At 57.6% G+C, this 110077-nt stretch carries 126 protein-coding genes (2 of these 126 only partly in view); 63 read left to right on the top strand and 63 right to left on the bottom strand.

From position 1 onward, the window contains the following. The 7 genes in view from BM320_RS15720 to BM320_RS15690 are tightly spaced (at most 43 nt apart) and all read right to left on the bottom strand, a layout consistent with a single transcriptional unit that may run on beyond the window. Window positions 1-821, bottom strand: the 5' portion of a protein-coding gene (locus tag BM320_RS15720; protein ID WP_090201750.1) for a dioxygenase family protein. The gene continues 46 nt to the left of window position 1, outside the view; only the first 821 of its 867 coding nucleotides appear in the window; it begins with the start codon at window positions 819-821; its stop codon lies beyond the left edge, outside the window. Between the two features lie 19 nt (window positions 822-840). Then, the gene (locus BM320_RS15715) at window positions 841-2145 is read right to left on the bottom strand and encodes a TRAP transporter large permease (protein WP_090201749.1); all 1305 of its coding nucleotides are present in this window, start codon (window positions 2143-2145) and stop codon (window positions 841-843) included. Further along, complete coding sequence (locus BM320_RS15710; protein ID WP_090201748.1) at window positions 2142-2693, bottom strand: TRAP transporter small permease subunit; 552 nt, start codon at window positions 2691-2693, stop codon at window positions 2142-2144. Before BM320_RS15710 ends, BM320_RS15715 begins: the two co-directional genes overlap by 4 nt. Before the next feature lie 30 nt (window positions 2694-2723). Next, complete coding sequence (locus BM320_RS15705; protein WP_090201747.1) at window positions 2724-3797, bottom strand: C4-dicarboxylate TRAP transporter substrate-binding protein; 1074 nt, start codon at window positions 3795-3797, stop codon at window positions 2724-2726. A 43-nt stretch (window positions 3798-3840) separates the two neighbouring features. After that, complete coding sequence (locus BM320_RS15700) at window positions 3841-4299, bottom strand: OsmC family protein (RefSeq protein ID WP_242651081.1); 459 nt, start codon at window positions 4297-4299, stop codon at window positions 3841-3843. 10 nt (window positions 4300-4309) lie between these two features. After that, a complete protein-coding gene (locus tag BM320_RS15695) occupies window positions 4310-4975 on the bottom strand; it encodes a malonic semialdehyde reductase (RefSeq protein ID WP_090201746.1) in 666 nt (221 codons plus the stop codon). Continuing rightward, the gene (locus BM320_RS15690) at window positions 4975-5853 is read right to left on the bottom strand and encodes a fumarylacetoacetate hydrolase family protein (RefSeq protein ID WP_090201745.1); all 879 of its coding nucleotides are present in this window, start codon (window positions 5851-5853) and stop codon (window positions 4975-4977) included. The genes BM320_RS15695 and BM320_RS15690 overlap by 1 nt, the downstream gene beginning before the upstream one ends. 86 nt (window positions 5854-5939) lie before the next feature. Here BM320_RS15690 and BM320_RS15685 point away from each other — a divergent pair, with 86 nt between their 5' ends. The 7 genes from BM320_RS15685 (at window position 5940) to BM320_RS15655 (ending at window position 12369) form a co-directional block, all read left to right on the top strand. Beyond that, window positions 5940-6326: a YciI family protein gene (locus BM320_RS15685; RefSeq protein WP_090201744.1), complete on the top strand. Its 387-nt coding sequence runs from the start codon at window positions 5940-5942 to the stop codon at window positions 6324-6326. A 20-nt stretch (window positions 6327-6346) separates the two neighbouring features. Further along, window positions 6347-7012 (top strand): GntR family transcriptional regulator, encoded by a 666-nt coding sequence (locus tag BM320_RS15680; RefSeq protein ID WP_242651080.1) that lies wholly within the window; start codon window positions 6347-6349, stop codon window positions 7010-7012. 79 nt (window positions 7013-7091) lie between these two features. Further along, window positions 7092-8390 (top strand): malonyl-CoA decarboxylase, encoded by a 1299-nt coding sequence (locus tag BM320_RS15675; protein WP_090201742.1) that lies wholly within the window; start codon window positions 7092-7094, stop codon window positions 8388-8390. Continuing rightward, complete coding sequence (locus BM320_RS15670; RefSeq protein ID WP_090201741.1) at window positions 8387-9880, top strand: AMP-binding protein; 1494 nt, start codon at window positions 8387-8389, stop codon at window positions 9878-9880. Before BM320_RS15675 ends, BM320_RS15670 begins: the two co-directional genes overlap by 4 nt. A 62-nt stretch (window positions 9881-9942) precedes the next feature. Further along, complete coding sequence (locus BM320_RS15665; protein WP_090201740.1) at window positions 9943-10665, top strand: competence/damage-inducible protein A; 723 nt, start codon at window positions 9943-9945, stop codon at window positions 10663-10665. Further along, on the top strand, window positions 10662-11384 hold the full coding sequence (locus tag BM320_RS15660) for a GNAT family N-acetyltransferase (protein WP_090201739.1): 723 nt from the start codon (window positions 10662-10664) through the stop codon (window positions 11382-11384). The genes BM320_RS15665 and BM320_RS15660 overlap by 4 nt, the downstream gene beginning before the upstream one ends. Then, complete coding sequence (locus BM320_RS15655; protein ID WP_090201738.1) at window positions 11347-12369, top strand: OmpA family protein; 1023 nt, start codon at window positions 11347-11349, stop codon at window positions 12367-12369. Before BM320_RS15660 ends, BM320_RS15655 begins: the two co-directional genes overlap by 38 nt. Window positions 12370-12371: 2 nt before the next feature. Here the strand turns inward: BM320_RS15655 and BM320_RS15650 are convergent, their stop codons facing one another. From BM320_RS15650 to BM320_RS15640, 3 genes are all read right to left on the bottom strand, one after another. Next, window positions 12372-13100 carry a GGDEF domain-containing protein gene (locus tag BM320_RS15650; RefSeq protein ID WP_165615075.1) on the bottom strand — a complete coding sequence of 243 codons (729 nt, stop codon included), beginning with the start codon at window positions 13098-13100 and terminating at the stop codon, window positions 12372-12374. Between the two features lie 92 nt (window positions 13101-13192). Next, window positions 13193-14098 carry a LysR family transcriptional regulator gene (locus BM320_RS15645; RefSeq protein ID WP_090201736.1) on the bottom strand — a complete coding sequence of 302 codons (906 nt, stop codon included), beginning with the start codon at window positions 14096-14098 and terminating at the stop codon, window positions 13193-13195. A 141-nt stretch (window positions 14099-14239) separates the two neighbouring features. Next, window positions 14240-16264 carry an NADPH-dependent 2,4-dienoyl-CoA reductase gene (locus tag BM320_RS15640; RefSeq protein ID WP_090201735.1) on the bottom strand — a complete coding sequence of 675 codons (2025 nt, stop codon included), beginning with the start codon at window positions 16262-16264 and terminating at the stop codon, window positions 14240-14242. Between the two features lie 231 nt (window positions 16265-16495). On the opposite strand from BM320_RS15640, the gene BM320_RS15635 reads away from it, so the two are divergent. Continuing rightward, entirely contained in the window at window positions 16496-17299 is an 804-nt protein-coding gene (locus tag BM320_RS15635) for a hypothetical protein (protein WP_131802439.1), read from the top strand. Here the strand turns inward: BM320_RS15635 and BM320_RS15630 are convergent. Genes BM320_RS15630 through ilvD form a run of 4 tightly spaced genes read right to left on the bottom strand, consistent with a single transcriptional unit; the run spans window position 17296 to window position 20848 of the window. Next, window positions 17296-17664, bottom strand: coding sequence for a hypothetical protein (locus BM320_RS15630; RefSeq protein ID WP_090201733.1), 369 nt, complete (start codon window positions 17662-17664; stop codon window positions 17296-17298). The two genes, BM320_RS15635 and BM320_RS15630, sit on opposite strands and share 4 nt — an antisense overlap. A gap of 19 nt (window positions 17665-17683) precedes the next feature. Further along, window positions 17684-18457: a DUF6478 family protein gene (locus tag BM320_RS15625; protein ID WP_090201732.1), complete on the bottom strand. Its 774-nt coding sequence runs from the start codon at window positions 18455-18457 to the stop codon at window positions 17684-17686. 41 nt (window positions 18458-18498) lie between these two features. Next, window positions 18499-19143 carry a dihydroxy-acid dehydratase gene (locus tag BM320_RS15620; RefSeq protein WP_131802437.1) on the bottom strand — a complete coding sequence of 215 codons (645 nt, stop codon included), beginning with the start codon at window positions 19141-19143 and terminating at the stop codon, window positions 18499-18501. Beyond that, a complete protein-coding gene (ilvD, locus tag BM320_RS15615) occupies window positions 19115-20848 on the bottom strand; it encodes a dihydroxy-acid dehydratase (protein ID WP_090201730.1) in 1734 nt (577 codons plus the stop codon). The genes BM320_RS15620 and ilvD overlap by 29 nt, the downstream gene beginning before the upstream one ends. A gap of 97 nt (window positions 20849-20945) precedes the next feature. Between ilvD and BM320_RS15610 the strand changes: the two genes are divergently transcribed. The 6 genes from BM320_RS15610 to BM320_RS15585 all read left to right on the top strand — a co-directional run bounded on the left by BM320_RS15610 (window position 20946) and on the right by BM320_RS15585 (window position 27466). Continuing rightward, window positions 20946-21860: a CPBP family intramembrane glutamic endopeptidase gene (locus BM320_RS15610; protein ID WP_242651079.1), complete on the top strand. Its 915-nt coding sequence runs from the start codon at window positions 20946-20948 to the stop codon at window positions 21858-21860. Between the two features lie 83 nt (window positions 21861-21943). Next, complete coding sequence (accD, locus tag BM320_RS15605; protein WP_090201729.1) at window positions 21944-22864, top strand: acetyl-CoA carboxylase, carboxyltransferase subunit beta; 921 nt, start codon at window positions 21944-21946, stop codon at window positions 22862-22864. Window positions 22865-22893: 29 nt separating this feature from the next. Beyond that, window positions 22894-24135 (top strand): bifunctional folylpolyglutamate synthase/dihydrofolate synthase, encoded by a 1242-nt coding sequence (locus BM320_RS15600; protein WP_090201827.1) that lies wholly within the window; start codon window positions 22894-22896, stop codon window positions 24133-24135. Continuing rightward, window positions 24132-24638, top strand: a complete 507-nt coding sequence (locus tag BM320_RS15595) for a hypothetical protein (RefSeq protein WP_090201728.1) — start codon at window positions 24132-24134, stop codon at window positions 24636-24638. The genes BM320_RS15600 and BM320_RS15595 overlap by 4 nt, the downstream gene beginning before the upstream one ends. 265 nt (window positions 24639-24903) lie before the next feature. Beyond that, entirely contained in the window at window positions 24904-26604 is a 1701-nt protein-coding gene (locus BM320_RS15590) for a tetratricopeptide repeat protein (protein ID WP_242651078.1), read from the top strand. Further along, window positions 26591-27466, top strand: a complete 876-nt coding sequence (locus BM320_RS15585; RefSeq protein WP_090201727.1) for a 4-(cytidine 5'-diphospho)-2-C-methyl-D-erythritol kinase — start codon at window positions 26591-26593, stop codon at window positions 27464-27466. Before BM320_RS15590 ends, BM320_RS15585 begins: the two co-directional genes overlap by 14 nt. Here BM320_RS15585 and BM320_RS15580 read toward each other — a convergent pair. Genes BM320_RS15580 through BM320_RS15570 form a run of 3 tightly spaced genes read right to left on the bottom strand, consistent with a single transcriptional unit; the run spans window position 27463 to window position 29872 of the window. Continuing rightward, entirely contained in the window at window positions 27463-28107 is a 645-nt protein-coding gene (locus BM320_RS15580; protein WP_090201726.1) for an HAD family hydrolase, read from the bottom strand. The genes BM320_RS15585 and BM320_RS15580 overlap by 4 nt on opposite strands. Continuing rightward, window positions 28104-28661, bottom strand: a complete 558-nt coding sequence (gene rsmD / locus BM320_RS15575) for a 16S rRNA (guanine(966)-N(2))-methyltransferase RsmD (RefSeq protein WP_090201725.1) — start codon at window positions 28659-28661, stop codon at window positions 28104-28106. The genes BM320_RS15580 and rsmD overlap by 4 nt, the downstream gene beginning before the upstream one ends. Continuing rightward, the gene (locus BM320_RS15570; protein ID WP_090201724.1) at window positions 28658-29872 is read right to left on the bottom strand and encodes an NAD(P)/FAD-dependent oxidoreductase; all 1215 of its coding nucleotides are present in this window, start codon (window positions 29870-29872) and stop codon (window positions 28658-28660) included. The genes rsmD and BM320_RS15570 overlap by 4 nt, the downstream gene beginning before the upstream one ends. A gap of 87 nt (window positions 29873-29959) precedes the next feature. Here BM320_RS15570 and BM320_RS15565 point away from each other — a divergent pair, with 87 nt between their 5' ends. Beyond that, a complete protein-coding gene (locus BM320_RS15565; RefSeq protein WP_090201723.1) occupies window positions 29960-30451 on the top strand; it encodes a peroxiredoxin in 492 nt (163 codons plus the stop codon). Between the two features lie 37 nt (window positions 30452-30488). Here BM320_RS15565 and BM320_RS15560 read toward each other — a convergent pair whose 3' ends face one another. The 7 genes from BM320_RS15560 to BM320_RS15530 are packed head-to-tail and all read right to left on the bottom strand — an operon-like array spanning window position 30489 to window position 37134. After that, window positions 30489-31334 (bottom strand): mechanosensitive ion channel family protein, encoded by an 846-nt coding sequence (locus BM320_RS15560; protein ID WP_090201722.1) that lies wholly within the window; start codon window positions 31332-31334, stop codon window positions 30489-30491. Then, window positions 31327-31623 (bottom strand): 4a-hydroxytetrahydrobiopterin dehydratase, encoded by a 297-nt coding sequence (locus BM320_RS15555; protein WP_090201721.1) that lies wholly within the window; start codon window positions 31621-31623, stop codon window positions 31327-31329. The genes BM320_RS15560 and BM320_RS15555 overlap by 8 nt, the downstream gene beginning before the upstream one ends. Further along, window positions 31620-32804, bottom strand: coding sequence for a GNAT family N-acetyltransferase (locus BM320_RS15550; RefSeq protein ID WP_090201720.1), 1185 nt, complete (start codon window positions 32802-32804; stop codon window positions 31620-31622). Before BM320_RS15550 ends, BM320_RS15555 begins: the two co-directional genes overlap by 4 nt. A 31-nt stretch (window positions 32805-32835) precedes the next feature. Continuing rightward, the gene (locus tag BM320_RS15545; RefSeq protein WP_090201719.1) at window positions 32836-33588 is read right to left on the bottom strand and encodes a glycerophosphodiester phosphodiesterase family protein; all 753 of its coding nucleotides are present in this window, start codon (window positions 33586-33588) and stop codon (window positions 32836-32838) included. Further along, entirely contained in the window at window positions 33585-34046 is a 462-nt protein-coding gene (locus tag BM320_RS15540; RefSeq protein WP_090201718.1) for a RidA family protein, read from the bottom strand. The genes BM320_RS15545 and BM320_RS15540 overlap by 4 nt, the downstream gene beginning before the upstream one ends. Before the next feature lie 53 nt (window positions 34047-34099). Beyond that, a complete protein-coding gene (locus tag BM320_RS15535; protein ID WP_090201717.1) occupies window positions 34100-35404 on the bottom strand; it encodes an HlyD family type I secretion periplasmic adaptor subunit in 1305 nt (434 codons plus the stop codon). Further along, a complete protein-coding gene (locus tag BM320_RS15530) occupies window positions 35401-37134 on the bottom strand; it encodes a type I secretion system permease/ATPase (RefSeq protein WP_090201825.1) in 1734 nt (577 codons plus the stop codon). Before BM320_RS15530 ends, BM320_RS15535 begins: the two co-directional genes overlap by 4 nt. Window positions 37135-37274: 140 nt before the next feature. Here BM320_RS15530 and BM320_RS15525 point away from each other — a divergent pair, with 140 nt between their 5' ends. Then, window positions 37275-37634 carry a hypothetical protein gene (locus tag BM320_RS15525; protein WP_090201716.1) on the top strand — a complete coding sequence of 120 codons (360 nt, stop codon included), beginning with the start codon at window positions 37275-37277 and terminating at the stop codon, window positions 37632-37634. Here the strand turns inward: BM320_RS15525 and BM320_RS15520 are convergent. Further along, entirely contained in the window at window positions 37631-39769 is a 2139-nt protein-coding gene (locus BM320_RS15520; RefSeq protein ID WP_090201715.1) for a transglycosylase domain-containing protein, read from the bottom strand. The two genes, BM320_RS15525 and BM320_RS15520, sit on opposite strands and share 4 nt — an antisense overlap. A 274-nt stretch (window positions 39770-40043) precedes the next feature. Here BM320_RS15520 and BM320_RS15515 point away from each other — a divergent pair, with 274 nt between their 5' ends. From BM320_RS15515 to BM320_RS15495, 5 genes are all read left to right on the top strand, one after another. Next, complete coding sequence (locus tag BM320_RS15515; RefSeq protein ID WP_090201824.1) at window positions 40044-40382, top strand: P-II family nitrogen regulator; 339 nt, start codon at window positions 40044-40046, stop codon at window positions 40380-40382. A 23-nt stretch (window positions 40383-40405) separates the two neighbouring features. Then, window positions 40406-41728 carry an ammonium transporter AmtB gene (gene amtB / locus BM320_RS15510; RefSeq protein ID WP_090201714.1) on the top strand — a complete coding sequence of 441 codons (1323 nt, stop codon included), beginning with the start codon at window positions 40406-40408 and terminating at the stop codon, window positions 41726-41728. Between the two features lie 234 nt (window positions 41729-41962). Then, a complete protein-coding gene (dgcN, locus tag BM320_RS15505; protein ID WP_090201713.1) occupies window positions 41963-42964 on the top strand; it encodes an N-acetyltransferase DgcN in 1002 nt (333 codons plus the stop codon). Window positions 42965-43029: 65 nt separating this feature from the next. Then, on the top strand, window positions 43030-43989 hold the full coding sequence (gene dgcA, locus BM320_RS15500; RefSeq protein WP_090201823.1) for an N-acetyl-D-Glu racemase DgcA: 960 nt from the start codon (window positions 43030-43032) through the stop codon (window positions 43987-43989). Further along, window positions 43986-44852, top strand: a complete 867-nt coding sequence (locus BM320_RS15495; RefSeq protein ID WP_090201822.1) for a D-amino-acid transaminase — start codon at window positions 43986-43988, stop codon at window positions 44850-44852. Before dgcA ends, BM320_RS15495 begins: the two co-directional genes overlap by 4 nt. Here BM320_RS15495 and BM320_RS15490 read toward each other — a convergent pair. Further along, window positions 44849-45739 (bottom strand): LysR family transcriptional regulator, encoded by an 891-nt coding sequence (locus tag BM320_RS15490; protein ID WP_090201712.1) that lies wholly within the window; start codon window positions 45737-45739, stop codon window positions 44849-44851. The genes BM320_RS15495 and BM320_RS15490 overlap by 4 nt on opposite strands. An 89-nt stretch (window positions 45740-45828) precedes the next feature. Here BM320_RS15490 and BM320_RS15485 point away from each other — a divergent pair, with 89 nt between their 5' ends. Together BM320_RS15485 and BM320_RS15480 are read left to right on the top strand one after the other, a co-directional pair. Beyond that, window positions 45829-46230, top strand: a complete 402-nt coding sequence (locus BM320_RS15485) for a DUF6326 family protein (protein ID WP_090201711.1) — start codon at window positions 45829-45831, stop codon at window positions 46228-46230. A 353-nt stretch (window positions 46231-46583) separates the two neighbouring features. Beyond that, the gene (locus tag BM320_RS15480) at window positions 46584-47237 is read left to right on the top strand and encodes a hypothetical protein (protein WP_090201710.1); all 654 of its coding nucleotides are present in this window, start codon (window positions 46584-46586) and stop codon (window positions 47235-47237) included. 35 nt (window positions 47238-47272) lie between these two features. Here the strand turns inward: BM320_RS15480 and BM320_RS15475 are convergent, their stop codons facing one another. Next, window positions 47273-47566: a DUF1244 domain-containing protein gene (locus tag BM320_RS15475; RefSeq protein ID WP_090201709.1), complete on the bottom strand. Its 294-nt coding sequence runs from the start codon at window positions 47564-47566 to the stop codon at window positions 47273-47275. Between the two features lie 184 nt (window positions 47567-47750). Here BM320_RS15475 and pyk point away from each other — a divergent pair, with 184 nt between their 5' ends. From pyk to BM320_RS15450, 5 genes are all read left to right on the top strand, one after another. Next, window positions 47751-49196, top strand: coding sequence for a pyruvate kinase (gene pyk / locus BM320_RS15470; RefSeq protein ID WP_090201708.1), 1446 nt, complete (start codon window positions 47751-47753; stop codon window positions 49194-49196). 32 nt (window positions 49197-49228) lie between these two features. Further along, on the top strand, window positions 49229-49453 hold the full coding sequence (locus BM320_RS15465; protein WP_090201707.1) for a hypothetical protein: 225 nt from the start codon (window positions 49229-49231) through the stop codon (window positions 49451-49453). Window positions 49454-49563: 110 nt separating this feature from the next. Beyond that, entirely contained in the window at window positions 49564-49764 is a 201-nt protein-coding gene (gene rpmI, locus BM320_RS15460; RefSeq protein WP_045997239.1) for a 50S ribosomal protein L35, read from the top strand. 17 nt (window positions 49765-49781) lie between these two features. Further along, complete coding sequence (gene rplT / locus BM320_RS15455) at window positions 49782-50144, top strand: 50S ribosomal protein L20 (protein WP_090201706.1); 363 nt, start codon at window positions 49782-49784, stop codon at window positions 50142-50144. Between the two features lie 118 nt (window positions 50145-50262). Beyond that, window positions 50263-50979, top strand: coding sequence for a lysozyme family protein (locus BM320_RS15450; protein ID WP_131802435.1), 717 nt, complete (start codon window positions 50263-50265; stop codon window positions 50977-50979). Between the two features lie 49 nt (window positions 50980-51028). On the opposite strand, the gene BM320_RS15445 is transcribed toward BM320_RS15450, so the two are convergent. Further along, window positions 51029-51679, bottom strand: a complete 651-nt coding sequence (locus tag BM320_RS15445) for a YrbL family protein (protein WP_090201704.1) — start codon at window positions 51677-51679, stop codon at window positions 51029-51031. Between the two features lie 133 nt (window positions 51680-51812). Between BM320_RS15445 and pheS the strand changes: the two genes are divergently transcribed. From pheS to mscL, 6 genes are all read left to right on the top strand, one after another. Beyond that, entirely contained in the window at window positions 51813-52877 is a 1065-nt protein-coding gene (gene pheS, locus BM320_RS15440; RefSeq protein ID WP_090201703.1) for a phenylalanine--tRNA ligase subunit alpha, read from the top strand. Window positions 52878-52882: 5 nt separating this feature from the next. Then, window positions 52883-53503: a hypothetical protein gene (locus BM320_RS15435; RefSeq protein ID WP_131802433.1), complete on the top strand. Its 621-nt coding sequence runs from the start codon at window positions 52883-52885 to the stop codon at window positions 53501-53503. Between the two features lie 130 nt (window positions 53504-53633). Beyond that, complete coding sequence (locus BM320_RS15430; RefSeq protein ID WP_090201701.1) at window positions 53634-54062, top strand: ASCH domain-containing protein; 429 nt, start codon at window positions 53634-53636, stop codon at window positions 54060-54062. A gap of 95 nt (window positions 54063-54157) precedes the next feature. Further along, window positions 54158-56554: a phenylalanine--tRNA ligase subunit beta gene (gene pheT, locus BM320_RS15425; protein WP_090201700.1), complete on the top strand. Its 2397-nt coding sequence runs from the start codon at window positions 54158-54160 to the stop codon at window positions 56552-56554. Window positions 56555-56630: 76 nt separating this feature from the next. Then, entirely contained in the window at window positions 56631-57074 is a 444-nt protein-coding gene (locus BM320_RS15420; protein WP_090201699.1) for a YtoQ family protein, read from the top strand. Between the two features lie 92 nt (window positions 57075-57166). Continuing rightward, on the top strand, window positions 57167-57601 hold the full coding sequence (mscL, locus tag BM320_RS15415; protein WP_090201698.1) for a large conductance mechanosensitive channel protein MscL: 435 nt from the start codon (window positions 57167-57169) through the stop codon (window positions 57599-57601). Window positions 57602-57646: 45 nt separating this feature from the next. Here the strand turns inward: mscL and ald are convergent, their stop codons facing one another. Further along, a complete protein-coding gene (ald, locus tag BM320_RS15410) occupies window positions 57647-58765 on the bottom strand; it encodes an alanine dehydrogenase (RefSeq protein WP_090201821.1) in 1119 nt (372 codons plus the stop codon). Window positions 58766-58899: 134 nt separating this feature from the next. Between ald and BM320_RS15405 the strand changes: the two genes are divergently transcribed. Together BM320_RS15405 and BM320_RS15400 are read left to right on the top strand one after the other, a co-directional pair. After that, on the top strand, window positions 58900-59358 hold the full coding sequence (locus BM320_RS15405) for an Lrp/AsnC family transcriptional regulator (RefSeq protein ID WP_090201820.1): 459 nt from the start codon (window positions 58900-58902) through the stop codon (window positions 59356-59358). Window positions 59359-59420: 62 nt separating this feature from the next. Then, window positions 59421-60443, top strand: coding sequence for an aspartate-semialdehyde dehydrogenase (locus BM320_RS15400; protein WP_090201697.1), 1023 nt, complete (start codon window positions 59421-59423; stop codon window positions 60441-60443). A gap of 32 nt (window positions 60444-60475) precedes the next feature. Here the strand turns inward: BM320_RS15400 and BM320_RS15395 are convergent, their stop codons facing one another. Continuing rightward, window positions 60476-61381 carry a DMT family transporter gene (locus tag BM320_RS15395; protein ID WP_242651077.1) on the bottom strand — a complete coding sequence of 302 codons (906 nt, stop codon included), beginning with the start codon at window positions 61379-61381 and terminating at the stop codon, window positions 60476-60478. Window positions 61382-61541: 160 nt separating this feature from the next. On the opposite strand from BM320_RS15395, the gene BM320_RS15390 reads away from it, so the two are divergent. After that, the gene (locus tag BM320_RS15390; RefSeq protein WP_090201696.1) at window positions 61542-63203 is read left to right on the top strand and encodes a DUF4139 domain-containing protein; all 1662 of its coding nucleotides are present in this window, start codon (window positions 61542-61544) and stop codon (window positions 63201-63203) included. 43 nt (window positions 63204-63246) lie between these two features. Here BM320_RS15390 and BM320_RS15385 read toward each other — a convergent pair whose 3' ends face one another. The 3 genes from BM320_RS15385 to BM320_RS15375 are packed head-to-tail and all read right to left on the bottom strand — an operon-like array spanning window position 63247 to window position 65513. After that, on the bottom strand, window positions 63247-63453 hold the full coding sequence (locus tag BM320_RS15385; RefSeq protein ID WP_090201695.1) for a hypothetical protein: 207 nt from the start codon (window positions 63451-63453) through the stop codon (window positions 63247-63249). Window positions 63454-63489: 36 nt separating this feature from the next. Then, window positions 63490-63819 (bottom strand): hypothetical protein, encoded by a 330-nt coding sequence (locus BM320_RS15380; protein ID WP_090201694.1) that lies wholly within the window; start codon window positions 63817-63819, stop codon window positions 63490-63492. A 44-nt stretch (window positions 63820-63863) separates the two neighbouring features. Further along, complete coding sequence (locus tag BM320_RS15375) at window positions 63864-65513, bottom strand: electron transfer flavoprotein-ubiquinone oxidoreductase (RefSeq protein WP_090201693.1); 1650 nt, start codon at window positions 65511-65513, stop codon at window positions 63864-63866. A gap of 203 nt (window positions 65514-65716) precedes the next feature. Here BM320_RS15375 and greA point away from each other — a divergent pair, with 203 nt between their 5' ends. From greA to BM320_RS15335, 8 genes are read left to right on the top strand one after another with little or no spacing between them, the layout of a single operon-like run. Further along, window positions 65717-66187: a transcription elongation factor GreA gene (greA, locus tag BM320_RS15370; RefSeq protein ID WP_090201692.1), complete on the top strand. Its 471-nt coding sequence runs from the start codon at window positions 65717-65719 to the stop codon at window positions 66185-66187. A gap of 14 nt (window positions 66188-66201) precedes the next feature. Beyond that, a complete protein-coding gene (locus BM320_RS15365) occupies window positions 66202-67071 on the top strand; it encodes a hypothetical protein (RefSeq protein WP_090201691.1) in 870 nt (289 codons plus the stop codon). 6 nt (window positions 67072-67077) lie between these two features. After that, window positions 67078-68007 carry an AEC family transporter gene (locus BM320_RS15360; protein WP_090201690.1) on the top strand — a complete coding sequence of 310 codons (930 nt, stop codon included), beginning with the start codon at window positions 67078-67080 and terminating at the stop codon, window positions 68005-68007. 38 nt (window positions 68008-68045) lie between these two features. Next, window positions 68046-68876, top strand: a complete 831-nt coding sequence (fghA, locus tag BM320_RS15355; RefSeq protein WP_090201689.1) for an S-formylglutathione hydrolase — start codon at window positions 68046-68048, stop codon at window positions 68874-68876. After that, window positions 68873-69316, top strand: a complete 444-nt coding sequence (locus BM320_RS15350; RefSeq protein ID WP_090201688.1) for a YaiI/YqxD family protein — start codon at window positions 68873-68875, stop codon at window positions 69314-69316. Before fghA ends, BM320_RS15350 begins: the two co-directional genes overlap by 4 nt. Window positions 69317-69375: 59 nt before the next feature. After that, window positions 69376-69999: an HAD family hydrolase gene (locus BM320_RS15345; RefSeq protein ID WP_090201818.1), complete on the top strand. Its 624-nt coding sequence runs from the start codon at window positions 69376-69378 to the stop codon at window positions 69997-69999. Then, window positions 69996-70925 (top strand): ornithine cyclodeaminase family protein, encoded by a 930-nt coding sequence (locus BM320_RS15340; protein WP_090201687.1) that lies wholly within the window; start codon window positions 69996-69998, stop codon window positions 70923-70925. Before BM320_RS15345 ends, BM320_RS15340 begins: the two co-directional genes overlap by 4 nt. A gap of 14 nt (window positions 70926-70939) precedes the next feature. After that, a complete protein-coding gene (locus BM320_RS15335) occupies window positions 70940-71860 on the top strand; it encodes an alpha/beta fold hydrolase (protein WP_090201686.1) in 921 nt (306 codons plus the stop codon). Here the strand turns inward: BM320_RS15335 and BM320_RS15330 are convergent. After that, on the bottom strand, window positions 71857-73095 hold the full coding sequence (locus tag BM320_RS15330; RefSeq protein ID WP_090201685.1) for an MFS transporter: 1239 nt from the start codon (window positions 73093-73095) through the stop codon (window positions 71857-71859). The genes BM320_RS15335 and BM320_RS15330 overlap by 4 nt on opposite strands. A gap of 92 nt (window positions 73096-73187) precedes the next feature. On the opposite strand from BM320_RS15330, the gene zapE reads away from it, so the two are divergent. After that, window positions 73188-74243 carry a cell division protein ZapE gene (gene zapE / locus BM320_RS15325; RefSeq protein ID WP_090201817.1) on the top strand — a complete coding sequence of 352 codons (1056 nt, stop codon included), beginning with the start codon at window positions 73188-73190 and terminating at the stop codon, window positions 74241-74243. Here zapE and BM320_RS15320 read toward each other — a convergent pair. The 3 genes from BM320_RS15320 to BM320_RS15310 are packed head-to-tail and all read right to left on the bottom strand — an operon-like array spanning window position 74240 to window position 76177. After that, window positions 74240-74548 carry a P-II family nitrogen regulator gene (locus BM320_RS15320; protein ID WP_090201684.1) on the bottom strand — a complete coding sequence of 103 codons (309 nt, stop codon included), beginning with the start codon at window positions 74546-74548 and terminating at the stop codon, window positions 74240-74242. The genes zapE and BM320_RS15320 overlap by 4 nt on opposite strands. 1 nt (window position 74549) lies before the next feature. After that, entirely contained in the window at window positions 74550-75527 is a 978-nt protein-coding gene (locus BM320_RS15315; RefSeq protein ID WP_090201683.1) for a sodium-dependent bicarbonate transport family permease, read from the bottom strand. Window positions 75528-75529: 2 nt separating this feature from the next. Continuing rightward, a complete protein-coding gene (locus tag BM320_RS15310) occupies window positions 75530-76177 on the bottom strand; it encodes a carbonic anhydrase (RefSeq protein ID WP_090201682.1) in 648 nt (215 codons plus the stop codon). Between the two features lie 112 nt (window positions 76178-76289). On the opposite strand from BM320_RS15310, the gene BM320_RS15305 reads away from it, so the two are divergent. The 3 genes from BM320_RS15305 to BM320_RS15295 all read left to right on the top strand — a co-directional run bounded on the left by BM320_RS15305 (window position 76290) and on the right by BM320_RS15295 (window position 78962). Continuing rightward, window positions 76290-76700: a hypothetical protein gene (locus BM320_RS15305; RefSeq protein WP_090201681.1), complete on the top strand. Its 411-nt coding sequence runs from the start codon at window positions 76290-76292 to the stop codon at window positions 76698-76700. A gap of 70 nt (window positions 76701-76770) precedes the next feature. Next, the gene (locus tag BM320_RS15300; RefSeq protein WP_090201680.1) at window positions 76771-78150 is read left to right on the top strand and encodes a leucyl aminopeptidase family protein; all 1380 of its coding nucleotides are present in this window, start codon (window positions 76771-76773) and stop codon (window positions 78148-78150) included. Continuing rightward, entirely contained in the window at window positions 78147-78962 is an 816-nt protein-coding gene (locus tag BM320_RS15295; protein ID WP_090201679.1) for a C40 family peptidase, read from the top strand. Before BM320_RS15300 ends, BM320_RS15295 begins: the two co-directional genes overlap by 4 nt. On the opposite strand, the gene BM320_RS15290 is transcribed toward BM320_RS15295, so the two are convergent. The 4 genes from BM320_RS15290 to BM320_RS15275 all read right to left on the bottom strand — a co-directional run bounded on the left by BM320_RS15290 (window position 78959) and on the right by BM320_RS15275 (window position 80577). After that, window positions 78959-79441, bottom strand: coding sequence for a hypothetical protein (locus BM320_RS15290; protein WP_090201678.1), 483 nt, complete (start codon window positions 79439-79441; stop codon window positions 78959-78961). The genes BM320_RS15295 and BM320_RS15290 overlap by 4 nt on opposite strands. After that, the gene (hemP, locus tag BM320_RS15285) at window positions 79438-79605 is read right to left on the bottom strand and encodes a hemin uptake protein HemP (protein ID WP_090201677.1); all 168 of its coding nucleotides are present in this window, start codon (window positions 79603-79605) and stop codon (window positions 79438-79440) included. Before hemP ends, BM320_RS15290 begins: the two co-directional genes overlap by 4 nt. A 159-nt stretch (window positions 79606-79764) precedes the next feature. Next, window positions 79765-80100 carry a DUF2794 domain-containing protein gene (locus BM320_RS15280; protein ID WP_090201676.1) on the bottom strand — a complete coding sequence of 112 codons (336 nt, stop codon included), beginning with the start codon at window positions 80098-80100 and terminating at the stop codon, window positions 79765-79767. A 213-nt stretch (window positions 80101-80313) separates the two neighbouring features. Next, on the bottom strand, window positions 80314-80577 hold the full coding sequence (locus tag BM320_RS15275) for an I78 family peptidase inhibitor (RefSeq protein WP_090201675.1): 264 nt from the start codon (window positions 80575-80577) through the stop codon (window positions 80314-80316). A gap of 108 nt (window positions 80578-80685) precedes the next feature. Between BM320_RS15275 and BM320_RS15270 the strand changes: the two genes are divergently transcribed. Next, window positions 80686-81798, top strand: a complete 1113-nt coding sequence (locus tag BM320_RS15270) for an S-(hydroxymethyl)glutathione dehydrogenase/class III alcohol dehydrogenase (protein ID WP_090201816.1) — start codon at window positions 80686-80688, stop codon at window positions 81796-81798. Window positions 81799-81832: 34 nt separating this feature from the next. Further along, window positions 81833-82585 (top strand): NYN domain-containing protein, encoded by a 753-nt coding sequence (locus BM320_RS15265; RefSeq protein ID WP_090201674.1) that lies wholly within the window; start codon window positions 81833-81835, stop codon window positions 82583-82585. Here BM320_RS15265 and BM320_RS15260 read toward each other — a convergent pair. Together BM320_RS15260 and BM320_RS15255 are read right to left on the bottom strand one after the other, a co-directional pair. Next, window positions 82582-83199 (bottom strand): TetR/AcrR family transcriptional regulator, encoded by a 618-nt coding sequence (locus BM320_RS15260; RefSeq protein ID WP_090201673.1) that lies wholly within the window; start codon window positions 83197-83199, stop codon window positions 82582-82584. The two genes, BM320_RS15265 and BM320_RS15260, sit on opposite strands and share 4 nt — an antisense overlap. 75 nt (window positions 83200-83274) lie before the next feature. Further along, on the bottom strand, window positions 83275-83460 hold the full coding sequence (locus BM320_RS15255; protein ID WP_090201672.1) for a hypothetical protein: 186 nt from the start codon (window positions 83458-83460) through the stop codon (window positions 83275-83277). 145 nt (window positions 83461-83605) lie between these two features. Here BM320_RS15255 and mbfA point away from each other — a divergent pair, with 145 nt between their 5' ends. Next, entirely contained in the window at window positions 83606-84583 is a 978-nt protein-coding gene (gene mbfA, locus BM320_RS15250) for an iron exporter MbfA (protein WP_090201671.1), read from the top strand. Here the strand turns inward: mbfA and BM320_RS15245 are convergent. The 5 genes from BM320_RS15245 to BM320_RS15225 form a co-directional block, all read right to left on the bottom strand. Further along, window positions 84580-85158 carry a GNAT family N-acetyltransferase gene (locus BM320_RS15245; protein ID WP_090201670.1) on the bottom strand — a complete coding sequence of 193 codons (579 nt, stop codon included), beginning with the start codon at window positions 85156-85158 and terminating at the stop codon, window positions 84580-84582. The two genes, mbfA and BM320_RS15245, sit on opposite strands and share 4 nt — an antisense overlap. Then, the gene (locus BM320_RS15240; protein ID WP_090201669.1) at window positions 85155-87239 is read right to left on the bottom strand and encodes a molybdopterin-binding protein; all 2085 of its coding nucleotides are present in this window, start codon (window positions 87237-87239) and stop codon (window positions 85155-85157) included. The genes BM320_RS15245 and BM320_RS15240 overlap by 4 nt, the downstream gene beginning before the upstream one ends. Further along, window positions 87236-87727 (bottom strand): molybdopterin-guanine dinucleotide biosynthesis protein B, encoded by a 492-nt coding sequence (gene mobB, locus BM320_RS15235; RefSeq protein ID WP_090201668.1) that lies wholly within the window; start codon window positions 87725-87727, stop codon window positions 87236-87238. Before mobB ends, BM320_RS15240 begins: the two co-directional genes overlap by 4 nt. Continuing rightward, on the bottom strand, window positions 87724-88311 hold the full coding sequence (gene mobA / locus BM320_RS15230) for a molybdenum cofactor guanylyltransferase MobA (protein WP_090201667.1): 588 nt from the start codon (window positions 88309-88311) through the stop codon (window positions 87724-87726). Before mobA ends, mobB begins: the two co-directional genes overlap by 4 nt. 70 nt (window positions 88312-88381) lie before the next feature. Then, window positions 88382-89251 (bottom strand): formate dehydrogenase accessory sulfurtransferase FdhD, encoded by an 870-nt coding sequence (locus BM320_RS15225; protein WP_090201666.1) that lies wholly within the window; start codon window positions 89249-89251, stop codon window positions 88382-88384. Between the two features lie 60 nt (window positions 89252-89311). Here BM320_RS15225 and BM320_RS15220 point away from each other — a divergent pair, with 60 nt between their 5' ends. Both BM320_RS15220 and BM320_RS15215 read left to right on the top strand, forming a co-directional pair. Beyond that, entirely contained in the window at window positions 89312-90034 is a 723-nt protein-coding gene (locus BM320_RS15220) for an AzlC family ABC transporter permease (protein WP_090201665.1), read from the top strand. Further along, window positions 90031-90366: a branched-chain amino acid transport AzlD family protein gene (locus BM320_RS15215; protein ID WP_090201664.1), complete on the top strand. Its 336-nt coding sequence runs from the start codon at window positions 90031-90033 to the stop codon at window positions 90364-90366. The genes BM320_RS15220 and BM320_RS15215 overlap by 4 nt, the downstream gene beginning before the upstream one ends. Here BM320_RS15215 and BM320_RS15210 read toward each other — a convergent pair. Genes BM320_RS15210 through BM320_RS15195 form a run of 4 tightly spaced genes read right to left on the bottom strand, consistent with a single transcriptional unit; the run spans window position 90350 to window position 92108 of the window. Further along, a complete protein-coding gene (locus BM320_RS15210; RefSeq protein ID WP_090201663.1) occupies window positions 90350-90964 on the bottom strand; it encodes a hypothetical protein in 615 nt (204 codons plus the stop codon). The genes BM320_RS15215 and BM320_RS15210 overlap by 17 nt on opposite strands. Before the next feature lie 7 nt (window positions 90965-90971). Next, entirely contained in the window at window positions 90972-91106 is a 135-nt protein-coding gene (locus BM320_RS15205; protein ID WP_090201662.1) for an aa3-type cytochrome c oxidase subunit IV, read from the bottom strand. A gap of 55 nt (window positions 91107-91161) precedes the next feature. Next, window positions 91162-91626: a DUF6173 family protein gene (locus tag BM320_RS15200; protein ID WP_090201661.1), complete on the bottom strand. Its 465-nt coding sequence runs from the start codon at window positions 91624-91626 to the stop codon at window positions 91162-91164. Between the two features lie 20 nt (window positions 91627-91646). Further along, window positions 91647-92108, bottom strand: coding sequence for an Lrp/AsnC family transcriptional regulator (locus BM320_RS15195; protein ID WP_090201660.1), 462 nt, complete (start codon window positions 92106-92108; stop codon window positions 91647-91649). Window positions 92109-92213: 105 nt separating this feature from the next. Between BM320_RS15195 and BM320_RS15190 the strand changes: the two genes are divergently transcribed. Beyond that, the gene (locus BM320_RS15190) at window positions 92214-92459 is read left to right on the top strand and encodes a DUF6356 family protein (RefSeq protein WP_090201659.1); all 246 of its coding nucleotides are present in this window, start codon (window positions 92214-92216) and stop codon (window positions 92457-92459) included. An 18-nt stretch (window positions 92460-92477) separates the two neighbouring features. On the opposite strand, the gene BM320_RS15185 is transcribed toward BM320_RS15190, so the two are convergent. Next, window positions 92478-93497 (bottom strand): MBL fold metallo-hydrolase, encoded by a 1020-nt coding sequence (locus BM320_RS15185; protein ID WP_090201658.1) that lies wholly within the window; start codon window positions 93495-93497, stop codon window positions 92478-92480. A 79-nt stretch (window positions 93498-93576) separates the two neighbouring features. Then, complete coding sequence (locus BM320_RS15180) at window positions 93577-95280, bottom strand: acyl-CoA dehydrogenase (RefSeq protein ID WP_090201657.1); 1704 nt, start codon at window positions 95278-95280, stop codon at window positions 93577-93579. A gap of 114 nt (window positions 95281-95394) precedes the next feature. Between BM320_RS15180 and BM320_RS15175 the strand changes: the two genes are divergently transcribed. After that, the gene (locus BM320_RS15175; protein ID WP_090201656.1) at window positions 95395-96345 is read left to right on the top strand and encodes an L-threonylcarbamoyladenylate synthase; all 951 of its coding nucleotides are present in this window, start codon (window positions 95395-95397) and stop codon (window positions 96343-96345) included. Here BM320_RS15175 and BM320_RS15170 read toward each other — a convergent pair. From BM320_RS15170 to ubiA, 3 genes are read right to left on the bottom strand one after another with little or no spacing between them, the layout of a single operon-like run. Then, window positions 96342-96674 (bottom strand): hypothetical protein, encoded by a 333-nt coding sequence (locus BM320_RS15170; protein WP_090201655.1) that lies wholly within the window; start codon window positions 96672-96674, stop codon window positions 96342-96344. The genes BM320_RS15175 and BM320_RS15170 overlap by 4 nt on opposite strands. Further along, window positions 96667-98619: an OmpA family protein gene (locus BM320_RS15165; RefSeq protein ID WP_090201654.1), complete on the bottom strand. Its 1953-nt coding sequence runs from the start codon at window positions 98617-98619 to the stop codon at window positions 96667-96669. Before BM320_RS15165 ends, BM320_RS15170 begins: the two co-directional genes overlap by 8 nt. Before the next feature lie 56 nt (window positions 98620-98675). After that, window positions 98676-99641 (bottom strand): 4-hydroxybenzoate octaprenyltransferase, encoded by a 966-nt coding sequence (gene ubiA / locus BM320_RS15160; RefSeq protein WP_090201653.1) that lies wholly within the window; start codon window positions 99639-99641, stop codon window positions 98676-98678. 11 nt (window positions 99642-99652) lie between these two features. On the opposite strand from ubiA, the gene BM320_RS15155 reads away from it, so the two are divergent. From BM320_RS15155 to BM320_RS15140, 4 genes are all read left to right on the top strand, one after another. Beyond that, window positions 99653-100375: a 16S rRNA (uracil(1498)-N(3))-methyltransferase gene (locus tag BM320_RS15155; protein ID WP_090201652.1), complete on the top strand. Its 723-nt coding sequence runs from the start codon at window positions 99653-99655 to the stop codon at window positions 100373-100375. Continuing rightward, the gene (locus BM320_RS15150) at window positions 100372-101211 is read left to right on the top strand and encodes a GNAT family N-acetyltransferase (RefSeq protein WP_090201651.1); all 840 of its coding nucleotides are present in this window, start codon (window positions 100372-100374) and stop codon (window positions 101209-101211) included. The genes BM320_RS15155 and BM320_RS15150 overlap by 4 nt, the downstream gene beginning before the upstream one ends. Then, the gene (locus tag BM320_RS15145; RefSeq protein ID WP_090201650.1) at window positions 101204-101722 is read left to right on the top strand and encodes a hypothetical protein; all 519 of its coding nucleotides are present in this window, start codon (window positions 101204-101206) and stop codon (window positions 101720-101722) included. Before BM320_RS15150 ends, BM320_RS15145 begins: the two co-directional genes overlap by 8 nt. 62 nt (window positions 101723-101784) lie before the next feature. Then, window positions 101785-103155, top strand: coding sequence for a glutamate--cysteine ligase (locus BM320_RS15140; protein WP_090201649.1), 1371 nt, complete (start codon window positions 101785-101787; stop codon window positions 103153-103155). Between the two features lie 46 nt (window positions 103156-103201). Here BM320_RS15140 and BM320_RS15135 read toward each other — a convergent pair whose 3' ends face one another. From BM320_RS15135 to BM320_RS15110, 6 genes are all read right to left on the bottom strand, one after another. Continuing rightward, window positions 103202-103564: a DUF805 domain-containing protein gene (locus BM320_RS15135; RefSeq protein WP_090201648.1), complete on the bottom strand. Its 363-nt coding sequence runs from the start codon at window positions 103562-103564 to the stop codon at window positions 103202-103204. A gap of 113 nt (window positions 103565-103677) precedes the next feature. Continuing rightward, the gene (plsY, locus tag BM320_RS15130; protein WP_090201647.1) at window positions 103678-104289 is read right to left on the bottom strand and encodes a glycerol-3-phosphate 1-O-acyltransferase PlsY; all 612 of its coding nucleotides are present in this window, start codon (window positions 104287-104289) and stop codon (window positions 103678-103680) included. Beyond that, window positions 104289-105569: a dihydroorotase gene (gene pyrC / locus BM320_RS15125; RefSeq protein ID WP_090201646.1), complete on the bottom strand. Its 1281-nt coding sequence runs from the start codon at window positions 105567-105569 to the stop codon at window positions 104289-104291. The genes plsY and pyrC overlap by 1 nt, the downstream gene beginning before the upstream one ends. Next, entirely contained in the window at window positions 105566-106093 is a 528-nt protein-coding gene (locus tag BM320_RS15120; RefSeq protein WP_090201645.1) for a magnesium transporter CorA family protein, read from the bottom strand. The genes pyrC and BM320_RS15120 overlap by 4 nt, the downstream gene beginning before the upstream one ends. Further along, the gene (locus BM320_RS15115) at window positions 106090-106623 is read right to left on the bottom strand and encodes a hypothetical protein (RefSeq protein WP_090201644.1); all 534 of its coding nucleotides are present in this window, start codon (window positions 106621-106623) and stop codon (window positions 106090-106092) included. The genes BM320_RS15120 and BM320_RS15115 overlap by 4 nt, the downstream gene beginning before the upstream one ends. Then, complete coding sequence (locus BM320_RS15110) at window positions 106620-107579, bottom strand: aspartate carbamoyltransferase catalytic subunit (protein WP_090201643.1); 960 nt, start codon at window positions 107577-107579, stop codon at window positions 106620-106622. Before BM320_RS15110 ends, BM320_RS15115 begins: the two co-directional genes overlap by 4 nt. Window positions 107580-108018: 439 nt before the next feature. Between BM320_RS15110 and BM320_RS15105 the strand changes: the two genes are divergently transcribed. The 3 genes from BM320_RS15105 to BM320_RS15095 form a co-directional block, all read left to right on the top strand. Further along, entirely contained in the window at window positions 108019-108798 is a 780-nt protein-coding gene (locus BM320_RS15105; protein WP_090201642.1) for a uracil-DNA glycosylase, read from the top strand. Further along, the gene (moaB, locus tag BM320_RS15100) at window positions 108795-109328 is read left to right on the top strand and encodes a molybdenum cofactor biosynthesis protein B (protein WP_090201641.1); all 534 of its coding nucleotides are present in this window, start codon (window positions 108795-108797) and stop codon (window positions 109326-109328) included. The genes BM320_RS15105 and moaB overlap by 4 nt, the downstream gene beginning before the upstream one ends. Window positions 109329-109396: 68 nt before the next feature. Next, window positions 109397-110077, top strand: partial view of an efflux RND transporter periplasmic adaptor subunit gene (locus tag BM320_RS15095; RefSeq protein WP_090201640.1) — the start only. Its footprint extends 780 nt past the window's final position; only the first 681 of its 1461 coding nucleotides appear in the window; the start codon lies at window positions 109397-109399; the stop codon falls past the right edge of the window.

Genomic DNA, 110077 nt, shown 5'->3' with positions numbered 1-110077 from the left:
GCGTCTACCGTGCCTGAAATCGCCATGCCTTCAGGGAAGTCGCTGGCTGGTTTTTCGACATAGGTCATCACCAGATCATCACGGACGCCGAATACAGTGTCTTGGTCCAGATAGGGGTCATCTTCTGGGAAGATTTCAGTTACCAAAGTTTTAAATCCTGGCGCTTTGACGATGTAATGCAGGTGTGATGGCCGCCACGGGTGACGCCCGCAAGCGCGCAAGATATCCCCGACAGGCCCGTCAGACGGGACAGTATATTCAACGGGTTTGACGGTGGTAAACGCGTATCTGCCGTCTTCGCCGACAGTCATAAGCCCGTGGAAGGAAAACGTGTCCTGTTCGTCGTCTTGGCTTGCATACATACCGTTGGGCGCGGTTTGCCAAATATCAAGTTCGGCATTGGGAATCGGGTTGCCGTCCGTGTCGCGGATTGTGCCTTGTGCCAGCAGGACCGGACCGCCGTAATGGCGTTTCATGTCGCCGCCGACCGCCAATGGTGGCGCGCCGGATACGTGAAACGGGCCAAGCACAGATGATGACGTCGCATCGGGCCGCGAATGCAGCATATCCACGAGGGACGACAGGCCCAATACGTCAGAGGCCAGCACAAATTCGTGGTGATCTTCGCTTTCAATCGCGGCGCAGCCTTCGAGGAACGCGATCCCCTTGCGCCATTCATCATGGGTCAGGTTCACTTCGCGGGCGAAATCATGCATGTGCTGCACCAGTGCGTTCATAACCTCGCGCGTGCGCGCGTCCGTGCTGGCCGCCATGTATGATTTGAATACATCGGTGATATTGTCTTTGGTAACGTTACGCATGGGAACGACCTCTTCTTGATTAGATAAGCGCGAGGCTCAGGATTGGGAATTGGATCAGGATCAGCAGTGCGATCAGCATGACAAAGGCGAAGGGTAGCGCGCCCATAAACACATCCATCAATGAAATGCGGTCATCATTGATTGTCGATTTGATCACAAAGCACGAAATGCCAAGCGGTGGGGTCAACAAGCCGATTTCAGCGCCGACAACGGTGATGATCCCGAACCAGATCAATGACAAATCCATGGCTTCGATCATCGGCAGGAACAGCGGCACCACGATCAGAATGATTGATGCGGTATCCAGCAATGTACCCAAAAACAGCATCAACAGCACATAGAGCAGCATCACAACCCAGAACGTGGCCTCATTCCCTGCCAGCATATCCTGAAGCTGGTTTGGCAGGCCCGCCATGCCCAGCATCCGGCTGTAGATTGACGCAGCAGTGATCAAGAACAGGATTGCCGCCGTGATATGGCCGGTTTCCAAAAGCGCGTCCCAAAAGGTCGACAGCGACATGGACCTGCGCGCAACCGCGATACAAAGTGCGACAAGCCCGCCAGCGGCGCCTGCCTCAACGGCGGTCAGCCAACCGGTATAAATCCCACCCAGAACCACAGTGATCAGGCCCAGTGTCGGCAGGGTTTTTGATGCGATTTCACGGCGCGACATCCATTCAGTGTCTTCGACAACCCGTCCGCCGACAAAGCCGGGGGTAAACCGCCCCATGAACCAAATTGCGCCGACATAGGCGACGGCCAACATGATGCCCGGAATAACACCGGCAAGGAACATATCCCCAACCGATTGTTCGGCGACAAATGAATAGATGATCAGCATCGCAGACGGCGGGATAATCATGCCCAGCACGGACGATCCGGCGACAACACCAACCGCAAAGCGCGGGTTGTAATCCTGCGCGAGCATCTGCGGCACAGATACTTTGGTAAAGACCGAAGCCGAGGCAATCGACGATCCGGTGACAGCGGCAAACACGGCATTTGCGCCAACGGTTGCCATGCCGATCCCGCCTTTGACCTTGCGAAACCGCATGGTCATGACCTCGTAGATGTCTTTGCCCAATCCGGCTTTGGATACTATGAGCCCCATAAAGGTAAATAGCGGGATCGTGGCAAAACTGTATTCCATCGCACTATCGCCAACAGCAACCTTAAGAAGGTTCAGCGACAGCGTGAAATTATCCCGCATCAGCCAGATCGACACCAGCGAAACAGTGCCAAGCGCAATCGGGATGTAGACGCCTGAATAGATCAAAAAGATGATAGCAACGACCGAAATCAGGCCAATTTCAATAGGGCTCATGTGGTGGGCTCTTTATGTTCGGGGATTCGGACCAATTGCGGGCGGTCTTGGGCGGTGATGACTTTCAGAACAAAGATCACGCAAGACAGCGCACAGCCGCTGGCGATCACCAGTTTGATCGGCCACCAGGGGGCGGTGAACACGCCAGGCACGCCGAAAAAGTCTTGGGTTTCCCACATATGCAGGAATTCGGGGAACATGATGTAGGCAACCAGCCCCATAAAAATTGCAGATACAGCGTTGATGATCCGGCGCAGGTTTGCGGTCAGTTTGGGGCGGCGTTTGTGCAGCACATTGAGGAATCCGTCAGAGCGGGTCAGCCGGTCAACGCGAACCACATCGGCCAATTGCAGGAAAACAATGAAAACGACCGAAAGCTGGACGATTTCATAGGTGCCCTTGAGCGGGGCATTAAACACGCCCCGCGCAATGACATCGACATTGAGGATCACCACCAAGCCCAGCACGCACAGCGTCCCTGCGGCATTGGCGATGATCGCCATCTTGTTTGCGACCCCCGAGAGGCCATTGAGCATCGTTTTTAGCATATTCAAAGCCCCTTTAGGGATCGCCAGAGATTAAGGCTGTGTCCAGTCGCGGACGCCAACAAAGCCTGCGGCTTCGAGTTTCGCAAGATAAGCGGCGAGCATCTCTGTCCCCGGTTCACCGTTTGCGTTCAGCGTTTCTGCCAATTCAAGCGCGATGTTCGGCATCGCATTTGCCCAAGCAGCGCGGTCTTCTTCGGACACTTCGATAATGGTCCCGCCGGATGCAATATATTCGGCTTCGGAAGCAGCGGCGATGTCCATCGCGATACCTGCCAGATGGTCGCGGTAATCGATGGCAACGGCTTGCAGGACTTCTTTGACCTCGTCAGGCAGTGCGTTCCAGTAGTCCTGGTTCACGGTCACGGTTTTTGAGTTCACCGCGCCGAAATCCGTACGCAGCATGTATGGCGCAACTTCCGAGATCTTGAATGTTGCTGCGGCTTCTGGCCACAATTGCGCCGCGTCAACCAGACCGGTTTGCAGCATGTTGTAAAAGTCGGTCAGGCCGCCACGGACCCCTGCCGCACCTTCGATACCTTCAAGATAACGCAAGTTCATGCCAGCGCCCGCAACTTTCAAACCTTCCAGATCGGCGATGCCGCTAAGTTCGTTCACAGAAAAGACCTGATAGCTGTCAAGCACAACGCCGGTCGCCAGATAGACCTGGTTTTGGGCCGCAAATTCGTTTTGCATGGTGGGGAATTCGCGTGCGATTTCGTCAATCGCGCGTGCAACGGCGCGTGCGTCAGATGACACAAACGGGGTTACAGCCGCCAGACCCTGGCTGGGCAGTTTGGACGAATGGAAAATCGTTGTGACAATCCCGATATCACCAAGACCAAGCTGGATACCTTCAAGCACGCCGCGCGGCTTGACGATCGAACCGCCATAGTTTTCCTGCCAGTCCATCACGTAATTGCCGGTTTCGGCAAGGCGACGATCAACCTCGGGGATGAAGAAATCCGTAAATTCCTGTACCCAGAGCGAACGCGCGGGATAACCGTCAATGACGACCGCGGAAATTGTTTCCTGCGCCGCGACAGGCATCGCTGTCATGGTCGCAAGGGCCGCACCCATCAAGCTGCGGCGTGTCCAATTAATCATTTGTTTTCCTCCCAGAAAGTGGGCTTTTTGCCCGTTTTAGTGACTAGTTCGTCTTCACCCAGTTGACCGTCAGTTCTGTGCCTGCCGCTTCGAACAATTTGGCGATGGCACAGTATTTTGCGGTCTCAAGGCCAACCGCCGTCAGATCCTCCTGGCGGGTGGTCGTGTTGCAATTCACCGTGAGTGTGATGGCCGGGAAAGGCACGTCGATCTCTTCCTCCATGAGAACGCCGCGCCGGTCGAACTGGCAATTCGCGTCGATTGTCACTTCGCCCAGATCAATACCCAGCCGATGTGCGTTCTTGTGGCCGATCACATTTGTGCAAGCGATCAGCGCCGCCATAGCGGTTTCGGTAGGGGAAGCACCAAGGTTGGTGCCTCCCCTCTCCAATGGTTCATCGACGGTGACAGTCAAATCCCTGACCGGAATTTCGGTGCGCGCGTGGGTCGGGCATTGCGCCGTCGTCCGGTAGGTCACGACTGTCTTCATTTTGATGGCCATTGGTATCTCCTCAGGCGAAACTACAGGCTTGATCGAATGCGAGCCGCGGCAGTTTCTGAAACAGTGCCGTTTCATCAGCATAGCCGATGTTGCACAGAAAATTGGATTTTATGGTTGTGCCGGCAAAGAACTCCTCGTCGACGATTGCATTCGAAAACCCCGACATTGCCCCGACATCCAGTCCAAGCGCGCGCGCGGCAATCATCAGATATGCGCCTTGCATCGTGCCATTGCGAAACGCGGTGTCTGCGCAATATTCGGGTTTGCCGTCGAACAGGTGCCTGCGGTCTTCGTGCGGGAACAATTCGGGCAGCCGTTTCCAAAAATCCATGTCATGCGACACAATCACGGTCACGGGCGCCCCCATCATTTTGGCCACGTTTTGCGGCTTGAGCGATTTTGCCAGCTTTGCCTTGCCTTCGGGTGTGTAGACAAACGTAAAGCGCGCGGGCAGCGTGTTCATGCTGGTCGGGCCATTGCTGGTGATTTCATACAGCTCTTCAAGGAGCCCGTCGGGGATCGGTTTGTCGGTCCATGCGTAATGTGACCGCGCATCGCGTAAGATCAGATCAATCGCATCATCAGAAAGCCGGTCGATACGGCTGCGCAGCGCGCGGTGGTCGGCTTGCGCCTTGGCGCGCAGCTCCGCAAGTACCTTGCCAGTCGGGGCGTTCATTACGCGGCCCCTTTATTGTGGTCGGCTTCGTCGACAATCGGGTTTGCACAGATGCCGATCCCTTCGATTTCGATTTCGACAGTTTCACCAGGCACCAACCAGCGCGGGTTCGGTTTTTTGGCGTGACCTACGCCCGGGGGTGTGCCCATTGCGATCAGGTCGCCAGGTTCAAGCGTGGTGTATTGTGAAATTGTCGCAATCGTTTGGGCCACGGACCAGATCATGTTGCCGGTGTTTGATGATTGCAAAATTTCGTCGCCGACGCGGCTTTCGATTTTCAGGCCAGAGGCACCGGCGGGGACTTCGTCGGGGGTGACGACAAACGGGCCAATCGCGCCGGTGTCGTCAAAGTTTTTGCCTGGTGTCCATTGGTGCGTCTTGCGCTGGTAGTCGCGCACAGAACCGTCGTTGAATACCGTATAGCCGAACACGTGGTCCAATGCGTCCGCTTCGGAAATATGGCGGCCGCCTTTGCCGACGATGAACATCAGTTCGGCTTCGTAATCCAGTTTTTCCGAACATGTCGGACGCACAAGCGGCGCGCCTGCGGCCATGATCGAATTCTTTCCGCGCATGAACAACGCAGGGTAATCGGGAATATCATATCCGCCCTCTTTGATGTGGTCGGTATAGTTCAGACCAAGGCAGATAATCGTGCCGGGATTTGCGATGGGCAGGGCCGGTGTGATCGCGGAAACGGCGACGCGCGGCGCGTCAGCGATTCGGTCTGCGATTGATTCGATCAGTTGTGGGTTCTGCACAATCCCAATCAGATCGTCGCCGATTTCTGCGTTTAAAGCGGTCAAATTAACGGCATTTTCACCGTCGACAGCGAACACCGCGGTGCCATTGGTTGTCTCGCCCACCAGATATTTCATGCAACTCTTCCTTGTCAGTTCACATAAATTCTGCCTACAATAATGCTAGATGTCAATAAATATCGATATTTTTGGAGAAGCAGACAATGGTTGCATGGTCCGACTACAAAGCCGAAGCAAAGGCGCGCGGGGCGCTCGCACTTGAACTTTATGTGGCGCATAGTACGCCTGCAAAGGCCCCCGAGGACGTCAAAGCGGCGTTGCCAGATCATCTGGCGTATCAGGCACAGCTCGAGCAGGCGGGCCAATTGGCGCTTGCAGGGCCGATGTCGGATGAAACCGGCGCGCATATGCAAGGGGTCGGGCTGATCATTTACCGCGCGCCCAGTCTTGAAGCCGCCCAAGCACTTGCCGAAGCCGATCCGATGCACAAGTGCGGCGCGCGCAGTTTTACCTTGCGGCGATGGATGATAAACGAAGGATCGTTGCACCTTTCTGTTGGACTCTCGACAAAGGCCGTTAACCTTAGCTGAATGATAGTGAAAGTCCCGATATGAGTATGATTGATGGCACGCGGGTCAAAGAGACGTCAGCGACACATGGCGCCTATGTGACCCTGCGCGAAATGATCCTGACAGGCGCTTTGCCTGCGGGCGAAAAGTTAAAGATCGAACAGCTGCGCGGGTTGCTGAACACGGGCGCGTCACCGGTCCGCGAGGCGTTAAGCCTGCTGACCTCTGATATGTTGGTAGAACGCATTGACCAGCGCGGGTTTCGCGCGGCCCCCGCCAGCAAGGCAAATTTCGAAGAAATTCTTGCCCTGCGCTGCACGCTCGAGGATCTGGCGCTGCGGCAGTCGATCCAAAATGCGTCGCCCGCGTGGGAAGAAAAGCTGGTTCTGGCGCACCACCATATGAAAAAGGCAAGCGGGCAGGGAACAAAGCTGTTTGAAGAGGCGCACAAGAAATTCCACATGGCGCTTTTGGCAAATAGCCATTCCCCTATTCTAGAGCGGCTATGTGCGCAGCTTTATGATTTGAATATCCGCTATCGGTATTTGGCAGCAAAAAGCAACACCTACCAAAAACGCGATGTTTCCGCCGAACATGAAGAGATTCTCGAAGCCGCAATTCAGCGTGACCAGGACCGCGCATCGGCCCGACTGCTTAGCCATTACAGGCTGACAGGGGAATATCTGACACGTGAGCTTGATATCTAAACGGCCTATTTTGCCGATTTAATTGGACTGTTGCAAAAAATATCGATATTAATGCTGCGACTCTTTAAAGGGGACTATCATGCAGCGGAACCGCTTTCTCGGGGATATTCTATCGCAATTGTTTGACCGGCGCGGCGCGCCGAGCGCTAAATATGACAAGCGCGATATCTATACATTATGTCAGGCGTTGCTGTCGGCAGAGGGTGAAGTGTCGGGTCTGCGGCTGGCGTCGACCATCATTGCCCGCTACGCGGCGCTTTCGGGTGATGATAAGACGGCCTTTTTCTACTATCTCAATTCCAAGCTTGAAATCGATGCAACGCTGGTTGCAACGCTCGCGGCGCAATACGCCAAAGACCCGTCCCCCGATAATTTCCAATCCCTGTGTCAGGCCGCCGAGCCCAAGCGGCAGGAGCTTTTGCGCAGGCTGAACCAGCCGGTTGGAGCAACCGCGACACTGGTGGCGATGCGTGTCGATTTGTTGGCACGGTTGCGCGACCATCCGGATCTGAAACGCCTGAATTATGATTTTGTGCACCTGCTGCGCAGCTGGTTCAATCGTGGTTTTCTGGTCTTGCAGCAAATCAGCTGGGACACGCCCGCGCGCATCCTTGATAAAATCGTGGCCTATGAGGCCGTGCATGAAATCGACGACTGGGATGACTTGCGTCGGCGGTTGTACCCGCCCGACCGACGCTGTTTTGCGTTCTTTCATCCCGCGATGCCAGATGAGCCGCTCATTTTTGTCGAGGTCGCACTGACCGCAGATATCCCAGGTTCTATTGATGCATTGTTGTCCGAAGGGCGCACCCCTCTCGAGGCACATCAAGCCAAGGCCGCCGTTTTCTATTCGATTTCGAATTGCCAAAAAGGGCTGACCGGCATCAGCTTTGGCAATCTGTTGATTAAACAGGTCGTGGCGGAACTGTCCTTGGCCTGTCCGCAGATTGAAACCTATGTAACGCTTTCGCCTATTCCTGGGCTGAATAAATGGCTGGCAACCCAAACCGACGATCCCGAACACGGGCTGGCCGCGCAGGCCGTGCTTGCCGGCAAGGCGCCTGCGACTGATGTCAAAATGATGGCCGCCCGCTATTTGCTGACGGCCAAACGCGGCGATGGTTTGCCGCGCGATCCGGTCACCCGTTTCCATCTGGGCAACGGCGCCGAAGTGCACGACATCCATGCCGGCGCGGATAGCTCTGATAATGGCATGGCGCAATCGTGCGGGGCGATGGTAAATTATCTTTATGATCTGACACAAACAGAGCGGAACCACGAAAATTTTGCCATGGCAAAAACGGTGGCTTCTGCGCGCAGCGTTCAAAGCCTATCGACAGCGCCGCTGCCAACCAAACCAAAGGAGCCACACGCGTGACAAATACACTTTACGATGCGCTGATCGCGCCGCATGCAGGTAATACACAACCCTTTATGGCATGCGATGACGGGCGTGTGATCAGCTATGCCGGTTTTGTGGAAAGGGTCGCGCAGCTTGCGCATGTATTGCACGACGCAGGCGTGCAACCCGGTGACCGTATTTTGGTGCAGGCACCCAAATGCGCAGACACGATTGCGCTTTATGGGGCAGCGATTCAGGCGGGGGCTGTCTATTTGCCGCTAAATACGGCCTATACCCAAGCCGAGATCACCTATTTCGCCACAGACGCGACCCCGCAGTTGATCATTTGCGACGCTGCGGATGTTGACCAGTTCACCGCGGGTTTTGATCTGCCGGTGCTGACAATCGCGGGTGACGGGTCGGGCACGCTTGCGCAGGCGGCAGATGCGGCGCCAACGACATTTGCAACAGCGGCGCGCGGTCCAGAGGATTTGGCCGCGCTTTTGTACACCTCGGGGACAACGGGGCGATCAAAAGGCGCGATGCTGTCGCACAAGAACCTGCTGTCGAACGCAAGATCGCTGGTTGATCTGTGGGAAATTTCGGCAAATGACCATTTGATCCATGCATTGCCGATCTTTCACACGCACGGGCTTTTTGTGGCGATGAACACGTCGCTGCTGGCGGGGGCGCAGGTGCGCCTTATGCAGTCGTTTTCTACAGGGGCGGTCATTGATGCAATGCCGCAAGCCACGCTATTGATGGGGGTGCCAACATTCTACACGCGGCTGCTTGATGATCCGCGACTGACCCGCGAACTATGCGCTGATATGCGGCTGTTTATTTCGGGATCCGCCCCGTTGTTGGCGGAAACCCATACGGCATTCGAACAGCGTAGCGGTCACCGTATTCTGGAACGCTACGGGATGACGGAAACCAATATGATCACGTCAAACCCCTATGCGGGCGACCGGATCGCTGGCACCGTCGGTTTTGCCCTGCCCGGCACCGAAGTGATCATCACCGACCCCGATAGCGGCGCCCAGCTGCCTGCGGGCGAAATCGGCATGATCGAGGTGCGCGGCGACAACGTATTTCAGGGCTACCTTAACATGCCCGAAAAAACGCGCGAAGAGTTGCGCGAAAGCGGGTTCTTTATCACGGGTGATCTTGGCATTGCGGCTGATGACGGCCGGATCAGCATTGTCGGACGTCAAAAAGATCTGATTATCTCGGGCGGTTACAATATCTATCCCAAGGAGATCGAAGATGTGATCAATGACGTCGACGGGGTTCTTGAAAGCGCGGTGTTCGGCGTGCCGCATCCGGATTTCGGGGAATCAGTGCTTGCGGCTGTTGTCCTTGAACCGCAGGCACAGGTCACGGATGACGCCATTATGGCGCAGGTTGCCCCGAAACTGGCACGGTTCAAACACCCGCGCCGCTATATCATGCGCGATGCATTGCCCCGCAATACAATGGGGAAAGTCCAAAAGAACCTTTTGCGTGATGAATATGGTGTGTAGATCATGGGGGGAGCGCGCCCAATAGGCGCGCCCGAACAATCGCCACCCGCAGGAGAAAACCGATGACCAACCCAACCGCCGCAATGCTTGTTATCGGTGACGAAATCCTGTCGGGCCGCACGCGCGATGCCAATATGCACCATCTGGCGCAGGCGCTGGGCCCGATCGGGATTGACCTGCGCGAAGTGCGCGTTGTCAGCGATGATGCGCAGGCGATCGTCACTGCGGTGCAGGCTTTGGCGGCCGGGTTTGACCACGTTTTTACAAGCGGCGGAATCGGCCCCACGCATGACGACATTACCGCAGACTGCATCGCGGCTGCCTTTGACGTGCCGATTGATGTGCGAGACGATGCGCGCGCCCTTTTGCAGGCACATTACGATGCGTCCGGAAAAGAGCTGAATGAAGCGCGTTTGCGCATGGCGCGCATCCCCGACGGAGCCACGCTTATTGATAATCCGGTCAGCATTGCGCCAGGATTTACGCTGCAAAATGTGCATGTCATGGCGGGGGTGCCATTGGTGTTTCAGGCCATGGTGGCCAGCGTCCTGCCCTTGTTGACAGGCGGCACGCCACTGCATTCACGCAGCTTGCCGTTGCTGCAAGGCGAAGGTGACGTAGCGGCACGGCTTACGGCATTTGCGGCGCGTTACAGCGATCTTTCCGTCGGATCCTACCCGTTCCAGAAAGACGGCATATATGGCACAAACCTTGTGGTGCGCGGCGGCGATGTTGCGCGGCTTGATGCGGCTTTTGACGCGCTCAAACAGGTGTTCAAAGCATGAGCTTTCCCGACAACAATAAACTTTATGCGGTGATCGAAGGCACATGGCCTGCGGCGGTGAAACAGGCGCTAGGGCCATGGGCTGTGCGGCTCGACCAGAGCAATAGCAGCAGGGTCAATGCGGCAACTGCCGAGCAACCCGTTCAAGACGCGGATATCGCAATTGCACAATCGGCCATGATCGAAGGCGGGCAGCGCCCCTTGTTTATGATCCGCGAAGGTGACGCACAACTGGATGCGCTGCTGGCAGCGCGGGGCTATGTGATCAAGGACCCTGTGAATATGTATGCGGTTTCCGTAGGTGATGTCGTGCAGCCATTGGTTGCCGAGCGCACGTTCGCGGCTTGGCCGCCGCTTGCGGTGCAGGCTGAAATCTGGGCGCGCGGTGGCATTGGACAGGGGCGCATTGCGATCATGGATCGTGCGCGGGACCCGAAAACTACTTTGCTCGGGCGGGTGGATGATACGCCGGCGGGCACTGCCTATGTCGCAATTGCCGGCGATTGCGCCATGATACACGCGTTGGAAGTTGCCGCCACGCACCGCCGTCGGGGATTGGCCCGCGATCTGACAATTGCAGCAGCGCATTGGGCGCAGGCGCAGGGGGCAGCCTATCTGACGCTGGTGACAACGCAAGAAAACGAGGCAGCAAACGCGCTCTATGCTTCCCTTGGGATGACCCATGTGGGACAGTATCACTATCGGATCCTGCCGGAGTAACCTGTTGAACCGTTTGCTGCGTGCCACCACCATCCAAAGGGCAAACCGCGGCATTGCGGGCCTTGCATTGGCCTGCGCATTTGCGACAGGCGCATGCGCGCAAAGCTTGCAGTTTCCGAACAACGCACACCAGCAGTTTCAAGCGGTCGTCGCAATTGATAGCTATGCCATGCCGGTGGATATCTGGGCGAATGGCGTGCTGCCCGTCGAAATCGTCGAAGGCATGGTTACCAAACAGGCATGGCGGATAGATGCACAGGCGTTGACCACGTTACAGCTGTTGCGACCATTGCGTGAACAATTGCGCGACGACCGCTATCAAATCATATTTGAATGCCAGACCGAGGCCTGCGGTGGATTTGATTTCCGCTTTGGCACCCCGACGTTGCCGCCGCCCGAGATGCAAATCAACATCGGCGATTTCCGGTTTCTTTCGGCACGGCGTATCGGTGCGCAGGGACCTGAATATCTGACGCTATTGGTAAGCCGCACAGCGCAGGCGGGGTTTGTGCAGCTTGTTCATGTGGGACCCGAATTGGCTGAGGCACCAGTTGTCGCCGTGGCCGAAGGTGCGGCATTGACGCGGGGCGCGCCAACCAGTTCAGGCAGCCTTGCGGATCAGCTCGCGGCAAGCGGCCACGCAATACTGGCGGATCTGACATTTGAAACAGGGTCTTCGCAGCTTGCTGCGGGTGACATGCAATCGCTACGCGCGCTTGCCGATTATCTGGCTGACAATCCGGACCGCGATGTCGCGCTTGTCGGGCATACAGATGCATCCGGATCGCTGGACGCAAATATTGCGCTGTCAAAACGGCGCGCGGGTTCGGTGCTCGAGCGGCTGGTAACTGATTACGGTGTTGCGCGCGCACAATTGGCGGCCGAAGGCATGGGATACCTGTCGCCGATCGCATCCAACCTGACCGAAGAAGGGCGTCAGGAAAACCGCCGCGTCGAGGTAATCGTCGTTTCAACCAGTGAATAACCTTAGTGCATGCGCATCTGTTCGTTCCAGACCACAAGCTGCGCGCGGCCACCTTCCTTTGCTTTATAAAGTGCCTGATCCGCGCGCGCGAATAGCGTGTCGAGCGGCTGATTAACGTCATTCACGGTTGCGCCTACGGATAGGGTCACCCGCAGATCACGCGAAACGCTGGTTGTAGAGGGGCGAAATGTGATGGGTTTGGTCAGCCGTTCACCAACCATGCAGGCCTGTTCAAGCGAGACATTTTGTAGAAATATCGCAAATTCCTCACCGCCGACACGGCCGATGATATCATCGTGGCGCACATTGTGTTTCAGTGTTTTTGCGATACGTTTCAAACAGATATCCCCTGCCTGATGGCCATAGGTATCATTGATGCGCTTAAAATAATCGGCATCGACAAGAAGCAGCACCCCGCCTTTGCATTTCTTTCGCCTGATGTCAGCATGTTCAAAAAACGTCCGGCGGTTATCTAGCCCGGTCAGCCCGTCCTTGCGGGACAAAAATGAAAGCCTGCGCTGCAATCTGATCTGGAAAACGATTACCAGCAGCCCGAAAAGAACAAACGGCCCGCCGACAAAAATGGCATGAAGAAAATAGTAGACCGGCGTGACAAGGTGCGACAGGCCGTAGATCCGCATAAAGATAAAATTGACGATCGTGACAAGACTGACAACAACCGCAAACCGCCCCACAATCGCAGGCATGCTGCGGGGTTCCAGAATGCGCATAAGTTTGTCAATTCGCGTTTCTATCATAAGGCCGGACAATAGGTGCAGGCTCTTAATGCGCACTTAATCGCGGCGCGAAAAACGCTGTTGATTTACCAGGCGTTCGGGCCCTTATCGGCGAAGGCATGCGCCAAAAAGTCGATAAATGCCCGCACCTTAGGCTGTGTAAACCGGCCAGGGGGGTAGACGGCATAAATCCCTTGGGTTTCAACTGGCAAACCGGGGATGGCTTCTTCGACGAGTCCCTGACGCAGTGCATCGGCGTAAAGAAACGACGGGAGATAGGCGATTCCCAGCCCGCTGACGCAGGCATTCAAAAGCGATTGACCGTCGTTCACAGTCAGCCAGCCCGCGGTGCGGACCTGCCGTTTTTCACCCGAAGGCGCAGTCAGTTTCCAAACGGCGGAATTGGCCTGATTTGAATAGTGTAACAGCTTGTGATCATTCAGATCATCAATCTTTTCGGGGCGTCCGTATTTGTCAAAATAGGCAGGGCTTGCGATCATGCGCCGTGTTGTTTCCGTCAGCTTGCGTGCGCGCAGCGTGCTATCTTCCAATTCCCCGATGCGCACGGCCATGTCGAACCCTTCGGAAATCAGTTCGACGTAGCGGTTGTTCAGCACCATATTCACCGTGATATCTGGGAATTCGTGCAAAAAATCACCCAGAATCGGCGAAAGATGGTTCACACCAAAATCGGTCGCGACACTGATCCGCAAGAGCCCCGAAGGTGCGGATTGCATGGACGTCACCAGCGCGTCGGCCTCGCCTGCGTCATTCAGAACGCGGCAAGCGCGGTCATAATAGGCCAGACCAATTTCGGTGGGGCTGACACGGCGTGTGGTGCGGTTTAGAAGACGCGCGCCAAGACGCGCCTCGAGTGACGAAACATGTTTGGAAACAGCGGATTTGGAAATCCCCATTTTCTTGGCCGCATCAGTGAAACCGCCTTGGTCAACGACTGTTGCAAAGGCTTCCATTTCCGTCAGACGATCCATGCACATTCCCAAATTTCAAAAGGCTCATGTGTTTGTGCGTTAGAAATCGGGCGGGAATGGGTCAAATGGCTGGCAAATTCGGGGAACGCATAGATTTATTGCGCGATAATTGCTTGTTTCAAGCCGATTATCGCTCATAAGTTACAAATCGACGGCGAGACGCACCCCTTGGTTGATTGCGCGCTTTGCATCCAGTTCGGCCGCGACATCCGCGCCGCCAATCACATGAACCGTTTTGCCGGTTGCAATCAGCTGGTCGGCCAGACCACGTTCAGGCAACTGCCCGGCACATAGAACGATGGTATCAGCGGCAATCAGTTGCGGGTCTTCGCGGGCTTCGCCGCGTGAAATATGCAGGCCGGCCGCGTCGATTTTTTCATAGTTCGCGCCGCCGATCATATTGACGTTTTTCATCTGCAATGTGGCGCGGTGTATCCAGCCCGTGGTTTTGCCTAAACCTTTGCCAAGTTTGGCTGATTTACGCTGCAACAAGGTGACTTCGCGGGTCGGGGCCTCGGGTTTTGGACCCTCGGCACGTAGCCCGCCGCGTGTGGTTTCAGGGTCGCCAACGCCCCATTCCTCTAGCCATTCTTGCAGGTTTTCGGTCGGGCTGTCGCCAGTGACCAGATACTCGGCCACATCAAACCCGATCCCGCCCGCGCCGATGATCGCGACGCGTTTGCCAACGGGCGCCTTGCCGCGCAGCACGTCGATATAGGACAGCACATTAGGCCCGTCCTGGCCGGGAATCGCAGGGTCACGCGGGGTGACGCCGGTGGCGATGATGATTTCGTCAAAATCGGCTAGCAATTCAGGGGTCGCAGTGGTGTTCAAAAATACGTTTACACCCGCCGTTGCAACCATTGTGCGGAAGTAATCGACCAGCCCCCAGAATTCTTCCTTGCCGGGGACTTGCTTGGCCATATTCAACTGACCGCCAAGCTCTGATGCTTTTTCAAAAATGGTGACATCATGCCCGCGTTCAGCAGCAGCGACAGCCGATGAAAGCCCCGCAGGGCCTGCGCCGACAACTGCAATTTTCTTTTTGGTTGCAGCAGGTTGAATGTTCAATTCGGTTTCATGGCAGGCGCGCGGGTTTACTAGACATGACGTCAGTTTGCCGCTGAACGTATGGTCAAGACAGGCCTGATTGCACGCGATGCACGGCGCGATCTCGGCTGCCTTTCCTGCGGCGGCCTTGGTGACGAAATCCGCATCGGCAAGGAAAGGGCGCGCCATGCTGACCATATCTGCACAGCCATCTGCAAGCACGGATTCAGCGACCTGCGGCATGTTGATCCGGTTCGAAGTGATCACAGGGATTTGCACTTCGCCCATCAGTTTTTTCGTGACCCATGTGAATGCGGCGCGCGGTACAGATGTGGCAATCGTGGGGATGCGGGCCTCGTGCCAGCCGATACCGGTGTTCAGGATCGTGGCGCCGGCGGCTTCGATCGCCTTGGCCAATTGCACGACTTCGGCCCATGTGGACCCGTTCGGGACCAGATCAATCATCGACAGGCGGTAGATCACGATGAAATTCGGGCCGACGGCCTCGCGGACGCGGCGCACCACCGCGACAGGCAGGCGCATGCGGTTTTCATACGATCCACCCCATTCATCGGTCCGCTTGTTGGTGTGAGTGACCAGGAACTGGTTCAGAAAATAGCCTTCCGAGCCCATGACCTCGACCCCGTCATAGCCTGCCTCTTGGGCGCGGGTGGCGGCGGTGACCATGTCGTTGATCTGCTTTTCAATGCCCGCGGCGTCCAGTTCGGTGGGCGCAAAGGGAGAAATCGGCGATTTTACGGCAGAGGGCGCCACGCATTTGGGGCTATAGGCATAGCGGCCTGCGTGCAGAATCTGCATGGCAATCTTGCCGCCCGCATCATGCACGCGGTCGGTGACAACACGGTGGTTGGCAATGTCGTCAGCGGTGTAAAGCCCTGCGGCACCGGGAAAAACGCCGCCCTCGGGGTTCGGGGCCATGCCACCGGTGACAATCAGTCCGACCTGTCCGCGCGCACGCGCCGCATAGAATTCCGCAACGCGGTTCCAGTCTTTGGTTTCTTCAAGGCCGGTGTGCATCGACCCCATCAGCACGCGGTTCTTGAGCGTCGTGAACCCCAGATCAAGCGGGGCGAGTAGGTGCGGATATGTTGTCATTGCGTGCCTCCCAGTTTCGAAAACCATGCCCGAAGTTGACGCGCGCGTCATCTAGGACGTGGCGTAATAGGTACGGGTTCGCTGCTTATTTTCAATTGCCGAAAGGGTTGGGCGCAACCATAAAGTGTGCGTCACCCTTGAAAATAGGTCAGCTATGCTTACATAATATACATGTTCATATTTATCAAAGCACTTCCACTTTCTGTTTCAACTTTTTGGCGCTACCTGATTTTGCTACCATTTCTTGGCATCGGCGCGCTGATCCTATCGCTCTTTAGTATCTTGCCTTTCGTCGGCTGGCTTGTCCCCGGCATGGTGAGCATCTGGCTCAGCATTGCGGGAATACGCTGCGCGCTATTTGCGCGCGGGCATACGCAGCCGATAGCGGCAGGCACGGTGTTCACAATCTGTCTTTATTACAGTGTCATTTTCCTAGTTGTCGGTGTTTTGGTGAACCTGTTTATGGCGGCACTGATCTGGATAATCACGTTGGCCGGGTTCACGATTAACCCATTGGGGCTTTTTGCAGGAGTGTTTGGCGTGTCGCCAGTTTGGAGCGCGCTTTTGATCGGCTTTCTGGCCCCTGTCGCGATCACGACGGCCGCGTTTGCGGTGCCTATGACGGCGGCGGCGGCGTCAACGGGGCGGGGTGGCTGGGATTATCGGGCCTTCGCCGGGTTTGGCCGTGGCGCGATTAGCCTCAGCTTTGTGATGGCGGTTTGGATGTTCAGCGGTCATTTGTTTTCGTTCTTTGGCGAAATCTGGACATTCCTTGGCCTGATGGTTGGCGCCGTGATGGCCCTATCAGCGGGTGAAAACATTCCGTTTCAAACCGATTTTGCGCCTTGGACCGCTTTGCGCGGGACGTTGATCATGGCATGGGCGTCAAGCTGGTATTTCGCAACCGCGGTGCTGACATGGGAAGACTATGTTGCACAAACCGCCGTGCAACGGGCCGCGCAACACGCCCCGCCAAAAGTGAGCACAGATGACATTCGGGCCCTACGCCAAGCGCGGATGCAAAAGAAACGCTAGGCGCGGTCGTTACAATGCGCCCGAAACGCGGATTTGAGCAGGTCCAGCTCGGCGCGCAGCAGGTCTACTTCGGCGCGGATGTCTTCGGCGAGCGCCTCGCCCGAGAGCAACGCAAAGCTGGCCAATGTGTGCCCGCTTGCATCGCTAATCACAAAAGTCTGGATACCGTCACTGATCAGTTCGGCAGGGATCGGCACGCCGACGTGCCATTGGCTTTTTGCCGGATCGTGCTGCAACGACAGCCCGGGCACGGGCGCGCCCTGATGGGTGACGCGAAGTTCGGGCGCATCACTGCCTGCCCCTGTCAAAACACCTTCCCAAACACCTGCGATCTGCCGTGTTTTCGTGAGCGTATAGGTTGCCATGACGAGTCCTTTTCAAAGGCTAGATTTCGGCGCGCGGAAAGCGGCAGATATTGATATCGCGGATTGTAATTTTGTTCATATGCGGGTCTTCAAACAGCAGATCAATCCAGATCTTTTCGGTGCGTGCTTCGTTCAACTGGGTGTAGGCCAGATCGAATTCGGCGGATGTTTCGCGCTGGGTGTCAGAGAGCATCAGCAATGATTGTTCGGTGTTTGGCCCGTTCTTGACGTTCAGCCGCGCGTAGATATTGATCGGCACTTCGCGGTCGATGACAGCGCTAAGCCGTAGGATATGCCGTTTCTTGAGCCCGACGCTCGCTTCGGCGGGCAGGTCGATGACCAGCGACAAAAAACGGCCGTCAAAATGAAAAACTTCAAGCCCGAGCCCGTATGCCGCAAGATCATCGCCGCCAAGATTGCGCTGCTGGCTAAGCGTGATTTCAGGGCGTTTGCAATCGTGGAAAATGCCGATTTCATCGCCCATGCGGGCCTTGTTTTGCGCCGGAGACAAGCCGCGCTGCGGCAACGCAGCCCGCCACGCCATCGGCCGCCACGACCAATCCGTGCCAACGGGTCTTGCAAAGGTTGTTGACCCAATGCGGGGCCGCGCCAGACGGGTCTCGGCGATTTGGCTCAATTCTTGTAACGGGCCCAACAGCTGCCGTGCATTTTGCCGTAGCATGCGCAGCTGGGTAAGTTCGGTGCGGTTTGCACGACGCGCAGCCTTGGCCCAGCGCGCATGGGAAACACGTTGGATAGTCCGTCCTATGAAAGAATTCGGGTTCATTGCCATGTGCTGCCCTTGGTTGCGCGCAAACCCTAGCACAATTGCGGCTAGGATTCAGATGATTGCGCGTCGGTTTGTGCGAATACGACGGGGGATATTCCGGTGGTAATCGCATTGAGCAACCAGATGCCCGTGCTTTCGTCAAGCGGCGCAGTGGCAAGCCCGCGCAGCGCCACCGTCACAAGCCGCCCGTTGATGTCTTTGAATGCGCGCCATTCGTGGGATTGCAAACCAGGCATGCTGTGCGGCGCACTATCGCTAAAGTTCACGGTAACGCGCCCCCGCGACGATTGTGCATCGACTACGCTGATGGTGCTGCTATCGCCGGACCCGCTTAGCAATGCGGCGCCCGCATCGCTTTCCAAAAAGTCGCGAAGCGCGGTTTCACCGCCAGCAACCATGCCAGAGTTTGCGGCGCCAATCTGGATCGTCGCAACGGCTGCTGTGCTTGGTATGGCGCCGCCACCTTGCAAGGTCGCGCAAAGTGCGAGCACCGCAAATCCCGTTTCAGGATTGCTTGCAGCGCCATCAACGCAATAGCCTGTCGGGGCTTGCGCGATGATATTGCTATCTGTGAAAACCATCGAATCTTGTGTGGTAACAGGGGTGCAAGCAGCAATTGCCAGCACCCCGACCAAACAAGCAACCTGACGCAGCACGCGCTTACAGGTCCATATAGATGTGTTTTTCATCTTTCGCACCGGGGTGGGTGACCGCCCCAAGACGGGTCGATCCGACCAACTGCGCATATTTCCAAAGCGCGCCAGAGGCATAGATCGTTGGTTTTGCACCTGTCCAGTTTGCCTTGCGTTCGGCCAGAACATCATCGGTCAGATCGACAGACAGTTCGCCGGTGATCGCGTTGATGGTGATCACGTCACCGTCTTGCAGCAGGGCAATCGGGCCGCCATGCGCGGCCTCTGGGCCGACGTGACCCACGCAGAACCCGCGTGTCGCACCAGAAAAACGACCGTCGGTGATCAGCGCGACTTTCTTGCCCATACCTTGGCCGGACAGCGCCGCTGTTGTGGATAGCATTTCGCGCATACCCGGGCCGCCTGCGGGGCCTTCATTGCGGATGACCAGCACTTCGCCTTCTTCGTATTTGCGGGCTTTGACGGCTTCAAATGCGTCTTCTTCGCATTCAAATACACGGGCTGGGCCAACGAATGTTTGTTCTTGGGTTGCCATGCCGGCGACCTTAACAATCGCGCCTTCGGGGGCGACGTTGCCTTTCAGGCCAACAACACCGCCGGTTTTTGTGATCGGGTTTTCGACGGAATAGATGACTTTGTTGTCAGCTTCGCCTTTGATCATGTCCAGCTCTTCGCCCATGGTCCGGCCTGTTGCGGTCATGCAGTCTTCGTGGATCAGACCTGCCTTGCGCAATTCTTTCAGAACAACGGGAACACCGCCGGCCTCGTAAAGGTCTTTGGCAACATATTGTCCACCCGGCTTGAGGTCTACAAAATAAGGGGTGTCGTGGAAAATGTCGCAAACATCGAACAGGTCGAAATCAATGCCGGCTTCGTGCGCGATTGCGGGCAGGTGCAGACCTGCGTTGGTGGACCCGCCAGTACAGGCAACAACACGGGCCGCATTTTCCAGCGATTTGCGGGTGACAATGTCACGTGCGCGGATGTTTTTGGCGATCAGGTTCATGACGGCCTGACCGGACGCCTCACCATATTGGTCGCGGCTTTCATAGGGGGCAGGGGCGCCGGATGAATTCATCAGTGCAAGACCGATGGCTTCGGACACGCAAGCCATTGTGTTGGCGGTAAACTGACCACCACAGGCACCCGCAGACGGGCAGGCGACACGTTCCAGAATTTCAAGCTCGGCATCCGACATATTGCCCGCTTGGTGCTGGCCAACAGCCTCGAACACGTCCTGCACGGTGACGTCTTTGCCATTTAACCGGCCCGGAAGGATCGACCCGCCATAGATGAACACGGACGGCGTGTTCAAACGCACCATCGCCATCATCATGCCGGGCAGGGATTTGTCACAGCCCGCAAGACCCACAATCGCGTCATAGCAGTGGCCGCGCATGGTGAGTTCAACAGTGTCGGCAATCGCTTCGCGCGATGCCAGCGACGACCGCATGCCTTCGTGGCCCATCGCGATGCCGTCTGTGACAGTGATGGTGGTGAATTCGCGCGGCGTGCCATTGGCGGCCTTGACGCCCAGTTTCACAGCTTGCGCCTGACGGTTCAGGGAAATGTTACAGGGCGCGGCTTCGTTCCAGCAGGTCGCAACGCCAACGAATGGCTGCGCAATATCGTCTTCGTCCAGACCCATCGCATAGAAATACGACCGGTGCGGCGCGCGGCTTGGGCCTTCGGTGACGTGGCGGCTGGGTAGGTTGGTTTTGTCGGCTTTGCCTTTAAGCATTGGCTTATCTCCCGGGAACAGTTGCGCAAGGTCTAAAAGTTGGGCGCGGGTGACGCAAGTTAGAACTGCGCTTGCAGGCCCGTAGATGCGCGGCCTAATGTCCCGCATGTCTGACCCTTACCCGCATCACCGAGCATTTTTCCAACCCGCCGCCCGCGCGCCACAACTGTGGCGTGTGGTGCTTGTGGTGGTCGGCTTTGAGCTGATTTTTGCACTATCGTCCGATATCACATTTGTGTTTTTGACAGGTCTCGAGGCACAAGAGGCATATATCACATGGGTTTCGGCCTTTGGGACGTTGCTGCAATTCTTGACCTTCGGGATCGGCGGGGCCGGATTGGTGATGTTGGTGAACCTGATGCACGGTCGCGGGTTCTGGTCGCTTATCGGGCCAAAGCACGCGACAAGGCAGGACCTTATCGCGGTCGGGCTGGCTGTTGCGGCCGTTTTGGGCGCGCAAGAGTTGTTGCCGCCATGGTACGACCTGAGCATCGCGCAGATGCGCGGCTTTGCGGGTTGGGTGCTGCTGATTCCAATCACTTTGGCGGTGCTCTTGGTGCAGGTCGGCACCGAAGAGCTGATGTTTCGCGGCTATCTACAGCAGCAGCTTGCCTGCCTGTCGCGGCGGCGTTGGGTGTGGATGGGTATCCCGTCGGTTTTGTTCGGATCATTGCACTACTGGAACGGACAAGGGCCCGCCGAAGGGGCGATCTGGGCGCTATGGGCAACCATGCTCGGGGTGGCTTGCGCCGATCTGACCGCGCGCGCGGGCAATTTGGGGCCGGCAATCGGGCTGCATCTGGCAAATAATGCCTTTGCGATTCTGCTTTATGCCATTGCCGGCTGGCCAGGCAGCGGGGTTGCGCTGTTCTTGTTCCCCTACGAGGACCCCGCGATCTATAGCGACGGGCTGGAGGCGCTTGCCACGCCTGCGACAGCTTGGCTTGTCGCGCTGCGCGGCCTGTCCGTATTTGTCATGTGGCTCGCCGCAAGGATCGCAATACGGCGGTGACATGCCTGCCGTTTTGCGCGGCATTGATTGCATTTCGTGACGCCCCGTCATATTTGAGAGAGAACACTTTAAAAGGCGCGCAAATGAACTGGATCACCAACTACGTCCGTCCGACAATCAATTCGCTGTTTTCGCGCCGCGAGGTGCCGGAAAACCTGTGGACGAAGTGCACAGAGTGCGGAACCATGCTGTTTCACCGCGAACTGGCGGATAATCTGAATGTGTGCACCAATTGCGATCACCACATGGCGATTTCCGCGCGTGATCGTCTGGTGTCGATGTTTGACGGCGGCGTCTATGTCGAGGTCGCGGTGCCCGAACCCGTCGCGGACCCGCTGCATTTCCGCGATCAGAAGAAATACACGGATCGTATCAAGGAAGCGCGCAAAAAGACCGGCGAAAAAGATGCAATGCTGGTCGCCGAAGGTGAAATGGGCCGCACCCCCGTTGTGGTGGCTGTGCAGGACTTTTCGTTCATGGGCGGTTCTATGTCGATGTATGTCGGCAATGCGATTGTGGCCGCGGCTGAACGCGCGATTGAACTTGGCCGCCCGCTGATCCTGTTTTCGGCAGCAGGTGGCGCGCGGATGCAAGAAGGTATTCTTGGCCTGATGCAAATGCCGCGCACGACGATTGCGGTCCAGATGCTCAAAGAGGCAGGGCTGCCCTATATTGTGGTGCTGACCCATCCGACCACGGGCGGTGTGACCGCGTCCTATGCGATGTTGGGCGATGTGCAGATTGCGGAACCCAATGCGCTGATCGGCTTTGCCGGTGCGCGCGTGATCGAACAGACTATCGGTGAAAAACTGCCCGAAGGGTTCCAGCGCGCCGAATACCTGCTGGACCACGGCATGCTGGACCGCGTCACCAAGCGCCCTGAACTCAAGGATGAACTTGTGACCATCGTGCGGATGCTGATGGGTCTGGAGGCGCCGATCAAAGGTGATCTGCCAGCCCCTGAGGCCGCGCCCGAAGCAAAGCCCGCGGACCCCGCCAAGTGAGCAGCGGATCTGATGTGATCCTGAACCGGATGATGGCCTTGCACCCCAAGGTCATTGATCTGACGCTCGACCGCGTTTGGACCCTGCTGGATAAGCTGGGCAATCCTCATGAAAACCTGCCGCCCGTCATCCATCTGGCGGGCACTAACGGCAAAGGATCGACCCAAGCGATGATCCGCGCGGGGCTAGAGGCGGGCGGATCATCTGTCCACGCCTATACCTCGCCACATCTGGCGCGGTTCCACGAACGGATCAGGCTTGCAGGTGAACTGATTACCGAAGACGCGCTGACAGCCGTGCTGGACCAATGTTACCGCGTTAACGGCACTGACCCGATCACCTATTTTGAAATCACGACCGTCGCGGGCCTTCTGGCCTTTGCGCAGACGCCCGCAGATTACACCTTGCTCGAGGTTGGGCTCGGCGGGCGTTTGGATGCGACCAATGTGATTGAGCGCCCTGCGGCGACCGTGATCACCCCCGTTGATTTGGACCACCAGCAGTTTTTGGGCGATACGCTGGCAGAAATTGCGGGCGAAAAGGCGGGGATCATCAAGCGCGGCGTGCCTTGCGTTGTTGGCCCGCAACACGCAGAAAGCATGGATGTAATCGAAGCCGTCGCCGCGCGCTTGGGCGCACCATTGCATGCATACGGCCAGCATTGGCATGTTCAGGCGGAACACGACAGGCTGGTTTTTCAGGATGAACGCGGGCTTTTGGACCTGCCACTGCCCAATCTGTCCGGCCCGCATCAGATCATGAACGCGGGCGCTGCAATCGCGACCCTGCGGCTGCTTGGCAAAGACGATACCGCCTGCGAGGCAGCGGTGACCCAAGCCTATTGGCCCGCGCGGATGGAGCGGCTGACAAAGGGCCCACTGGTTGATCTGGCCAGCCCCGCACAATTGTGGCTTGATGGCGGGCATAATCCGGCCGCAGGGCGCGCATTGGCGGCGGCATTGCAACAGCAAGCCGCGCGGCCAACGCATCTGATTTGCGGGATGCTCAACACCAAAGACATTGCGGGCTATCTTGCCCCGCTTGCGCAGGTGGCCGCGTCATTGACTGCCGTTTCAATTCCGGACGAACAGAATACGATCCCTGCGGATGACACGGCCAAAGCCGCGCGCGCGGTCGGAATGCCGGCCACAGTTGCAGACAGCGTCGCGGATGCAATTCGCGATATCACTGCCCGCGCGCCCGATGCGCGGATCCTTATTTGCGGCTCACTTTACCTTGCAGGCCACGTCATGCGCGAGAATGGCGCATGATCCGCGCGGGCGCCGCCATCATCGCGCTGGTCGCCAATCAGGCGCAGGCGGCAGATTTCTATTTCTGCTGGACCGGATCGAACGGCTATACGATGACCGGCCAGATGACGATCATGGATAGCGCGCTGAACCAGCCGTTGATTGATGAAACCAGCGTGACGCGGTTCAAAATTGCCGGTTACCAAGAAGGCACGCTTTTGGGGAAATGGGATATGGCGCGGCGCACAGCCAGCACAAGCTGGATGCTGCGCTATGACCCGCAGCGCGAGGTTTTCGTCACTCCCGGCGATCTGGGGCTTGGGGTGACGCAGGCATGGAACGCGGGCGGTGACGCCGATGACTGCGGCAATCCGGGGTTCGGGTTCAACCTTGGCAATTACGCGCAGGATTTTTGTCTCAACGGTGTCTGGCTCGAAGAAAGCGGCATGCCCCCCGATACCCCGTTTCTGGTTAGCCCAGTGCCGATTGATCCCTATTGCCGGACTTACGAACCGGTCAGTTAATGCCGACGCGCGAATCACTCACTTGACTGCGAATCACTTCGTCGCGTAGTGTCGCTCTAAACGCGGAACGTCATACGTAATAGGCGTAGCGGAGCAGTCTTGGCAGGGCAAGCGGGCGGGCCGATATGGCCTGTCTTCTTGTGCCAGCAGCAAGGTTTACCCGCGACAGTTTGCACCGATTTACCAACCTCACGAGGACGTGTTTGCAAGCCTGCGCAGGGCGGCATAGGCTGTGTAGGAAACTCCAATAAGGTCTATTTGAATCTTGCTCAAACCTGTCTTTTTTGTCGCCCTCACCCTGACCAGCTTTTTGTCGCCGCACGGGGCCTTGCACGCCGAACCTGATGCTGGCGCATATCTGGCTGGCAGGCAGGCCGTGTTTGACAGCGATTTTACAACCAGTGCGCGTTATCTGGCCAAAGGTCTGCTTGCCGATCCAAGCAATGAAGCCTTGCTGGAACTCAGCATGACGGCCAATGTCGCGCTTGGTTTGATGGAGGCGGCAGCGCCACCCGCGCAGGCTATGGCTGACTTGGGGTTACCCAGTCAGGTTGCGCATATTGTGTTACAGGTCGCTGATATCAAAGAACATAATTGGGACGGGGTATTTCTGGCGCTGGAACAGGGCCGCGGCATTAGCCCGCTAATCGACGGCATTGCACAGGCTTGGGCACATCTGGGGCAGGGCGATATGGGCAAGGCAAGCGCCGCGTTTGACCGTGTCATTGCTACGGACGGGCTTGCGATCTATGGCATGACCCACAAGGCCTATGCGCTGGCGACCGTCGGCGATTTTGAAGGCGCAGAGGCGGTTTTTACGTCTCGGGTCGCGGGCGGCATGCGTTATAACCGCAATAGCGGCATCGCGCATATCCAGATCCTGAGCCAGCTGGACCGCAATGATGACGCATTAAAGATGCTTGCGCTGATCTTTGGCACCAATCTGGATCCCGAACTGGCGCAGATGCACAGCCTTCTCTCGCAGGGGGAATCGCTGGCCTATGATGCGGTGGCCACGCCGCAACAAGGGATCGCAGAGGTTTACCATGTTACTGCAGGCGCTGTGCAGGGTGATGCGCCCGATGCCTATACATTGATGTTCGCGCGCGCCGCGCATGATCTGTGGCCCGAAAACTCGGCCGCCACATTGATGACCGCAAGCTTGCTTGAAAACCTTGAACAATACGAACTGTCAAACGCTGTCTATACAAGTGTCGCGCGCGAAGACCCTGCATTTTATGCGGCCGAACTGGGACGCGCGGATGTGTTGCAGGCTGGCGGGCGCATTGATGCCGCGATCGAGGTGTTAGACGCGTTGTCGCGCAGCCACCCCGATATGCCAGAGGTCTTTGCCAACCTTGGCGACACATTGCGCCAGAACAGCCAGTACCGCGAAGCAATCACGGCCTATACACGCGCGCTTGATCTTTACCCTGATGATAGTCCGGCCAAATGGTTCATCTATTATACGCGCGGCATTTGTGGCCACCAAACCGATGATTGGCCCGCCGCCGAAGCCGATTTTCGCGCGGCCCTTGCGTTGCAACCCGATCACCCGCAGGTGCTGAACTATCTGGGTTATTCGCTTGTCGAACGCGGTGAAAAACTGGACGAGGCGCTGGGCATGCTGGAAACAGCCGCAGATGCGCGACCCGACAGCGGGGCGATCATCGACAGCCTTGGCTGGGTGCTTTTCCAGCTGCGCCGCTATGAAGAGGCGGTTGGCCTGCTTGAAAGCGCGGCAGAGCTTGAGCCCGTGGATCCGGTGGTGAACGACCATTTGGGCGATGTCTATTGGGCGGTTGGCCGCACCATCGAGGCCAGGTTCCAATGGCATCGTGCCTTGTCGCTCAACCCGAGCGAAACGGATGCCGCGCGCATCCGTGACAAGCTGGACAGGGGGCTGGATCTGGTGCTGATTGACGAAGGCCTTGCGCCTGTGCGGGTGGCCAGTGGCAACGATTAAGGCCATCGCCCCCGCCAAGGTGAACCTGACCTTACATGTCACGGGTCAGCGTGCGGACGGGTTTCATCTGCTGGATAGTCTGGTGGTTTTTGCAGGGGTGAGCGACCGGCTTGGCGCGACAATTGCGCAAGATATGTCGCTTTGCGTGAACGGCCCGTTTTCGTCGGGGGTTCCGGCCGATGACAGCAATCTGATGATACGGGCGGCGCAACTTCTTCGGCGGGTCCGCGGGGTGATTGACGGCGCTGCTTTGACTTTGGAAAAACATCTGCCCCATGCGGCAGGCATTGGCAGCGGATCGTCCGACGCGGCGATTACCTTGGCGATGCTGGCCGAATTATGGGGCGTGGACCCTTTGCCTGCGGGTCATCCGGCGGTGGCAGCATTGGGCGCAGATGTGCCGGTTTGCTTGATGGCGCCAAACCCGACCCGCATGTCCGGCATAGGCGAGGTTCTGACCCCGATGCCACGCTTGCCGGCCTGCGCGATCGTCTTGGTGCGCCCCAAGGTCGCGGTCCCAACGGCGCAGGTATTTGCGACCATGACCAATAAATCGGGTGCGCCGATGACAACGCTACCGACTGGCGTGGATTTCGACGGGTTCGTGGCATGGCTGCGTGACCAGCGCAACGACATGCAAGCCGCCGCCGCGCAAATCGCGCCTGAAATCAACGCCGTCATCGCCAAATTGAACGGGCTTCCCGGTGTCAGCTTTGCGGCTATGTCGGGGTCGGGCGCCACCTGTTTTGGTTTGGTCAGGGACATGGCAACCGCGCGCCATGTGGCGCGGATCGTGCAGGTATCGCAGATGGATTGGTGGGTCGCGCCCGCCGAGGTTTTAGGCACGCAGCAGGTGTTCTAGGACAGGCCCAAAGCATCTGCAATTTGGCCCATTGTGGTCACGGGCATGGCCCCCGTATCCCCGATACGCGCCGGATCACCGTCTGCCACATAGCCAAAGCAGCGCATGCCCGCAGCCTTTGCCGCCAGAAAACCGGCGGGCATATCGTCGATCATCACGGCTTCCTCTGGGGTGACCCCGTGGTCTGCCAAGATCTTTTGCAACATATCGGGTTTGGGTTTCGGGCCGTGGTCATGGCCGGAATAGATGCGCCCCGCAAACAGATCAAACAGGCCCGAAGGGGTCAGGCTGATTTGCATCTTTGCGACGGGGCCATTTGACGCAATCGCGCGTTTGATCCCCTTGCGGTCCAGCGCATGGATCAGGTCAATCACGCCTGCAATAACGGGCACGCCCTTGCGCAGGGCTGCAAAGACTTCTTCATAAAGGTCGGCTTCCCAAGTGGCGGGCAAGGTGGCGCCAAGGCGGGTCGCTTCTTGGCCGACGCCCGCAATTGTGCCGCCCGCGAACATGCGGTGGATCTCTTGCGGGGCGATGTTCAGGCCGAACCGCGCCAGATTGTCCGAAATCACCCGATCGGTTGTGGGTTCGGTGTCGACCAATACGCCGTCACAGTCGAAAATTACCAATTCAGGGGTCATGTGTTTGCCTCTAGGAATGTGATCCAGCTGTCGCCATAGCGGCGCTGGTCGCGTGTTAAAAATCCGGGTGGGGCGATTTGCGCGCTACTTTCTTCCCAAACGATCAGCGCGCCAGGCGCGATCCATCCGGCAGCATTGGCAGCGGCAAGCGCCTTGCCGCCTAGGCCCTGCCCGTAAGGCGGGTCCAGAAACACCAGCCCGCAAGGCGTGCCTTCAGGCAATTGCGCAACATCCGCGCTGATCAGTCTGGTTTCCGCTTGTCTGCGCAGTTTCGCGATGTTGTCGCGGATCAGCTTTTGTGCCACGCGGCCATTATCGACAAATGTCGCATGCGCGGCCCCGCGCGATAGCGCCTCAAGACCCAAGGCACCTGTGCCCGCAAACAGATCAAGCGCGTGCACCCCGTTGATCGGATCACCAAAGCGCCCGCCTTGCAGCACGTTAAACAGGCTTTCACGGATACGGTCGGTGGTCGGGCGTAAATGCGCGGCTGCGTCCCCTGTGCCGACATCCGCCAATTGGGTGCCACGATGTGCGCCAGCAACAATCCTCATGGTTTAAGCAGCGCCTTCATATCGGTGGCGGGGTCAGTGATTTGGGCGGGCGTCGGGCTGCGCCCTGCCTCGATCAATCGCTTGCCGATCATGTAGTTGCGCGGATCGTTCATCGCGTCGACCGCCAACAGTTGTGCGCCCTTGAAATACCAGTTTGATTGCACGCCCGGTGCGTCGCCCATGCGGGTGTAAACATCCGTATAGCCCGTATTCAGCCCCGCGATTTGCAGCTTGCAATCATATTGATCCGACCAGAACCATGGTTTTGGCAGATATGGCTGATCCGCACCCATGATATTGCGCGCGATGGCTTCGGCCTGATCAATGGCGTTGCCGACGCTTTCAAGCCTGATGCGGTCGCCGTGAAACAGGCAGGACGCGCAATCGCCAGCCGCCCAGATATGCGGGTCGGAGGTGCGCCCGTGGCTGTCGGTTGTGATGCCGTTCTCAACCGCAATCCCCGCAGATTCCGCAAGGATCGTCGCAGGGCTGATGCCGACGCCGACCACTGCGAAATCAATGGCAATCTCTGATCCATCGGTCAGCCGCGCGCCCGTGACGTGATCATCGCCCAGCAGGCGATCAAGCCCCACGCCTTCGCGGATATCAACGCCATGCGATTGGTGCAGGGCGCGGAAATAGTCCGATGTCTGCGGTGCGGCGACCCGTTGCAAAATGCGGTCGGCCATTTCCACAAGCGTGACCTTCAGCCCGCGTTTGGCAGCAACAGCGGCGGCCTCAAGCCCGATATAGCCACCGCCAATGATCAGCACATGCCTATATGCTACCAATGCCGGAGCCATCGCATCCGCATCGTCAAGATCGCGCATCGCGTAAACACCATCGAGCATGCCACCGATGTCGGCCGGCAACATGCGCGGATGTGCGCCGACAGTTAGCGCCAGTTCATCGTAGGTCACGACAGTGTTATCTGACAGGGTGACGGACTTGGCGGATGGGTCAATCGCGACAACGCGGGTGCCAAGACGCAGCGAAATGCGCTGGTCCTTGTAAAATTCCGCGGGGCGCAGATAAAGCCGTTCTTTGGACATATCCCCAAGCAAATAGGCCTTTGACAGCGGCGGGCGCTGGTAGGGCGGCACAGGCTCCGCGCCGATCAGCGTGATATCCCCGTCAAACCCGTCGCCGCGCAATTTCGCAGCCAAAGCAGCACCCGCCTGGCCTGCACCGACGATGACGACATGTGTCATGCTGATCTCCTTGGGGTGAACCTACTTGTTTCAGGCCCATCTATATGGGAACCATCGCGGGAAACAAACACGAAGGGGCAAAAAACGATGACAATTAAAACAGGTGACACGCTACCAGAAGCCACATTGCTGGTGATGGGTGACAACGGACCAGAGCCCGTCGCGCTCGGGGACAAGCTAAAGGGCCGCAAAGTGGTGATTTTTGGCTTGCCGGGCGCATATACCGGCACGTGTTCCACAGCACATGTGCCAAGCTTCATGGTGACCTATGATGAATTCAAGGCCAAAGGTGTCGATGAAATTATCTGCGTCGCGGTCAATGATCCGTTTGTGATGAAAGCATGGGGCGAAGCCACGCGCGCCACAGATGTTGGCATTACCATGTTGGGCGATGCGCATTCAGAATTCACCACGGCAATCGGCATGGAGTTCAGCGCCCCACCCGCAGGGTTTATCAACCGGTCAAAGCGTTATGCGATGTTGGTTGATAATGGTGTGGTCAGTATTTTGAACGCCGAAGCCAATCCGGGCGAATGCGAAATCTCGGCGGGTGAAACCCTGCTCGAGGCAATGTCCTAGGCAGTGCGGGCGGCGCAATTTTCGCCGCCCCAATTTGCTAGGCTTTTGCCTGCACAATCATTTGGGTCGGGAACGGAATATCGATCCCGGCCTGATCCAGCGCTTCTTTGACCTGACGTTTCATATCGGCCTGAAACTGGAACAGATCGCCACGGTCACACCAGACGCGCACCAGAAAATCGACCGAACTGTCGCCAAGATTATTGACCTGAATAAACGGCTCTGGATCAGCCTTTGCGCGCGGATCGGCAAGGATCGTGTCGCGGATCACCTGTTCTGCGGTTTTCAGGTTCGCACCATAGCCCACCCCGAAAACCCATTCCGCACGGCGGGTTTCATAGATGGAATAGTTTACGATCGTATTGCCCCAGACTTGGGCGTTGGGGATGATGATCTGCACATTCGCAGGCGATGCCAGTTCGATAAAGTTCAGCGTCACGTTTTGCACGGTGCCCATCTGCCCCGAGACTTCGACAAAATCGCCGATCTTCACAGGCCGGAAAAACACGATCATCACGCCTGCAGCAACGTTTGACAGTGTTCCCTGTAGCGCCAGACCAATGGCCAAACCGGCTGCACCGATGACGGCAACAAAGGATGTTGTCTGCACGCCGAATGTGTTCAGCACAAAAAGAAAGGCAAAGCCCACGACAATATAGCGGGTGATATTGCCAAGGAAATTGAACAAGGTGATATCAAGATGCGGGTTTGACAGGCCCAGCCGCACCAGCCGTTTGCGCAGCCAGCCGCCAATCACAAAGCCAGCAACCAAAATCATGATCGCGGCAATGACGTTCCCGAAGATTGACGCAAGAAATTCCAGCGTCAGCAAATCGCCAATCGTATTTCCATCCCAAATGACGGTGTTCAGCAGCTTATCCAATTGTGCCCCCTGCAAGTTTGTCCAGTTTATCGCCCAGCTTGGCATCCAGCGCCGATAGACCACCTGCATCATGCGTGGTCAACGTAACCACAACGGTTTTATAGATATTTGTCCATTCGGGGTGGTGGTTCCACTTTTCTGCCCAGATGGCGGCGCGGGTCATAAAGCCAAAGGCATCAATGAAATTGGCAAACTGATAGGTCTTTGTGATGGCGTCGCGCCCGTCGGTCAGCGTCCAGCCAGCGGCAAAAAGCGGTGCAAACATGGTTTCGCGGGTTTCATCGGTCATTGTTGTTCCCCTTTTGACAGTCGTTTGAACGGGCCATAGGTGGTCAGGACTTCGATTTCATGATCAATCGCTGCGCGTTCCGCATCAAGGTATTTCGCGACCGCGTCCCGAAACCCGCGATCACCGAACCAATGCAGCGAATGTGTCGCTACGGGCAGATAACCGCGCGCGAGTTTATGTTCGCCTTGGGCGCCCGCCTCGACCCGTTGCAATCCGTGCCGGATCGCAAATGCGATGGCCTGATAATAACAGATTTCAAAATGCAGGCAGGGGTGATGTTCGGTGCAGCCCCAATATCGCCCGAAAAGCGTATCACGCCCGATAAAATTCAGCGCCCCCGCAACCGCCCGCCCGTCGCGGACCGCGAAAACCAGTAGCATATCATCGCGCAGGGTTTGCTGCGCACAGTCAAAAAACGCGCGGGTCAGATAGGGCGTGCCCCATTTGCGGTTTCCGGTATCTTGGTAGAATTCCCAAAACGCATCCCAATGGGCAGGCTGGATCTGGTCGCCGGTCAGGCTGATAATCTCGCCGCCGAAGGCTTGGGCTTGCGCGCGTTCCTTGCGGATATTCTTGCGCTTGCGGCTGGACAGGGTGGCAAGAAATGCATCGAAATCAGCGTAACTGTCGTTGACCCAATGATACTGCTGGCCGATCCGTGCTTGCAGGCCCATTTGCGCGCCGGCGATAGCTTCTGCCTCGGTGCAGAATGTGGCGTGCAGCGATGACAATTCATTGTCGGCGGCGATCTGGATTGCGCCTTGGATCAGTGCGGACATGCCTATGGTTTCAAACCCCGGACGGGTCAGAAACCTGCGGCCCGTTGCGGGTGTGAATGGCACCGCGATTTGCAGTTTCGGATAATACCGCCCGCCAGCGTTTTCATAGGCCTGCGCCCAGTTGTGATCAAAGATATATTCGCCCTGACTGTGGCCTTTGGCATAAAGTGGGGCGGCGGCGATCATTTTCCCGTCTTGATGTGCGGTCAGATAGCGTGGCTGCCAGCCGCTGCCCGCGCCCACCGATCCGCTGTCTTCAAGCGCGCGCAAAAACCGGTATGTTGTGAACGGATCGTATGGCCGCCCCGATGCAGCCTCGGGGCAGGCAACGGCATCCCAGTCGGCGGCGTCAATGCTGGCAAGGCTGGGGTGCGCTGCGATTTCGATCGGGGTGTTGGTCATGCGACTAGATTTGGGGTTGCGCGGCTCTTGGTCAAGCGCGGTAACCTTCGAAGGTCACATTTTCCGCAACTTCGCGCGCCTTTGCTTCGGCGGCGGGCGACCGGATGGTCCAGCATAACACGCGTGCACCTAGCGATTTCAGTGCGGCCACGCGTGGACGGTCCAGATCATCAAATTCATGGCTGATAAAACAGGCGCCAGTGCGGTCGTAATCGGGAATATCGCGCAGTTTGTCACGGCGGGCGGCGGGGACTTCGGGCCAGAATTCGGCCAGATAGCTGGATGTCGTGATCCCGCGCGGGATATGCGGGGCAAGCAGCGCCATCGCCGCGACGCTATGCGGATTGAACGACATCACTGCGACATCGCCCGTATAGCTGGCCAGCGCTTTGGCGGTGGCTTGCTCAAGGGGGCCGACGTTCGGGCCCATCTCGCCATCCTGGTCCTTGATCTCGATGAGTAGCGGCACCTGCCCGTCAACAATCGCAAGCACCTCTGGCAGGGTCGGGATTGTGCCCGCGTCATCGGTCAGCGGGATTTGCACCAGTTCTGCCAGATCGCGCGCGCGCACGGGGCCGGTTTGTGCGGTCAGCCGGTCAAGCAAATCGTCGTGAAAAACCACCGCATGCCCGTCGCGCGATAATTGCACGTCAATTTCAATGCCATAGCCGGCATCAATTGCGGCCTTAATCGACGCAAGGCTGTTTTCAACGCGGCCATTGGCGCGGTCGTGCAGCGCGCGGTGAGTGATCGGGCGGGCGAAAAACGAGGCGGGCAGGGTCATTTGATTTGAAAAATCGCTTCGATTTCGACGGCGACGCCCAGCGGCAGGCTGGCCGCACTGACCGCTGACCGCGCGTGACGACCGGCATCGCCAAGTGCTGCGACCATAAAGTCTGACGCGCCGTTGATCACCTTGGGCTGGTCGGTGAAATCGGCGGTTGAATTGACAAAACCCACAAGTTTCACCACCCGCACAAGCCTGTCAATATCGCCGCCACAGGCGGCTTTTAGCTGTGCCAGCAGGCTGATTGCGCAGGCTTTGGCGGCATCAGCGCCTGCGTCCACATCAAGATCGGCCCCGAGTTTGCCAGTGATCAAACCGTTCACATCAGCCGAGATCTGGCCGGACACGTAAACCATATTGCCGCTCACGACATAGGGCACGTAATTGGCCGCGGGCGCAGGTGCATCATGCAGTGCCACACCCAATTCGGCCAGTTTGGTTTCAATCGCGCTCATCGGAATCTCCTGCTGTTTTGTCGGACGCTATCGGGCAAACGGGTCGCGTGCAATCAGGTCTCGCGGAATGCTTTGGCAAAATAATCTGCAAGCGGTTTGAGTAGATAGGCCATGGGGCTGCGGTCGGCGGTGCGGATGAAGGCCTCGACCGGCATGCCGGGGATCAGGGTCATATCGGCGGGCAGGCGGTCCATTTCGCCGGCGTTCAATTGCACTTCGGCGCGGTAGAACGAAACGCCTGAAGTTTCGTTCTGGAACGCATCAGCCGAAACTTGGGTGACCTTGCCAAAAAGTTCAGGCGTGCGGCTGCGATCAAAGGCGGAAAACCGCAGCGTGACGTCTTGGCCGACATAAATCTGGTCAACATCTTGCACGCTGACTTGTGTCGCGATGACCAGCGGGCGGTCTTGGGGGATGAGGAACAACACAGGATCAGCGGCGCGGATCACCGATTGTTCGGCAAATACCTGCATCCCGTAAACCACGCCCGACACGGGCGCGCGCACATCCAGACGGTCCAGCTGCCGGACAAGAGTGCGCCGCCGTTCCGCCAGTTCAAGCTGGTTATACTGCAAATCGCGCAGGCGGGTAATCGCCTCTTCGCGGCGGGTGGTGCCCAAACCAAGGATCTGCAAATCAATCTCGGTGATCCGTTCGGCGGCCTGCGCGGCCTGCGCGGATAAATCGCCCATTGTGCCCAAAAGGCTCGCTTCTTCGCGCTGGAGCGCAAGCACCCGACTGGCCTGCGCAAGACCACGGTCAAGCAAGCTTTGCTGATCGGCGAGTTCGCGCGCGATCAGGCTGCGTTGTGTGGCCAGCGCGGATTGCTGCGCGGTGATCCCGTTGATCTGGCTTGCGATCTGGGCGCGTTGTTGGTTCAGCTGTTCAATCGCACTTTGGTTCGAAGCGCGCCGCGCCGCAAACAGCCGGTTTTGTCCGGCGATCAGTTCTGCGGCTTCGGGTGTGCCCGCGTCGGTCAGGGTCGCGTCAAAGGTCAGCGTGTCGGCGTCGTCGCGCTCTGCCTCTAGCCGGGCGCGGCGGGCAAGGATTTCGAACAATTGTCCTTCGACAACGGCGCGTTCCGATTGCAGTTCGGTTGCGTCAAGCCGGATTAAAAGGTCGCCTGCTGCAACGGTGTCGCCCTCATCCACCAGAATTTCTGATACGACCCCGCCGTCGGGATGCTGCACAACCTGACGGTTGCGGTCGACCTCGATCTGGCCGCTGGTCACAACCGCGCCGGTGATCTGTGCAAACACGGCCCATGTCCCAAAGCCGCCGACAAGGATAATTAGCGTCAGTACGCCCGCCCACAAAAGCCGCTTTGCCGACCAGCTGTTTTGCACCTGTACTGTCATGATACGCCTCCGGCTTTGCCGCTTGCGCGCTGGATTTCACCGTGGTTCTTGACCAGTTCGGCCATCACCGCATCTTTTGGGCCGAATGCGCGTCGCGTGCCGTTTTCAATCACCAAAAGCGCGTCGCATTCCTGAATCGCGGCGGGGCGGTGCGCCATGATGAACACGATTGCCCCTTCGGATTTGAGCGTCTTGATCGCTTGGTTCAAGGCGATGGACCCAGCATTGTCGAGGTTCGAATTCGGCTCGTCCAGCACCAGCACAACCGGATCTCCATATAGGGCGCGCGCCAGTCCGATCCGCTGGATCTGTCCGCCCGACAGGCGCCCGCCATTGGCCGTTACACGCGTGTCATAACCATCAGGCAGCCGCAAAATCATGTCGTGGGCGGCGGATTTCTGTGCGGCTTTGACAACGGCGGCATCATCCGGCTGCAACGCCATGCGGGCGATATTTTCCTTGATCGTGCCGTCAAAAAGCTGCACCCGCTGCGGCAGATAGCCAATATATTGGCCCAATATGTCAGGGTCATATTGTTCAAGCGCAGCCCCATCAAGCCGCACCTTGCCAGTCGCCGGTTGCCAAACACCCGTCAGCACCCGCGCAAGCGTGGATTTGCCCGCGCCAGAATTACCGATCACACCGACGGCTTGGCCGGGGTTGACCTCAAAGCTCATCACGCGCAGTGCGGGTAGGGCTTCGCCGGGCGGGACAACGGTGACCTGTTCAACCCGCAAATGCGCCTTGGGTTTGGGTAGGGCGGTACGTGGCGCTTCGGCGGGTACTTCGCTAAGCAGGACCGACAGGTTCTTCCAGCCCGCGCGCCCACTTTGGAACACGGCCCATTGGCCGACGATCAGCTCGACCGGTGCCAACCCGCGCCCAAGCAGGATAGATCCCGCGATCATCGCCCCCGGCGACAGCTGGTTGTTCAATACCAGATAGGCACCAAGCCCGAGCATCGCCGACTGCAAGAACAGGCGGAAGGTTCTGGTCATGGCGGTAAATGTGCCCGATGTATCCGCCGCCGCGATCGACGCCTCGAGCGATTTGCCGCGCGCCCCCTGCCAGCGCCCGAAGGCCGCGCCGCGCATGCCCAGCGAATGGACCATTTCGCTTTCCTGACGGATCTGGTTGCCCAGTTGATCGGCGGCAAACCGCGCCGCATGGGCCGTGCCCAGCGGTCTGCGGCTGCTAATCTGGTTCATCACCGCCACGCTCACCAATATCGCGGCCCCCGCCAGCGCGAGAAATCCCATCAGCGGATGGAAGATGAAAATACCGATAAAAAACAGCGGCGCCCATGGCAGATCAAACAGCGCCATCAATGCGGGCGATGTGATCATGCGCTGCACAGCTTCGAGATCGCGCAAACCTGTGGCGGCCTCGCGCGGTGCGCGCGCAAGCGTTGTGGCCTGCAACACGGCTGCAAATACAGGGCGGTCAAGCTGCGCCTGAAGCCGTGCGCCTACGCGGGCCATGATCCGGCCACGCACATAGTCCAATATCCCCATCATCCCGTAAAGAAACGCAACCAGCGCAGAAAGCGCGATCAATGTCTCGAGCGAGCGCGAGCTAAGCACCCTGTCATAGACATTGAGCATATAAAGCGGCCCTGTCAGCATCAGCAGGTTTACAAAAAAGCTGAAAATCGCAACCGCCCAATACAGCGCGCGGCTGGATCGCCGTGCGGTGCGCAGTTGGGACAGACCTTTGGCATTGGCGGGCATCAAAATATCCTTGCTGACGCAGGTTTTGCGCAGCCTATAGCAAAACACAAGAGGGTTAACCTGCAATCTACGCCTGTGAAAAATTGCCTGACAGCTATTTTGCAGATTGATCAGCCTCTAATTCCCGTTAGCATTAGGGCATGACATATTTTCCCAAAATCGTTCTTGCGCTGCTTGCTCCCAATCTTGCGTTTGCCGACCCGTTTGACGGGATATACAAACAAACCGCCCATTCGGAATGTGCGCTTGTCGGAACGGATGGCGGTTCTCTCGAAATCAGAGAGGACATTTTTTATGGCGTCGAAATGCAGTGCCGGATGATCAACCCCGTTGATATCGAAGATATGGATGCCATGATTTACCAAATGGAATGCTCGGGCGAAGGGCAGACATGGTCCGAGCGGGCGATCTTGATGAATGATGCCGAGGCCCCCGGCATCATCATGATCTGGAACGGCTATGCATTCCGCTATGCGCGGTGCGAAGACGACGAGTATTAATTCCCGATAATTGAATCCAGCAGGTTCAGGATATCCTGATCCAGCACCTCGCCGCCCTGACTTTGCAATAGTCCGGAATCAGCGGGGCGCTGCGGAATTGTCATTGGCAACGGGGTGGGGGTCTTGTCGGCCAGCACACGGGTCATGGTTTCGCGCCAGATCGTTGCCGGCAGCCCGCCACCGGTTACACCGCTAAGCGGGCGGTTATCGTCATACCCTATCCAGACACCGGTCACATAATCGCCGGTAAAGGCAATAAACCATGCGTCACGCGATCCTTGGGTGGTGCCGGATTTGCCGGCAATTTCCCATCCATCAATCCGCGCGCGCCGCCCAGTGCCTTCTTCGACAACTTTGGTCATCATCCATGTCAACTGGCGGGCCGCGTCCTGACTGATGATCCGTTCACCAATACCGGCACTTTGGGAATCCATGAGCGATTCATTGTCGCCCCGAATGCGCAGATCAACCAACCCGTAGGGCGTCACCTGCGATCCGCCGTTCAGGATGCCCGCATAGGCACCGGTCATATCCAACAGGGTGCTTTCCGATACGCCAAGCGCAAGGGCGGGACCCGCAGCCAGATCGCCGTTCAACCCGAAACCGTTGGCAACATTGCGCACCAGTTCGCGGCCGATGTCCTCGGACAGAAGAATTGCGGGGATGTTGCGGCTTTCGGCAAGCGCTTGGATCAGCGTGACGGGACCTTTGAACTCGCGGTCATAGTTTTCGGGGCACCAATCGCCAGCGCCGCGCCTGCTCCAACAGGTGCGCGCATCGTCGATCATGGCATAGGGCGACATGCCCAGATCAAGGGCGGCCGCAAATATAAACGGCTTGAATGAAGAACCGGTTTGCCGGTTGGCTTGGGTTGCGCGGTTGAACGCACCTGTTTCGCCGATATTGCGGCCGCCGACCATGGCGCGCACGGCCCCGTCTGCGGACATCACAACAATCGCCGCTTGGGCCTCGGACCCTTCGCGCACGTCGTTTTCAAACACAGAGATCATCGCCTCTTCGGCGGCTGTCTGGATATCCTGGTCAAGCGTGGTGCGGATGAACACATCTTCGGTGGTGTTGCGGGTGAATGATTCCGGCCCGCTGCGCATGATCCAATCGGCAAAGAATGTCGCCGCATTGGCGCGTGCGGTATCGGACAGGGTTGCGGGGTTAACGCGGGCATCGCGGGCCTCGGCCTCGGATAGGTAGCCTTGGTCTTGCATCAGGCCGATTACCACAGATGCACGGTCTTGCGAGCGTTGCAGGTTGCTTGTGGGGGCCAAGGTGGATGGTGCAGTCAATAGACCGGCCAGCATTGCGGATTGGGCAGGGTCAAGCGCCCGCGCCGGAATACCGAAATAGCGTTGGGCCGCAGCTTCAAACCCGCGCGCGCCTGCGCCCAGATAGGCACGGTTCAAATAGATGGCGAGGATTTCATCCTTTGTATAAGCAATTTCCATCCCGACCGAAAACACGGCCTCGCGGGCCTTGCGCCAAAGTGATCCGCGGCGGCAGTCGTTTTCATAGTCGGTTTCAGATTCCCATTCATTGGGATCGAACGGGACGCCCAGACAAAGCAGTTTGGCGGTTTGTTGTGTGATTGTTGACCCACCGTGACCGGATAGGGGTCCGCGTCCTTCGCGCAGGTTGATGCGCACCGCTGAAGCGATCCCGCGCGGTGAAATGCCGAAGTGCCAGTAAAAGCGTTTGTCTTCGGTCGCGATGACGGCATTGACCAGATGGTCTGACACCGTGTCGACAGTGACCATGCCGCCGAATTGGTCGCCGCGCCATGCAAAGACTTCGCCACGGTAGTCGGTCATCGTGACCGATCCGCGCGTGCGCCCGTCGATGAGGTCTTCGACGGGGGGCATTTGCGCTGCGAAATACAGCGAAAATCCGGCAATGATTAGCCCGACAACTAGCCCGATGCGCCAAGCGAACGCCCAGATCAGGCGAAACGCCCACATGAACGGCAGCAGCATCCAGCCCAATAGCCCGCGCGGCTTGCGCCGTTTTGGCGCGGCCTTGCGGCGGGCGGCGGGTTTCGCTGGGGGCTTTTTCTTGGGGGCCGCTTTTGTAGGGTAGCGCCTATCGGCCACCAGTGGCGTCCGTCGTTTGCCGTTTCCAGTCATTGCTTGCTCGATTGGTTGTTTTACAGATTTTGCGCGACCATAACCCGAGAATCTCCAAATGTAGAGCGTCATGAGTCGCGCTTGCTGTGTTTTTATTGCGCCTGATAATTAAGCAATTGTCACAATTTGTGCAAAAATTGTGCAACTGTGCCGGTTTGGGGGGCGGTTTAACGGTGCTGTAACCTTGCCGGGACCGGCTACACGCGGTTTTTGTCCCTTTGCAAGCCACCGCTGACAGATGCGGTGCGCAATTAAATTTTGCAAGGGGACGAACGTGAAACTCATCATTGCAACAATCAAGCCGTTCAAGCTCGAGGAGGTCCGCGAGGCGCTGACCACCGTGGGTGTGCGCGGCATGATGGTGTCGGAAATCAAGGGCTTTGGCTCGCAATCCGGTCATACGGAAATCTATCGCGGCGCGGAATACGCCGTGAATTTTGTGCCTAAGGTCAAGCTCGAGGTCGTCGTGCCGGATTCAATGGCCGAAGAGGTTGTTTCAACAATCGCATCCACCGCCAAAACCGAAAAAATCGGCGACGGCAAGATTTTCGTTCTCGACGTTGAAGGCGCTGTTCGCGTGCGGACGGGCGAAACCAACGACGACGCGTTGTAAGCGCGAATTAAGGGACATAAGTTATGAAACTGAACAAATCACTTCTTGTTGGTGCGGGCCTTGCGCTTTTGCCGACATTTGCGTTGGCGCAGGATGCTGCCCCAACATTCGACGAAATCGGACCCTACCTGATGACCACCTTGCTGTTCCTTGTGGGCGGCTTTCTGGTGTTCTGGATGGCAGCCGGTTTTGCGATGCTCGAAGCCGGTCTGGTGCGTTCAAAGAACGTGACCACACAGCTGACAAAGAACATCGCGCTGTTTTCAATCGCGTCGATCATGTACTGGCTGGTTGGCTTTAACCTGATGTACCCAGGCGACGGCTGGATCGTATCCGGCTGGGTTGGCGGCTTCTTTAACATTACTTCGCTTGAGCCGGTTGGCCTTGAAGCAGCCGATGCCGCACTGGATTACGCATCCGTTGCGTCCGACTTCTTCTTCCAGTTGATGTTCTGTGCGACAACCGCGTCAATCGTGTCCGGTACGCTGGCCGAGCGCATCAAACTGTGGCCATTCCTGATCTTCGTTGTCGTGCTGACAGGCTTCATCTACCCGATCGAAGCATCTTGGCAGTGGGGCGGCGGCTGGTTGTCTGAAATGGGCTTCTCTGACTTCGCCGGTTCTACACTTGTGCACGCTGCTGGTGGTTTTGCGGCCCTTGCCGGTGCGCTGATCCTTGGGCCACGTATTGGTAAATACAAAGACGGCCGTACAATCCCGATGCCGGGTTCAAACCTGACACTTGCCACTTTGGGTACATTTATCCTGTGGTTGGGTTGGTTCGGCTTTAACGGTGGTTCGCAGCTGGCTGCGGGTACTGTTGGCGACATCACTGACGTTGGCCGCATCTTTGCAAACACCAACATGGCTGCTGCTGCTGGTTCTGTTGTTGCGCTGGGTCTGACACAGATCATGTACAAAAAGGTCGATCTGACAATGGTGCTGAACGGCGCGTTGGCTGGTCTGGTTTCGATCACTGCCGGGCCGCTTGACCCATCCTTGTTCGGTGCTCTGTGGATCGGTGGTATCGGTGGTCTGATCGTTGTGCTGGTTGTTCCAATGCTCGACAAACTGAAAATCGATGACGTTGTCGGTGCGATCCCTGTTCACCTTGTGGCCGGTTTCTGGGGCACAATGGCGGTTCCGTTCTACACAGACGGCACAAGCTTTGTGACACAATTCATCGGCTTTGCAGCAATCGGCATCTTTGTCTTTGTTGTCAGCGCGGTGGTTTGGGTTCTGCTGAAATCCACAATGGGTATCCGGGTTTCTCAGGAAGCTGAAATCAACGGTCTGGATGTGTCCGAACTGGGCATGGAAGCCTATCCTGAATTCTCGAAAGGCTGATACTTTTCTATCAGTTACGTGATCTTGACCCGGGCGTTTGCGCCCGGGTTTTTTTGTGGCAGTGGTGGATCAGGATCCACCCTACGCCAAACGCACGATATTATTCGAAGTTCGCCATATTGACGCAAGATACTTGCGTATGTTGTGCCATATACAGATGAAATAGAGATAACTTTTCAGGTTGTACGCTATATCCATGCAGGCAACAGTTTCCCATATATCCGGAGTAGTTCCATGATCCAGACCCCTTATCTTTTGTTTCTCGGCGACGCGCCGGATCAACTGGCTGCGAAAGTGGCCCAAGGCATCAAGGACTGGCGTCCGGAAAACGCGGTTGGGCAATTCCGCATGCCAGGATGCGGCGCAGATCTGGGCATTGCGGATATGACGCTTGCGCAGGCCAAGGAGGCAGGTGCAAAAACGCTTGTGATCGGGGTTGCCAACCGTGGCGGCGTGATTTCTGATGCTTGGAAAGAAGTCTTGGTCGAAGCCCTGCAAATGGGGTTTGATATTGCGTCAGGTTTGCACAACCTGCTGCGTGATGAAAACGATCTGATGGCCGCCGCGCGCGTGAATGGCCGCACCTTGTTTGACGTGCGTATCCCGTCGGTGGCCTATCCGATTGCAAATGGGAAAAAACGCACTGGCAAGCGGTGTCTGGCTGTCGGCACCGATTGTTCGGTCGGCAAGATGTACACCGGTCTTGCGATGGATGCAGAGATGCAAAAACGGGGGCTGAAATCCACGTTCCGCCCCACCGGCCAGACCGGCATTTTGATCACTGGCGGCGGGGTGCCGCTTGACGCGGTGATTGCGGATTTCATGGCGGGCGCGGTGGAATACCTGACCCCTGATAATGACGCGGATCACTGGGATCATATCGAAGGGCAGGGCAGCCTGTTCCACGTATCCTATTCCGGTGTCACAATGGCACTGATTCACGGCGGGCAGCCGGATGCCCTTGTCCTTGCGCATGAGCCGACCCGCACCCATATGCGCGGACTGCCGGATTATGCATTGCCAAGTCTTGAAACACTGCGTGATACTGCGCTGGCGATGGCGCGCGTTGCCAACCCAGACTGTCAGGTGATCGGTATTTCGGTGAATACGCAGCATTTGTCCGAAGCCGAGGCAGAAGCGTATCTGGCCGAGATCGAGGCCCGCATGGGGCTGCCTACGGTGGACACATTCCGCCAAGGCGCGGGTCGTCTGGTTGATGCGCTTGCGGCACTGTAAGGTCAAATTTCGCGAAATTTGATCGGCTCCGCCGTGAGTATTTGTTGAAAAAAGAAGGGGCATCTATGCAGATTGATGTGAATGCCGATGTATTTCGGCTGGCGCAGGTGTTTACCATCAGTCGCGGGTCACGCACGCAGGCCGAAGTGTTGACGGTGCGGGTGCAGGATGGTGGTGTGCAGGGCTGGGGTGAATGTGTGCCCTATGCCCGCTACGCAGAAACGCTTGCCAGTGTCACGGCGCAGATTGCGGGGTTTACCGGCGATTGGGTCGATTTGCCGGATGCCTTGCCTGCGGGTGCTGCGCGCAATGCGCTTGATTGTGCGTTTTGGGATCATGCGGCCAAGCGTTCGGGTAAACGTGTTTGGGAGTTGTTAGACCTGCCAACGCCAAAGCCCGAAATCACGGCCTTTACCCTGTCGCTTGATACGCCAGAGTCGATGCAGGTGCAGGCCGCGAAGAATGCGCATCGTCCGCTGTTAAAGATCAAACTTGGCACGCCGGATGATATGGCTCGGCTTGAGGCAGTGCGCCGTGGCGCACCGGATGCGCGGATTATCGTGGATGCCAATGAAGGCTGGACAGCCGATGTTTACGCCGAACTTGCCCCGCATTTGATCCGGCTGGGCGTGCAAATGGTTGAACAGCCACTGCCCGCTGGTGCCGATGATATGCTGGCCGAGATTGCGCGCCCGCTTCCTGTTTGTGCCGATGAAAGCTGCCATGATCGCGCCAGTCTGCCCAGCCTGAAAGGCAAATATGACATGGTGAATATCAAGCTAGATAAGACCGGCGGGTTGACCGAGGCGCTTGCGCTCAAGCAGCAGGCGATTGCCGAAGGTTACGGCGTGATGGTCGGCTGTATGGTCGGATCATCGCTTGCGATGGCCCCTGCGACGATTTTGGCGCAGGGCGTGGCGTTTACGGACCTTGACGGGCCGCTCTTATTGGCCGAAGACCGTGCGCAACCACTGCAATTTGATGACAAAGGCGTGCATGCACCTGCCGCCACATTATGGGGATGACCATGCGCACAGTTTACGTCAACGGCGAATACCTACCTGAAAACGAAGCCAAGATTTCGATCTTTGATCGCGGGTTCCTGATGGCCGACGGCGTTTACGAGGTGACATCGGTACTGGACGGCAAGCTGATTGATTTTGACGGCCATGCCAAACGGCTGGAACGGTCCTTGAATGAATTGGATATGCCGCATCCTGCGGTGCTGCCTGATCTGCTGGACGTCCACCGCGAATTGGTGCGGCTGAACGGCATCGAAGAAGGCATGATCTATCTGCAAATTACCCGCGGGGCGCCTGATGACCGCGATTTTGCATTTCCCGATCCGGCAACCACCACCCCCACTGTCGTGCTATTTACCCAGAACAAGCCCGGCCTTGCGAATAATCCGGTTGCGCAAAAAGGGATCAAAGTGATCTCAATTGAAGATCAGCGCTGGGCGCGCCGTGATATCAAGACGGTGCAACTGCTGTACCCGTCGATGGGCAAGATGATGGCCAAGGCCGCAGGTGCCGATGATGCATGGATGGTCGAGGACGGCGCCGTGACCGAAGGCACATCAAACAACGCCTATATCGTCAAAGGCAACACGATCATCACCCGCAATCTTGGCAATGAAATCTTGCACGGGATCACCCGCGCTGCGGTTCTACGCTTTGCGCGCGAAGCACAAATGCAGGTCGAAGAACGCAGCTTTACCATTGCTGAGGCGCAAGGTGCAGATGAGGCGTTTATCACTTCGGCCAGCACATTTGTGATGCCTGTGGTGGAAATTGATGGCGCAGCGATTGGCACCGGCACCCCCGGCCCCATTGCCGCGCGTCTGCGCGAAATTTACCTGGAAGAAAGCCGCAAAGTCGCGGTCTAACCCGTCGACAATCGCGGGATTTCGTTGGCAAGGATGTCATAAACCAGCCGCACCGCCGGATTTGATTGAACCTCGCGATGTACCACGAGCCAAAGCGGGAATGTGATTGGCGTAATATCGGTCAAAACGGGGCGCATATCCGCGTTTTGGCTGGCGATATAACTGTCACAGGTCCCGACCCCCAAGCCTGCGCAGACCATTTCCCACATAACAACATGGTTTGCCGTGCGTAGGCGCAAATTTGTGGCATCGACCTGTAAACCCAAGCCTTGCAAGAAATCCTGCCAATTGGGATCGATGGCGATGATCGGCACATCCGTTAGGTCAGATGTTGCAGTCAATGCTCCATGCCGCGCGATGAACGATTTTGACGCATAGAACCCGCCCTTGCGGTCGGGCAGGCGGCGCGCGATTAATGTGGGCTCAGTCGGGCGGCTGAGCCGCAGGGCGATATCTGCTTTACGTGTTTGCAAATCGCGATGGGCGTTATCGGGGATAATGTCGATGACCAGCTCTGGCGCTGCGGCTTGGATCAGCGGGATCAGGCGCGGCAGCAGTTTTGCGGCGAACAGTTCCTCTGCCGTTATCACGACCGGCCCACGCATGTCTTGTGATTGCCCAAAGGCGGTCCGCGAAAGCGCAGTTGCGGCGTCGGCCATCGCTTGCGCATGGGGAAGTAGCTTGTGCCCCGCAGGGGTCAGTACCAGCCGTTGCCCCGATTTTTCAAAGAGTGCCGTGCCCAGCCTTGTTTCAAGTGCATCTACGTGGCGTGACAGGGTGGGCTGCGTCAGGCGCAGCTTTCGTGCGGCGGCGGAAAAGGACCCTTCGTGCGCTGTTGTTAGAAAGCTGCGGGCTTGGGTCCAGTCGAAATCTATCGGTTGTGTCATGCAGAAATGTTTAGCATGCCAACAAAATTCGTCAATTATGTTGGGGTGAGCTTGCGGCTATCTTGCGACGTGAAAGCAGGAGATGCCCCATGACACATACCCCGACCCCACGCCGCACCGTTCTATTTACCCTCTGGATTTTTGTGATGTTCCTCTACACCTACGGGGATATTCTGACGTTGATGGACCCGGCGATGCTGTCGCAAATCCTGACCGGAACGGTCGATGGGATCACGATGAACGAGAACTTCTTACTCGCGGCGTCGGTGTTAATGGTGATGCCAATCGCGCTGGTGCTGATCACGCAACTGGCCCCCTACGGCTTTGCGCGTTGGGCAAATATTGGGGTTGGTTTGCTCAAAACGCTGGTGGTGATTGCCACGTTATTCACGCCGTTCACCAGCTACTACTTGTTCATGTCCTGCATCGAAGTGCCGACCACGCTTGCGATTGTGTGGCTCGCGTGGACATGGCGCGTGGAGCCAGATTGATGTCGCCAAAATGATCGGTAACGATTAGCGTCCAAGATAAGATTTTGAACGTGGGCTTTGGGGCGGGCGGCGTGGCGGCATTTGTGCAGTCACTGCGAACATTTCTTTAACTACCAGCGGGCCGGAAGCGCCTGGCGTTACAATGATGCGCGGCACGTCTTTCAGTTCATTCGATTGGGCGGAAACCCCCGGCCCCATTGCCGCGCGTCTGGCAAGGCTTAACTAGACGAAAGCCGCAAGCGTGCGATCTAGGTCTGCGAAATTTTTTACCGCAGTCGCGGATTAAAACCCTTCTGCCCTTCATTGGTGTCTCAGAGCGATAGCCGCTTGAGACACCAATGAAGGAACACAGAATGAATTTTTACGCTACAGTTTTGGCCGCAATGATTGCCGCGACCGCCGCACAGGCGCAGGATTTTTATGCAGGGGCTGAAATCTTGCAATTCCAGCTGAGCGATACGGATGGCGATGACACCCAAGAGGAATTCCGGCCCGCCGCCCGTTTGACCTTTGGCTATGCATTGTCTGACGCCCAAGCAATTGAACTGAAAGGATTCTTGTTTGAAACTGAGGATGAGGAGGCCAGCGCGGTCAAGATCCGATATGCGGATCTGGCCTATGTCAGCACCGTGGCGCTTGGCGATAATCTTGATGCGCGGTTCCATGCAGGGGTGCGATATTTTGAACTGACTGCGCCAGGCAGTATCTGGAATGGTTCTGTCGGTCCGGTGATCGGTGCGCGGCTGTCTAGCGATCTGGGCAACGGGTTCGCGCTATACGGGGCGGCGGAAACGGCGCTTGTCTTTGGTGATGAGACAACAGAGGCGCACCCCCACCAAGTTGCCATGCGCCAACTGGCAACGGGTGTCAGCTATGCGCAGGCAATGGGCGGCGGCACGCTTGAGGCAACGTTTGGCCTTGAGGCGCACCAATACCAGTCTGTCCGCGATGCGGAAGAAGACTACGGGCTGATCGGGTTCGGGCTTGGTGCGCGCTATTCGTTCTAAGCAGAACGGGTGGGCTGCCGATGCTGCGGCCCACCTTACCCGTGTGACGCCTTGAATGCCTCTTGGGCTTCGGCGCTTGCTTGCGTTTGGTGCTTTGCTTTCCATTCTGAAAACGGCATTCCGTAAAACGCTTCGCGGCCGGCGTCTTTGTCCATGTCGATGCCGCGCGCGTTTGCGGCCTCTTGGTACCAGCGGGCAAGACAGTTGCGGCAAAATCCGGCAAGGTTCATCATATCGATGTTTTGCGCATCAGGGCGGTCTTGCATCAAATGCTGCTGCAGGCGCCGAAACGCGGCGGCTTCGATCTCAATGCGGGTTTGATTGTCCATTGTTTCCTCCGTTGTTGGCCTACCCTATCTTCAATATTTTCTAGGAAAAAGGGCATGTGTGACAAGTTAGATGTCATTCACTTGTCATGCGTAGTAGACTAGTTGTGGTAGGAACAGAATTGCGCGATAAGAGCGCAAAGCCGATTGTTATCGCTAACGGCATCAGACGCACGAAGGAAACATCATGAGACGCCACCGTAACGTAAAGATTGTCGCCACACTTGGCCCAGCTTCCAATGACTATGAGATGATCCGTGCGCTGCACGAAGCTGGCGCAGATGTGTTCCGGCTGAACATGTCACATGGTGACCATGCGGAAATTCGTGCCCGTCACGAAATTATCCGTCAGGTCGAAAAAGACATGAACAGCCCGATTTCTATTCTGGCCGATTTGCAAGGACCAAAGCTGCGCGTCGGTGTCTTTAAAAATGGCGAAGAAGAACTTGAAGTTGGCGCATCCTTCCGGCTTGATCTTGATGATGCCAAAGGTGATGCAACCCGCGTAAAACTGCCGCACAAGGAAATCTTTGACGCGTTGGAGCCGGGCGCGCATTTGCTTGTAAACGACGGGAAAATCAAACTGCGCGTCAAGGATTGCGGCATTGATTTTGCCGATTGCGAAGTTGTCGTTGGTGGCACAATTTCAAACCGCAAGGGCGTGAACGTCCCTGACGTGACGCTGCCGTTGGCCGCGCTGTCAGAAAAAGACCGCAAGGATCTGGAATTTGTTTGCGAATTAGGTGTGGACTGGCTTGCCCTGTCATTCGTTCAACGCGCGGCCGATGTTGAAGAAGCGCGCGCGTTGGCCAAAGGTCGTGCTGCGATCCTGTCCAAAATCGAAAAGCCGAACGCGGTGAAATCATTTGATGAAATTCTCAAGGTCAGTGATGGCATCATGGTTGCGCGTGGCGATCTGGGTGTTGAATTGCCTGTGCATGCGGTGCCGCCGATCCAGAAACAACTGATCCGCAAATCACGCGCTGCTGCAAAGCCGGTGATCGTGGCGACACAGATGCTGGAATCAATGATCGATTCTCCGATGCCGACACGTGCCGAAGTGTCCGACGTTGCCACCGCGATCTATGAAGGCGCTGACGCGATCATGCTGTCGGCGGAATCAGCCGCCGGGTCTTTCCCGATCGAAGCTGTGACCACGATGAACAACGTCGCAGGCGAGGTCGAAGCCGACCCGACCTATACCGAAATTATCGAAGCATCACGCCGTGCGGATGGTAAAACCGTTGCTGACGGGATCGTTTCGGCGGCCCGTGAAATTGCCGAAACTACTGATGTCAAAGCAATTTGCTGTTTCTCGCAGTCGGGAACAACGGCTTTGCTTGTGTCGCGTGAACGCCCGCGCGTGCCGATCATTGCGCTGACAAACCACATCAAAACCGCACGCCGCCTTTGCCTTTCATGGGGGACAAACTGCGTGGTGACAGGTCCGGTTGACCGCTTCAAAGACGCGGTTATCGCGGCGGTTCGGGCTGCAATCAGTCAGGAACTGGCGACCAAGGATGATATGGTTGTGATCACTGCGGGTGTGCCTTTCAATACGCCGGGTTCGACCAATATTTTGCGGGTTGCGCCCTGTGATGAACGTTTGATTTTCCCGACAGAGGCGGATTAAGCTGCCGCAAAACCAACAACGAGAACGCAGATATGGATATTGACCTGATTTTTGTGGTGGGCGTGCTGTGTTGCGCTTTCGCTATTCCGGCGTTGATTTCTGCGTTCTCGGATCGCCGTTTTCCGCGCGCCGCGGTCGCCCTTGGGGTGCTGGGTGGCGTCAGCATTGCATATGCGATGCAGGAAAACCCCGGGGTCTATAGCGTGCAAACGATCGATAACATTTTTGTCGATGTGATCGGGCGCTATCTGCTTTAACGGCTTGCCTATTCGACAGATGCGTCCTATACGGCGCCTCTGAAACCCGCGCGTCCGGCCAATATGGCATGCCGAGTCGCGTTTTCTACCGACCCAAAGAGGAGACGGAAATGCCGAAGATGAAGACCAAGTCGAGCTGCAAAAAGCGGTTCAAAACAACGGCGTCAGGCCGTGTCGTCGCAGCCCAGGCGGGCAAGCAGCACGGCATGATCAAACGTTCGAACAAATTCCTTCGTAACGCACGTGGCACAACCACATTGTGCAAAGCTGATGAAGGTATCGTTAAATCAATGATGCCTTACGCACGTTAATTAGAGGGAATTGAGATATGCGCGTTAAAGGCGGAACAGTCACACATCGTCGTCACAAAAAAGTTCTCGACGCTGCCAAAGGTTATTATGATCGCCGGTCAAAGACTTTTAAAGTCGCCAAACAGGCCGTCGAAAAAGCCAACCAGTATGCAACCCGCGACCGTCATAATCGCAAGCGCAACTTCCGCGCTTTGTGGATTCAGCGGATCAACGCCGGTGTGCGTTCGATTGACGAAACACTGAACTACTCCAAGTTCATCAACGGCCTGACACTGGCCGGCATCGAAGTCGACCGCAAGGTTCTGGCCGATCTGGCCGTGAACGAGCCCGAAGCATTTGCGACAATCGTCGGCAAAGCAAAAGATGCTCTGGCAGCCTAAGCTGCTCTGAAATCTAGTCATTTGGGCCGCATCCGGAAAACGGGTGCGGTCTTTTTCGTTTCTGCGCCTGTTGGAAACGAAAACGCAACGAATTTGGCGCATGCTGCGTGGCATGGGAATGCTGCGTTTGCTTATCTGTTGCGTGATTCTGATCTGGCCCGTGGTATCGCGGGCCGAGGCGGTGTCACTTGTCGGCGATGGTGTCTTTGGCCCTGCACGCGGCCTGATCACGCGCACCGCAATGCCCGCGCAGGTGGCGCCAAACGGGGCCAGCCTCTTTGCGGGGAATGCGGCTGGCAGCCTTTTTGCCCCGTTTCCAACCGCATTGCCGCAGGGCGCATCACTTGGCGCGGATGCCGATGTTGTGGCGCATATACGCGCGATAATCGGGCGCGCAGAATCGCCTTTTGCAGGCTATGACGCCGTGCAGCACGGGGCGGTGATCCGGCCGGATAAACCCCCGACACAGATGACCATCGGTGAAATTTTTGCCTGGATAGCAGCCACCCCCGGCCAGCCGCATGCCATTGGCCGCTATCAGTTTATTCCCGATACGCTGGCGCGTGTTGTCGCACAAACCGGCGCGCGTCACAGCGACAGGTTCAGCCCTGCAATGCAGGACCGGCTTGCGGATGTCTTGCTTGCCGACGCCGGCCTGCCCGCGTTTATGGCCGGACAAATCAGCCAGCAGCGGTTCATGAACAACCTTGCCGGCATCTGGGCCGGATTACCGACATCTTCGGGGCGGTCAAAATACCACGGCATTGCGGGCAATCAGGCAACCGTTTCGCTGGCCTATTTCCAAGCGGAAATCGCAAAGATCGCGCCGGGATAGACAAAGGCGCGGTCAAATTCAGTCAGAAGCGTTTTGCGCGCGCGGCTACCTAAGTGTTTATTGCGATCAACTCTTGTTGGTCTTCCAATTTGTTAATCGCCATATTGACCTGCCCAACCAATGTGTCACGGCGCTTGGTCATAACCTTCTTGAAAATGCGCGCGCCGAATGTTGTCAGCGGGAACAGTGCTGGCGATCCTAACCCGTCAACGATCACCAATCTCACGCGCTGCGCGTTTTGGGTAACCACGATATTTCTTGGATTAAGATCTTCAAATTCGATACCCGCAGCAATGAGGTCGTCAAACATCGCCGTTAAGTCATCCCGAATTTCGTCCAAAAAGCCTATATCGGTGTGCGATTGGCAGATCATATCACCCAACGTCGGTGCGAGCGTATTTCCGGGACCTGAAAACAATTCGCATATCATCGCCGGCCCCATCGATGTTTCTTCAAACCCGTACTGTCGCGGTATCCGTGGGCAGTGCGCGCCAGTCTTGCTGAGCATGGAAATGTATTCGTTCGTCGTACGGTGCCAGTCGCGCAATGGACCATATCGGCTCTTATTTCTGCCAAAGTGCCACGACCGCGGAATACGCTTGCGCGCAACCTTTATTACGCGATCATCAAAATCCGGATGTCGAAAGATAACCTGATGCCCGCCATAAGCGAGTGCGGTTTGCGTGGACAAATCAATCATTACACTTCCACTCTTAGAGAGTACTTACACGTATGGCCAAGCGCGGGCCACATTTTTGGGTGAAGGCGCATTCCGCTCCTTGAATGGGATCGCTTAGCAAGGTAGCTGACTAGGGTGCAAAAAAGGCAACATTATGGACGATCTGAAATCAAAATACCTCTCGTTGATTGCTGATGCCGCCGATGAGGCCGCAATCGAAGACCTGCGGGTGCAGGCAGTTGGCAAGAAGGGCGAGATAAGCCTGCAAATGCGGTCTTTGGGCAAAATGAGCCCCGAAGAGCGTCAGGTTGCCGGCCCTGCGCTGAATGCGCTCAAGGATGAAATCAACAGCGCGCTGGCCGCGAAAAAGGCAGCGCTTGCGGATGCTGCGCTGGATGAACGGCTGCGCAGTGAATGGCTTGATGTGACATTGCCTGCGCGCGACCGCCGCGTAGGGTCAATTCACCCGATCAGTCAGGTCACCGAAGAGGTCAGCGCGATTTTCGCCGATATGGGTTTTGCCGTTGCCGAAGGGCCGCAGATCGAATCCGATTGGTATAATTTTGATGCGCTCAATATTCCTGGCCATCACCCCGCGCGGGCCGAAATGGATACGTTCTATACGCACCGCGCCGCTGGCGATAACCGCCCGCCGCATGTGCTGCGCACCCACACCAGCCCCGTGCAAATCCGCAGTATGGAGGCAAACGGCGCCCCCATTCGCATCATTTGTCCGGGTCGCGTGTACCGTGCCGATTATGACCAGACCCACACGCCGATGTTTAACCAAGTCGAAGGTCTGGCCATCGACAAAGACATCAGCATGGCCAACCTCAAATGGGTGCTCGAGGAATTCTTTAGCGCCTATTTCGGTGCCCGTGTGAAAACCCGTTTCCGCGCGTCCCATTTCCCGTTCACCGAACCATCCGCCGAAGTTGATATTCAGTGTTCATGGGTTGATGGGCAGCTCAAGGTTGGCGAAGGTGACGGCTGGCTCGAAGTTCTAGGGTCCGGCATGGTCCACCCCAAGGTGCTGCAAGCTGCCAAAATCGACCCTGACAAATGGCAAGGCTTTGCCTTTGGCGTCGGGATCGACCGGATCGCGATGCTGAAATACGGCATCCCTGATCTGCGCGCGTTCTTTGATTCAGACCTGCGCTGGCTGCGCCACTATGGGTTCAGCGCGTTAAAGGTGCCGACGCTGCATGGTGGGTTGTAGAGGGCGTGGATAATGAATTGCTCCAGAACGGTACTGATTATTGGTCTTGTCTAGAGCGGTTGGTGCCGCTGGCAAATATCCTTGGTAATTTGGCCATTATCATTGGTGTTTGGTTGGCGTACCGCCAACTTAAGGCTTGGAAAGTAGAACATCTAGCAAAACGTAAAGCTGAAACTGCAGAATTGCTCCTTAGCCGAGCAATGAATGTCAAATCGGCAATAGCCAGCGTTCGCAGCGGGATAGAAAGCATACCGGCCGATACGAAAGATAGCCAGCAAGAGGTAATAGAGCTTAAGTGGGAGCGTCTGAGAAGCTACGATGACGACTTTGACCGTTTAAGAGAGCTTCAAGTTTTACACGAGGCGTTGGTTGGAACAAGAGCTGTTAAGGACGCAATCGATGATCTTTTTAGTGTCAGGCAAGAAATATTTGCAGCATTGAGCACGTTGAACGGCTGGAAATTGGGCGCAGATCCTCGGGATGAACACGTGAAGTTGCAGCAAGATCTGAGGGCAATATTATACGCAATGGGAACTGAGCATGATAAACTTCGCCCTCGAATACATGTTGCGATAGAAACACTCAGGGATCATCTACTGCCGGAAATAAGAATGCAACGAAAGTAGGCCTGAACCCTTGAAGGCATGGTCGATGACCCGGCATCGCCGGGCAGCGCCCGGACCTCCCCCATGGGGAGGGCGCTTCGCACCCACCCCGAGGTCTAAGCGCTGCCCTGTATTTTGAATGGAAAACCAAATGGCCGATGAAATTGAAGATCTGCAAGACACATACCCCGGTGCGGGGACGTTTCGGTTTGGTGATGGTCCAGAGCTGTGCCAGCACCTGATCGCGCTGGTCCGTAAGGGCAAAAAACGTGCGACCTGTGCCGCGCTGTCCGACTTTGACGGCGATCCGGATGCGCTGCCTGTGGTGGGCCGCTGCGATATCGCGGCCAATTGGGACGGCACGCCAGCGCTGGTCATCCGCACAACGGGTGTCGAGGAGATCCGCTATTGCGATGTCACCGAAGAAATGGCTTTGGCCGAGGGTGAAGACGACACGTTGCTTGCTTGGCGCAAGTCGCACAAAGCCTATTTCAAACGCAATGGCGGGTTTGATCCCGAAATGCCCCTTGTTTTTGAGCGGTTCGAACTGGTCGAAGACCTTGCAGGGCGTGAACTTTGACGGGGCGGTGGGGTAAACCCCACCCTACGGTCTTTCCCATTTGCGCGTAATCCGCTAAGCCCAATCCAACCAATTTAAACCGCAGGACCGGACCAATGAAATTCACCCTCTCCTGGCTGAAACATCACCTTGAAACTGACGCTTCTGTCGATGAAATCGCAGAGGCGCTGACCGACCTCGGGCTTGAGGTTGAAGGCATCGAAGACCCAGCCGCCAAGCTGCGCGATTTTACCATCGCCAAGGTGATCCATGCCGAAAAGCACCCTGACGCGGATAAGCTGAAGGTTTGTAAGGTCCAGTCGGATGAAGGCGAAACACAGATTGTTTGTGGTGCGCCAAATGCCCGCGAGGGGATCACGGTCGTCCTTGCCAAACCCGGTACTTATATCCCTGGTCTTGATATCACCATCAAGGTCGGCAACATCCGTGGCGTTGACAGCTTTGGCATGATGGCGTCCGAGAAAGAGCTGGAACTGTCGGACGAACATAACGGCATTATCGAACTGCCATCGGGCGAGGTTGGTGAAAACTTTGCCGACTGGCTGGCTGTCAATGATCCGTCCAAGGTGGATCCGGTGATTGAAATCGCGATTACGCCAAACCGTCCGGATGCGTTGGGCGTGCGCGGGATCGCGCGCGATCTGGCCGCGCGCGGTTTGGGGACGTTGAAACCTGTTGTGGTTGATCCGGTTGCCGCAACATTCAAGGCCGATCTGGATGTGTTCATTGATGATGATACATTGGACGGCTGCCCGATTTTCTGTGGTCGTTTGATCAAGGGCGTCAAGAACGGCCCAAGCCCCGCATGGCTGCAACAGCAATTGCGCGCGATCGGGCTGCGTCCGATCAGCTTTCTGGTCGATGTGACCAACTGGTTCACCTATGATCTGAACCGCCCGCTTCATGTTTTTGATGCCGATAAGGTTGCGGGCAATCTGCGGGTGCACCGCGCCGCAGGTGGCGAAGTCATTACCGCATTGGATGACAAAGACTATACGCTCGCGCAGGGCCAGATGGTGATTTCGGATGATACAGGCGTGGAAAGCATCGCCGGTATCATGGGCGGCGCCGCCACGGGCTGCACCGAAGAGACGGTCAACGTCTTTGTCGAAAGCGCTTATTGGGATCCGGTGCAGATTGCCTATGCGGGCCGCGCGCTCAAGATAAATTCGGATGCGCGCTACCGGTTTGAACGCGGTATTGATCCGGCGTTCACCCCCGAAGGGCTAGAGCATGCGGTACGCATGATCGTCGATCACGCGGGTGGCGAGGCGTCCGAGCTGATCCAGGCTGGCAGCGTGCCTGATACGGCGCGCGCCTATAAGCTGGACGCAAAACGCGTGATCAGCCTTGTCGGCATGGATATCCCTGAAAGCACACAGCGCCAGACACTCACCGCGCTCGGGTTCAAGCTTGATGGCACGATGGCGAGCGTCCCATCATGGCGTCCGGACGTACAAGGCGAGGCCGATCTGGTGGAAGAGGTTGCGCGCATTGCGTCACTGACCAAGCTGCAAGGCGTGCCGATGAAGCGCATGACAACAGGTGTGCCGAAGCCGATTTTGACGACTTCGCAGTTGCGCCAGCAGGCCGCGCGCCGGATGTCGGCGGCGCTTGGATATAATGAATGCGTGACCTACACGTTTATCGACCGCGAAGCTGCAACGCTGTTTGGTGGCGGTGATGACGCGACGATGTTGGAAAACCCGATCAGTTCGGAAATGTCGCATATGCGGCCCGCACTTTTGCCCGGACTTTTGCGGGCGGCGGCGCGCAATCAGGCGCGCGGTTTCATGGATATGGCATTGTTCGAGGTTGGCGCAGCATTTCACGGTGGCGAACCGGGGGAACAGCATAATGCGGTTTCCGGCGTCTTGATCGGGCGTACCGCACCAAAGGACGTGCATGGTACATCGCGGCCCGTTGATCTTTATGATGCCAAAGCCGATGTCGAGGCGATACTCGACGCTGTTGGTGCGCCTGCGAAGGTGCAGATCCTGCGCGGCGCGCGCGAATGGTGGCACCCTGGCCGCCACGGGCAGATTTGTCTGGGGCCGAAAAAGGTTCTGGCTGTCTTTGGCGAATTGCACCCCAAAGTGCTGCGCGACATGGATATCAAAGGGCCGGCTGTCGGCTTTACGATCTGGCTGGATGAAATTCCAACGCCCAAAAACCAGACAGCGACACGTCCGGCATTGGTGGCTACGGATTTGCAGGCGGTTGATCGCGATTTTGCCTTTGTCGTGGATGCGGATGTCGCGGCGCTAACGCTTGTGAATGCGGCGGCTGGCGCGGATAAGTCATTGATCACCGATGTGCGCGTCTTTGACGAGTTTATCGGCGGGGCTTTGGGTGACGGTAAGAAATCACTGGCTGTCACTGTGCGTTTGCAACCCAAAGACAAGACGCTCAAGGATGCCGATATCGAAGCGGTTTCCGCAAAAATCGTTGAGAAAGTCAGCAAAGCAACGGGCGGTACGTTACGGGGCTAGCCAAATTCTTGTAAAGAATTTGGTTCCAAAGTCTCGGACGAGACTTTGGCCGCCCGCCGGATTGTGGAGTAACAAGATGCTAAACGTTTACCTGTCGGGCGAAATTCACACGGACTGGCGCGATCTGATCACCGCGGCCGCTGCGGGGCTGGATGTGACTTTTGCAGCCCCTGTAACAGATCACGCGGCATCCGATGATTGCGGTGTCGCCATCATGGGCGCAGAAACGGACAAGTTCTGGCACGACAACAAAGGTGCAAAGCTGAACGCGATCCGCACCCGCAATGCCATTGCGAACGCGGATATTGTCGTTGTCCGCTTTGGCGACAAATACAAACAGTGGAACGCGGCCTTTGATGCAGGCTATGCGGCAGCGTTGGGCAAATCACTGATTGTGATGCATGGACCCGATCATCAGCACGCACTCAAGGAAGTTGACGCAGCAGCGCTTGCTGTGGTGCAAGAGCCGCGACAAGTCGTTGAAATCCTGCGCTATGTCATCAGCGGGCAATTGCCCTAGCCGTTGCTGCGCGAAAAACCTATGGAGTATGGCGTCATCTTTTGCGATGATCGCGCGAACTGGATCGCAACCGTAGCAATGGAAATACAAAAATGATCAATGAATTCAAAAGTTTTATCGCCAAGGGCAACGTCATGGATATGGCCGTTGGTATCATCATTGGGGCAGCGTTCACGGCGATTGTGACCTCGCTCGTGGGGGATTTGATTAACCCGATCATCGGACTTGTGACCGGCGGTGTTGATTTCACCAATAAATATGCAGTTCTGGCTGGTGACGTGCCAGCGGGTGCCTCGCTTGATGCCGCGCGCGAAGCGGGGGCGTCAATCTTTGCTTACGGTGCCTTTATCATGGCGATCATTAACTTTTTGATCATCGCCTTTGTGGTCTTCATGCTGGTGAAAATGGTGAACCGCGCCAAAGATGCCGCCGTCAAGGAAGAGGAAGCCGCGCCCGCAGCCCCCAAGGGCCCGACAACCGAAGAACTGCTTGCGGAAATTCGCGATGTGCTGAAGGCAAAAGCCTGAGCCCAGCGCAGAGACAGGCCCGCAGCAATTGCGGGCCTGCTTGTCTTAGGATTTGAGCGCCAGATTGGGCGCGAGCACGTCAATTTCTAGTGCCCTTCCAACCGCCGCATAGGTCAGCTTGCCCGCATGCACGTTTAGCCCACGCAGCAGATGCGCGTCGTCTTCGCAAGCCTTGCGCCAGCCCTTGTTCGCCAGTGCGATCATGAAGGGCATCGTCGCATTGCCAAGCGCGATTGTGGATGTGCGCGCGACGGCACCGGGCATATTGGCCACGCAGTAATGCATGATTCCGTCAACGTCGTAGATCGGGTCTTGGTGGGTGGTGGCGCGCGATGTTTCAAAACAGCCGCCTTGGTCAATGGCCACATCAACAATCGCTGCGCCCGGTTTCAGTTCCGCCAATTGTGCGCGTGAAATCAGTTTTGGCGCGGCCGCACCGGGGATCAGCACCGCGCCGATGATCATATCGGCCTCGCGCGCGAGTTCGATTGTGTTGCCCGCACTTGCGTAGCTGGTTCTGAACTGCCCGCCAAACACGTCATCAAGATACCGCAACCGCGCGAGCGAACGATCTAGCACGGTGACATCCGCGCCCATGCCAGCGGCAACTTTGGCAGCTTGCGTGCCAACCACACCGCCGCCGATCACAACCACACGGGCCGGACCAACACCGGGCACGCCGCCCATCAGCACGCCGCGTCCGCCGTTTGCCTTTTGCAGGGTCCACGCACCGACCTGCGGAGCCAGACGACCGGCGACTTCGGACATGGGCGCAAGCAGGGGCAGTCCGCCCCGATCGTCTGTCACCGTTTCATAGGCGATACATGTGGCCCCCGATGCCATCAGGTCGCGGGTCTGATCCAGATCCGCGGCAAGGTGCAGATAGGTGAACAGAATCTGGCCTTCGCGCAGCATGGCGCGCTCATCGGCTTGGGGTTCTTTGACTTTGACGATCATGTCAGCGGCTGCGAAAATTTCGGCGGCGGAGCCAGCGATTTTGGCCCCCGCGGCGATATAATCGGCATCTGTAAAACCGGCACCGGATCCGGCATTTGTTTCAACGGTGACGCTATGGCCATGGGCCACGGCTTCTTGGGCGGCATTTGGGGTCATGCCGACGCGAAATTCTTGCGGTTTTATCTCTTTTGGGCAGCCGATATGCATTGTGTTCTCCTCCTGCATTCGAAAACCATCTGCGCCTTGTCGCGCAATTTCTTGGGGAAATGCATTGGCTGTTTGCGGTAACTGTGGCAGGATCGAGCGCATATCTGCGGCTTTGCAAAAGGATTTCGCGCCAAATGGAACTGGACAGTATTGATCGCCGAATCCTCGGGGTTTTGCAAAAGACTGGCCGCATGTCCAATGCAGAACTATCCGAAGTGGCGAACCTGTCTCCATCGGCTTGTCATCGCCGCGTGCAACGGTTGGAAAAAGACGGATATATCCGTGACTATGTCGCGCTACTGAACCCGCGCAAAGTGGGGCTGCCGACGACTGTCTTTGTCGAAATCACGCTCAGCGCCCAAGCGGATGAGGTGTTAGACGCCTTTGAACGCGCGGTGGCTTTGGTGCCCGACGTGCTTGAATGCCATTTGATGGCGGGCACGGCGGATTACCTGCTAAAGGTCGTGGCAGGCGATACCGATGATTTCGCGCGTATCCACCGGCAGTATCTGGCGCGACTTCCAGGGGTTGCGCAAATGCAATCATCGTTTTCGCTTCGCACGGTCCGGCACTCGACGGCATTGCCGGTCTAGCCCCTTTCCCTTGCGGCGTTTGCGCTGTAATAGGCCTTTGTTGTAACGAAGGAGCCACCCAAATGGGCTATAAAATCGCCGTCGTCGGGGCCACAGGTAACGTGGGCCGCGAAATGCTGAATATCCTCGCTGAACGCGAATTCCCCGTGGACCAAATCGTCGCACTTGCCAGCCGCAAATCACTGGGGAGCGAAGTCAGCTTTGGCGATAAGACGTTGAAGACAAAGGATCTTGATACCTTTGATTTCGCGGGCTGGGATATGGCGCTGTTTGCTGTCGGATCCGATGCAACTAAAATCTATGCGCCCAAGGCTGCTGCTGCCGGCTGTGTGGTTATCGATAACTCTTCGCTGTACCGCTATGACGCGGATGTGCCGCTGATCGTGCCCGAAGTGAACGCCGAGGCGATTCACGGCTACAAAAAGAAAAACATCATCGCGAACCCGAATTGTTCGACCGCGCAGATGGTTGTCGCGCTCAAGCCGCTGCATGACCGCGCGAAGATCAAACGCGTTGTGGTCAGCACCTACCAGTCCGTATCGGGCGCGGGTAAGGGCGGCATTGATGAATTGTGGGATCAGACCAAATCGATCTACAACCCGACCGACAGCAAACCGCCACGCCAGTTTACCAAGCAGATCGCATTTAACGTGATCCCGCATATCGACGTGTTCATGGAAGACGGGTCGACCAAAGAAGAATGGAAAATGGTCGCGGAAACCAAAAAGATCGTCGACAAATCGATCAAGGTGACAGCAACCTGTGTGCGCGTACCTGTTTTTGTCGGTCACTCCGAAGCGATCAACATCGAATTCGAAGAGCATCTCGACGAAGACGAGGCCCGCGACATCCTGCGCGAGGCACCCGGTGTCATGGTGATCGACAAGCGCGAAGACGGCGGTTACGTGACCCCGATCGAATGTGTCGGCGATTTCGCGACATTCATCAGCCGCATCCGTCAGGACAGCACGATCGACAACGGTCTGAACCTGTGGTGCGTATCCGACAACCTGCGCAAAGGTGCTGCGTTGAATGCGGTGCAAATCGCTGAATTGCTGGGCCGCGAGTGCCTGAAAAAAGGCTGATCGCAGGTTCCACGACCTAAGGAGAGGGGCGCTTAATGCGTCCCTTTTTGCGTTTTTGCGGCCCTTGTGCGCCAGACGATCACCAGACCTGACAGGACAATCAGCGCGCTGCCAACCAGCATTGCGGTGGTAATGGTTTCGCCGAAAAACACCACGCCGCAGGCGATCCCGAACAGCAGCCGCACATAGCGAAACGGCGTCACGGCGGACACATCGCCGGTGCGCATGGCCTTCATCAACCCTGCGTAGGCAATCGCGCCAACCAGCGCGAGCCCGACCAATGTGGCCGCGTTCGCCGCGGTGATCGCAACAAATGGCGCGGCCTCATAAACGGCATAGGCAAGCCCCGCAGTAAGCAGCGACAAAAACCCGTAAAACCCAAGCGCCGCAGTGCCAAGCGTCTTGGGTGCCGCGCGGCTGGCTAGATCGCGACCCGCAAACCCGAACATCCCTATGATTGCCAGAATTGACGAGGCAGAAAACCCGTCGCTGCCTGGCTGTACAATGACCACAACGCCAAGCAACCCGACAAAGATCGCAATCCAGCGGCGCGGCCCGACCGTTTCCCCAAACACAATAGCGGCCCCCGCCACAACGACCAAAGGCGTCGCTTGCAAGATCACGGTCGTGGCAGAAAGCGGCGTCAATGCAAGCGCCAGCGCAAAGAAAAGCCGCCCGATGATTTCAAACAGAACCCGCACACGCATTGCAGGGGATAGAACATCGGCGCTGATCAGCGGTGTACGCGTCCAAAGCGCGACCGCAAGAAATGCACATGCGCCGCCCCCGCCAAAGACGATCAGCAACTGCCCGATAGGCACCGACTGACTGGCCGCTTTGAACAGGACATCCTCGATCGCGAAACAGGCCATCGCCCCGATCATCCAAAGGCTGCCAATCAAATTGGCGCGCTGTTTTTCGGTTTGGTGTTCTTGCATAGCGGCCCTCCGGATTGCCTGTTTGGTGAACCCCTTTGGTCGGTGGGTCAATCCGGCAATTTCCCGCCGTCGAAATTATTTTTCAACGCACCCAAGGATTGCGCTGTGGCCCGCGTCATACCATCGTACAACCAACCAGCGAACCATACAGGAGCTTCCAATGTTGCGCCCTCTCTTGACCACCAGCCTTATTGCGCTTTGCGCCCCCGCCTTTGCCGATAATTTCACCGGCGCGGCCAAGGTCGATAGTGTCACCATCTATCCCGGCCTTGCGACTGTGACCCGACAAGTGGTGCTGGACCTGCCCGCAGGCCAGCATGAAATCACCGTCCCCGGCCTACCCGAAGGGTTGATGACCCAAGGGCTGCGGCTGGCCGCACCGCAGGGCGTGCAGATCGGTGCGGTGAACCTTGCGCACGACCGTCTGCCCGTGACGCCGGACCAGACCACGCCCGAAGTCCAGGCCGCCAAGGACGAAGTCGCGCGGCTTGAGGATGTTTTGCGCCAGCGTGACGCGGACATTGCGCAAATCCGTCTGCGTGTGGCTGCGGCGGACGAACAGATCGCATTTCTGCAAAGCCTGTCGCAGGCCAGCGCGGGCGAAGCATTGTCGGCCAATGGCATTGACGACATTCGCGCACTTGCCCAAATGGTTGGCGCGGAAACCCTGACCGCGCGTCAGGCCGCATTTGCGGCCGAGCAAGAGGCAAGCGCCGCCGAGCGCGCCCGCGAGGATGATGCAACCGCCTTACGTGACGCGCAGCGCGCGCTGGCAGCGCTAATTGCCCCTGAAAAGGATGGCGCTGTGCTGACCTTTTCGATTGCCGTGGCCGAGGCGGGCGAGTTTGTGATTGATGTCAGCACGCAAGAAGGGTTCGCCAATTGGTCGCCCGTCTATGACATGCGGCTGACCACGGGCGATGCGCCATCGCTTGATCTGGATCGCGCTGTGGTAATCAGTCAGGATAGCGGTCAGGACTGGATGGATGTGGAGCTGGTCTTGTCCACCGCGCGTCCGGGCGAACAAATCGCGCCAAGCGGCGTTTGGGCCCCGCTGCGCCAGATCGTGTCAGAAGAAGAGTTGGAACGCGAAAAGCTGGCGCGCGATATGTCGGACCGCATGGCCGGATCAATTATGCTGATGGAGGAAGCGCCAATGGCCGTCACCGCATTTGCCCAACCGGTTATGCCTGTGGCCAATTTCAGCGGTGCTGCGGTGACATATACCTATCCGGGTCGCGTGAATATCCGCAATGGCGTCGAAGACCTGCGCTTGCCGCTTGATACCCTATCGCTGGATGCGGAGGTCTGGGCCGAGGCCGCGCCAAGCCGCGATAGCGTCGCCTACCGCGTGGCCGAATTCACCAATAGCACCCAAGAACTGCTGCTGCCCGGCACCGCGCTGATGTTTGCAGATGGCACGATGATCGGGTTTAGCGAGCTGCCACTGGTCGCGGCGGGCGCGGATATGCAAATGGGCTTTGGGCCGCTTGACGGGATTATCCTGAACCGGATGACCCCGAACCGGTCAGAGGGCGACCGCGGTGTATTCACCAGCACAAACGAGCTGAAAGAAGAAGCCGTGATATCAGTTGAAAACCTGACGGGCCAAGATTGGGATGTGCTGCTGCGTGATGCGGTGCCCTATTCGGAGCAAGACGACCTAGAGGTCAGCGTGACAGCCAGCCCATCCGTCACCCGCACCAACCCCGAAGGGCAACGCGGCATCCTTGAATGGGATCTGAGCGTGTCCGCCGGTGAAAAACAGGTAATCAGTCTTGATTACACGCTGACTTGGCCGGGCGGGTATGTTTTGCGGTAGCCAATCAATACACAGGCGCAAGGGGAACTCTGCGCCTGTGGCTCTAAAAAGCGGCTATGAAGGTTGCCATTAGCACCACGATATTGGTGACAATAAGCCCTGCAATCGGAAAGATCACCCTGCGCGATTTCGGCGCATCGCCAAGCGCAATGTTCTTTGCGACGGCGTGTTCGCGTTCACTAATCTGCCCTGCTGTATACATAAATTGCAGTGCCGCGAGCGTACGCGTCTGTTCGTTAGTTTGCGGCATTTGCATATGTCCAAGACAGTGTGATCAGGAATCGCATCAGTCCGACCCGCCCAAATCGGATGATCCGTCACCGCCAGTATGCGTGATTGATGAAGTGAGCAGCGTGACGATAATTGCGAGCAGGATGCCAATCACAATCAGCGCGAGTTTTGCATAGTCTGGGAATGCGATAGCAAAACCCAAACTTGCGCAGTTGACGATCAAGAACGCCAGCAAATTACGTACCACCGGATGCAGCCCTGCAGGAGATAACTGTAATGCCGCGCGCTTTTGAGTTTCAAATTCATATTCGCCGATTTGGAAGCTTTCGCGCTGCGCGATAAGCTGTGTCAATCGGTCCGCGATTGAGAGATCTGAACTGTTCATGAGGTGATCCCGTGAAATGGGGGCATAAAGCCCCCAGCATTGTTTTACATGTTCGGATAGTTCGGCCCGTCGCCGCCTTGGGGCGTTGTCCATGTAATATTCTGGCTCGGGTCTTTGATATCGCAGGTTTTGCAATGCACACAGTTTTGGAAATTGATCACAAACCGCGTGTCTTTGCCTTCTTCATGCACAAATTCGTAAACACCCGCCGGACAGTAGCGCGCGGACGGGCCTGCGTATTTGGCAAGGTTCACATCGACCGGTACTGACGGATCAGTCAGCTGAAGGTGCGCAGGCTGGCTTTCTTCGTGGTTGGTAAAGCTGAAGGAAACGTTGGTCAGTCGGTCAAACGACAGGGTGCCATCGGGTTTGGGGTAGTCGATAACCTTGTGTTTGCTGGCTTCTTCGGTGGCATCCGCGTCGGATTTCCCGTGCTTGAGCGTGCCCAAAAGCGAGAACCCGAATGTGTTGGTCCACATGTCCATGCCGCCGACAGCGAGCGATGCAAGCAGCCCGTATTTTGACCAGAGCGGTTTGACGTTGCGCACTTTTTTCAGATCGGCACCAATATCGCCTTCGCGCACGGCGACCTCGTAATCGGTCAGCTCGTCGCTTTGGCGACCGTCTTTGAATGCGGCAAAGGCGGCTTCGGCGGCGGCGATGCCCGATAGCATGGCGTTATGGTTGCCCTTGATGCGCGGCACGTTAACCATGCCCGCCGAACAGCCCAGAAGCGCGCCACCCGGGAAGGTCAGTTTTGGCATCGACTGATAACCGCCTTCGGTGATCGCGCGGGCGCCATAAGCCACGCGTTTGCCGCCTTTCAGCAGGTCCGCGACCATCGGGTGATGTTTGAATTTCTGGAATTCCATATAAGGAAACAGATGCGGGTTCTTGTAGTTCAGGTGAACCACAAAGCCGACATAGACCTGATTGTTTTCAAGGTGGTAGATGAATGATCCGCCACCCGCGTTGCCACCCAAAGGCCAGCCCATTGTGTGGGTCACGGTGCCTTCGCGGTGCTTGGCGGGATCAATTTCCCAGATTTCTTTCATGCCAAGCCCGTATTTCTGGACATCATGGCCGTCAGAAAGATTGTATTTCGCGATTACCTGTTTTGACAGGGACCCGCGCACGCCCTCGGACAAGAACACGTATTTGCCGTGCAGTTCCATGCCGGGTTCATAACCGGGGCCTTCGGTCCCATCGGGGTTCTTGCCAAATTCACCGGCGACCACACCTTTGACTTCGCCATTGTCGCCGAACACCAGTTCGGAACAGGCCATGCCTGGAAAAATCTCGACGCCCAGTTCTTCGGCTTGTTCGGCCATCCAGCGGCAGATATTGCCCATCGACACAATGTAATTGCCGTGATTGTTCATCAGCGGCGGCATTGCAATGTTCGGGATACGCAACTGACCCGATTCACCCAGCATATAGAAATTGTCTTTTTTGACCGGCACGTTCAGTGGCGCGCCTTTTTCTTTCCAATCGGGGATCAACGCGTTCAGGCCAGATGGATCAAGCACCGCGCCCGACAGGATATGCGCGCCGACTTCGGACCCCTTTTCAAGCACAACGACGTTCAAATCAGCATCAAGCTGCTTGAGGCGGATCGCCGCTGACAGCCCTGCAGGCCCTGCGCCAACGATTACTACGTCATATTCCATCGTTTCGCGTGTCGTTTCGGCCATCTGGTCATCCTTCGCTTATGGGGCGATGCCCCCTTTTAATCGCTTTAAGCAATCGTTACCTGAAGCAGGATTGTGGGGCAATCAAGACACAACGTCAAAACCGCCAGCCGCGACAAGTGATCGCGCCATGGGCCTTGACTTTGCTTACCCCAATTAGGCTATGAACGATCGATTGACACTTTTTACCCCGGAGCAGAGGCATAATGGATAAGATCCCACTCACACGCGCAGGTTTTGACAAGCTGGATGCCGAATTGAAGCACCTCAAGACTGTTGAGCGGCCGGCCATCATCCGCGCCATTGCCGAAGCCCGTGAACATGGCGATCTATCCGAGAACGCGGAATATCATTCTGCCAAGGAAAAGCAGTCATTTATCGAAGGGCGCGTGAAGGAATTGGAAGGCGTGATTTCGCTTGCCGATGTGATCGACGTGGCAAAACTTTCGGGGACCATCAAATTTGGTGCCACCGTTGCATTGGTTGATGAAGAAACCGACGAGGAAAAGACCTATCAGATCGTCGGTGAATACGAGGCCGATATCGAAAACGGAAAATTGAATATGCAATCGCCGCTTTCGCGTGCATTGATTGGCAAAGAGACAGGCGACAGCGTCGAGGTGCGTACCCCCGGCGGCGTGCGCAGCTATGAAATTCTGTCGATTTCGTTCAAGTAGAAAGCATCCCGTTTATGACGCGCCCACATGCCAATGCCTCTGGCCCGATATCGCGGATTGCGCTGGGCCTCGTCTTGGGCTGGGTGGTTCTGCTTTTGGTGCTGTTTATTGCAATCCCGCCGCGGGTCTTTACCGATGCCGGCTTTGACAGCCTGCGGTTTATGGCGCTTGTCATGGTGGTTACGCTGCCGGTCGCGCTGGTCGTGCTGGCCGATCTTGGGCTGCGCGCACAACGTGGCCTGCGCGATGAAAATTTTCGCATGCAGTCTGCGCTGGACGCGCTGCGCCAGACGCGGGTCAGCCAACCCGCGCCACAGCGCCCGACCGCCCCGACGCCTGCCCCAAAACCAACAGCCCCCCCCGCGCCACAGACAAAGCAGGTGACGCCAGAACCCCCTGCGCCCGTGGCAAGCGCGCTTGGGACTATTGATTTGATTCGGGCGCTGAATTTCCCCGATACCGCCGAAGACACCGAAGGGTTCGCCGCCCTGCGCGCCGCCTTGCGCGATCCGCAGGCACGGCAACTGGTGCAGGCCAGCCAGGACGTGCTGACGCTTTTGTCGCAAGACGGGATCTATATGGATGATCTTGATGCGGCACCCGCGAATGCGGATCTTTGGCGCAGGTTTGCGGCTGGTGAACGCGGCGCTGGCATTGCGGATGTCGGCGGTGTGACTGACCAATCGGCGCTTGCCGCTGTTTTGCACCGCAAAAAATCCGACACGATCTTTCGCGATTCAATGCTGCATTTCCTGCGCCATTTCGACAAGATGATCGACAGTTTTGTGCCGGACGCCAGCGACGAAGAATTGCTGATCCTCGCGCAAACCCGCAGCGCCCGTGCGTTCATGCTGCTGGGGCGCGCGGTTGGCACATTCGAATAACCCCGCATGATCGATATCTTCCTGCAGACAATGCCGTTTTTCATGCTGATCGCCATGGGTTACGGCGCGGCGCGCACCGGTTTCTTTCCCCAAGAAGCCAATGCCTATCTAGCCAAGTTTGTATTCTACTTTGCGCTATCGGCGATGCTGTTCCGGTTTTCCGCGAACCTGGCGTTGGATGCTGTGTTGGACTGGCGTTTTGTCTTTGCTTACCTCAGCGCGACTATGGTGGTCTACGTGGTTGCTACATTTGTCGCATTACGCCGCCGCGTCCCGATGACCGAGGCGGCGGTCGAAGCCCAATGCGCAGTTGTCGGCAACGTCGGATATCTGGGCATCCCGATGCTGGTTTTGCTGCTGGGTGACGCCGCAATTGGCCCTGTGATGATGGTGTTGCTTGTTGATCTGATTGTTTTTGGCAGCTTGATTGTCATTCTGATCACCGGCGCGCGTGACGGGCGCATGTCGCCGCGTATCTTGGGGACTGTGGGGTTGGGGCTGCTTAAAAATCCAATGATCGTGTCGATTTCGCTGGGTGTTCTTGCGGCGGCGGGCGATATCCCGATCCCTGTTCCGGTGAATGATTTTCTGACCATGCTTGGTGCTGCGGCGACACCGGGTGCGCTGTTTGTGATTGGCGCTTCACTGGCCTCCAAATCGGCAGAGCGCCTAGCGGTCGCGGGTTGGCTCAGCTTTTGCAAGCTGATCGTGCATCCGCTGGCTTGCGCAATCGCGGCTTTCTTCATCTTCGACATCGCCCCGTTTTCGGCGGGCGTCATGATCGCGGCGGCGTCTTTGCCGGTGGCAGGCAATGTCTATATTCTGGCCCAGCATTATGGCGTGGCCCCGGCGCGTGCGTCCGCGACGATTTTGGTTTCCACTGTTGCCAGCGTGGTCACCGTGTCGCTTGTGATTGCATGGGTGACAAGCATTTGATCCTGCGCTAGCCGTTATGCGCATAACAGGAGGCCACGATGAAAACCATTTCTGAAAATCGCTGTTATGGCGGAACCCAAGGGGTCTATTCACACGCATCAGACAGCTGCAACTGCGAGATGACATTTGGCGTCTTTATGCCCGAAGAGGCGGCGCATGGCCCCGTGCCTGTGCTGTGGTTTCTGTCCGGTCTGACCTGCACCCATGAAAACGCAATGACCAAGGCGGGCGCGCAGGCTTGGGCCGCCGAACAGGGCATCGCGCTGATTTTTCCCGACACATCCCCGCGCGGCGCCGATGTGCCAGACGATGACGCCTATGATCTGGGGCAGGGCGCAGGGTTCTACATTGATGCGACCACGGCCCCTTGGGACAAGCATTTCAAAATGTGGACCTATGTTGCCGAAGAATTGCCCGCGCTGGTCGGTGAAAACTTTGCGCTCGATATGGATCGCCAGTCGATCTGCGGGCATTCGATGGGCGGGCATGGCGCGCTGACGATGGCGCTGGCCTTGCCCGGGCGGTTCCGGTCTGTGTCGGCCTTTGCGCCGATTTGTAACCCGCTGAACAGCGAATGGGGCCGCAAACAATTCACTGCCTATTGGGGCGCGGACGAATCCCAATGGGGCCCGCATGATGCCAGCGTTTTGATGCAAGGCGAAGGGTTCGACGGCCCGATCCTGATCGACACAGGCACAGACGACCAGTTCACCGCATTGCTGGGCACGCCCGCGTTAGCCCAAGCAATGGCCGAGAAATCGCAACAGGGTACGATCCGCCTGCAAAAGGGCTATGACCATTCCTATTTCTTCATCGCGACCTTTATGGAAGACCACGTCGCCTTCCACGCAGAGGCGCTTTACGCATGATCTATGTCGATGCGGATGCCTGCCCCGTCAAGGCAGAGGTCGAACGGGTCGGCACCCGTCATAAGCTCAAGATGTTTGTGGTCTCTAACGGCGGCATCCGGCCTTCTGCCAACCCTTATGTCGAAACGGTGGTGGTGCCGGATGGCCCTGATATCGCTGATATGTGGATCGCGGATCGCGCGGGCAATGGCGATGTGGTGATTACGGGCGATATTCCACTGGCTGCGCGGTGTATCGAGAACGGGGCGCTGGTGCTCAAGCACAATGGCGAACCGCTAACCACCGCCAATATCGGCAATGTTCTTGCGACCCGTGATCTGATGGCCGACATGCGCGCGGCTGATCCGTTTCGGCAGGGTGGTGGCAAGCCGTTCGGCAAGGCAGACCGCGCGCGGTTTCTGGATGCGTTGGAACGGCTTGTGCGCCAAGCCGCACGTTAGCGTTTACACTCCAGCGCGCGCTGCTAGACTGAATTCAAGCGAATATGTTGGGGGCCGGTATGGCGAATATTCAGGCCGTCATTTTTGACATCGGCAACGTGCTGATCGAATGGCAACCAGAGCGGTTTTATGACCGCGTGATTGGCGAAGAACGCCGCAAAGCGATGTTTGCCGCGATTGACTTGCACGGGATCAATGATCTGGTCGATCGCGGCCATCATTTCCGCGACACGATTTATGCGGCGGCTGATGAAAACCCCGATTGGGCCGCCGAAGTGCGCATGTGGCATGACAACTGGTCCGAAATGGCGACGCCCGCGATTGATCATTCGGTGCGCCTGTTGCGTGCCTTGCGCGCGGCCAATGTGCCTGTTTTTGCCCTGTCGAATTTCGGCGTGCAGACCTTTGAGATCGCGGAGCCTGTCTATCCGTTCCTGCGCGAGTTCGACCGCCGCTATATTTCGGGCCACATGCAAGAGGTGAAACCAGGTCACCGGATTTACGAGATGGTCGAACAGGATTGCGCTATCGCGCCCGAGGGGCTGCTTTTTGTCGATGACCGTGCTGACAATATCGCCACGGCCGACGCGCGCGGCTGGCAGACACATCTGTTTACGGGTGCGCAAGGCTGGGCGGATCGTTTGGTTGCCGAAAACCTGCTGACACAGGGGGCCGCGCAATGACCGTGATGATCCCATTCGCCGAAGGCGAAGCGCAGCTTGACTGGCTTGCGCTGACCGATGCGCTGGCCGCCGGTCATGAATTGCCCAAGGCGGATGTGGCAGATGTGTTTCTATACGAGGGCGATAATACCCTGCTGAACCGGTCCGCATGGATCGCGGGCATGGGGCTGGCGGTGAAATGCGCGACGATCTTTCCAGGTAACCGCGCGGCAGGCAAACCGATGGTTGGCGGCGCCGTGAACCTGTTCTCAGCCGATGATGGGTCATTGGACGCGATTGTCGATTTCCATCTTGTCACGAAATGGAAAACAGCGGGTGACAGCCTGCTGGCGGCGCGCCGGCTGGCGCGCCCCGACAGCAAGAATATCCTTATTGTCGGCGCAGGCACGGTTGGGCACAGCCTTTATGCAGCCTATGGCGCGGCTTTTGCGGATGCGCAGTTCACCGTCTGGAACAGATCGGCCGCAGGCGCGGCTGCTTTCCAAAAGGCGCACCCTGACGTCACAATTGCGCAAGATCTTGCCGAAGCGGTGCACGCCGCCGATATCGTCACATCGGCCACGATGTCGACCGATCCCCTGATCAAAGGCGAATGGCTGCGCGCTGGCCAACATATTGATCTTATTGGGGCTTACCGCCCCGACATGCGCGAGGCAGATGACCTTGCCTTGCAGCGGTCGCGCATCTTTGTTGACAACTTTGACACAACGCTGGACCATATCGGAGAGCTGAAAATCCCGCTTGCGGCAGGGGCAATCGCCCAAGGGGATGTTGTGGCCGACTATTATGCGCTAAATCGGTTCCAACGCAGCAGTAACGCAGAGATTACACTGTTCAAGAATGGCGGTGGCGCGCATCTTGATCTGATGACGAGCCGCTACATTTTGGCGGCATGGCAGGCACGGGGGGCGATCTCTGGCAATTAACGGGGCAATTGATCATGTGGTACTATTGGGTTCTGGGGGTGCTGGCCGGTCTTGCGATCTTGCCGGTATATCTGGAACGCCGCTGCAAGCCGGTTAGCGATTATGACCGTAGCCAGACCGCCGGTGATCTTGCGCGATTATCGCAGGGGTTGACCCATTACCGCTGGGTTGGTCCGGCACGCGGACCGGTCGCGGTAATTGTGCACGGCATGTCAACGTCTTCGGCATCGATCAGCGGTTTCGCGCAGGGGCTGGGCGAAATGGGCTATCGGGTGCTGGTCTATGACCTTTATGGGCGCGGTTTGTCCGACAATGTGGCAGGCCGTCAGGACCGCGCCTATTTCTTGCGGCAACTGACGGATTTGCTGGCGTTTCACCGGCTGTCCGAAGATATCACGCTTGTCGGTTATTCGATGGGCGGCGCGATTGCGACCGCATATTCTGCGCAAAATCCGCATTGTATCAAACGGCTAATCCTGATTGCGGCCACGGGAGTTGTGACGACTGAGGGACGATTTGCGCGGTTTTGCCGGAAAACGCCTGTGTTGGGCGACTGGCTGCACGCGGTGCTTGCGCGCCGCCGTTTATCAAGGGCGATACCGCGCGTGGGGCCCAGCTCTATGGCAGGCAAGGTTTACGCTTCACAGCGTCTGGAATTGCGCAGGCGCGGGTTTATGCCGTCACTTCTCAAAAGCAGTCGCGGCATGCTTTACGAAGTGCAAGAAAAAGACCACCGCAGGCTGGGCCGCGTTGATGTGCCGACGATTGCGATTTGGGCCGAACATGACCAGATAATCCCTATTCAGGCGCTTGGGGTTTTGGCGCAATGGCACCGCGATATTCACCAAGAGGTCGTCGCAGGTGCCGATCACGCGATGCCTTATACCCATTGTCCGCAACTGCTTCAGGCACTTGTCAGGGCGATGAGACCCTAGGCCGCGGCCACAGCCGTGCGGTTTTCCTTGATTGGCAAATGCACAATCGCGCTGAATGCACCGATCCCGACGCCGACCCACCAGACATGGGTATAGGTGCCGTAAATGTCATAAAGCCGCCCGCCCAGCCACACGCCAAGAAACGACCCGAGCTGGTGTGAAAAGAAGACGATTCCGTAAAGTGTGCCCATATAGCGGATGCCATAAAGATGCGCGACAAGCCCCGATGTCAGCGGCACTGTCGCCAGCCAGAGCGCGCCCATCCCGACCGAGAAAAGGATCACGCTTAGCGGGGTAATCGGCAACAGGATAAACAGCGCTGCGATAATCGTGCGTCCGGTGTAGATGCCCGCCAGCAGGTATTTCTTGGAATACCGGTTGCCAGCCCACCCCGCCAAAAGCGTGCCTGCAATATTTGCCAGCCCGATCAGCGAAATCGCTACCGCGCCGAGACGGCTAGTCGTGGTGATTCCGAGCCCCGCCAGAACCCCGCCCTGATCCAGCGGCCCGCACATTTCGGTCACCAGCGCGGGGAAATGCGCGGTGACAAAGGCAAGCTGATAACCGCAAGAAAAGAAGCCGAGGAAAATCAACGTATAGGACGGGTCTTTGAAGGCGCGGATCAGGATCGTGCCCATGCTTTCTTCTAGCTCGGTCTTGCTGGCGGGCGCGGGGCTGCGCATCATCGGCAAAACCAAAAGCGTTGCCATAATCATGCCCGCAAAGGCCACAAATGTGGCCTGCCACGTCATGAACCCCAGCAAATATTCCGCCAAGGGCGCGCCAAAAACCTGCCCCGCAGATCCGGCAGCCGTGGCGATAGCCAGCGCCATTGACCGGTTTTCTGCCGATGCGGCCCGCCCGACAACGGCAAGAATCACGCCAAATCCGGTGCCCGCAATCCCGAAGCCCACGAGAATTTCGTAAAACTGGTGCGCTTGCGGCGTCGTCGCCCCAGCCGACAGCAGCAATCCGGCCGCGTAAAACAAGGCGCCCATGATGATCGCTTTGCGGTCACCGATTTTTTCGGCGATGGCGCCGAAAATCGGTTGCCCGATCCCCCAAGCCAGATTCTGGATCGCAATCGCAAGGCTGAAATCGGATCGCAGCCAGCCGAATTCCTCGGCAATCGGGATTTGAAATACCCCGAATGACGCGCGGATTGCGAAACCTGTCATGATGATCAGACAACCTGCGATCAGGACGGGGGTGATAAGGGGGGCTTTGTGTTCCATGCGTGCAGTTCGCGTGCGTGGGCGCGTTTTGTCAATTCTTCAATTGTATCGACACGCTTTTCATCGCCGCAGGTGCAGGGTATTGCACGGCTATGACAGTTCAATCAGCCTATCAAACCGCCGTTGATGCGGGCACCCTGACTACGGATGACGCGCAGCTTGCGGTTTTGCCGGAACTTGAACGCGTGCGCGCAGCGCTTGCAACCCCGCTGCCCAAACGCGGCTTGTTCCGCAAAGCCCCGCCACCCACGCCGGGTCTTTATATGTGGGGCGGGGTCGGGCGCGGGAAATCCATGCTGATGGATCTGCTTTATGATCAGGTGGATGCCCCGAAACGGCGCAGCCATTTCCATGCCTTCATGCAATGGGTCCACACCGAAATGACCGAGGCCCGCAAACGTGGCGTTGACGACGCGATTGCCCCAGTGGCCGCAAAATTGGCGGATGAGGTCCGGTTTCTGGCCTTTGATGAAATGCAGATTACCGACATCACCGATGCGATGATTGTCGGCCGCCTGTTCGAGGCGCTTTTTGCGGCGGGTGTCGTTGTTGTTACTACATCCAACCGTCCGCCGGATGATTTGTATAAAAACGGGTTGAACCGGCAGCTGTTCACGCCGTTTATCGCCCTGATCAAAGACCGCATGGTTGTGCATGAATTGGTCAGCGATACCGATTACCGCCAAGACAGGCTTGCCGGCAAGCAAAGCTATTTCACGCCCAATAATGCGGATGCGCGCGCCGCGATTGCAGATATCTGGGACCACCTCAGCAATGGCAAGTCAGCGCCGCTGGTGCTGCATGTCAAAGGTCGCGAAGTTGACCTGCCTGGCTATCACAACGGGGTCGCGCGGGCGAAATTCTATGATCTTTGCGGGCGGTTTTTGGGGGCTGCGGATTATCTTGCACTGGCAGAGGCCGTGCGTGTGCTGATCCTTGAGGATATCCCGACGCTGTCGCGCAGCAATTTCAACGAGGCAAAGCGTTTTGTGACCCTGATCGATGCGCTTTACGAGGCCAAAGTGCAGTTGATCTGTTCGGCCGCCGCCGCGCCGGAATTGCTGTATGTCGAAGGCGAAGGCACGTTCGAATTCGAACGCACTGCAAGCCGTTTGCGCGAAATGCAATCGGCCGATTGGGGCACCTAGAACCGTTCGGCGCGCAGCACTTGGGCGTCTGTTATGCTGACCACGCCAATGTGTTTTTCAACCACCGCAAAGGCCGCATCAAGCAGCGCATCAAGCCGTTCTGGCCGGATCAGACAAACAACGGCGACCATACCGGCCTTGCCGACCTGACCGTCGCGTGACCATTTGCCGGACCGACCAGACCCGCCCAATACGGGCAGGATCGTGAACCCCGTAACCCCCGCCTGCGTCAACGCATTTGTCAGCCTGCGTTCAAGCGGGGCTTCGATGACGATTTCAACACGTTTGGCGATATGGGTCTGCATGTCAGGCTCCGGCGGCGAATTGGGCGGCGGCAAGGTATATCGGGATGCCAAGCGTCAGGTTGAACGGAAAGGTGACCCCCAGCGATAGTGTCAGGTAGATTGACGGGTTTGCTTCGGGCAGGGCGACGCGCATTGCGGCGGGCACGGCGATATAACTGGCCGATGCGGACAGCACCATCAACAGCACAATACCGCCCAGCGACAGGCCGATCAACATGCCAAGCCCAAGTCCGATAGTCGCACCGACCAGTGGCATCACAATTGCGAATGCGACCGCCCCGATGCCCAATACGCCCTTCGACTGGCGCAGCCCGCGCCCTGCAATCAACCCCATATCCAACAGGAACAGGCACAAGACACCTTTGAACGGTGACACGATAAACGCGCTGATTTCAGCCAGCCCCTTTTCGCCCGTGATCGCCCCGATTGCAAAGGCGCCCACCAGCAAAACGATTGATCCGTTCAAAAGGATTTCACGCATCAATTCGGGCTCCATGCGTCCCTGTTTGCCGCTGCGCGCAACCAGCCAGAGCGCGGAAAGGATGGCGGGGGCTTCCATCACGGCGGCGACGGCAACCATATAGCCTTCGGCGGCGATCATCCGGCCTTCCAGCATCGACGTTGCTGCAACAAAGGTTACGATGCTGATTGATCCGTAATGCGCGGCCACGGCGGCCGCATCGGTTTGCGAAAGCCCGGTCATCATCCGCAGCAGCGCAAAAGCAATCAGCGGCAATCCGAACGACAACACCAGCCCCGCCCCGATTGACAATAGCAGCGTTGTGTCGACACCATGCGCGCTGACCGCGACCCCGCCCTTAAAGCCGATTGCAAAAAGCAAATAGATCGACATCCCTTTGGCCACGGCTTCGGGGATGGTCAGGTCGGATCGGGCCAAAGCTGCCAAAAGCCCGAGCGCAAAGCTCAGGATGATGGGAGAGACCAGATTGGTTCCGGCCAGTGCAAAAATTTCGGTCATGTTCAGATGGCGACAAATGCGTCGACGTCAGGGTCGTACCCCTCGAGCGTGCCTTCACCGATATCATTCCAAAGCCCGTGAAGTGATAGCGTGCCTTCCTCGACCGCTTTTTGCACAAAGGGGAATGTCATCAGGTTGTTGAGCGACACCGTGACCGATACTTTTTCCAATGCCCGCGTGCGGGCCTCGTCGTCACCCTCGGGCAGCATGTCATATCCGGGGCGCAAAATATCCATCCAGCGGCCGACAAAGCTGCCTGTTTCTTCCAGTTCGGGAGCATTGCCCGAACACATATCGTAACAACCCGCGACACCACCGCAGCTGGAATGACCCAAAACAACCAGATGCGAAACCTTTAGCGCGGTCACCGCATATTCGACGGCGGCAGATGTGCCGTGCTGGCTGCCGTCGGGCTGAAAGGGCGGCACAAGGTTCGCGATATTGCGGTGGATGAAAAATTCGCCCTGATCGGCACCAAAAATTGACGTCACATGTACGCGGCTGTCGCAGCACGAAATGATCATCGCGCGCGGGCGCTGGCCTTCGTCGGCAAGACGGCGATACCAACCCTTGTTTTCGGCGTGGGTCGTGGCCTTCCAGCCGTGGTAGCGTGTTACCATATATGCGGGAAGAGGGCGGGCGTGTTTCATGGTGGGCTCCGTCGTGATTTTACCTAAACTAGATTGTATATTCCGGAATTTCGAGCGCTTTTTGTGCCTCGCGTAAATCTTCCGGCAACCTTCATGCGCGCATAATGGGGCTATGGAAAACAAACACCCTACGCAGACGCCGGAAACGGACGTTGAAGTAATCATCCTGCGCTGTCCGGACCGGTTGCAGTTTGACGCGGTGCCGTTGCAACGCTTGTTCGCGGCCAAGCCCGCGAACGAGGCAGAGGCAATCATTTGCCGCGTTCTGGAAGACCTTGCGCAGCGTCTGGACGTTTTGCAAAATGGGTTCAATGCAGGCAATCTTGCGATGATGCTGAAACCTTGCCGCAAGATACGCCTGATTGCGGAACAAATCGGGCTGACCGAATTTGCGATTGCCGCCGACCATGTGCAAACCTGCCTGCGCCAAGCAGATGCAACCGCGCTTGCCGCGACGATGGCGCGGCTTGAACGCGCCTTTGACGTCGCCGTTGCCGAAGTGTGGAAATTTCGCCAAAGTTAGGCGCGGCCACTTGCGGTGCTGCCGCAGCAGGGTAATCTGGCGTTTCAACTGACCTTATTGGACGCACCCCATGCTACTGACATTTGCCGCAGATTGCGATGATTCAATACCGCTGAGGGTCGTTGACCATGCAGCGCTTGATGCTGCATTGGCCGATCTTTCGGATGCTGGCCGCGCGTGGGCGCAGGCCCAAGGGTTTACGGCGGCCTTGGGGCAGGTTCTGGCCTTGCCGGACACGCAAGGCGCAATTGCGCAGGTGCTGGTCGGCTACGGAACCGCTAATGCGCGCGCGCGCGGGCGGTTCCATATGGGGGCTGCGGCCGCAAAACTGCCGGCTGGCACCTATAAAATCGTTGCAGGCCTTGCTGGTCCCGATCTGGAAGAGGCGGCGCTGGGCTGGCTGTTGTCCCAATATAAATTTGACCGCTACGCCCCAGCAAAGGCAACCATCGCGCAGCTTATCGCGCCAGAGGGTATCGACGCCGAAAAAACCGCGATCATCGCCAGCGCCGAGGCCCTAACCCGCGATCTGATCAACACACCCGCTTCCGATATGGGCCCGCAAGAGCTCGAGGATGCCGCGCGTGCGCTTTCGGGCGAATACGGTGCAAAAATTGCGGTGATCACGGGCGAAGACCTGCTGACGCAGAATTTTCCGATGATCCACACGGTCGGGCGCGCATCGCGCCGTGCGCCGCGGCTTTTGGATATGCGCTGGGGGGAAACGGGGCCGTTGCTGACGCTGGTGGGCAAGGGCGTGTGTTTTGACACCGGTGGCCTGAACATCAAACCCGGCGCGTCGATGGGGCTGATGAAAAAGGATATGGGCGGCGCGGCCACGGTGCTGGGCCTTGCGCAGATGATCATGGGGCTGGGCCTGCCGGTCCGGTTGCGGGTGCTGATACCCGCTGTTGAAAACAGCATTGATGGCGATGCCTTCCGCCCTCAGGATATCCTGACATCGCGCAAGGGGCTAACGGTTGAAATCAACAACACCGATGCCGAAGGGCGGCTCGTTCTGGCGGATGCGCTAACCTATGCGGATGAAGAAATGCCTGCACTGGTTATTTCGATGGCAACGCTGACAGGGGCCGCGCGGGTGGCTGTCGGCCCTGATATTGCGCCGTTCTATACCGATAGCGACGCGGCGGCTACGGCGCTGGGCATGGCGGCAACAACTGTTGCCGATCCCGTTTGGCGGATGCCGTTTCACACGCCTTATGAAACATTGATCGAACCGGGTGTGGCCGATCTTGATAACGCACCTGGCGGCGGCATGGCAGGAAGCATCACTGCCGCGCTGTTTTTGCGCCGCTTTATCGACAGCCCATATATTCATTTTGATATCTACGGCTGGCAACCTGTGGCGGCGCCTGCGCGCCCCAAAGGCGGGGTCGGGATGGGCGCGCGCGCAATCCTAGCGGCGCTGCCAAAGCTGTTGGACCTATGACCGACCGCCGTCTTTTGGCTGCAAACGGCAGGGTCGCGGCGATGGATCTGGCAGGCAAGGTTGCGGCTGATCGCTATGTCATAGGCCAGCCGATGATGGTGGCGCGCGCCGTTGTCGACCTGTGCCGGACGCCTGACGGGCCGCGTGACCGGCAGCTTTTGCTGGGCGCTGTTGTCACGGTTTTCGAAGAGTGTGACGGCTGGGCGTTTGTGCAATGTGGCAACGGCTATGTCGGCTATGTGCAAGCTGCGCAGCTCGGCCCGCAGATGGATGTGACCCATTTTGTCGGCACAATGGCGACCCATGGCTATTCGGCGGATGATTTCCGGTCCGAAGCGGTTGCGGCTCTGCCGTTTGGGGCGCGTGTCGGGGTCGTGGACGAACGGCGCGATTTCTTTGAAACGACGGCCGGTTTTATCCCCAAAAAACACCTGCGCGCCATTGATCGCCCGTTTCAAGATCCGGTTACGGTCGCGCAGCTGCACTTTGGCGTGCCCTATCTTTGGGGTGGCGATTCGACACGTGGCATTGATTGTTCAGGCCTTGTCGCGGCAAGCCTGTCTGCCTGCGCCATCGCATGTCCGGGTGATAGCGATTTGCAATGCGAAGTGATCGGTACGGATATTCAGGGCGACCTGCGGCGTGGCGATATCGTGTTTTGGCAGGGACACGTAGGCATGATGGTTGACGGCGAAACGATGATCCATGCAAGCGCCACGCCGATGGCCACAGTCTATGAACCACTGGCCAAAGTGACCGCCCGCGTGGCATTTCAAGGACACGGGCAGCCCGTCGCGCGGCGGCGGCTTTAGTGAATTGTTGCGGGTATCGCTTGGCTGTATGCGCGCGACGGCGGCATTTGCTGCAGGATCATCCGCTTGAGCGCGCGGCCAAAGTCCGCAGCGAGAGGCGTGATAAGCGGCGCGATGTCGGCGCGTACGATCAGCGTCGCAATGAGCATGGCGTCCTGATTGTCACCCTCTGCGGCGGTGGTGACGAAGTGCGAAAAGCAGGCTTCGTCAGCGCCCAGACATTTGCAACCCACGGCATGGCGCATCAGCGGGCGCCGGCGATAGCGCGCGCATAGGTCAAATAGGGTCTCCAGATTTTCCATCGCTGTGCGTCCGTGGCGTTCGCCAAGACCCGCAGCCAGATCCTGCCAAACGGCAGTTTGGCCTTCGGGTCCGTCACACCACATCCGGAAATACATAGCGACATAGCGCGTCAGTGGCGGCTGTTCGGATAGCTGGCCCACGGCAGCACCACCGGGATTGGCAGATGGAACCGTCATTTTGTAAGAATCAGTTTTCCGGCGCGTGTGATACGCAGGGTATAGGTCTGGTTGTGCAGTACAATCTGCGCAAGATCGCCGTCTTGGGTCAGCATTTGGGCGTCATAGGTCGGCAGATTTTGCGCGGCTGGCTGTTGCGCGTGCGGAACACTGTGGAAAGACATGTTTTGGTCCTTACGGTGACACGGGGCAAAAGCGATTGGTTGCCTTTGGCCGTTGGATTGTTGAATTGGCTGGCTGTCACGCGAACAGGTGGCTTGATGCTTTGCAATCTAGTCAAAAACGCAAGGGTGAGTCAATCCGACATTTTTAGTCAGGTATATCTAATCGACCACACGGATCAATTTCCGTTCCAGTACCCGCAACACCTGTCGCAGGTCATGCCCGCGCTTGAGCACCTGCCCGTCCATGCCGATCACCGCATATTGGCCCTGCCGCAGGCGCAGCTTTGGGTGTTTTTCGATCCGGTATAACGGGTGTTCGGCTGCACGTCTGAAAACTGAAAAAACAGCCATTTCACGCAGGCAGGAAATGCCATAGTCGCGCCATTCCCCCGCGGCGACCATGCGGCCGTACAGCCCCAATATGACGCTTAGTTCTGTGCGGTGAAATGCGATCTGCGGCGGCTGCAGTGATGTGTCGGGGCTATGTGGTGTCATAACAAATCGTCGCGCCGATAGGGATCAAAATCAAGCCCTGATGATTCGCGCCTTGCTAGCGCCGTAATATCGCCGCAGGGCCAGCACAGGTCTTACCTATTCGGGCCACAACCGCGTGCAAGCGTTTCGCATAGCATATTGCTACCCCGGTGTCGCGGCCAATTGCCCCCACCTCGATCGCGATGCCGGGGAATAATTTCCAGATAGAAACCGTTAGCCGCAGGTAATCGCCACAATTTTTTCCTGCGCGTCGATCTTGAAATTTATGCGGTCTTCACGAAAATCCATCGTGACCATATCGTCGGGCCGTATGACCCTGACCATGCCCAAAATCAGAACCCGTTCCAAGGCGGTGGCGTCCCGCCCAATCAAATGCGCGCGTTGGTTTGCGCCACAAGTGTCGTCTTGGACCGCAGGCAGGTCCGGCAGCGTGGATGCGCAGGCGCAAAGCATCAGGAAAGGCAGGGCATATTTCATAGCGGGATCATGCGGCAATTGGCCAAGCCCGTGCAAGCCGAAACAATCGCAGCGTTGCAGTTCCGGCAATTTTCGCAGATCGTTGTCGCAAGCAAAGGGAGTTGGAAAATGCGAACACGTGCAGCAGTGGCAATGGCAGCGGGGCAACCGCTTGAAGTCATGGAAGTGAACCTAGAAGGCCCGCGCGCGGGCGAGGTTCTGGTTGAAATAAAGGCAACAGGCCTGTGCCATACGGATGAATTCACCCGCTCTGGTGATGATCCCGAGGGCATTTTTCCCGCAATTCTGGGCCACGAGGGCGCTGGTGTTGTGATTGAAGTCGGCGAAGGTGTGACCACATTGGAAGTTGGCGATCACGTGATCCCGCTTTACACGCCTGAATGCCGCGAATGCGAATATTGTCTGAACCCGAAAACGAACCTGTGCCAGAAAATCCGATCCACCCAAGGCGCTGGGCTTTTGCCCGACGGATCGACACGGTTTTCGATGCTGGATGGCACGCCGATCCATCACTACATGGGCTGTTCGACCTTTGCCAACCACACGGTTGTGCCTGAAATCGCGCTGGCCAAGGTGCGTAAGGACGCGCCGTTTGACAAGATTTGCTATATCGGCTGCGGCGTGACCACGGGAATCGGGGCGGTTATTAACACGGCCAAGGTCGAAATCGGCAGCCGCGCGATTGTGTTCGGGCTTGGCGGCATTGGCCTGAACGTGCTTCAAGGCCTGCGGCTTGCGGGTGCGGATCAGATCGTCGGTGTCGATATGAATGATGGCAAAGAAGAAATGGGCCGTCACTTTGGCATGACCGATTTTGTGAACCCGTCCAAAGTTGACGGCGATCTGGTCGCCCATCTGGTTGAACTGACCGGCGGCGGCGCGGATTACACTTTTGATGCCACTGGCAATGTGGGCGTGATGCGCACAGCGCTTGAAGCCGCGCACAAAGGCTGGGGCGAAAGCATTATCATCGGGGTCGCCCCAGCGGGCGCCGAGATTTCAACACGCCCGTTCCAGCTGGTCACGGGCCGCAGCTGGCGCGGGACAGCATTTGGTGGCGCAAAAGGCCGGACCGATGTGCCTAAAATCGTTGACTGGTACATGAGCGGCAAGATCGAGATCGACCCGATGATCACGCATAAATTGAAACTTGAAGACATCAATGAAGGCTTTGAGTTGATGCACGCCGGCAAATCAATTAGGGCGGTTGTTGAATACTAACACTCGTAAGACTACCTTAGCGCGAGATTTGATTATGGCGAATGACAAGCCGCTTTTGGCGGTGTTGATTGATGGCGACAATGTACCAGCAAAGCATGCAACCGCCATTTTCGAGGAGCTCGCTTCATTTGGCGAAGCTGCGGTGCGCCGTATTTATGGCGACTCCACAAGCTCACACCTTGATGGGTGGCGTAAATTGTTTAGCAAATATGCAATTCAACCAGTGGATACGCCAGCATATACGGCTAGGAAAAACTCGTCGGATATGGCGCTGGCGATTGATGCGATGGAACTTTTCCATACGGGACGATTCAATGGGTTTGTAATTGTTAGCTCGGATAGCGATTTTACTCGTCTTGCGAGCAAACTTAGAGAGGATGGGTCGGATGTCTATGGTATTGGAGATCAAAATACTAATGAGGCATTCCGAAACGCTTGCAACCGGTTTCTTTATCTCGAAACGTTAGGCGATGACGGCGATTGTGTCAGTCAGGCTTCGGCGAGCGCGATACAAAATTCGCCAACCTCGAATGGAACCGCAGGAACTGCAAATATGATGCCGCAAACGAAGGCGGTGCCATTGGTTTTGAAGGCAATGAAAAGTATTGATCCAGAACTCACTTGGTATCAGCTTGGGCATGTTGGAAATGTAATAGTTCGTGCCAATCCAGATTTTGATCCACGCAACTATGGTCATAAAACGCTAAGTGAACTTGTCACAAAAACGGGCGCATTTGAAATACGGAAACAAGACGGATGCGATGCCGAGATTCGGCGAAGGCGCTAAACCCCATAGCGCGCCAAAAACACATCCACCGCGCCTTTGGCGATCCGGTGCTTTTCGGCATCTGTAAAGCTGTCATCAATGCTGAACATCATACGCGGGAACAGGTCGGCGCGGCAGAGTTCGTTGAATTGGTCAGCGGCAAGCGCGCGGTCTTCGATGACCAGATCGCCATTCGCTATTGCGAGGTCAAAATACGCGACCATGCGGTCACGTACCAGCATCGGGCCGCTTTCATAGAACTGGCGGCCAAGTTCGGGAAACCGGCCACCTTCACCGACGCAAACCCGAAAAATACGCATGCCGAATTCGGATGTTATGAAATCCCCGATTTCGCGGGCGGCGTGATACAGCACTTCGGCGACTGGCGCGTTCATGTCGATTGTTTCGATCGCGCGATCCGCCTGCGTGCAGCATTCGGCCTTGCACACTTCGAGGAATAGAAAGCGTTTGTCAGGGAAATAGCTATATAGCGTGGCCTTCGAGACCCCCGCAGCCTTGGCGATTTCATCGACAGAGGCACCTTCGAACCCGTCCGCCAAAAACACCGATCGCGCACCTGCAAGCACTTGATCGAATTTGCGGCCTTTTTTGGGTTCAATGGCGCCGTCGGGCATGGGGGTCGCTCCTCTTGGGGACCTCTACCATAAACTGACCTGTTCAGTTCAGGCAAGTGTGACGTCACGCTGCCCCTATTTTGCGGGGGCAGGGCAGGCCGCTGTATCAAGCCGGATCAGGTCAACGCAGGATTGATCCACGACAGGTGCTGCGGGTTTGGACGGGTAGGTCAGCAGGGGCAGGTTCACCGCATAGGATTGCGCAAAGGCAGGCGCGGCAAATGTTGTGGCAATGATAATGGCAAGGGCTGTGCGGTACATTGTGGTCTCCAATTTTGAATACAAAATAGAACTAAACTGTTTAGTTTATATTTCAAGTAGAAACTGAACCGACCTGTTCAGTTTTTACTGTTGACTGCACGAATTTGAAGAATAAATTAGAATCATTCTAATTTGGAGCCCCGCGATGATCCCCGGAATTGCCAGCCGCCGTCGTTTTAAGGATTTGTCAGAACAAGAAATACTCGCGCTTGCGATTTCATCAGAGGAGGACGACGCGCGCATCTACCGCAGCTATGCCAGCCACCTGCGTGCGGATTATCCTGCCTCTGCTGCGGTGTTTGATGGCATGGCCGCCGAAGAAGACGTGCATCGCCGCCAGTTGGTTGACTTGCACAAGGCACGGTTCGGCGATGTGATTCCGCTGATCCGGCGCGAACATGTGTCGGGGTTTTACGCGCGCAGCCCAGTCTGGCTGGTCGAAAATCTGGGGCTTGAACGTATCCGCGATCAAGCCGCGCAGATGGAACGCGATGCCGAACGGTTCTACCTGATGGCCGCATCAAAAACCGGTGATGCGGCAACGCGCAAACTGTTGGGTGATCTGGCCGCCGCTGAAGCCGGACATGCAGGTACCGCCGATACACTGACCGAAGAACATTTGGGTGACGCCGAAAAAACCGCCGAAGAAACCGCCGCCCACCGCCAGTTTGTGCTGACATGGGTGCAGCCGGGACTTGCGGGGCTAATGGATGGCTCGGTGTCGACGTTGGCCCCGATTTTTGCCGTGGCCTTTGCAACCCAAGACACATGGACCACTTTTTTGGTCGGGCTTGCCGCATCGGTGGGCGCGGGCATTTCGATGGGCTTTACCGAGGCCGCGTCGGACGACGGGCAGCTTTCGGGGCGCGGTTCGCCGATCAAACGCGGCATCGCGGCGGGTGTGATGACAACGCTTGGCGGGCTGGGCCATGCGATGCCCTATCTGATCCCTGATTTCTGGACCGCCACAATCATCGCGTTGATCGTTGTGTTTGTTGAACTCTGGGCCATCGCGTGGATCCAAAACCGTTATATGAACACCCCATTTTGGCGGGCGACATTTCAGGTCGTGCTTGGCGGTGCCTTGGTGTTTGCCGCAGGGGCGCTGATTGGGTCGGGCTAGACGTCGCGGACCATGATCGTGGCCGCGTTGAACCCAAAGATATAGCGCAAAAGCCCCATTTTATGGGTTTCCAGTTCGCGGAACCCTTCTTGCAAATAAAGCGCGCGGGCACGCGGATTGGTATCGACCACATCCAGCCGTATCTGGCGGTAACCGCGCCGCTTGGCCTCGGCGCTGATTTCATTCAACAGCGCGGTGCCGACCCCCTTGCCGCGCGCCTCGTGCGCGACAAACAGCCCGTCCATCAAGAACCGCTCATTTTCCGTGCCGCGTTCCAGCGCACCCATCAGCCAAACCCGGATCGCGGCCCCGACCCAGCCGTAAACCCTGCGAATATCGGTGAAAGTGCCGCCGACAAGCGCGCCTTGTGCCGTCTTGAACCCGGCCACCCCGATAAGCCGCCCTTGGGCATCATGCGCGCAAATTCCGTGATCCGACCGCATCACCCGGTTAATATAGATCAGCGCGCGATATTTTGGCCCCATCGTAAACCCGAGTTTTTTGCCGAATGCCTCCCAATAAAGGGCGGCGGCCTCGCCACGGCTGGCGTCGGGGATACCCACAGTAATTTTCATAGCGCATAGTTTCCGAAAGGGATGAACCGAACCAAATCGCCCGGGCTGACCTTTTGCGCGGGATCGTCCAATTCGACAAGCCCTGTCGCCCAACTTAATCCCGAAACCCGCCCTGATCCTTCGGAAGGGAACACATGTACCTTGCCGTCATCAACCCGTGCGCGCAGATATTCGCGGCGGCCCGCTTTTTTGGATTTTTCAAATGCTGCAGGCAGCAAATAGCCTTCGGTCTGCGCCCATGTTCCGCCTGCCAGTTGGCGCAGCGCCGGCCGCGCAAAGACCAGCGCGCAAACCATTGCCGCGACGGGATTGCCGGGCAGGCCGATCACCGGCCGATCCCCCCAAAGCCCGAGCGCCAAAGGCCGCCCCGGTTTCATCGCGATCCGCCAAAGCGCAAATGATCCGGTGCCTTCCAGCAGCGCCGACATATGGTCCTCATCCCCCGCAGAAGCCCCGCCAGAGCTGATAATCACATCGCAGCGCTTCGCCGCATCATCAAGAATATTGCGCAGCTTGGCGCGGTTATCGGGCGCGCGACCCAGATCAACAACCGCATGGCCCCATCCAGCCACCAACGCGCAAAGCATGGGGCGGTTGGCGTCAAAAATCTGCCCGTCATCAGCAGTTGTGCCCGGGTCGCGTAATTCATCCCCGGTTGATAAAATGCCCACAGCCAAGCGTTTATGCACAGACACCTGCCCCACGCCGGCGGCGGCCATCGTGCCGATATCTGCGGGGGTTATTCTGCGCCCCAGTGTCAGGATCACATCGCCTTTGCGCATATCTTCGCCCGCATCACGCGCGTTTGCGCCGCGCTTTAGCGGGCCGTTGAACCGGATATTGTTTGCGGCAAGTTGCACGTCTTCTTGCAAAATCACGGTGTCGACCCCTTGGGGCAGGTTGGCCCCCGTCAAAATGCGGATCGCGCTGCCTGCGGGCACCGGATGCGAATAGGGTTGCCCCGCCGCCGACCGCCCCGCAACAAGCGACAGGTTTTGCGGCCCTTCCGGCATTGGCCCCGCAAAACCATAGCCGTCAACAGCAGAATTGGGCGCAGGCGGGTGCGCGCGCGCAGCTTGCACGTCGGCGGCTAATATCCGGTTTGCGGCCTGCGCAATCGGCAGATATTGGGTTTGTGTGACGGGGCCAAGATGGCTGCGCAAATGCGCAAGCGCTGTGTCGACTGGTGTCCAATGCACGCCTTGCGGCATGGCAAAACAATCATTGCGCAGCGATGGCGGGGGTAGGGCCGCGCGCAATATTTCCGCGCGTCCCGCGCCAAGCACCCAGCCTTCTGGCGTTGCGTCGATATCCATCAATGCGGCCATTTTGTCAGGGGATAGCGCCGAAAACGCGCGCGCATAAAGCATAACCTGCGCCGCGTCCTTGATGGTATCGCGCGACGCGTCAATCAGGTCGGGCAGCTGCGAGAAATAGGTTTCCGCCAAGACGATCTGCGCGTCCACTGGTTGAAACGGCCAGACACAAAGGTCAGCGCCAAAGTGGTGCCTCAGCCGCGATAGGGTGGGCAGGCCCATGATGACCTGCCCCCCAACCGCGCCAGCGCCCGCCAATTGCCAAGGTGAAAAGCTGCCCGCGACCGCCAAATCGGCGCTGCGTTTTTCGGGCAACCCGTGGTCTTTGCGGGCGTTACCCTTGCGCGGCAGGCCCGCAATATCGCGCTGCAATCCGTTGAACCAAAACGGTCCCGTGCCGAGGAATTGCGCATTGATTTGCGCGGCAAGATCAAAGCGGTTGTTGGCATCCGGTGCATCCTCGACGCGCGCTGCAAACCAGTCCCAAAGCGCGAGCGTATCCTCTGACCCGATCAGCTGCGTGGCAAAGCCGTCAGGGTAGGCAAAGCACAGATCGAAGGTCACCAGAACCCGCAGGCCTTGGTCGCGCAGGTCGGTTAATGTATCGATCAGCCAGCGTTCGGCGACCTGCCGGTTGCGCAGATAGACGGGGTCCTGCGCTGCGCCACCACTGCCGATTGCTGCCCAGATCGCGTCTTTTTTGGGGGTGGCACCGCGGTCATTGCCGCCGGACCAATCCACGGTGACAACGCGGTCGAATTTCATAGCCTTACCTCGGTGAGGATGAAATCGGCGATGGCTTTTGTATCATCGAGATCAAAAAGCTGCCGGTCGATAGTCAGGGGCATATCTGCGGCGACCGCGCGAACGGTCGGATCATCGGGCGCGATCAGCGGGTTACCTGCGGCAGCGCGGTAGGCTTCGACCTTTGGGTGATCGCCGCGCTTGTAGCCTTCGATCAGGACAAGATCGACGGGCGCGAGCTGCGCCAGCAAATCGGCCAAGGGTGGTTCCGGCTGCACGCGCAATTCCGTCATCAATGCCCAGCGCGATTTTGATGCCAAAAGCACCTGCTGCGCGCCCGCCTTGCGGTGGCGGTAGCTGTCCTTGTCTGGCTGATCGACGTCAAAACTGTGATGCGCATGTTTGATAGTAGACACGCGCAAGCCCCGCCCGCTGATTTCCGTCACGAGCCGTTCCATCAGCCCCGTTTTGCCCGCGTTCTTATAGCCAACCACGCCGTAGATTTTCATAGCATTGCCTGCGCGCCTGCCAGATCTTCGGGCGTGTTGACGTTGAAAAAGGCCATGTCATCGGGAAAATTTGCGGTGGCCGCGCCGTGCTCATCTGTCCAAAGCACAACCTTGCGTAACCCGCCATTGAGCGCGGCGCGCAGATCATCGCGCAGGGCTGTGGGCCAGAGGCCAAAGGTCGGCTGCCGCCCGCCGGGGCTTGCGGCCAGCGCCAGATCCGTGCCTGCGTTTTCTGCCGCCAGCATCAGTTGCGGCACCAGATCGCATGGAAAAAATGGCGTATCGGCAGCGGCGGTGACGATATGGCTGGCGCCTTGGCTGGCGGCCCAGTCCAGCCCCGCCAGAACGCCCGAAAGCGGGCCGGCAAAGCCTGTGATGCTATCCGCGATGACCGGCAGGCCAAACGGCGCAAACCGGGCCGCATCGCCGTTCGCGTTTAGCGCCAGACCAGCCGTTTGCGGTGCAAACCTGTCAATCACATGTGACAGGATTGTCCCGCCCCCAAGCGGCAAAAGCGCCTTATCGCCGCCGCCCATACGGCTGGCCTGCCCACCCGCAAGGATCACGCCCAAAGGTTGGATCATATGCGCCCCCCGTCTGCGACGCGGGGCGTCCGCCTCCGGCGGGAGTATTTCGGGCAAGATGATATGGGGGTCATTGCGATCCTTTGCGGGGGGTATCGGTGAAATTGTGCGGTTCGGCGTCGCGGATAAGGCGCGATTCGCCACATAGGCAAAGAAATCGTTGACCCTTCATGCGTCCGATCAGCGTGAGCCCGACCTGATTGGCAATTTCAACCCCCCATGCCGTAAATCCGGAACGTGACACGAGCGTCGGAATTCCCATCAGCGCCGTTTTGATCACCATTTCAGACGTGAGCCGCCCCGTGGTATAAAGTGTTTTGTCATCGGGTGTTATTTTCTCGCTGAGCATCCAGCCTGCAATTTTGTCGACCGCGTTATGACGCCCGACGTCTTCCATATAGGCGAGCGGCTGGTCGCCCTTGCACAGGACTGTCCCGTGGATTGCGCCCGCCGCAAGATAGAGCGAGGGCGTGCGGTTGATTTTGGCCGCCAGCGCATAGAGATCGGAAGTCTTGACCGGCGTAGCGGGCAAGGTCACGTTTTCGAGCCCCTCCATCATATCCCCGAAGACCGTGCCGACCGCGCAACCGCTTGTGCGCGTCTTTTTCGCAAGCTTGTCTTCGTAATCGGTTTTGCTGTCGGTGCGCACCACGACAACCCCCAGTTCCGCGTCATAATCGACGCCGTTGACGGTTTCGTTTTCGTGCAGCATCCCCTGATTGCGCAGGAACCCGAGCGCCAGATATTGCGGGTAATCGCCGATTGTCATGGCTGTCACGATTTCGCGGGCGTTGAGATATATTGTCAGCGGCCGTTCTTCGATGACGCTCAGGTTAATGGCCTGCCCGTTCTGGTCGGTTCCGGTGACGGCACGCGTTAATCCGGCCGCATGTACCTGCGGCGCAATCAGGTATTCTGTTGGATTTGCAGGTCGCGTCAATTGTCATTCCCGGGTTGCAGGGCTAAGCCTATCAGAACACGACTAGGCTAGGGGAAAGAGATGGCGACTTCTACCGTCAAAACAGCAACGCGATCTGCCTATTGGGCCGGGGTGCGCGATGGTACACCGTTTATCCTTGTGGCGTCGCCATTTGCGTTGTTGTTTGGCGTGATTGCCACGGATGCCGGGCTGACGCTTGGGCAGGCGATGGGGTTTTCGGTTCTGGTGATTGCCGGGGCCTCGCAATTTGCGGCGGTGCAGATGATTACGGAAAATGCGGGCATTGCTTTTGTGCTTTTGGCCGCGTTGGCGGTGAATCTGCGCATGGCGATGTATTCGGCGTCGCTTGTGCCCTATCTTGGTCCCGCACCACTGTGGCAGCGGGCGCTGATTTCCTATCTCAATTTTGACCAGACCTATATTACATCAATTGGCCGATACGAGGCCCGCCCCGAAATGACGGTTCCTGAACGCGCCGTTTATTTTCTGGGCGTTGCCACCCCGATTACGCCGCTGTGGGTGCTGATGACTTTGGTTGGCATTCTGGCGGGCACGGCCATTCCCGATGCTTGGGCACTCGATTTCATTATGCCGATCATGTTTCTTGCCATGGTGGCGCCGATGATGAAATCGCTTGCGCATCTGGCCGCGGCGCTGGCGTCGATTATCGTGGCGCTGTTGCTTTTCTGGATGCCGTCGGGGACGGGGCTGTTGATTGCCGCGGTTGCTGCGATGATGGTCGGCGCCACAGTTGAAACATGGATGGAGACACGCGGATCATGACCTATAGCGCTGCGCAAATTTGGACCGTTATTGCTCTTTTGGGGGCTGGCACGTTTTTGATCCGGTTTTCGTTTCTGGGCCTGATCGGTGACCGGCCCATGCCGCCGTTGGTATTGCGTTTGCTGCGCTATACGCCGGTGGCGGTGTTGCCGGGGATGGTGGCGCCGCTTGTGCTTTGGCCTGCGGCGACGGGCGGGCAGCCGGATATCGCACGGATTATTGCCGCGCTTGTGACGGTGGGCGTCGGCCTATGGTCGCGCAATGTGCTTTGGGCCGTGTTTGCGGGCGTTGTTACGCTTTATGCCGGTCTGGCGGCTACTGGTCAGCTGTAAGTGCCGCATCAATCTGAGCCGCGGCGATAGATTTATCGTCGGCGTCGGTTTCGCGGTAGGTGCGGGCAGTCGCGCCTGGCAGACGGGCGAAATCTTCGGAGATCCGGTTTGGATCCCACGTGTGTTTGAAACCCTCGAATCCGGGAAGCTGGCGCAGCATCGCAGAGGTCGCGCGTGCGCAATGGGCCTGCGGCACCGGCCCGTTGGTCAATGCCAGTTGCAAAGCCGTTTCCGCGACTTCGGGGCTGACCTGAACGGTTTGGCCAAGCACGTGATACGTTACCCGCGCATGATAGCTGACGTAATAGGCTTCTAGCGCAGGGGTTACGCCGAACAGCACGTCGTTGCGTTCGGGCATTTGCGCCTGTTCAAACGATCCCGCCGGATCAAAAAGCACCCGCTGGCTGGCATTGATCAAAAGCGCCGTATGGGCCCCGTTGCCGGAGCCGTTGTTTTTCATCGTGTAAAGCGTCAGATAGGTTGCGCCTTGTTCGCGGTAAATCGCGCGCGAAACCAGATCATCTGGGGCCCATACTTCGGGTGCTGCGCAAGCAGAAAGGGCCAGCGGTAGCCCGATAATAAACTGACGACGGTGCATTGCAGAATTAGCCGTTAACCAGCGCCGCAAAGATCAGAATACAAATGCTGAGAATCGCCCCTTTGGTCACCATGCTGATGAAGCCGTTAAAGGTCTTTTCTTGTACAGAAATGTCCATTTCGCCGTGTTTATGGTCTGACATGTCATTGGTCCTTATTGGTCGTTTGTGTTCCGCATAGCGGATAATTCCGGGGCTGTCACCCAGTCTCGTCTGTATCGCGTTCCAATGCCGCAGCAAGCTGAAAACCGATCCGGTTTGGTTCGGGCTGGTCGATATGTTTGGGGCTGGCGATCAGCGTGACATTCAGCTGGCTGACATGCTGGATCAGCTGGGTCTTGGCACCTTCGTCATTGACCCCGTAATAGGTCACAATATCGGGGTCGTAATAGCCTAGCCCCTCGATCCGGATCACTCCGGTGAGCCCGCCCGCAAGCCCGACCCCGACCTCGTGATTGTTGTCGAGCTGTTTTTCAAAGTTCTGGATATACATGATGATCCGCTCGTAGGCCCATTGTGCCGGGCTTTTCTTGGCGATGGATTCACCAAGCGCCTTGGGCAGGTTTGTCGTCGACGGGCAAGGCACATTGGGGTCTGTGTGCACTTCGCGGGTTTTGGGCAGGATGTCGTTTTCCAACAGCTCTGCCGAGGTTTCGATTTTCATTTGTGTAGGCGTTTGAGAGGTCATAATGGCACCGCGGTTGTGTCTTTGATTTCCTCCATAACGAAACTTGCCGAAATATCCGATACAGAAATGCGTGAAGTCAGCCGTTTATAAAAGGCGTCATAGGCGGGCACATCGGCCACGCGCACCCGCAAGACGTAATCGAGATCCCCCGTCATCCGGTAGGCACCCACAATTTCGGGAAAGGCGTGCAGGGTCGCCTGAAATGCGGCCATCCATTTGGGGTCATGCGCATTTGTGCGGATCAGGACCATCGCCGACAGCGGCGCGCCAACTTTGGCCGGATCTACAAGGGTGACGCGGCCCTTGATCACGCCTGCCTGCTCGAGCGTCTTGATCCGCCGCCAGCAGGCGTTGCGCGAAAGATTGACCTGAACGCTGATGTCGTCCACCGATTGCGCGGCATTAATTTGCAGCGTACGCAGGATAGCGCGGTCTATTTCGTCTATGTTATGCCCCATTCGTGGGATCCTATATCGAATATTTGCAAAAAGACAGGTCTATTTGGGACATAACCGCATGGCCGACGGGATAGGATTTCCGAAATCAAACTCGAAAGGTAAACGATGTCTGATACTTCCCAATCACCTGTGCGCCGCGGTCTGTTCGCAACATTGTTTCTAGATCATCCAGGATCCGTGAATGAAACCTATCTGGGCCATATGCGCTTTGCCTTGGGTTTCGGGTTCTGGCTGGGCGTTGCGGCGATGGCCGCACTTGTGCATGCGTTTGTTCCGGCGCTTTGCGAAACGACCGCCAGCCGGATTTTGAAACGCCTGCAAGCGCGCATGGACAACCGCCACAAAGCGTAGGGTGGATCAAGATCCACCTTACTTGGCTTGGAAAATATAAGCGCCATCTTCGCGCAGATTGCGCGTGACCTGACCCTTGTGAAAAAGGTGGTTCACATGGGCGACGGCTTCGACAAGTGCAAGCCCGTATTCGGCCTGACCGATTTCGCGTTTGAAAAGCGGTGCAAAACACGCGCCCGCCGTGCGCGGTTCTGACAGATGGGCAAGTAACCGTGCCAGCGCGCCATGGTGGTTTTCAACCATTTGTTTCAGCCGCAGTGGCAGCCCCGTAAACGGCAGCTTGTGCCCGCCCAGCACCAGCTGATCATCGCGCGCATGTGGCATGAACCGTGCGCAGGATGCCAGCCAGTCGGCGACCGGATCGGCCTCCGGCTCTGTTGGATAAACCCCCAGATTGGCGCTGATCGACGGCAGCAGTTGATCGCCCCCGATGACAAGATTATCGTCGCGGCTCCAGAATGTGGCATGTTCGGGGGCATGCCCGTCGCCCATACGGATATCCCATGTGCGGCCACCCATTTGGATCGTTTCGCCATCTATCAGCCGGTCATAGCCAAGCGGCAATGGCGTCACGCAATCGGCAAAATTGAACGGCCGGTCCGCGCTGCGGCGCGCAAATTCGGCCGCGTCCATGCCTGCACGTTTGTAGAATGCCAAAGTTTCGGCGGGCGGCCTGTCTTGCACATCAAGCGTCAGCATCCGCGCCATCAGCCATCCGGTGCGCGGCATCGCAAGGCTGGCACCATTGGCCATGAACCAGCCCGCAAGCCCGACATGATCAGGGTGGTGATGGGTCACAACAACGCGGGTCACAGGTTTGCCAGCCAATGGCCCGTCCAGCAATTGCTGCCAGATTTTGCGGGTCGTCTTGCTGGCAAATCCGGTATCAATCACCGTCCAGCCATCCCCATCATCAAGCGCATAGACATTCACATGATCCAGCGCCATAGGCAGCGGCAGGCGCATCCATAACACGCCGGGGGCAACTTCGGTCGCGGTGCCTTTGGCGGGCGGAGTTTCAAACGGGTAACGTATCATCGGACCTGCCTATGCGGGGCAGGGTACAGGGGCAAGGCCCGTGTGCGGTTCTTGGTCATTGTCCCCATACGGCGCCTGCTCAGGACGCAAGATCATCAGCGGTAATCGCAAGCAGGTCGTCGCCGCCTTCGCGTACATGTGCCAGCAGTCCGATGTGTTCCGGCAGCAGCCGTTTGATGTAGAAGGTTGCGAGTTTCACGCGCGACGCATCACCGGCCATTGCAGAGGCAAGATGCACATGCCCGCCCAAGACACGGGCAAAGGCGCGCAGGTATGGCACCGCGCCGGCAAAGCGCTGGTTCAGATCGGTTTGCGCAACCAGCCATTCGGTGGCCTCGCGCAGGGATTCGGCGGATTGCCAGACAGCTTCGGCCAGTTCGGGCTGCGTTGTCTTGGCGGCCTCGGCGCCTTGTTCGATTTCTTCAAGCAGGCGGAACGCGGCCTCGCCGCCGTCCATCAGTTTGCGTGCGACCAGATCCATCGCTTGAATGCCGTTGGTGCCTTCATAGATCGCGGTGACGCGGACATCGCGGGCGAATTGCGCAGCACCTGTCTCTTCGATAAAGCCCATGCCGCCGTGGACCTGAATGCCGGTATTGGCGGTTTCAATGCCGATATCGGTGCCGAATGCCTTGGTAATCGGGGTCAGGAATGCGGCGCGGGCCTGCCAGCCAGCATCACTCGTGGCCGTGGCCATATCAATTGCCACCGCATTCATCAGCGCAATCGCGCGCGCGGCATAGGTTTCGGCCCGCATCGTTGCCAGCATCCGGCGCACATCGGCGTGTTCGATGATCGCGCCTGATCCGCCAGCTTTGCCTTGGGTGCGATCTTGGGCATAGGTCAGTGCGGCCTGATATGCGGCCTCTGCAATGCCGATCCCTTGGACACCAACGCCAAGCCGCGCGTTGTTCATCATCGTGAACATCGCGGCCATGCCACCATGTGCGGGGCCGACCAGCCAGCCGGTTGCGCCGTCGTATTCCATCACCGCAGTGGGCGATCCGTGCAGGCCAAGCTTGTGTTCAAGGCTTACCACCTTGAGGCTGTTGCGCTTGCCGGGGTTGCCATCTGCATCGGGAATGAATTTTGGAACCATGAATAGGCTGATCCCTTTGGTGCCGGGCACGCCGTCGGGCAGGCGCGCCAGAACAAGGTGGCAGACGTTTTGGGTGAAATCATTATCGCCCCAAGTGATATAGATCTTCTGCCCTGAAATCGAAAATGACCCGTCGCCGTTTGGCTCTGCCTTGCTGCGCAGCGCGCCAACGTCGGACCCTGCTTGGGGTTCGGTCAGGTTCATCGTGCCGCACCACTCGCCCGAAATCATCTTGGGAATATAGAGTTCCTTGATCGCGTCCGATGCGTGGTGTTCAAGCGCCTCGATCTGGCCCTGCGACATCAGCGGATTTAATTGTAACGACAGGCAGGAACTGGACATCATGTCGTTGACGGCGGTGGTCAAAGTCATCGGCAGCCCCATGCCCCCCACATCTGGCGATGCCGACATGCCAACCCAGCCGCCTTCGGTGATTGCACGGTAGCCTTCGGCAAATCCTGGCGATGTGCGCACCACACCGTTTTCCAGCTTGGCCGGATGCAGATCGCCCGCGCGGTTGAGCGGCGCAATGATTTCTTCGCACATCTTTGCGGCTTCGGTCAGGATGGCGTCGACCATATCGGGTGTGCTTTCTGCAAAGCGGTCTGTCGCGGCGACATCGCCAAAGCCGACAATGTGATCCATCAAGAAACGAAAATCGCTGGTGGGCGCGCGATAGGGCATTGGGTGTTCTCCGTTCTGTGCGGTGCTTGGCAAAGGGGCGCGCCAAGGCTATGCATCAATCATTCCTGTCCAAACTAACCGCGCCACCACCTCCAGCAACTGAAACGCCACGTCATGACCAACACAGCTTTGCAAATACTTGCGCCGGACGCCAACGGGTTCCGCAGTGCGGCGGCGATCATGCGCGCTGGCGGGCTGGTCGCTTTTGGCACGGAAACCGTTTACGGGCTGGGCGCAGATGCGCGTAATGACACGGCTGTTGCGGGCATTTACGCAGCCAAAGGCCGCCCCAGTTTCAACCCGCTGATCGTGCATCTGCCCAGTTTGGCGGCGGCGGAAGAATATTGTGATTTCAACGATGTGGCGCGCGCCCTTGCAGGTGCGTTCTGGCCAGGGGCGCTGACGCTTGTTCTGCCGCTGCGCGCGGACGCGGGTATTTCCAAACTGGTCACTGCCGGGCTTGATACTTTGGCGGTCAGGGTGCCGGATCACGCGGTGGCCCAAGGTTTCCTTAGTGAATTCGGCGGACCAGTGGCAGCACCTTCGGCCAACCCATCAGGACGGATTAGCCCGACAACAGCAGATCACGTCATCGCGGGGTTGGCGGGCAAAATTGACGCGGTGATTGACGGCGGTCCCTGCGCGGTGGGGGTTGAATCAACAATCGTCAGCTGTGTTGACGCCCCTGCGATATTGCGTGCCGGCGGTATTCCGGTTGAGGCAATCACGGCTTGTTTAGGGCGTGCTGTCGCGCAACCCGATGATCCGGATACGCCGCAATCGCCAGGGCAATTGGCATCGCATTATGCGCCCCAAGGGCAGGTGCGGCTGAATGCAATGCATGTAGAACAGGGTGAGGTTCTATTGGGGTTTGGTGCCGTTTCAGCCCGCTTGAACCTGTCCGCGTCCGGTGATCTGACCGAAGCCGCAGCGCATTTGTTTGACTATCTGCACCAGCTTGACGCGATGGGGGCCACCCGTATCGCGGTGTCGCCGATCCCCGACCATGGGCTGGGGCGCGCGATTAATGACCGGCTGAAACGGGCCGCAGCCCCGCGCGATTAATTCTCGCCGCTGTTCTGGCGTTCGATATACCCGCGCAATTCTTCGGCCTCGCGACGGGCTTCGCGTAGCCCGTCCATTGCCGCGCGCAATTCGGCTTCGGTTTGCGACAGCTGATTGGTCATTTCTGCCTCGCGCTGTTGCAAATAGGTGATCGCCTGATCGCGGGTTTCTTCGGCCTCGTGCAGCGATTGCGCCATTTTGTCCAGATCGTCGATTTCGGATTTGGTGACGCGGGTGAACCGGTTGACAAGCCAGCTTGCAAACCAGCCAAGACAAAAGGCGACAAACAAGATCACCGCTGTGGCGATGATGAACTCTGATCTATTCATTTTGTGTGCCTTCTTGTTCTTGTGCGACAGGTTCTGTGGCGGGGGTGTCGTCTGCGGGGGCGGCGGTTTCATCCGTCGGCGGCAGGGTGGTTTCTTCGGCTATCGCTTCAAGCGTGGTTTCGACCTCGGGGATCGGTTCGGGCAGGATCAGGCTGAATTCGATCCGGCGGTTTGCCTCGCGACCTTCTTCGGTTTCATTGTCCGCGATGGGGTTTTCTTCGCCAAATCCAACTGATTCGAAGGTCGACACAGGCACCCTTCGCGCGCGCAGCGCTGTCAAAACAGCATCGGCGCGGCGCTGTGACAATTGCTGGTTCATTTCTTCGCGCCCCTGACTATCGGTAAACCCTGCGACCCGAATGCGCAGATCGCCGCATTTCTTGAGGATATCGGCGATATCGTCAATCAGCGGCACCGCAGCGGCTGAAATATCAGCCGAACTGGGGTCAAATGTGATTTTGCGGTCTTCGGTCACCAGCTGAATTTGCGCGATACATTCTTCGGGTGTCGGCAGGCTTGCGATGGGATCAAGCTGCTTGACGTAGGTGACGTCGATATCAAAATCGGCCGTTTGCCCCAGTTTTTCGATCAATAGCCGCGAAATATCGGCGCTGGCGACCTCATTGCCTGTATTGCCGCGAATCTGAATCATATTCGGTTCGACCACGACAACGCCGTTTGACAGTTCTGACAGGGCTTCGATTCCGGCAAGGACCCGCATTGACCATCCCGCCGGAAGCCCGTCAACCACGCGGGTGCCCATAGTGATATTGTTCTGGCCAAACATGGCGCTGGCAAAATTTTTGGCGACCGTATTGGTCAAATCATCCGGTATGCGACCGCGCAATTGCACTTGGCCCTCGGGGCTGCGGGTTGCGGTAAAGCGTGGTGACCCTTCGGGGGGCGCCTCTGGTGCCACGGGTAATTCTGCGGATACGGCAAAACCTGCAGGCAGGTTATTTTCAAGCGTGCCGACAATATCGTCAAACAGATGCGGATCGGTGCCCAAAGGCGCAAGCAAGGTGATATCGGTGTCGGCAATGGTCACTGTACCGCCGCCAAGATCGCTCACCGATTTGACCGACAAGGCAACAGCGCGCCCCCATTGCCGTGATGGCGCGCCCAGCGCCAGCGTGCAGTTTGCCTGTCCGGTAAATCCGGCAGCATTTGCCGCATTGGTAATCTGGCCGATCGCTTCGATGGTGTCTGCGGCGCAAGCGTCAAACATCGGCCCGTCTTCGTCGATCCCGAAACGGACCGTAAATGGAGAGATCACAGGTCGCGGCGCACTGATATTGATAGTCAGGTCAATCTCTGGCGGGGTATTGCGCCACAGCGCCACCTCGAGCCGGTGCTTTTCTTCGGGGCTGTCTGAAATGGCGCTGATAATCACGCGGTCCGCATCCACAGATATTTTCGAACGCGGCAGCATCTGCAAGGCACGCAAACTGTAATTAAGCGCCGGACGCCATGTGTCGGGCGTGGGGTAATCCGCAACCTCGAGCAAATCCACAACGGGCAGGCCTGCCGCAATATTGCGGATGCGCGCGGCCAATGTTTCGCGGTCCGTTGTTGCTGGGATCAGCCCGATCAGCGACACGCCGCTATCATTACGCAAGATTTCGATAGCAAACGTAGGCGCAACAACGCGTCTTGATGCTACGACAGACATATTGTCGATCACCCGCGCCGCATCAACAATTGCACCTGCGGCGGAAATTGCGCGGAATCTTTCGGCCTCTGTGGGGGCCTGACCTTCGATAATGACCTGAAGCCCGTCACCAAGCACCGTCGCCCATTCGTACCCGCGGATTTCGAGCGTGTTTTGCACGCCGGCAACCGACCGCTGTTCGACTTCGGAAACAGTGGTGCGAGCCGCCCCGAAACAAACAAGCCCGGCAATGGCAAAGGCAACCAGTCGAATGAATATAGCTGATAGGCGCATGTAGGTCCGCTTTGTTGGTTGGCGCCCTGCATAGGCCTAGGCGCGCCGTTGATCAATCACACGAATAGGGCAACCGCAAAAAAGGGCAGAACAACCAGCCCTGCGTTTCTGTTTGACCGGAAAAGTCGCAAAAGTCCGTCATTGTCGTCAGGATCGAAACGGCTAAGCTGCCAAGTCAGGTGCCAGCCCAGCGCCCATGGCCCGCCCAGCGCGATGACCATTGATAGAATGCTGCGATCCATACACGCCAATACCACCGCTGCCCCGAACAAAAGAATGGTTACTGTCAGGAAAAGCCGCAGCCATTTGCGCGATTGATCACCGAACAGCCGTGCCGTGGATTTGACCCCGATCAACGCGTCATCTTCGGTGTCCTGATGTGCATAGATGGTGTCGTAAAACAGCGTCCACGCAATCCCCGCAAGATAAAGAACCACCGGCACAGGCCCGATGCTGCCCGTGTGTGCGGCCCAAGCCAGCAGCGCGCCCCAGTTAAACGCAAGGCCAAGGAACACCTGCGGCCACCATGTGAACCGCTTGGCAAACGGGTAAATCGCAACGGGCAGTAGCGCGATCACGCCCAGCGCAATCGCTGCCCAGTAAAAGGTCAGCAAAATCGCAAAAGAAACTGCCATCTGCGCGACCATCCAGACCAGCGCGCCGCGCACCGTGACCTGCCCCGATGGGATTGGCCGCGACCTTGTGCGCGCAACTTTGCCGTCGATATGCCGGTCGGTGATATCGTTCCATGTGCAGCCCGCACCGCGCATCAAAAACGCGCCAATGCCGCAGGCAATCGCCGTCCATAAATCATGCATGCTGGCGCTTTGGGTGGCCAGCATCGCAAGCCCCAACCCCCAAAGGCAGGGCATATATAACAACCATGTGCCAATCGGGCGATCCGCCCGCGACAGGCGCAGATAAGGCCGCGTAAATGCAGGCGCGATTGTATCAACCCAGTTCCCTGAAACAGCGTCGGAAACTGTGCCTGTTGGCTCTGGTATTGGTGCGTTGTCGGTCATATGATCGGCCTATGGCTTCCAAGGTTCGACTTTATGTAGATCACCCGCTGGGTGAAGGGCAATCAGTTCCGCTGTCGCGGGATCAGGCGCATTACCTGTTTGGGGTGATGCGGCTGGGTGAAGGCACGGTTTTATCCTTGATAAACAGCCGTGACGGCGAATGGGATGCCGAGATTGTCAAGGCAGGTAACAAAGGCGGCATCTTGACGTGTCAGGCCCAAACCCGCCCGTTGCAGACGCCGCCCGACCTGTGGCTGGTCTTTGCGCCGATCCGCAAAGAACGCACCGCCTTTATCGTTGAAAAAGCGGTCGAGATGGGTGCCGCGCGCATTATCCCGGTGCAAACCGACTATACCCAAGGCGCGAACCGGATCCGGCAGGATAAATTGCAAGCCCACGCGGTCGAAGCCGCCGAACAATGCGGTGGCACATTTGTGCCGCCCGTGGATGATCTGCAGAAGCTGGACCGGATTCTGGCCGATTGGCCCGCAGACCGCCAGTTGATGTTTTGTGACGAGGCCAAGATCGGCGACCCGATCGGGTTGCCCGACTTGCGCGGTCCATGGGCGATCCTGATCGGTCCCGAAGGCGGGTTTTCGCCAACCGAGCGCGAAAAGCTGCATGCGCTGCCCTATAGCCACCCTGTCAGCCTTGGCCCGCGCATCCTGCGCGCCGACACCGCTGCCGTTGCGGCGCTGACCGTCTGGCAGCAGGCATTGGGGGATTGGGGATGATCCGCGCCAATCTGGCCGACCGTCCCGCAATCGAAGCCTTTCTTACTGACCACGTCGCGACGTCGATGTTTCCGCTGTCCAATCTGCGCAATCATGGGATGGCTGGCGGACACCCGCGCGCGGTGACGTTTTGGGTGCGTTGGGAAACAGGACGTATCACAGATGTATTGACCGTGACCGACGAAGGCTTTGCCTTCCCGCAATGCCCGACGATGCCTTGGGGCGATTTGCGGGTGGCATTGGCGGGACAGGCACTGCGCGGGATCATGGGGGATGCAGGGCAAGTCGCGGGTATGCGGGTCGCGCTGGGGTGGGCTGATGCGGCGCAGGTTGATGAAATAGAGCCGCTTTATCGCCTCAACCTTGCTGACCTGAAGCTGCCTGATTGCGCCGGATATACGCTTTGTCTGCTTGCCGAGGCTGATCGCGATCTGGCGCAAAGCTGGCGCGCCGCCTATTTACGCGAAACGGGATTATCTGCGGGTGGCGGGCTTCAAGCCGCCGCCAAGAATGACATCGCCGGCTATATCGCGGCAGGCAGTCACCGTGTGCTGCGCCGCGCAGGGCAACCGGTAGGCATGACCGGATTTAATGCGCATTTGCCACAGACCGTGCAAATTGGTGGTGTTTTCACCCCGCATGAATTTCGCGGGCAGGGGGTTGCGCGGCGGGCTGTGGGGCTCCACCTAAAAGAAGCGCGGGAAAACGGGGTCACAGATGCAATGCTATTTGCAGCGAATGATACCGCCGCTCGCGCCTATGAGGCGATTGGTTTTACCAAAATCGGCGCCTTTGCAATGGTGATTTATAAGGACCCGCAGGTGATCCATGTCTGACTTTTTCCGCCCCGAGGCGCGCGCCTTTCTTTGGCGCTGGCGCGATACAATCGCAGGCGTCGCGCTAACCGCGCTGGGCCTGTGGTGGGCGCTGCGGGCATTCGGGGCCGTGCAATGGCTGGGCTATATTATTGTCATCGGCGGCTTAATCCTGACCGTTGCAGGGGTGCAGCGCGCGCGGTTTCGTCAGGATGGCATCGGGTCTGGCGTTGTGCAGATCAACGAACGTCGCCTGTCCTATTTCGGACCACTGGACGGCGGGGTGATCGACGTGGCGGACCTGACAAAGCTGGAACTGGACCCGAGCGCACACCCCGATCCCAATTGGGTGCTGACAGGTGTCGGCGGACAGACCTTGGCAATCCCGATCAATGCGACAGGATCCGAAGCCCTGTTCGACGTTTTTGCATCCCTCCCCGAGATCAAGACAAGCGCAATGCTGGATGTGCTTTCACGCACACCTGATGCGCGCGTGACAATTTGGGCGCGTGTGCGTCCGGTCTTGCATTGACACCCGGCTTGCAGCAAGTCACCGATAGAAATTCTGATAGATAGCAAGCACGGAGCGCGCCCATGTCCATTCCTCAATCCGGTGGTGGCCCAATCGAAGATCACGCGCAGCTTGCGCAAATGCTGTCTGACGGCTGCAAACCCAAAGACAAGTGGCGTATCGGCACCGAACACGAGAAATTCGGTTATTGTCAGGACAGCCTGCGCCCGCTGCCCTATGATGGCGAACGGTCGATCAAGGCGGTGCTGGAAGGGTTGGAAACGCGGTTTGGTTGGAACCGTGTTGAAGAAGAGGGCCATATCATCGGTCTGACCAAAGACGGCGCAAATGTCAGCCTTGAACCGGGCGGCGCGCTGGAACTGTCGGGTGCCCCGCTTGAGACGATCCACCAGACCTGTGACGAGGTGAATTCCCATCTGGCCGAAGTGAAATCCGTGTCGGACGAGATCGGCGTCAAATTTCTCGGTGTCGGTGCCGCGCCCGAATGGACGCATGAAGAAATGCCGCTGATGCCCAAAGGCCGTTACAAGTTGATGGACGCCTATATGAACAAGGTCGGCACGATGGGCACGGCGATGATGCGCCGGACCTGCACAGTGCAAGTGAACCTTGATTTCGGATCCGAGGCCGACATGGTCCAGAAAATGCGGGTCGCGGTTGCCTTGCAACCCGTTGCGGCCGCGCTTTTCGCCAGTTCGCCGTTTTTTGAAGGCAAGGTAAACGGCCATAAATCATGGCGTTCACGCATCTGGCGCGATCTGGATCCGTCGCGGACGGGTATGATCCCCTTTGTCTTTGACGAAGGTTTCGGGTTCGAAGCTTGGGTGCAGTGGGTTCTCGATGTGCCGATGTATTTTGTTTACCGCGACGGTAAATATATCGACGCGCTTGGCATGTCGTTCCGTGATTTCCTGAAAGGCGAATTGCCCGCGCTACCCGGAGAAAAGCCGCTGCTATCCGATTGGGCGGACCACCTGACAACCGTCTTCCCCGAAGCGCGGATGAAGCAATTCATTGAAATGCGCGGCGCGGATGGCGGACCTTGGCGGCGTTTGTGCGCCCTGCCTGCGTTCTGGACCGGTCTGACCTATGATCAGACCGCGCTCGATGCGGCGTGGGATCTGTGCAAGAACTGGACCGCTGAACAGCGCGAAGCCCTGCGGGTGGCGGCATCTGTTGACGGGCTGCAGGCACAGGTTGATGGCATCAATATGCATGAGCTGGCCCGCGAAGTTGTCGCGATATCCGAATCTGGTCTCAAGGCGCGCGCACGTCCGGGTGCGGGCGGGCTGATCCCCGACGAAACCCATTTCCTGAACGCGCTGAAAGAAAGCGTCGAGAGCGGGAAAACTTTGGCGGATGAACTGCTGGATCACTACAATGGCGATTGGAACGGTGATCTGAAACGGATTTATAGCGAATACGCCTATTGATCACGTTTTTGGGTGCCACACCGTGCGACCGGTGTGGCAATCATTCTTAAGCGGCGGTTTTTTCGCCGAATTGGTTGGCGCCGTCTGTACCTTCGAAATAGCAGGTATACAGCAGCCACAATGCGCCCAGTACCGGAACAAGCAGCGCGAGCGCAAACCAGCCGGACATGTCGCGGTCATGCAAGCGGCGCACCGTAACCGCAATTGACGGCACCAAAAGCGCAAGCGACACAATTGTTGCGATAATGCCAAGGCCAATCGTTCCGAAGATGACCGATGACAGCACATTGACGACAAGACAAAAGACGACAAATGTCCAGAATTCGGTGCGATCCGCACGGCCTGTGAAATCGGCGTATTTTGTTGTCAGGATCTTTTTAACGAGCGCGAGCGATGCATTGAAGTCCACAATATTCTCCTAATATGTTTGCTGACTTGCACTGTTCTCATTTTTGAATCGTGTTCAATCACCAATTGCACATCGGGTCACGTTTTGCAGTCGCAGGCGGAAATTCGCTGGCCCTATTGGGTCTTTGCGCCGATCTTGGTCTCGGTTCCTGCGCGCAGCCGCTGGATATTGTCGGCATGCCGCCAGTACATCAGCAGGCACAAGATCGCTGCCAATAGAAAGCTGCTGCCATAGCCGGTGAATGCCATCACCACCGGTGTCCAGCCAGCGGCAATAAGTGCGGCCAGCGATGAATAGCGGCTGACAGATGCGACTAGCAGCCAGATTGCGCAGGCGGCCAGCCCCATGGGCCACGCAAGTGCCAGCAAGATACCGATATAGGTGGCAACGCCTTTGCCGCCCTTGAAACCCAGCCATACCGGAAAACAATGTCCGATAAACGCGGCCAATGCCCCGATCTGCGCCGCATCATCGCCCGCAAATGCGCGCGCCAGCAAAACGACAATCGCGCCTTTGGCCGCGTCAAAAACCAGCGTCAGCGCAGCGGCTTTTTTGTTGCCTGTACGCAGCACATTGGTGGCCCCGATATTGCCTGACCCGATATCGCGCAGATTGCCAAGCTTCATCGCGCGCGCAATGATCATCCCGCCTGATACCGACCCCAGCAAATACCCGACAACAGCCCAAAGACCAAAGATCACATACGAGTTTTCAAATGCCGGCATTATGATTTCTCCCAGATGCGGTCGCCATCGACCCAAGTTCCCAGCACCTTGCCCTGCATTCGCGCGCCGTCAAAGGGGGTATTTTTCGATTTCGACAATAGCTGCGTGCGGTCAAGCTGGAACGGCGCGTCGGGATCAAACAGGATCAGATCAGCAGGCGCACCTTCCCGAAGGCGGCCGGCATCCAGACGCAGCAAGCGTGCAGGGTTCAGCGACAACGCCCGAAACAGGCGGGGCAGGTCGATCATGTCGGCATGGTAAAGTCGTAAAGCGGCGGGCAGCAATGTTTCCAGTCCAACCGCCCCGCTTGCGGCTTCTTCATAGGGCAGACGCTTGCTTTCTTCGTCTTGGGGGGTGTGCATCGAACAGATAATATCAATCAGCCCGTCGGCGACGGCTTGGACAACGGCAATCCGGTCGTCTTCGCTGCGCAGCGGCGGCTTGACCTTAAAGAACGTGCGGTAATCCGCGACATCCATTTCGTTCAACGTCAGATGGTGGATGCCCACGCCTGCCGTAATGTTCAGCCCGTTGCGCTTGGCCCGTTCGAGCGCGGGCAGCGCGCGCGCCGTGGTGATCTGGCTTGCGTGATAGCGTGCGCCTGTCATTTCCAGCAGTGCAATATCGCGGTCAAGCGCCATGCGTTCGGCCATCGGGGTGACACCGGGCAGGCCGCGCAAGGATGCAAATTTGCCGGATGTGACAGCCGCACCTTTGGATAGGCCGGGGTCTTGGGTGTGGCCGATGACCAGCGCATCCAGACTGCGCGCATAGGTCAGCGCGCGGCTGAAAACTTTGGTATCTGTCACAACACGGTCGGCGTCCGAAAATGCGACAGCGCCCGCGTCTTGCAAAAACCCGATCTCGGTCATTTCGCGGCCCATCCGGCCTTTGGTCAATGCCGCCATGGGCAATACATGCACCGGCGCGTCGGCTTGGGCGCGGCGTTCAACAAATTCAAGCGTCTCGGGGGTATCAATTGCGGGCAAAGTATCGGGGCGGGTGACAATTGTTGTCACCCCGCCTGCCGCCGCCGCGCGCCCTGCGGATCGAAACGATTCCTTGTGGCGTTCGCCCGGTTCCGACACTTTCACGCCAATGTCGATAATGCCCGGAGCAAGACATTTGCCCCCGCAATCAATGATTTGCGCGCCTTTTGCGTCCGGCGCGGTTTCATATATTTCGACAATCTTGCCGTCACGCACCAAAAGCGCGCCCATTGTGTCAGTCAGCGCAACCGGATCAATCAGGCGGGCATTGATGAAAAGGGTCTCGGTCATTTTTGGTCCTTCTGGACAGAGCGCAGCAAGGTCATCACCTGCCGCGCATCAGGAATATGTTCAAAGCCGATCGGCACCGTATAGGTGCTGTTTTTGCCGCGCTTGGTTTCGGTGGCAAACATGACCGAAGGGATTGCGTTATCCTGAAATTCGATCTGCGTATCTTCGGTAATCGGGTAGGATTTCAAACGTTTGCCCAACAGCGGCAGCACAGTGGCGATAAACGCGCGGCGATTGGTCAGCGTGTACCATGTGCGACGGCGTTTGTACGACGGATAAAGGATTGACCCCGCAATAATGCCGACGCCAACCGCAAAATGTATCAGTCCGAACATCCAGAAATAGCCGCCCGCCGAACCGGCCATGACCATCCAGAACAGGGCAAACCCCGCAAATGCCATGCCAAAAAGCGTGGTGAAAATCATCGTGGGTTTAAACATGAACTTCGGGTCGGGGCGCCCCTGCCAAAGAATGGTTTCATCGGCATCCAAGATCCCGTCCCATGCGCTATCGTGTTTAGTCATCCTGCAATCCATATCATCAAGCCAACAATCAAGAACATCACAACCAAGGCGGCTGTGGCAACCATGCCGCTCATTCTTGCGTCGGATTTTGCGGGTTTGGGCTGTGGCAATATCCCCTTGGCCGCATCAGTATTAATCTTATCGACAGGGCTGACCGCAGGTGCCGCGCCATAACGCCCGATAAATCGCAACGGCGGGCTGGGCGCCAGCACCTGCCCGTCAAGCGCATCAGAAAACACCAGTAAAACATGGCCCTTGATCGCGGCTAGCATGGTAGCCTCTGGGGTGATCTGTGCGGGGTTCATGCCGTGTGCTTCGGTCAGATATTTTGCAAACCCGTAGTCGCGGATGGTCTCAACGTCGAAAATCTCGATATGGGCTTCGTCGATCTGCGCAATGCCAAGCGCCGCCGTGAGGGCCGCAGGATTGGATTTGAACGCGTCACAGGCCTGCGCAGGCATTTCAATCGCAAAGACCCAAATCACCTTTTCATGGGTGCGGGCGGGGGCAAATGCGTCTTGGGCAATCATGCCATGATACCTTGGGGCAATGCGCGCGCGGCCCGCAGGTTTTGCGCCAAAAGGTCCATTGCGGCCATGCGCACGGCAACCCCCATTTCGACCTGTTCCTGAATGACAGACCGGTTGATGTCATCGGCAATTGTGCCGTCTATTTCAACGCCACGGTTCATCGGACCAGGGTGCATGACGATGGCATCGGGTTTGGCATGCGCCAGCTTGGCCGCGTCCAGCCCGTAGCGGTGGAAATATTCGCGTTCTGACGGGATAAACCCGCCGTCCATGCGTTCTTTTTGGAGGCGCAGCATCATCACGACGTCGACGTCTTTCAGGCCTTCCTCCATGTCCTCGAACACTTCGCAGCCAAATTCGTTCATGCCCGAAGGCATCAGTGTCGGCGGTGCGATCAGGCGGATACGGTTTTCCATCTTACCGAGCAGCATGATGTTGGACCGCGCCACGCGGCTGTGCGCGACATCGCCACAAATCGCGATAGACAGGCGGTGCAAGCGCCCCTTGGCGCGGCGGATGGTCAGGGCATCCAGCAGCGCTTGGGTCGGGTGTTCATGCTTGCCATCACCTGCATTCAGCACAGCGCAATTGACCTTTTGCGCCAGCAAATCCACCGCACCCGAATGCGGGTGACGCACGACCAGCAAGTCAGGGTGCATTGCGTTCAACGTTAGCGCAGTATCAATCAGGGTTTCCCCCTTTTTGATCGAAGAGGCCTGCATCCCCATATTCATCACATCGGCACCCAGCCGTTTGCCCGCGATTTCAAAACTCGCCTGCGTGCGGGTCGAGTTTTCAAAGAACATGTTGATCTGCGTCATCCCCGCCAGCACATCACGGTGCGCCACACCGCGACGGTTATGATCGGCATAGCGATCGGCCAGATCAAGCAGGGTCGTGATTTCCGTGGGGTGCAGATGTTCGATGCCCAAAAGATGTTTCGCACGAAATGTCATGAACGGCCCCTTACCACGGTTTGCAGTTCTTATAGCAGGCAGGATTGGCGCTTCAATGGTCAGTCGGGCATTGGCGGGGTGGGAAAATGCGATGTGACGTAGTCAGCGCTTAGCGACCGCTGCATTTGAACCTCTTTTGCCAAATCTATGATTTGGCAGCGCCCGAACCGCCCCCACGGGGCGGGCGCTTCTCGCCCACCCCTCGGTTCGGACGCGATTTCGTCTATAATCAAGGACTGTTTCGTCCCTATAACGGACTTCTGGCGTGCTGGTTGCTTATGGGCGTCTGTCGTCAAGTTGTAATTACCGAGATTTGTTAGGAGAATACCCTAGCGTTTGGCGTTGTTCGACCCACACAATGTTAGCCGCCGCGCGCGCTTTGTGTTGAATTCAAACAAGCCCCTGCACATCCCCGCCATTCCCGCGTAACCTGTAGCTCATGGATTCGGGCAATACATATTGGGATGACCGCGCGCTGCTGGAATGGCAGGTGGAACTGGGGGCGGATGACGCCATTCAGGACACGCCTGTTGATCGCTATGCGCTGGTAGCGGCCAAGCCAACGCCCAAAGCCGAAGCCCCGCAAACGCCGCCTGCGCCGCCTGAACCGGTAAAGGTCGATGCGGTAGCCGAGGCGCGTATCGCCGCCAAAAATGCTGCCGATCTGCCTGCACTTGCCGCCGCTTTGCAAGGGTTTGAACATTGCGAAATCAAACGCGGTGCGCGGTCTTGCGTGTTCAGTGACGGCAATCCCGCCGCACGGGTAATGATCGTGGGTGAGCCGCCAAACCGTGACGAGGACCGCGCAGGCAAGCCCTTTGTCGGACCTGCGGGGCAATTGCTGGACAAGATGCTTGCCGCAATTGATCTGGGCCGCGCGCACGACGACCCTGCGCGATCCGTCTATATTGGCAATGTCATGCCGTGGCGCCCGCCATCCAACCGCGCGCCGGATGCGGATGAAATCGCCATGATGCTGCCGTTTCTTGAACGGCACATTGCCTTGGCCGATCCCGATATTGTGGTGCTGATGGGCAACGCGCCCTGTCAGGCGCTGTTAGGGCGCACAGGGATTACGCGGATGCGCGGGACATGGGCCACGGTGCTGGGCAAACCTTGCCTGCCAATGTTCCACCCGAACTATCTGTTGCGCAACACAGCCGCCAAACGCGAGGCTTGGGCTGATTTACTTGATCTGAATGCGAGGCTCGAACAGTGAACGAAACCCCTGATTTTATCCCCGTCCGCATCGCTGTGCTGACGGTCAGTGATACGCGGCAGTTGGCGGATGATAAATCCGGCCAGACGCTTGTGGACCGGATCGCGGGCGCTGGGCATCTGGTTGTGGAGCGCAAGATCATCGCGGACGAGCGCCCGCTGATCGCGGATCAGTTGCGGGCATGGTGTGCAAATGATGGCGTGGATGTCGTGATATCGACCGGTGGCACGGGGTTGACGGGTCGCGATGTCACCGTCGAGGCCCACCGCGATGTTTATGAAAAAGAAATCGATGCTTTCGGCACCGTGTTTACTATCGTCAGCATGCAAAAAATTGGCACAAGTGCGGTGCAAAGCCGTGCGACAGCGGGTGTGGCCCAAGGCACATATCTGTTCGCACTGCCGGGCAGCCCGGGGGCTTGCAAGGACGCTTGGGATGAAATTTTGTGCAAACAGCTCGATTATCGGCACCGGCCTTGTAACTTTGTCGAGATAATGCCCCGATTAGACGAACATTTGCGACGGAAATAGATTTGCGTTCCGTATAAGCTAAGAATGCATTTGCGCCGTGACCTGCGGCGCCGGTCAAGGATATACATATGCGGTTTTTGCGGCGCAGCCTTACGGGCGTGTTTTTGCTGGCGGTCACGCTGGCGGTTCTGGTATGGGCGGGCAGCCTGATTAACGGCGCTGTGCAGGCGAAACTGGGCCAAGAACCCCGCAGTTTTCCGCAGCGTGAACGCGTGTTGGCGGTGAATGTTGCGACCCTGACCCCGCAGGTAATCACCCCCGAAATGACCGCCTTTGGCGAATTGCTGAGCCGCCGCAGGCTTGATCTGCGCAGCGCGACAGGCGGCACCGTGCAAGAGGTGTCGGATGCGCTGATCGAAGGCGGCACCGTGACCCAAGGCCAGCTATTGTTACGCATTGATCCCACCGATGCCCAAGCCGCGCTAAGCCGTGTGCGCGCAGACCTTCAGGACGCGGATGCAGAGCTGCGCGATGCGCAACGCGCGTTGATTCTGGCCCAAGACGAGCTGACCGCAGCCGAGGCCCAATCCACCCTGCGCGATCAGGCGTTGACCCGCGCCCAAGATCTGGCAACGCGCGGCGTCGGCACGGCTGCGGCTGTCGAAACGGCTGAATTTACGGCCTCATCCGCGCAGGCAGCGGTACTGACCCGCCGTCAGGCGCTGGCGTCGGCGCAGGCGCGCATTGATCAGGCGACCACCGCGCTTGCAAGGCAGCAGATCAACCTGTCAGAGGCCGAGCGCGACCTT

Origin of the sequence: Yoonia tamlensis (genome assembly GCF_900115105.1) — a bacterium.
GTDB classification, from domain to species: Bacteria; Pseudomonadota; Alphaproteobacteria; order Rhodobacterales; family Rhodobacteraceae; genus Yoonia; species Yoonia tamlensis.
Note: the sequence above shows the minus strand (reverse complement) of the source record. Positions and strands in the feature narration are given on the sequence as shown.

Coding starts and splice junctions, on each gene's coding strand:
- BM320_RS15290 (WP_090201678.1), bottom strand. CDS start 79,441: ATGACGGTTCCATCTGCCAATCCCGGTGGTGCTGCCGTGGGCCAGCTA.
- pheT (WP_090201700.1), top strand. CDS start 54,158: ATGAAATTCACCCTCTCCTGGCTGAAACATCACCTTGAAACTGACGCT.
- BM320_RS15595 (WP_090201728.1), top strand. CDS start 24,132: ATGATCCGCGCGGGCGCCGCCATCATCGCGCTGGTCGCCAATCAGGCG.
- BM320_RS15200 (WP_090201661.1), bottom strand. CDS start 91,626: ATGAAAATCGAAACCTCGGCAGAGCTGTTGGAAAACGACATCCTGCCC.
- pyrC (WP_090201646.1), bottom strand. CDS start 105,569: ATGACCGAGACCCTTTTCATCAATGCCCGCCTGATTGATCCGGTTGCG.
- BM320_RS15210 (WP_090201663.1), bottom strand. CDS start 90,964: ATGCACCGTCGTCAGTTTATTATCGGGCTACCGCTGGCCCTTTCTGCT.
- BM320_RS15550 (WP_090201720.1), bottom strand. CDS start 32,804: ATGACCAACACCCCGATCGAAATCGCAGCGCACCCCAGCCTTGCCAGC.
- BM320_RS15220 (WP_090201665.1), top strand. CDS start 89,312: ATGGCGACTTCTACCGTCAAAACAGCAACGCGATCTGCCTATTGGGCC.
- BM320_RS15485 (WP_090201711.1), top strand. CDS start 45,829: ATGACACATACCCCGACCCCACGCCGCACCGTTCTATTTACCCTCTGG.
- BM320_RS15690 (WP_090201745.1), bottom strand. CDS start 5,853: ATGAAATATCTGGTGGGCGAGACAACCAATGGCACCGCGGTGTTCGCT.
- BM320_RS15405 (WP_090201820.1), top strand. CDS start 58,900: ATGGAACTGGACAGTATTGATCGCCGAATCCTCGGGGTTTTGCAAAAG.
- rpmI (WP_045997239.1), top strand. CDS start 49,564: ATGCCGAAGATGAAGACCAAGTCGAGCTGCAAAAAGCGGTTCAAAACA.
- BM320_RS15645 (WP_090201736.1), bottom strand. CDS start 14,098: ATGGATCGTCTGACGGAAATGGAAGCCTTTGCAACAGTCGTTGACCAA.
- BM320_RS15630 (WP_090201733.1), bottom strand. CDS start 17,664: ATGGCAACCTATACGCTCACGAAAACACGGCAGATCGCAGGTGTTTGG.
- BM320_RS15165 (WP_090201654.1), bottom strand. CDS start 98,619: ATGCGCCTATCAGCTATATTCATTCGACTGGTTGCCTTTGCCATTGCC.
- BM320_RS15300 (WP_090201680.1), top strand. CDS start 76,771: ATGCTACTGACATTTGCCGCAGATTGCGATGATTCAATACCGCTGAGG.
- BM320_RS15610 (WP_242651079.1), top strand. CDS start 20,946: ATGTCCCGCATGTCTGACCCTTACCCGCATCACCGAGCATTTTTCCAA.
- BM320_RS15340 (WP_090201687.1), top strand. CDS start 69,996: ATGACCGTGATGATCCCATTCGCCGAAGGCGAAGCGCAGCTTGACTGG.
- BM320_RS15390 (WP_090201696.1), top strand. CDS start 61,542: ATGTTGCGCCCTCTCTTGACCACCAGCCTTATTGCGCTTTGCGCCCCC.
- BM320_RS15555 (WP_090201721.1), bottom strand. CDS start 31,623: ATGACCGATGAAACCCGCGAAACCATGTTTGCACCGCTTTTTGCCGCT.
- BM320_RS15240 (WP_090201669.1), bottom strand. CDS start 87,239: ATGAAATTCGACCGCGTTGTCACCGTGGATTGGTCCGGCGGCAATGAC.
- BM320_RS15380 (WP_090201694.1), bottom strand. CDS start 63,819: ATGAACAGTTCAGATCTCTCAATCGCGGACCGATTGACACAGCTTATC.
- BM320_RS15360 (WP_090201690.1), top strand. CDS start 67,078: ATGATCGATATCTTCCTGCAGACAATGCCGTTTTTCATGCTGATCGCC.
- BM320_RS15430 (WP_090201701.1), top strand. CDS start 53,634: ATGGCCGATGAAATTGAAGATCTGCAAGACACATACCCCGGTGCGGGG.
- plsY (WP_090201647.1), bottom strand. CDS start 104,289: ATGCCGGCATTTGAAAACTCGTATGTGATCTTTGGTCTTTGGGCTGTT.
- BM320_RS15175 (WP_090201656.1), top strand. CDS start 95,395: ATGACCAACACAGCTTTGCAAATACTTGCGCCGGACGCCAACGGGTTC.
- BM320_RS15540 (WP_090201718.1), bottom strand. CDS start 34,046: ATGAGCGCGATTGAAACCAAACTGGCCGAATTGGGTGTGGCACTGCAT.
- BM320_RS15710 (WP_090201748.1), bottom strand. CDS start 2,693: ATGCTAAAAACGATGCTCAATGGCCTCTCGGGGGTCGCAAACAAGATG.
- ald (WP_090201821.1), bottom strand. CDS start 58,765: ATGCATATCGGCTGCCCAAAAGAGATAAAACCGCAAGAATTTCGCGTC.
- BM320_RS15675 (WP_090201742.1), top strand. CDS start 7,092: ATGCAGCGGAACCGCTTTCTCGGGGATATTCTATCGCAATTGTTTGAC.
- BM320_RS15655 (WP_090201738.1), top strand. CDS start 11,347: ATGTGGGACAGTATCACTATCGGATCCTGCCGGAGTAACCTGTTGAAC.
- BM320_RS15385 (WP_090201695.1), bottom strand. CDS start 63,453: ATGCCGCAAACTAACGAACAGACGCGTACGCTCGCGGCACTGCAATTT.
- BM320_RS15205 (WP_090201662.1), bottom strand. CDS start 91,106: ATGTCAGACCATAAACACGGCGAAATGGACATTTCTGTACAAGAAAAG.
- BM320_RS15330 (WP_090201685.1), bottom strand. CDS start 73,095: ATGGAACACAAAGCCCCCCTTATCACCCCCGTCCTGATCGCAGGTTGT.
- BM320_RS15530 (WP_090201825.1), bottom strand. CDS start 37,134: ATGCCCGCCAATGCCAAAGGTCTGTCCCAACTGCGCACCGCACGGCGA.
- BM320_RS15115 (WP_090201644.1), bottom strand. CDS start 106,623: ATGATTGCCCAAGACGCATTTGCCCCCGCCCGCACCCATGAAAAGGTG.
- BM320_RS15395 (WP_242651077.1), bottom strand. CDS start 61,381: ATGCAAGAACACCAAACCGAAAAACAGCGCGCCAATTTGATTGGCAGC.
- BM320_RS15480 (WP_090201710.1), top strand. CDS start 46,584: ATGAATTTTTACGCTACAGTTTTGGCCGCAATGATTGCCGCGACCGCC.
- BM320_RS15315 (WP_090201683.1), bottom strand. CDS start 75,527: ATGACCGAAATTTTTGCACTGGCCGGAACCAATCTGGTCTCTCCCATC.
- mscL (WP_090201698.1), top strand. CDS start 57,167: ATGATCAATGAATTCAAAAGTTTTATCGCCAAGGGCAACGTCATGGAT.
- mobB (WP_090201668.1), bottom strand. CDS start 87,727: ATGAAAATCTACGGCGTGGTTGGCTATAAGAACGCGGGCAAAACGGGG.
- BM320_RS15665 (WP_090201740.1), top strand. CDS start 9,943: ATGACCAACCCAACCGCCGCAATGCTTGTTATCGGTGACGAAATCCTG.
- greA (WP_090201692.1), top strand. CDS start 65,717: ATGGATAAGATCCCACTCACACGCGCAGGTTTTGACAAGCTGGATGCC.
- BM320_RS15185 (WP_090201658.1), bottom strand. CDS start 93,497: ATGATACGTTACCCGTTTGAAACTCCGCCCGCCAAAGGCACCGCGACC.
- dgcN (WP_090201713.1), top strand. CDS start 41,963: ATGATCCAGACCCCTTATCTTTTGTTTCTCGGCGACGCGCCGGATCAA.
- BM320_RS15150 (WP_090201651.1), top strand. CDS start 100,372: ATGATCCGCGCCAATCTGGCCGACCGTCCCGCAATCGAAGCCTTTCTT.
- BM320_RS15695 (WP_090201746.1), bottom strand. CDS start 4,975: ATGAACGCCCCGACTGGCAAGGTACTTGCGGAGCTGCGCGCCAAGGCG.
- BM320_RS15320 (WP_090201684.1), bottom strand. CDS start 74,548: ATGCAGACCCATATCGCCAAACGTGTTGAAATCGTCATCGAAGCCCCG.
- BM320_RS15195 (WP_090201660.1), bottom strand. CDS start 92,108: ATGGGGCATAACATAGACGAAATAGACCGCGCTATCCTGCGTACGCTG.
- BM320_RS15180 (WP_090201657.1), bottom strand. CDS start 95,280: ATGCCCTATCGCGCGCCCACCAGCGATTTTCGTTTCTTGATGGATCAC.
- BM320_RS15520 (WP_090201715.1), bottom strand. CDS start 39,769: ATGACTGGAAACGGCAAACGACGGACGCCACTGGTGGCCGATAGGCGC.
- BM320_RS15280 (WP_090201676.1), bottom strand. CDS start 80,100: ATGACACCACATAGCCCCGACACATCACTGCAGCCGCCGCAGATCGCA.
- BM320_RS15105 (WP_090201642.1), top strand. CDS start 108,019: ATGGATTCGGGCAATACATATTGGGATGACCGCGCGCTGCTGGAATGG.
- BM320_RS15475 (WP_090201709.1), bottom strand. CDS start 47,566: ATGGACAATCAAACCCGCATTGAGATCGAAGCCGCCGCGTTTCGGCGC.
- BM320_RS15570 (WP_090201724.1), bottom strand. CDS start 29,872: ATGACACATGTCGTCATCGTCGGTGCAGGCCAGGCGGGTGCTGCTTTG.
- rplT (WP_090201706.1), top strand. CDS start 49,782: ATGCGCGTTAAAGGCGGAACAGTCACACATCGTCGTCACAAAAAAGTT.
- BM320_RS15375 (WP_090201693.1), bottom strand. CDS start 65,513: ATGGCCGAAACGACACGCGAAACGATGGAATATGACGTAGTAATCGTT.
- accD (WP_090201729.1), top strand. CDS start 21,944: ATGAACTGGATCACCAACTACGTCCGTCCGACAATCAATTCGCTGTTT.
- BM320_RS15270 (WP_090201816.1), top strand. CDS start 80,686: ATGCGAACACGTGCAGCAGTGGCAATGGCAGCGGGGCAACCGCTTGAA.
- BM320_RS15650 (WP_165615075.1), bottom strand. CDS start 13,100: ATGCGCATTCTGGAACCCCGCAGCATGCCTGCGATTGTGGGGCGGTTT.
- BM320_RS15275 (WP_090201675.1), bottom strand. CDS start 80,577: ATGAAATATGCCCTGCCTTTCCTGATGCTTTGCGCCTGCGCATCCACG.
- BM320_RS15700 (WP_242651081.1), bottom strand. CDS start 4,299: ATGGCCATCAAAATGAAGACAGTCGTGACCTACCGGACGACGGCGCAA.
- BM320_RS15705 (WP_090201747.1), bottom strand. CDS start 3,797: ATGATTAATTGGACACGCCGCAGCTTGATGGGTGCGGCCCTTGCGACC.
- BM320_RS15450 (WP_131802435.1), top strand. CDS start 50,263: ATGCTGCGTTTGCTTATCTGTTGCGTGATTCTGATCTGGCCCGTGGTA.
- BM320_RS15620 (WP_131802437.1), bottom strand. CDS start 19,143: ATGAAAAACACATCTATATGGACCTGTAAGCGCGTGCTGCGTCAGGTT.
- ubiA (WP_090201653.1), bottom strand. CDS start 99,641: ATGACCGACAACGCACCAATACCAGAGCCAACAGGCACAGTTTCCGAC.
- mobA (WP_090201667.1), bottom strand. CDS start 88,311: ATGATCCAACCTTTGGGCGTGATCCTTGCGGGTGGGCAGGCCAGCCGT.
- rsmD (WP_090201725.1), bottom strand. CDS start 28,661: ATGAGGATTGTTGCTGGCGCACATCGTGGCACCCAATTGGCGGATGTC.
- BM320_RS15660 (WP_090201739.1), top strand. CDS start 10,662: ATGAGCTTTCCCGACAACAATAAACTTTATGCGGTGATCGAAGGCACA.
- BM320_RS15215 (WP_090201664.1), top strand. CDS start 90,031: ATGACCTATAGCGCTGCGCAAATTTGGACCGTTATTGCTCTTTTGGGG.
- dgcA (WP_090201823.1), top strand. CDS start 43,030: ATGCAGATTGATGTGAATGCCGATGTATTTCGGCTGGCGCAGGTGTTT.
- BM320_RS15580 (WP_090201726.1), bottom strand. CDS start 28,107: ATGACCCCTGAATTGGTAATTTTCGACTGTGACGGCGTATTGGTCGAC.
- BM320_RS15600 (WP_090201827.1), top strand. CDS start 22,894: ATGATGGCCTTGCACCCCAAGGTCATTGATCTGACGCTCGACCGCGTT.
- BM320_RS15565 (WP_090201723.1), top strand. CDS start 29,960: ATGACAATTAAAACAGGTGACACGCTACCAGAAGCCACATTGCTGGTG.
- ilvD (WP_090201730.1), bottom strand. CDS start 20,848: ATGCTTAAAGGCAAAGCCGACAAAACCAACCTACCCAGCCGCCACGTC.
- BM320_RS15685 (WP_090201744.1), top strand. CDS start 5,940: ATGGTTGCATGGTCCGACTACAAAGCCGAAGCAAAGGCGCGCGGGGCG.
- BM320_RS15535 (WP_090201717.1), bottom strand. CDS start 35,404: ATGACAGTACAGGTGCAAAACAGCTGGTCGGCAAAGCGGCTTTTGTGG.
- BM320_RS15680 (WP_242651080.1), top strand. CDS start 6,347: ATGAGTATGATTGATGGCACGCGGGTCAAAGAGACGTCAGCGACACAT.
- BM320_RS15345 (WP_090201818.1), top strand. CDS start 69,376: ATGGCGAATATTCAGGCCGTCATTTTTGACATCGGCAACGTGCTGATC.
- BM320_RS15295 (WP_090201679.1), top strand. CDS start 78,147: ATGACCGACCGCCGTCTTTTGGCTGCAAACGGCAGGGTCGCGGCGATG.
- BM320_RS15110 (WP_090201643.1), bottom strand. CDS start 107,579: ATGACATTTCGTGCGAAACATCTTTTGGGCATCGAACATCTGCACCCC.
- BM320_RS15445 (WP_090201704.1), bottom strand. CDS start 51,679: ATGATTGATTTGTCCACGCAAACCGCACTCGCTTATGGCGGGCATCAG.
- BM320_RS15120 (WP_090201645.1), bottom strand. CDS start 106,093: ATGACTAAACACGATAGCGCATGGGACGGGATCTTGGATGCCGATGAA.
- BM320_RS15625 (WP_090201732.1), bottom strand. CDS start 18,457: ATGGCAATGAACCCGAATTCTTTCATAGGACGGACTATCCAACGTGTT.
- BM320_RS15140 (WP_090201649.1), top strand. CDS start 101,785: ATGTCCATTCCTCAATCCGGTGGTGGCCCAATCGAAGATCACGCGCAG.
- BM320_RS15145 (WP_090201650.1), top strand. CDS start 101,204: ATGTCTGACTTTTTCCGCCCCGAGGCGCGCGCCTTTCTTTGGCGCTGG.
- BM320_RS15335 (WP_090201686.1), top strand. CDS start 70,940: ATGTGGTACTATTGGGTTCTGGGGGTGCTGGCCGGTCTTGCGATCTTG.
- fghA (WP_090201689.1), top strand. CDS start 68,046: ATGAAAACCATTTCTGAAAATCGCTGTTATGGCGGAACCCAAGGGGTC.
- mbfA (WP_090201671.1), top strand. CDS start 83,606: ATGATCCCCGGAATTGCCAGCCGCCGTCGTTTTAAGGATTTGTCAGAA.
- BM320_RS15155 (WP_090201652.1), top strand. CDS start 99,653: ATGGCTTCCAAGGTTCGACTTTATGTAGATCACCCGCTGGGTGAAGGG.
- BM320_RS15350 (WP_090201688.1), top strand. CDS start 68,873: ATGATCTATGTCGATGCGGATGCCTGCCCCGTCAAGGCAGAGGTCGAA.
- BM320_RS15490 (WP_090201712.1), bottom strand. CDS start 45,739: ATGACACAACCGATAGATTTCGACTGGACCCAAGCCCGCAGCTTTCTA.
- BM320_RS15170 (WP_090201655.1), bottom strand. CDS start 96,674: ATGAATAGATCAGAGTTCATCATCGCCACAGCGGTGATCTTGTTTGTC.
- BM320_RS15640 (WP_090201735.1), bottom strand. CDS start 16,264: ATGACAACATATCCGCACCTACTCGCCCCGCTTGATCTGGGGTTCACG.
- BM320_RS15400 (WP_090201697.1), top strand. CDS start 59,421: ATGGGCTATAAAATCGCCGTCGTCGGGGCCACAGGTAACGTGGGCCGC.
- amtB (WP_090201714.1), top strand. CDS start 40,406: ATGAAACTGAACAAATCACTTCTTGTTGGTGCGGGCCTTGCGCTTTTG.
- BM320_RS15260 (WP_090201673.1), bottom strand. CDS start 83,199: ATGCCCGACGGCGCCATTGAACCCAAAAAAGGCCGCAAATTCGATCAA.
- BM320_RS15465 (WP_090201707.1), top strand. CDS start 49,229: ATGGATATTGACCTGATTTTTGTGGTGGGCGTGCTGTGTTGCGCTTTC.
- pheS (WP_090201703.1), top strand. CDS start 51,813: ATGGACGATCTGAAATCAAAATACCTCTCGTTGATTGCTGATGCCGCC.
- BM320_RS15365 (WP_090201691.1), top strand. CDS start 66,202: ATGACGCGCCCACATGCCAATGCCTCTGGCCCGATATCGCGGATTGCG.
- hemP (WP_090201677.1), bottom strand. CDS start 79,605: ATGTCTTTCCACAGTGTTCCGCACGCGCAACAGCCAGCCGCGCAAAAT.
- BM320_RS15265 (WP_090201674.1), top strand. CDS start 81,833: ATGGCGAATGACAAGCCGCTTTTGGCGGTGTTGATTGATGGCGACAAT.
- BM320_RS15305 (WP_090201681.1), top strand. CDS start 76,290: ATGGAAAACAAACACCCTACGCAGACGCCGGAAACGGACGTTGAAGTA.
- BM320_RS15190 (WP_090201659.1), top strand. CDS start 92,214: ATGTCTGATACTTCCCAATCACCTGTGCGCCGCGGTCTGTTCGCAACA.
- BM320_RS15525 (WP_090201716.1), top strand. CDS start 37,275: ATGACATATTTTCCCAAAATCGTTCTTGCGCTGCTTGCTCCCAATCTT.
- pyk (WP_090201708.1), top strand. CDS start 47,751: ATGAGACGCCACCGTAACGTAAAGATTGTCGCCACACTTGGCCCAGCT.
- BM320_RS15495 (WP_090201822.1), top strand. CDS start 43,986: ATGACCATGCGCACAGTTTACGTCAACGGCGAATACCTACCTGAAAAC.
- BM320_RS15245 (WP_090201670.1), bottom strand. CDS start 85,158: ATGAAAATTACTGTGGGTATCCCCGACGCCAGCCGTGGCGAGGCCGCC.
- zapE (WP_090201817.1), top strand. CDS start 73,188: ATGACAGTTCAATCAGCCTATCAAACCGCCGTTGATGCGGGCACCCTG.
- BM320_RS15715 (WP_090201749.1), bottom strand. CDS start 2,145: ATGAGCCCTATTGAAATTGGCCTGATTTCGGTCGTTGCTATCATCTTT.
- BM320_RS15420 (WP_090201699.1), top strand. CDS start 56,631: ATGCTAAACGTTTACCTGTCGGGCGAAATTCACACGGACTGGCGCGAT.
- BM320_RS15255 (WP_090201672.1), bottom strand. CDS start 83,460: ATGTACCGCACAGCCCTTGCCATTATCATTGCCACAACATTTGCCGCG.
- BM320_RS15310 (WP_090201682.1), bottom strand. CDS start 76,177: ATGAAACACGCCCGCCCTCTTCCCGCATATATGGTAACACGCTACCAC.
- BM320_RS15545 (WP_090201719.1), bottom strand. CDS start 33,588: ATGACCCTGCCCGCCTCGTTTTTCGCCCGCCCGATCACTCACCGCGCG.